This window comes from Salinisphaera japonica YTM-1 (genome assembly GCF_003788585.1).
In the GTDB taxonomy this organism is placed as follows: domain Bacteria; phylum Pseudomonadota; class Gammaproteobacteria; order Nevskiales; family Salinisphaeraceae; genus Salinisphaera; species Salinisphaera japonica.
Map to the genome: position 1 here is coordinate 57,672 of NZ_AYKG01000023.1, position 82,208 is coordinate 139,879.

Here is an 82,208-nt window from a genome sequence, read left to right on the forward strand (position 1 = left end):
GAGCAGGCCGAGAAACGCGTCGCACTGGGGCTTCTCATTGCCGAGGTGATTTCGGCGCGTGAAATCGAGCTCGACCAGGCCAAGGTCGACGAGAAGATGGAAGAAGTGGCTGCCGGCTATGGCGATCAGGCCGAGCAGGTCAAACAGTATTACCAGCAGAACCCGCAGTTGATGCAGGGCCTGCAGGCGATGGTCATGGAACAGCAGGTGGTTGATAACCTGCTCGAAAACGCCACCATCACCGAGAAGGAAACCGAGCTCGACGAGCTTCTGAACGCCAACCAAAACGCCGGCTGAACCGTAGGCTCACGATAAGGTTGGTTTAGACAAGCGAGACGTTATGGCAGACAACGACTACACGCAGCCCCAGAACCTGGGGCTGATTCCGATGGTCATCGAACAGACCGCTCGTGGCGAGCGCTCGTTCGATATCTATTCGCGCCTGCTCAAGGAGCGGGTGATCTTCTGCGTCGGCCCCGTCGACGACCACATGGCCAACCTGATTGTGGCCCAGCTGCTGTTCCTGGAATCGGATAACCCGGACAAGGACATCCAGCTGTATATCAATTCGCCGGGTGGCGTGATCACCGCGGGCATGTCGATCTACGACACGATGCAGTTTGTCAAGCCCGACGTGGCCACGATGTGCATCGGCCAGGCCGCCAGCATGGGTGCCGTGCTGTTGGCCGGCGGGGCCCAGGGCAAGCGCTATGCGTTGCCCAACTCGCGCGTGATGATCCACCAGCCGCTGGGCGGCTTCCAGGGTCAGGCCACGGATATCGAGATCCATGCCCGCGAGATCCTGCACGCCCGTGAGCGCTTGAACGACGTGCTGGCCCATCACACGGGCCAGCCGCTGGACAAGATCAAGCGGGATACCGAGCGTGATTTCTTCATGAGCGCCAACCAGGCCAACGAGTACGGCGTGATCGACGACATCCTGACGTCGCGCGCTGCCCTGGCCGACAAGTCGAGCTAGCCTCGATACACACGCAGCCCGCCCCGGTTCTGCCGGGCGGGCCGCGTGACACGATTTGCACGGTGTGTCATACAAGAGACATCGAGCAGCACGAGCTTCAAGAGGTCCCTATTCATGGCAGACAACGGCAACAACGACACGGGTTCGAAGGAAAACAACGGTCGAACCCTGCATTGCTCGTTCTGCGGCAAAAGCGAACACGAGGTTCGCAAACTCATCGCGGGCCCGTCGGTCTTCATCTGCGACGAGTGCGTGGACCTGTGCAACGACATCATGCGCGAAGAGCTGGCGAGCAAGCCGGCCAAGGAAGGCCTGCCCAGCCCGCAGGAAATCCGTCGCGTGCTGGATGACTATGTCATCGGTCAGGTATCGGCCAAAAAGATTCTGGCGGTTGCGGTGTACAACCACTACAAGCGCCTGAACGCTGAAGCCGCCGAGGACGACGTCGAGCTGACCAAGTCCAATATCCTGATGATCGGGCCGACCGGCTGTGGCAAGACGCTGCTGGCCGAGACGCTGGCTCGTCTGCTGGATGTGCCGTTCGCGATCGCCGACGCCACCACGCTGACCGAGGCCGGTTATGTGGGCGAGGACGTCGAGAACATCATCCAGAAGCTCTTGCAAAAGTGCGACTACGACGTCGAAAAAGCACAGCGCGGTATCGTTTATATCGACGAGATCGATAAGATTTCGCGCAAGTCCGAAAACCCGTCGATCACGCGTGATGTTTCGGGTGAGGGCGTGCAGCAGGCCCTGTTGAAGCTCATCGAGGGCACCACCGCCTCGATCCCGCCACAGGGCGGGCGCAAGCATCCGCAGCAGGAGTTCCTGCAGGTCGACACCTCGGGCATTCTGTTCATCTGTGGCGGTGCGTTCGCCGGCCTGGACGAAACCATCAAGACCCGGGAAGGGCGTTCGGGCATCGGCTTTTCCGCCGAGGTCAAGGGCGCATCGGACCAGCGCAGCCTGGGCGACATGCTCAAGACCATCGAGCCGGAAGATCTGGTCAAATACGGCCTGATCCCCGAGTTCGTCGGGCGCTTGCCGGTAATCGCCACGCTCGAAGAGCTGGACGAGGAAGCGTTGATCTCGATCCTGCGTGAGCCCAAGAACGCGCTGACCAAGCAGTATGCCAAGCTCTTCGAGATGGAAGACTGCGAGCTGGAACTGCGTGATGACGCGCTCAAGGCGATCGCGCATCGCGCGATGACCCGCAAGACCGGGGCGCGGGGTCTGCGTACGATTCTCGAATCCATCCTGCTGGATGTGATGTACGAGCTTCCGGCCATGGAGAACGTTTCCAAGGTTGTCGTGGACGAGGCCGTGGTCAAGGGCGATGCCCAGCCTTATATCGTCTATGAGAACGCCGAGGTCGAGCGCGCCGGGGCTTAACCGGCGCCATGCCGGCCGGCCACGATTGAAATTCGGCCGGCCGGTCTCCATATCTCAATGAAATCCACGCGGCCGGCTCTTGCCGGCCGCTTTATGTCAGCGAGGGCTGAATGGCAGACAACGCCCTGGTACCCGTGCTTCCGCTTCGTGATGTGGTGGTGTTCCCCCACATGGCGATTCCGTTGTTCGTGGGCCGAGAGAAGTCCATCGCCGCGCTGGAAGCGGCCATGGCCGAAGACAAGAAGATTCTTCTGGTCGCACAGCGCGCCGCGGATGTTGATGATCCCGGTGCCGACGATATCTACGATGTCGGCACGCTGGCCTCGATCCTGCAGCTGCTCAAATTGCCGGACGGCACCGTCAAGGTGCTGGTCGAAGGCGCCAATCGGGCGCGGCTGTCCAATCTGCACGAGGCCGATGGTGGCCTGGTAGCCGAGCACGCTGAAATCGACGAGAACGAGCAGAACAGCGCCGAAGCCGACGCACTGATGCGCCAGGCCGTCTCGACGTTCGAGTCCTACACCAAGCTCAACAAGAAGATTCCGTCCGAGCTGCTGCCGTCGCTGTCCAGCATGGACGCGGCCGGCCGCCTGGCCGACACGATCGCCGCGCATCTCAACCTGAAGCTGGACGAGCGTCAGGATGTGCTCGAGATCGCTGACGCCGGCTCGCGCCTTGAGCATGTGGTCGCCAAGACCGATGCCGAGATCGAGGTGCTGCAGATCGAGAAGAAGATCCGTGGCCGCGTGAAGCAGCAGATGGAGAAGTCGCAGCGCGAGTATTATCTGAATGAGCAGATGAAGGCCATTCAGAAAGAGCTCGGTGAAATCGACGACGCGCCGAACGATCTCGACGAGCTCGAAGAGAAGATCGAAAAAGCCGGCATGCCGAAGGAGGCCAAGAAAAAGGTCACCACCGAGTTCAACAAGCTCAAGAGCATGTCGCCGATGTCCGCCGAGGCCACGGTCGTACGGAACTATCTCGACTGGATGGTCGATATTCCGTGGAAGAAGCGTTCGCGTACCAAGATTGATTTGGACAAGGCCCAGAAGACGCTTGATGCCGACCACTACGGTCTTGAGCGTATCAAGGAACGCATCGTCGAAAACCTGGCGGTTCAGAGCCGGGTCAAGAAGATCAAGGGCCCGATCCTGTGTCTCGTGGGCCCGCCGGGCGTGGGCAAGACCTCTCTGGGCCGCTCGATCGCCAAGGCCACGAACCGTGAGTTCGTGCGCATGAGCCTGGGCGGCGTACGCGACGAGGCCGAGATCCGGGGCCATCGTCGGACCTATATCGGCAGCCTGCCGGGCAAGATCATCCAGAACATGGCCAAGGTGGGCGTGCGCAACCCGCTGTTTCTGCTCGACGAAGTCGACAAGATGGCCAATGATTTCCGCGGTGATCCAGCATCTGCCCTGCTGGAAGTGCTGGATCCGGAGCAGAACAATACGTTCGCCGATCACTATCTCGAGGTCGACTACGATCTGTCCGAGGTGATGTTCGTCTGCACCGCCAATACGCTCGATATCCCGGCGCCCCTGCTGGACCGGATGGAAGTCATCCGGCTGTCGGGCTATACCGAGGACGAAAAGGTCAATATCGCCGAGCGCTATCTCGTGCCCAAGGCGATGAAGGAAAACGGGCTCAAGGAGGCCGAGCTCTCGGTCTCGGATAATGCCCTGACCGATATCATCCGGCGTTATACCCGCGAAGCCGGTGTGCGAAACCTCGAGCGCGATATTTCCAAGATCTGTCGCAAGGTGGTCAAGGAGCTCATCAGCGATAAGGAACGTGATACGTCGCAGGTCTCCAAACGTAACCTGGACAAATATCTGGGCGTACCCAAATATCGCTATGGCCGCGCCGAAGAGCACGACAGCATCGGCCAGGTGGTCGGTCTGGCCTGGACGGAAGTCGGCGGTGAACTGCTCACGATCGAGTCCGTGGCCGTGCCCGGCAAGGGCAAGCCGCTGAACACCGGCTCGCTGGGCGACGTGATGCAGGAGTCGATCCAAGCGGCGCTCACGGTCATCCGGTCACGCTATGCCGCGCTCGGTATCGAGCGCGATTTCATGACCAAATCGGATCTGCACGTCCATGTTCCCGAAGGGGCAACCCCCAAGGACGGGCCTTCCGCGGGCGTGGGGATGTGTACATCGATGGTCTCGTCACTGACCCAGATTCCGGTGCGTGCGGATGTTGCCATGACCGGCGAAATCACGCTGCGCGGCGATGTATTGCCGATCGGCGGGCTGAAGGAAAAGCTGTTGGCGGCCCATCGCGGCGGGATCAAGATCGTGGTCATTCCCGACGAGAACACGAAGGATCTCGCCGAGATCCCCGACAACATCAAGAACCGTCTGGATATCCGACCGGTGCGCACCATCGACGAAGTGCTCGAAATCGCACTCACTCGTGCACCGCAGCCATTGCCCGACGACGGCGCCAAGCCCGAGTCGGCCAGCAAGAGTGAACCCGGCGAATTCCGGGCGCACTAGCTGGTGTTGTCTCGATTCCGGCGCCAACCCTTTGTTGACGCTGGAATCGGGGCCTTGGTATAAATCTGGCTTCTTGACGGTCAGTCGTTGTCGATTGCACGCGATATGACATGCATGTTGCGTCTGACGTACAACATGAAGACCGGTTCGCGAGGCGGACCATCGAAAAACTCTCTAATTCCTTCAAGGGGATCATCCGTTATGAATAAAACCGAACTCGTCGATGCCGTCGCCGCTGACGCGGACCTGTCCAAAGCCGACGCCTCGCGTGCCGTGGATGCCATGATCGACTCGGTCACCGATGCCTTGAAAAAAGGCGACAAAGTTTCGCTGGTGGGCTTTGGCGTGTTCTCCGTGCGTGAGCGTGCCGCACGTCAGGGCCGCAACCCCAAGACCGGCCAGTCGATTCAGATCCCGTCGGGCAAAACACCCGGTTTCAAGGCTGGTAAAGCACTGAAAGACGCTGTAAACTAGCGATCCTTCGCAGGGGCAGAAGGCAGGTATCTGCTCTCGCGGGGTGCTTAGCTCAGTTGGTAGAGCGTCGCCTTTACACGGCGAATGTCGGCGGTTCAAGTCCGTCAGCACCCACCAAATAGCAGGTTAACGGAGCGGTAGTTCAGCTGGTTAGAATGCCGGCCTGTCACGCCGGAGGTCGCGGGTTCGAGTCCCGTCCGCTCCGCCACGGTCATCGCGTCGGGCACGCCCGACGGGCCGAACAAAGAGAGTGCTGAATCGGCACTCTCTTTTTATTGAGCGATGCCGAAGCACTTGCGTTTCGGTCGGTCGCGACAAGAGTACGGAGCGGTAGTTCAGCTGGTTAGAATGCCGGCCTGTCACGCCGGAGGTCGCGGGTTCGAGTCCCGTCCGCTCCGCCAACCGGTCGCCCGATAGCCGGGTGACGAAAAAGACGCCTTTCGGGGCGTCTTTTTTTTGTCCGCTCTTTGTCTTATTCCATCATCTGGCAGGCGATCAGCCGCCGTATTGCGGCCGGGCGATCGCGCGGTGGATGCGGTGAACGTGCAGGGCAGGCACAATGCTGGGCTTGTCGGAATCAACACTTCACGGGGCATTGCATGCTGCAGAAGATTCGGGACGGGTCCAGTGGCCCATTGGCATATGTCGTGGTGGGCCTCATCGCGGTGGTCTTCGGGGTCTGGGGCATTGGCTCGTACTTCACGCCCTCAAGTGATCCCACGATTGCCACCGCGGAGGATTCCCAGATCACGCAGTCCGAGCTCCAGCGTGCCTTCGACCAGCGTTATCAGCAGCTGCGCCAGGCCATGGGCGACAGCTTCAACACGAGCGTCTTTCCGCCCGGTGAGGTGCGTCGCAGCGTGTTGCAACGCCTGATCGATCAGGCCGTGGTCACGCAGTACGCCAGCGATAACGGCTATCGCGTGACGGATGCTGATCTGTTGGCCTATATTCGCGACAATCCCCAGTTTCAGGCCAACGGCTCGTTTTCTGCCGAGCGCTACAAGCAACTGCTGGCCGGTTCGGGCATGCAACCGTCGCAATACGAGGCGCGCCTGCGCCAGGCACTGCTGGGCGATCAGGTCCGACAGGTCATGACCCTGGGTGCGTTTGCCGTGGCGCCCGAGGTCGATCAGGCCTACGCTCAGGCCAATACCGAGCGCGATGTCTCGCTGCTGCGCTTCGAGCCGGCGGCATACAGCCAGGACATCGAGATCAGCGATGCGGCCGTCAGCGATTATTATCAGGCACATAAAGATGACTTCATGCGGCCCGAGCGCGTGAAGGTGTCCTACGTCAGCCTGGATGCGAATACACTGGATACCGGCACCGCGCCGGACACCGCCAAGCTGCGCCAGATTTACGACGCACAGCAACAATCCTTTGGCACGCCCGAAACCCGCAGTGCCGACATGCTGCGCGTGGCGATCGACGCTACTGACGGGGCCTCGCAAGCACGCACGACCGTCAGTCAGCTTGCCGACACGTTGCGTGACGACAAGAGCGCCGACCTCTCTGCACTTGCCGATGACACGGCCGGCGTCACGTACCGTCAGGTCACCGATCAAGCCAAGGCCGATCTGCCGGGCGCGGTTGCCGATACGCTGTTCTCGATGGACGAGGGAGCGGTCTCCAACCCGATCAAGACCGACTCGGCCTGGTATCTGGTGCGTATGACCGGCAAGCAGGCCGCTCGGCGCCCGGCATTCGATGACCCGGACGTGCAGGCACGGCTCAAGGCCATGGCACGCGCGGATAAACGTGACGAGGCGTTCGCGGAACAATCAGACACCCTGGAGGATCTGGCTTACCAGGCGCCGAACGATCTGAAGACGATTTCAGAGTCGTTATCGCTACAGCCCCAGACCAGCCAGTGGATCACGCCCGAGGGCGGGCCGGGTATCGGCCAGTACGATGCCGTGCGTGACGCCGCGTTTTCTGATGCCGTGCTCAAGGACGGCTTGAACAGCAAGGTGCTGAAACTGGGCAAGCAGCGCGAGATCGTGCTGCGTGTGGCCGAGCATGACAACGCGGCGCCCAAACCACTGGCAGTCGTGGCCGACACGATTCGCAAGCGACTCAAAACCGAAGCCGCCGCTGACAAGGCGGCCAAGGCCGCGGATCAGGCGTTGGCCGCACTGCGGTCGGGGCAGTCGATCGACGAGGTGGCCAACGCCACCGATAACGCGCGCTTGCAGCGTCTGGGCTATGTCGGGCGTAACGGCGACAACGCGCTGGATCGCTCGCTGCGAGAAGCTGCCTTTGCTATCGCGCTCGAAGGCAAGGGCGAGGCGGCCCACGGCAGTGACGCAGCCCGTGCCGACGACGACATGCCGGTGGTGGTCACGATCAACGGCCAGCGCTTGAACGCCGACCAAGGCACGACCGAGGCCAAGCGCAAGTCCGAGATCGCCGACCAGCAACGCCAATACAACGCCTCGCTCGAATACGCGGCCTTTGATCGATACCTGAACGATCATGCCGATATCGAAATCGAGAAAGACAGTCTGAAAGCCCCGGAGGCGTCGTCATAACGCGCTGACGTTTTTGAGGCACAAAAAAGCCGGCGAAAGAATCGCCGGCTTTTTTTATCTACGGGAGAGAGCTGGACGTATCGCCGGCGTTATTCGGCCGTGTCGAGCGGGCCCATGCCCATCACGCGATAACCGCCGTCGACGTAGATCACCTCGCCGGTGATGCCCGAGGCCAGATCCGAGCCCAGAAACGCGGCGGCGTTGCCGATCTCTTCCTGGGTGACGTTGCGTTTCAAGGCCGCGGTGTCCTTGGCGTAGGTGAGCATCTTGCGGAAGCCGCCGATACCGGCTGCGGCCAGTGTCTTGATCGGGCCGGCCGAGATCGCGTTGACGCGTATGCCCTGGTTGCCCAGATCCGCGGCAATGAAGCGCATGTTGGCTTCCAGGCTGGCCTTGGCCGGGCCCATGACGTTGTAGCCCGGCATGACGCGCTCGGCGCCCAGATAGGTCAGGGTGATCAACGAGGCGCGGTCCGAGAGCATCGGCCGCGCGGCCTTGGCCAGTGCGGCAAAGCTGTAGGCGCTGATATCGTGGGCGATACGCGAGGCATCACGTGAAATGCTGTCGAGATAGCCGCCGGACAGGGCTTCGCGCGGGGCATAGCCGATGGCATGCACCAGAACGTCCAGTTCATCCCAGTGCTCGCCCAGCGAGGTGAACAGCGCATCGATCTGAGCATCCTCGGCCACATCCAGCGGCAACACGGCGGTGGCCCCCAGATCCGCCCCCATTTTCTCGACGCGCCCCTTGAGTTTGTCGCCCTGGTAGGTCAATACCAGTTCGGCGCCTTGATCGCGCATGGCGCGAGCGATGCCGTAGGCGATGGAACGGTCGCTGGCAAGGCCCGTGATGAGCGCTTTCTTGCCGGTGAGAAAACCCATGATGGCTCCTGATGAATCGGGGATCGGTGGTCACAAGTGTAGCGCGCAGACGCGCTGCGACGGGCTAGCTGGATACGGCCGGCTGTAGCCGTAGTCGTTCACCCGGCTGAATGGTGCTTTGCGCCGACATGTTGTTCAAGCTGCGCAGGGTCGCGATCTGCATGGAAAACCGATCCGCGATCGACCACAGCGAATCGCCGGGCTCGACCTGATAGAAGTTCGGCAGCTCGGACGGCCCGTCCAGGGCGATGGTGGTGCCCGGCGAGAGCGTACTGCCGGCGGGCATACGGTTCCAGCGACGCAGATCGGCCACGGCGACTTCGTTGGCACGGGCGATCGACCACAACGTGTCGCCCTGCTCGACGACATACGTCGTGGGGGCCGGCGGGCGCGCGGCGCCCGGTATATCGATCGTCTGGCCGATGCGTAGCGTCGAAAGCCCGTTGCCGTTGGCGGCTTTCAGGCTGGCCACGCTGACGTTGTACCGCTGGGCGATATGCCAGAGCGTATCGCCCGACTGCACAACATAATTCTGGCTGGGCACATCCTGTGTCGTGCGTGCCGGGCTGCCCGGGCGCGGGATGGTCAAGTGCTGACCGGTGCGGATACGGCTGCCACGGATATTATTGGCCTGGCGCAGGCTGGCCACACTGACGTCATACGCCTGAGCGATACGACTCAATGAATCACCGCGGCGCACCGTATGCTCGGCGCTGTCGACGAGTTTGCGCGGGTTGATCTGGGACAGGCGCGATTCAAAGGCCGCAGCCTTGGTGCTGGGCACCAACAGCCGGGTCTCGTGGTTGGGATCACTGGCCCAGCGGCGCAGGCCCGGATTCAGGCGACGCAGATCGTCCTCGGACATATCGAGCATGTCGGCGGCGATCTGCATGTCGGTCTGGGCAGGCAGGGCAACAACCCGTGTGCGCGGCGTGTTGGCCAGTGCCGGCCAGCTCACGCCAAAGCGCGCCGGGTTCATCATGATGCGCCGCAGCGCCAGAAGCTGGGGCACGTATTCCCGGGTTTCCTCGGGCAGTTCGAGATCCCAGTAGGCGGTGCTGATGCCTTCGCGATCGGCGCGCTCGATCGCGCGATCCACGCGCCCCGGCCCGGCGTTATAGGCCGCCAGTGCCAGCAGCCAGTTGCCGTCATAACGGTTATTCAACGACTGCAGATAATTGAGTGCGGCATCGGTCGAAGCGATCGGGTCGTTGCGCCCGTCGTACCACCAGTCGCGCGTGAGATCCATATGGTCGGCGGTACCCGGCATGAACTGCCACATGCCGCTGGCGCCGGCATACGATTTCGCCGCGGGGTTATAGCCGCTCTCGACGATCGGCAACAACGCGATCTCCCCGGGCATGTGCCGGGCCTCGATCTGCTGAACCACGTGCCACAAGAAGGGCTGCGCGCGTGACAGCGAGGCGTCCAGGTGATCGTTGTGTGTGGCATAGAACTGGGTCCAGGCCCGCACCGATCGGCGCTCGCTGTTGGGATCGAGCGCGAAATCATGACGGATGGCCGACCACAGATCGCGGCCTGGATCAGGCCACTCATGCGGGACATAGTCACGGCGCACCACGTCGGCATCCGGCGCCGGGGCAGCCTCTGCCTCGTCCGCCGGCTCGGGCGCGTTGGCCGGTACGGTGGACGGATGGGCCGTGGCCGCCGGCACCGAGCTTGCAGCTACCGGTTTGGGCGCGGGCTGGCTGGCACAGCCGGCCAGCATCAAAAAGCCGGCGGCTGTGATGATCTGTCTCAGCGGCAGGCCGGATACGGGCCGCACAGGCCGCCGGACAATCGACAACGAATCAGCTGGCATCTTTCCAGTCACGCAGTACGCCGAATATTTCGGCCGGATCGGTCAAGTCGCGTCCGGCGCGATCGCTGGCCGCGCGTTGTGCGGGGGCGGCGTCCCAGCGCATGAAGGGGTTGATCTTTTTCTCTTCGCCGATACGGCCGGGCAGGCTGGGCGTGTTGTCGCGGCGCAGGGCATCGACTTCATCGATCACACGCGCGATATCGGCGTTTTCCGGCTCGACCCGGGCCGCAAAGGCGAGATTCTTCTGCGTGTACTCATGGCCGCCGCAGACGAGCGTGTCATCGGGCAGCTGGCGCAACGAGGCCAGCGAGGCCTGCATCTGGGCATGACTGCCTTCAAAGACACGCCCACAGCCGCCGCGGAACAGCGCGTCTCCGGCCAGCAGAACGCCCGGCGTGACGAAGGCGATATGCCCCAGCGTGTGTCCGGGCACGTCGAGCACCTCGAAATCCACGCCCAGACAATCAAGCGTGAACGAATCGCCCCCGGCCACGCGATGTTCGATGGCCTTTGTCTTTTCCGCGGCTTCGGCCGGGCCATAAACAGCGGCCGGATGATCGGCCAGCAGATCAGCCAGCCCGCCGACGTGATCGCCGTGATGATGCGTTATCAGATACGCGCCCACGCTGTAGCCGTGCTCGGCCAGAACCGTTTTTACCGGCGCGGCCTCACCCGGGTCGACGACAACAACCGTGTCGGAATCCGGGCGCTTGAGGATCCAGATATAGTTGTCGGAAAGAGCGGGGATGGGCGTTATATCGATCATCGCCGAATGTTGCCAAGCTCTTATCGCAAAATCAACGACTTCCGCGAGGCTCGTGATGCAAGACGACAAGCGCCTACAGCGGCCGCGGCAGTCATATGACGGCGCGACCATCGAAGATGAGTTGCTGGCCGCCATTCTGCCCGGGTTGATCGGCTATCGCGGGCTTGTCGTCGGCCCGATGGCCGCGGATCGCTATACGCGCCTGGCCACGGCCACCCTGCGCTGTTGGCACCTCGATCGTTGCCTCGGGCCGGGCGTGGATATCGCTTACGATGGGGCCCGTCTGCCGATCGAAAGCAACAGCGTGGACGTGCTCGTACTCTCGCATGCGCTTGAGGCCTCGCCCGATCCGCATGGCCTGGTGCGTGAATGTGCCCGGGTGCTCAGCCATCGCGGCCAGTGGCTGTCGTTGGTCGATAATCCAATGGCGCCCATGCGCGTGGCCGGCAAAGCCTGGCGCGGTGCATTGTTAAAGCCCGACACGCCGCCGGTGCCGCGAGCCGCTCGCTTGATCGACTGGCTGCGCCTGATCGAGTTCGAAACCACCGACGCCTGGCGCTATGGTCCGACGGTGTCATGGCTGGCCGGTAGCGCGTTGGCCATGGATACACCCTGGCTCTGGCCCATGGGCTGGATGGCGACAGGTTATGCGCTGTTGGCGCGGCGCCGGGTATCGAAACGGGTGCCGCCCGGGCGCCGAGCCGAGCCGCGGGCGCGGCCCGCGATAGCGCTGGCGCGTATCGCTCGGGAAAGATCAGCAGGGCGGGCACGCATCCGCTACCATGCGGGCGATGACGAAACGAGTCACCATCTACACCGACGGCGCCTGTCGCGGTAACCCTGGCCCCGGCGGCTGGGGGGCGCTTCTGTCCTATGACGGCCACGAGCGCGAGCTCTGCGGCGGCGAAGCCAACACCACCAACAATCGCATGGAGCTGACGGCGGCCATACAGGCGCTGGAAGCGCTTTCGCGCGCCTGCGCGATCGATCTGCATACCGACTCGACCTATGTGCGCCAGGGCATCATGGCTTGGATGCACAACTGGAAGAAGAACGGCTGGAAGACGGCCGCCAAGAAGCCGGTCAAGAACGCCGAGCTCTGGCAGGCTCTTGACGCGGCCTGTCAGCGCCACGATATCGAATGGCACTGGGTGAAAGGCCATGCCGGCAACCCCGGTAACGAAGCCGCCGATCGCCTGGCCAATCGCGGCATCGACCAGATGCAGGCTGGTAAATAAAACCAACACACCAGCCCACATGTCAGGCCCAAACGTTAGACAAGAGATTTCGTATGCGACAGATCGTGCTGGATACCGAAACCACGGGCATGGACTACAACGATGGCCATCGGATCATCGAAATCGGCTGCGTAGAGCTGGAAAGTCGGCGCCTGACCGGTAATGACCTGCATATGTATATCCACCCGGATCGTGAGATCGATCAGGGCGCGATCGAGGTCCACGGCATCACGCTCGAATCGCTCGAAAACGAGCCCCGCTTCGAGGAAATCGCCGAACGATTGGTGGCTTATCTAGCCGGCGCCGAGCTGATCATCCATAACGCGCCGTTCGATCTGGGCTTTCTCAATCATGAACTTGGCCGCGTCAACGCGCAGCACGTCAAGCTCGAACAAGCCGGCAGCGTCATCGACACGCTCGTCGATGCCCGCCAGCGTTTTCCCGGCCAGCGCAACAGTCTCGATGCGCTGTGCAAGCGTTTGGAAATCGATAACTCCAACCGTGAGCTGCACGGCGCGCTGCTTGACGCCCAGCTACTGGCCGATGTCTATCTGCGCATGACCGGCGGCCAGATCGATATCGGCCTGGCCGCGGAATCCGAGGATAGCAGCAACGCGCTGGCCGGCTCGGATCTGGCCTCGTACCTGGCGGCCGGCGCGCGGCCGCGTGTTCAGCGTGCCAGTGCCGATGAAGGCGATGCCCACGAAGCCTATCTGGATATGCTGGGCCAGGCTGCTGGCGGCGACGCTCTCTGGCGCACGCTAAACGGCTAGCCCGCCGTCGGCCCGGCGCAACGCCGGGCGGGATCAGTAATACAGCAGCAGATACGCCGCCAGCAGGGCGGTGACCCAAAGCAGCATCACGCCGGAAGTCCAGGTTCGCGCGGCGGCCCCATTGGTGCCAAAGGCTTCGGTAAGCCAGTGCTGGGCGATACCGGCCAGTTGGGCCAGCCCGGCCACGATCTTGGCCCGCAGCGCGGTCACGCCGCGATGGATACCCCGGCCCATACGCGGCAGCAGGCGACGATAGACCCAGTCGGAGTCCAGATTCAGCCCGCGGACCTCGGGTGGGTAGAGCCCGCTCCTGAACAACACCACGAAGGCCAGAGCAGCGAACATCAGAAGCTGTAGCTGATTGACCACATGCGCGGTGGTGTACGGCGAGTAATCCACATCAAAAGGCAGAATCGCGTAGAGCGGCGCCGGGTAGACCCCGATACCGATACAAAGCGCGGCCGTCGCCCCCATGGCCAGCAGCATGTTCAGCGGTGCCTCACGCACGCGAAAGCCGGCGTCATGGTGGAAGAACGAGAAGAACGGCACCTTGATCCCGGAGTGATCAAGCACCCCGGCCGAGGCCACCAGGAGGGCCAGCCAAGCGATCCAGTGATGATTCTCGGCCGCGGCCGTCAGAATCATGGATTTGGTGACAAAGCCCGAGAACAACGGAAACGCCGAGATCGACATCGAGCCGACGATACAAAAGGCGGCCGTCCACGGCATCGACTTATACAGCCCGCCAAGCTCGCTGGCCTTGATCGTGCCCACCCGATGCAGCACCGCGCCCATCGACATGAACAACAGGCCCTTGTAGAGGATATGGGCAAAGGCATGGGCGGCCGCACCGTTCAGCGCGAGCGGCGTGCCGATACCGATGCCCACCACCATGAAGCCCAGCTGGTTGTTCAGGCTGTAGGCCAGCACGCGCCGCAGATCGTTCTCGATCACGGCGAAGAAGATCGGGAAGATCGTCATCACCGCGCCGATCGTGATCAGCGCTTCGGTGCCCGCATAGCCGCGGGCCAGCGAATAGATCGCCAGCTTGGTGGTATAGATCGACAGGATCACCGTGCCCGAAACCGTGGCCTCGGGATACGCATCCTGGACCCAGTTGTGCAGCAGCGGAAAGGCCGCCTTGATCCCGAACGCCACGAAGATCAGCCAGCCGCCGGGCGTGGCAAGCCCCAGATGATCGAAAGCGATCGAGCCCGTCGCGTGATAATGGATGATCGTACCCATCATCAAAAGCAGGCCAGAGATGACCTGGATCACCAGATAACGCAGGCCCACGATATGAGCCTTGATGGTACGGCTGGCCCAGATCAGAAAGACCGAGGCAATGGCCGTGGCTTCCCAATAGATGAACAGCGTGACCAGGTCGCCGGCCAGCACCGCGCCCACGGCCGCCCCGGCATAGACCAGGGCCGAGACATGCTGGATCCGGTCATCGACATGCAGGGCATACAGCCCGGTCAGAAACGAGCCGATCAGAAAGATCGTGGCCCAGATCCGTGACAGGCCATCGACACGCAACGTGGTCAGATCGAAGCCGAACAGGCCGATCTGGCCGTGCATGCCCATGGGCAGCTGCCAGAGCAGCGCCAGTGCGGCCGCCGGAATGACCAGCAGCCAGACCCCGTGCAACCAGCGCGGCAAACAAGCGATCAGAGCGGCGCCCAGCATGAGCACCAGGGCCGGGCTTGCCATCGCGTGACCTAGCCAATCACTCATGATCGTCGTCTCTCATCGGGGTCTGCAGGGCCTGGCGATCGCGCTCGTTGTAATAATCCTCGTTCCGGCGCAGCGCCGGGCGCAGCATCTTGGCCGCCAGCACGATGAAGCAATAAGCCACGAAGCCGGCCAGCGGATAGAACGCAAACCAGCCGTCGAAGCCGAAGTGCGGATGCTTGGCATAGAAGAACTCGGCCACGACAAGACCGGCACAGATCAAGACAATGAGCGCGATGATCGTACGGATCACGCCGGTGCGCTCGAACAAACCGGGGCGTGCGTCAGGCTGGCTCATGAAGCGCTCCCGAAGGCCGTGTCGATGAAGGCGATGATCGGCCGGGCATAGAAGAACAGCACCACACAGGCGCTGGCCGTGATCATCAGCGGGACCACACAGGCCGCCGGCGCCTCGGCAAAGCCGCGCGGCGTCTTGTCATCGCCCGGCAAGAAGAATGCCCGCGCCGGGATATCCAGTAGATAGACGATATTCAGCAACGAGGAGAGAGCCAGAACGACCAGCACCATCTGGGTCTGTACATCCAGCGCGCCGGACATCAGATACCACTTGCTCCAGGCCCCGGCCATCGGCGGCAGACCGATCAACGAAATAGCCGCGATCGTGAATGCGGTAAAGGTCAGCGGCATGGCCCGGCCCAGGCCGTTGAGCTGGGAGACATACTTGCGATGCACGGCGGTATAGATCGCCCCGGCACAGAAGAACAGCGTGATCTTGCCAAACGCATGGGTGACGATATGCAGCCCGCCGGCGGTCGCCCCCAGCCGTGAAGCCAGGGCCGCGCCCAGCACGATATACGACAGTTGGCCGATGGTGGAGTAGGCCAGGCGTTTCTTGAGGTTGTCGCAATAGATCGCAACGACCGAAGCCGCCAGCAGCGTGAATGCCGCCAGCCACACGAACGGCTGGGACGCGCCGGTGACGTGCAGGAAATCGATGCCGAAGATATAGACCGTGATCTTGAGCACGCTAAACACGCCTGCCTTGACCACGGCCACGGCGTGCAACAGCGCGGATACCGGCGTGGGCGCGACCATGGCCGCCGGCAGCCAGCGGTGCATGGGCATCACCGCGGCCTTGCCCACGCCGTAGATGAACAGGCCGTAAAGGCCCATGGCCGCCAGGCCGCCCAGCCCGGTCCCGGCAAACACGCCGCCGGGCGTGAAATCCACGTTGCCGGCGATCACCCAGGTGATCACGATCGCCGGCAGGAACAGCCCGATCGAGGTCGTCATGAGGATGCCGATATAGACCCGGCCGCCGTTGCGCGACTCGATATCCCCGTGGTGGGTGACCAGCGGATAGGTCACCAGCGTCATCATCTCGTAAAAGACGAACAGCGTGAGCAGATTGGCCGACAGCGCCATACCGATCGCCGCCGAGATCGCCAAGGCAAAACAGATGAAAAAGCGGGTTTGGTTGGGCTCATCGTTACCGCGCATATAGCCGGCGGCGTACAGCGTGGTCAACGGCCAGAGGGCGGCCGCGATCAAGGCGAAGATCAGCCCGAACGGCTCAAGCGCGAAGGCCAGATCGAGCCCGGGCAGAATCGAAAAGACACTGAACTCCGGCCGCGCGCCGGCCGCGATGGGTGCGATGAAGCGCGCCACGCCGACAAGCAGGGCCACGCCGGTCAGCACGCTCACCGTCTCGCGCAGATTGGGCCAGCGTCCGACAAGCGCGATCGGGGCGGCCATCAGCGCCGGCCAAGCCACGAGGATCAATAGCCACAGCGGGCTCATGCGCCACCTCCGACAAGCGTGGCGGCCGCCCGCGCAGCTGCCTCGAGCTCGGGCGTGGCGTGCACCCCGATCACGATATTGATCGCAATCAACGCCCAGGTCGCCACCTGCATGCCAAGCGGCGCCTCGCCGTGTTTGTGATGCGAGACATCATCCGGCAAGGGGCGGAAATACAGGGCCTCGATCACCCGCCCCACGTAGATGATCGATAACAGAGACGCCACCAGCAGCAGCGCCATCACGCCGTAGTGCTGGGCGTCGAACAACGCGCTCATCAAGGCCCATTTGCTGATGAAGCCGGCCGTGGCCGGTACACCGATCAGGCTCAGCCCGCCGACGACGAACGCCGCCGAGGTCAACGGCATGGCTCGGCCCAGGCCCGCCAGGTCATTGATCGAGGACGCGCGCACCCGCCAGACCATGGCCCCGACGGCCATGAACAACGCACCCTTGATCAGACCGTGGTTGAGCAGATGCACCAAGCCCGCCGATACCCCGGCCGGCGTGGCCAGGGCAAAGCCGGCCACGATATAGCCCATCTGGGCCACGCTCGACCAGGCCAGCAGACGTTTGACATCGGTCTGGAATATCGAGGCCAGCGAGCCTGCGATCATCGATACCGCGGCCAGGGCAAGCAGCACGATGCCCAGCGGCAGGGTGCCGAAGGCATAGCCGGCGCCGAAAACCGTGAACACGAAACGAAACAGCGCATAGACCGCGACCTTGGTGGCCGTGGCCGCGATGAACGCAGAAATGGCCGAGGGCGCATAGGTATAGGCATTGGGCAGCCAGATATGCGCGGGCATGAGCGCGGCCTTCAGGCTCAGGCCCACCACGATGAACGCCAGGCCGGCCTGGACCGTGCGCGTGGCATACACCTCGGGCAGACGATCGGCCAGATCGGCCATGTTGAGCGTGCCCGTCATCATGAAGATCAGCCCGATACCGATCAGCAGGAACGTGCCACCCACCGTGCCCATGATCAGATACTGGAACGAGGAAAGCAGGGCCCGACGTTTGGGCCCCATCGCGATCAGCGCATAGGACGACAGCGACGAAATCTCCAGGAACACGAACAGGTTGAAGGCATCCCCGGTGACCGTGATGCCGACCAGGCCGGCCAGGCACAGCAGCATCAGGGCAAAGACCAGATATTCGCGCTCGATGGCGATTTCCGAGGCGATGCTCTTGCGGGCATACAGCCCGGTCAGTGCAGCGACCCCGGTCACCAGCAACAGCACCAGCGCGCTGTAGGTGTCGATGACCAGCTCGATACCGAAGGGCGGTGCCCAGTTGCCCACGGCATAGCTGACCTGGCCGGCGATCTTGGCCTCCACGAACAACAGAAACGCCATCGCGAACGCTGCCCAGCTGGCCAGGCAATAGATCAGCCAGGCAGCAAACGCGCGATGCGCCAATACACACAGCGGGGCGGCCAGCAACGGCACGACCACGACCAGCACAGGCATCTGATTGAAAAAGGCCGTGATCATGCGGGGCGGCTCTCATCGGCTTCGGCGCCGTCATCGGCCCCGTTGGCGGCGTGGCCTTCAGCGGCCTCGGCCTGTTCGCTGCGTGCTTCCTCGCGAGCTTCCTCGCCTTCGGAGGTGGCCATGTCGGCTGCCAATACGTCGTCCTCTTCGATCGAGCCGTAGGCTTCGTTGATACGCACGATCAGCGCCAGGCCGAGTGCGGTCGTCGACACGCCCACGACGATCGCGGTGAGAATCAGCACCTGCGGCAGGGGGTGGGCATAGACCGGGTCGCCGTCGATGATGATCGGCGCGGTCGAGCCGTGGATATTGCCCATGCTGATATACAGGATGAACACCGCGCTCTGGAACACGGTCAGCCCGATGAGTTTCTTCACCAGGTTGTCGTGGGCGATGACGGTATAGAAGCCGATCATCATCAGACCGATCACGATCCAATAATTGAACAGCCCGGGCAGAGTCTCGGTCAGGAACTGGTTCATGATACGTCGTCGGCGTCGTAGTCGTCGGCGCGGCCGTGGTCTTCGTCGTTATCGGGATCGTCCTGGCGCCCGCGTCCGGCAAAGACATAGAAGATGGCGATCATCACCGAGGCCACGGTGATGCCCACGCCCAGCTCGATGATGATCAGCCCGTAGTGTTGGCCGCCGTGGGCGAACAACCGATCGTAGTCCAGAAAATTGCCGCCCAGCAGAATAGTGGCCACGCCCGTGCCGCCGTAGATCAGCAGGCCGCCGGCTGCCCCGATACGAAGTAGCGTGGGCGTGACCGCGGCACGGGCCGCCTCCACGCCGAAGATCAGCCCGTAGAGAATGATGGCCGTGGCGAGGATCACGCCGGCCTGAAAGCCGCCGCCCGGGCTGTATTCGCCGTGAAACTGCACGTAGAGGGCATAGAGCAGCATCGGGGCGATGACGAGCTGCGAGACGATACGCAGCACGGTGTGTTCGCGCATGGGCTACTCCTTGGTGCGCTTGCGACCGCGCCGACCGCGGCCAAGCAACATGAGTACGGCCATGCCGGCCGTGAATACAACCGCGACTTCACCCAAGGTGTCGTAGCCACGATAGCTGCCGAGCACTGCGGTGACGGTATTCGGGATATGGATCTCGTGCTGGGACTCGACCAGATACTTGTGCCGCAACGGGTGTTCCTGCACCGGCGTATCCGGGGCGCCGAAATGCGGCATGTCCAGACTGGCATAGACCAGGATCGCGCCCGTGATGACCGTGACCGCCAACCCGATCAGCCGACGCGATGATTCCACCGGTTTCTCGCGGGCGCGTGTCAGGCCGAAGGTCGCCAGGAACAACACCGTGGTGATGCCTGCGCCGACGGCTGCCTCGGTGAGTGCGACGTCGGGCGCGCTCAGCACGGTGAACAGGCTGGCCGAAAGCAGGCTGAACAGCCCGGTCAGCATGGCCACGGGAAACAGATGCCGCCAGCGGGCCAGCGCCAGAGCAACGGCCACCAGGAACACCAGCAGCCCGAAGTTGAGGATCAACGACACGGTCATGTTCATCGGGCACGTCCCTGGTCGTCGTCGTCATCGTCGATGACCGGGTCCACTCCGTCCTGCCGGGCGGCCCGGGCCATCGCGTGGGTAGCGGTCGGGCTGGTAATCAACAGAAACATCACGATGAGCACCAGTTTGAGCGTGACCAGGCCAATACCGGCCTGGATCATCAGGCCGATGAAGATCAGCAGCATGCCGCCGGTATCAGCCACCGATGCCGCGTGGACCCGGGTATACAGGTCGGGCAGGCGCAGCATGCCGATGCCGCCGATCACGCACAGCAGCGCCCCGGCCACGATGAAGCCCCAGCTGGCCGCCGTGGCAAGGCCGGCCCATAGCGTTGTCTGGCCGAGCGCATCAAACATCGCTGTCGTCCTCGACGTCGCCGGCCCAGCCCAGGTCGCCGTACTGCATGAATTTAAGGACCGCCACGGTGCCGATGAAATTGATCAGGGCATAAGTCAGCGCCAGATCCAGATAGTCGGTTCGTCCGTTCAAAAAGGCCAGCAGCGCGATGACCAGTACGGTCTTGGTGCCGAACAGATTGATGCCCAGAATCCGGTCATAGACCGTTGGGCCAAGCAGCACACGAATCAGGACCAACAGCATGGTCACGCCCACACCGGCCAGGCCAGCGGCATACATCATGTCGGGTTGCTCGTGTTGTGGGTCTCTGCCTTGCCTTCGAGCCAGCGGACCTTGGCGTTCATCGCGCCCTCTGTGACGTCGGCATCGTGTATGTGTGTAAGCGAGTGAATCACGGCTTCGCCGCTCTGCATTTCGATGGTCACGGTACCGGGCGTCAACGTGACGGAGTTCGCGAAGATCGCGCGCCCGAGGGCCGTGCGCTGGCCGGTCTGCACGCGCACCATCGAGGGGCGAATCGCCCGTGATGGGCCGAGCAGCCGCCACGCCACGTCGAGATTCGAGCGTGCGATTTCAGCCAGCAGCCAGACCGTATAGGCCGGCAGGCGAGGCAGCAAAGAGATCGGCACGCATTCTTCATTGATCAGACGCATGCGCGCGCATAACCAGAGCACGCCGGCGCACGACACGGCACCAAGCGAGAGAATGAGCACGCCGTAGTGGCCGGAAAGCGCCAGCCACAGGGCAACGAGTCCGATCACCAGCGCTATCACGTGACGCACTTATCGCCCCCGGGGAAGAAGAAGAGCCACGAAGTTACAAAAGCCCGTGGAATCGGTCAATTAAGCGTGGTTCTTGCGTGTATCGCCCGAATCCTGGCGGCTATCGGCCAGTGCCTTGCGCCGGCGATGCGCAAAATAAGCGATGATCGCGCTGGCCACGAGCAGGCCGCCGGAGATCATGAGCTGTGATCCGTCGATGAGCTGTTCCGGCGAAAAGGTGCGCTGTTTCAGAAGCTCCGGCAGATTGACCGTGGCCCCGAAGCTGACGAAAGTGATCATCGGCGGCAACATGCCGATGATGCTGCCAAAGGTATAGGACAGCCACGGCACGCGCAGCAGGCCACAGGCATAGTTGACCAGGTCAAACGGCAGGAACGAGGCCCGCAGCACCAGCACGGTCGGAAAGGCCTGTTCTCGCAGCAGCCGTGAAAACGCGGCAATGCGCGGGCTCTTGTCGGAATCCCCGTCGCCGGTGACATCGGTACGGAAAAAACGAGCCAGCAGATAGGCGGTCTGTGCCGAGGCGTTTTCCCCGATCAGACCGAAGATCAGCCCGGGCACGAACCCGAACAGGCTGCCCCCGGCAATCGTGAGCCACATCGCCGGAAAGAAGGTCAGCGGCCGGAGCGCGTAGATGATGATATAGACCAGCGGGGCGAGCGGGTTATCGACCACGTAGCGATAGACCAGGCCCATGATCTCGCGGATCGATAGCCCTTGCGTGATCACCCACACGATGGCCAGCCCGAACAAGAGCGCCCACAGCACGCCGACGGCGATACGGATCTGGTTACGGCGGGTCGGCGTTTTCGTCATCGCTTGGTCGCACTCGCCGTGATCAGACGGAAATAAGGCGGATGTCGTTCGCGGGCCCGTACGGCACAGGCATCCACGACAAGACCGGTGGCCTCGAGCCAGTCACCGATCTGCTCCGGACGAAACCCGAGATTGACATGATCATAGGCCGCCACGGTTGCGGCGTGTTCATGTTCGGCAATCGTGGCCACGACCAGACGGCCGCCCGGGGCCAGCACGCGGGCCGCCTCGGCCAAAGCGGCGCGCGGCGCGGCACTGTAACTCAAGGCGTGCAGCATGAACACCGAATCAAAGACCGTGCTTGCGAACGGCAGCGCGTGCATATCCCCAATGCGATAATCCACGTTCGGCTGGTCGGCCAGGCGTCGACGGGCGGCTTCGATGACCGCCGGCGACAGATCCAGGCATGTGAAACGGGCCGAGCGCTCACACAACAGCTCGGCCAGCACGCCGTCGCCCGAGCCGATATCCAAAACCTGACCGAAACGCACGCACTCGATGACGCTGCGCGACATGGCTTCCCACGTGCGTCCCGGCGAGTACTGGCGCTCCATGCGCCCGGCGACCGATTCTGCCCAGCCGCCGGCATGGCTGCGCCGGCGCACGATCTCTTCGGCGCGCTCACGGTCACGGGCGATCTGATCGTCATCCACGCGCTCGGACAGCAATGTCCAGAGCGGCGCGAAGTCGCTCGGCCAGTCGGCCGGAGCGACCCGGTAGCGAGCACTGCCCTGAATACGCTCGTCGCTGACAAGACCGGCCTCGCGCAGGCGCGCCAGGTGGGTCGAGATCCGGCTCTGGGTCAGCTGGGTCACGGCCGTGATCTCTGCCACCGATAGCGCCTCTTCGCCAAGCAGCAACAACAGCCGTAGGCGGGTCGGTTCGGCAACTAGACGAAGCAGTTGCGCACTGTGATCGAGATCGAGCATAGCTGGCATGCGCCGCATCGCGCAGGGTTGAGACGTTGTGTTGTTTCAAACAAAAAGACCGCTCAGCGAGCGGCCTTAATACCGTTACGGCGTAGGGTATATCAGCTATTGCTGCTCGAATCACTGCTGCCGGTATTCGAGCTGCCGGCGTTGTTATTACCCGACGATTTGTTGGTGTTGCTGCTGTCGGTCTTGGTGTCGGCCGACGAGCCCGTGTTTGATGACGACCCGGCGGGTTTGCCGGTGCTTGCCGCGGTTTGTTTACTCGTCGTGCTTTTCGTCGACGACTTGGCCGCGCTCGATGACGATTTCTGGCTCGAAGCACCGGTCTTGGTGGACGAGGACTTGGCGGACGACGATTTTTTCGGGGTCGTGGTTTTCTGTGTGCCGGTCTTGGCCGCGGATTTTTTCGTCGTGCTGCTGGTGGTCTTCGCGCTGCTGGCAGCGGTGCCACTGCCCGACGACTTGGACTTGCCGGGCGTGCGCTTGGCCGGCGTTTTCTTGGCGGCCGTGCTCGTCTTGGCGCTGCCTGACTGTTTGCTCGACGAGCTGGTGGACTTGCTCGCGGCACTCTTGGCCGCCGAGCTTTTCGACTGGGTGGTCTTGGTGTCCTTGGCCGACGAGGCCGACTTGCTGGCACCGCTCTTGGCCGATGCGCTGCTTGACGACGCACTCTGTGTCTTCGTGCTGCTCGTCTTGCTGCGTTTTTTGGCCGTACTCGTCGTGGCCGCACCGGATTGGGTGGCCCCGCCGGTCTTGTTGCCCGACGTTGGCGCGGTGTTGCTGGCGGCGGCGGGGGCACCCGGTACAGCATCGGCCGCCTTGGCTGCCGTCTCGCGTGCCTCTTTCTTCAATTCATCGGCCGAAAGATCGGTGGCTTGTTCGGCCTGATCGACATAGCGGCTGGCTTGGGCACGTGCCTTGTTGGCGGCCTGTTCGGCGGCTTGTTGTGCGGCCTCGCCGATATCCTGCACCGTTTTTTCATCGCCGGCCCAGCCATCGCGAAACTGCTCGCTGACTTCCCGACGCGTGCTGTCGATAATCGCCAGGCTCTGACGTGCGTTGGACAGCACACGGTCGATGGTTTCCTGGAGAAACTGGAGCTGGGCGATCGCCAGATCACCGGGTGAGCCGCCGCCGCGGATCGTCGACAGGCTGTGCATGGCCTCGCTGTAATGCGTGCGTATCGCATTCAGCTCGTGCTCGGCCAGCTGCTCCATGCCGTCGTAGATCGCCTTGTTCGCACCGGCCAGGGCCTTAGTGTAGCCCTTTCGCAGACCGTCGATATCGTGTTTGATCTGGGTGATCGGATTATGGTGTTTGGAACGGGCCATACGGGATACCGCCGCCATCGAATAATGGTCATAGATAAGCATGCTGCCCACGACGTGTCAAAAAACGCGCCAACGCCCGTATGCAAAGGCCTTGCGAGGGCACGGCTGTCGTTTGGGCGGCGACATAATTATACAAATTACCGCCCGCTGAATACGTTGTGGCCATCGGATCAATACGCTACCGTATCGTCCAGCTTTATTCAGAGCGCAAGGTGCCGACAAGGGCTCGGTGCTGCTTACATGTTGGGAGTGAGTCACATGCTTTATGAAGGCAAGAAACTCACGGTCACCGTCGACGATCAGATCGCGGTGCTGTGCTTCGATGCGGCCGAGGAATCGGTCAACAAGTTCGATGAGGCCACGGTGGCCGAGCTCGGCGAGGCGGCCAAGGCGCTTGCCGGCTCGGATGCCAGGGGCCTGCTGGTGACCTCGGCCAAGTCCGCGTTCATCGTGGGCGCTGACATCATGGAATTCGGGGCACGCTTCAAACTGCCCGATGATGAATTCGCCGCCGGTGTGGCCGATAGCCTGGCCGTATTCAACGCCATCGAAGACCTGGATATGCCGAGCGTCACCGCAATCAACGGCATGGCGCTGGGCGGCGGTCTGGAGATGTGTCTGGCCACCGATTACCGCGTGATGGGCAACAGCGCCCAGATCGGTTTCCCGGAGACACAGCTGGGTATCTACCCCGGCTTTGGCGGCACCGTGCGCACCCCGCGTCTGATCGGCGCCGATAACGCCATCGAATGGATCGCCGACGGCAAGAATCGCCGGGCCGACAAGGCGTTGGCCGTGGGCATGGTCGATGCGGTCGTCGCCGATGACAAGCTCGAGGCCGGTGCCCGTGACCTGCTGGAAAAAGCGATTGCCGGCGAGTTCGACTGGCAGGCCCGACGGGCGATGAAGAAAGGCCCGCTGGCACTCAACCAGACCGAGGCCGCCATGACCTTCGAGACATCGAAGGGCTATGTGCTGGGCAATACCAAGGGTAATTATCCGGCCCCGGTCGAGGCCATCGAGCGCATGGCCCAGGCGGCGCACCTATCGCGCGACGAAGCGCTCAAGGTCGAGACCGAAGGCTTTGTGAAAGTCGCCAAGACCCCGCAGGCCGCGGCCCTGATTCAGCTGTTCCTCAACGATCAGCTGATCAAGAAGAAAGGCAAGCAGGCCGGCAAGATCGCGCATGAAATCGATCAGGCCGCCGTGCTGGGCGCGGGCATCATGGGCGGCGGCATCGCTTACCAATCGGCCTCGAAAGGCGTGCCGACCCTGATGAAGGACATCAAGGACGAGGCCATCGAGCAGGGCCTGGACGAGGCGGCCAAGCACTTCGCCAAGGCCGTGGAGCGCGGCAAGATTGACAACCGCGCGATGGCCACGGGCATGTCGCGTATTCGCCCGACGCTGTCGTACGCCGAGTTCGAGGGCGTGGACGCGGTCATCGAGGCGGTCGTCGAGAATCCCAAGATCAAGAAAAGCGTGCTGGCGGAAACCGAAACTGCGGTCTCCGAGACCACGATTCTGGCCTCGAACACCTCCAGCATCTCGATCGATGATCTGGCGAGCGCGTTGAAACGCCCCGAGAACTTCCTGGGCATGCATTTCTTCAATCCGGTCCATCGCATGCCGCTGGTCGAGGTCATCCGCGGCAAGGCCTCCTCCGATGAAGCGGTCGCCACGATCGTGGCTTTTGCCCACAAGCTCGGCAAGACGCCGATCGTGGTCAACGATTGCCCGGGCTTTCTCGTCAACCGGATCCTGTTCCCGTATTTCTTCGGCTTTCAGCAGCTTGTCGCCGACGGGGCGGATTTCGCCCAGATCGACAAGGTCATGGAGCGCTTCGGCTGGCCTATGGGGCCGGCCTATCTGTCGGACGTGGTGGGCATGGATACCTCGCAGCACGTCGAGGACGTCCTGGCCGAGGGCTATCCCGATCGCATGAAACAAGACGAGAAATCGTCGCTCGACGTGATGGTCGAAAACGACCGGCTCGGCCAGAAGACCGGCTCGGGCTATTACAAGTATGAGAAAGACAAGAAAGGCCGGCCCAAGAAATCCAGCGATCCGCGGGCTTATGAGCTTGTTGCCTCGGTTCAGCGCGGTGACGCCACGCCGGATGACGAGGAAATCATCGATCGCATGATGATCCCGATGATCATCGAGGCCGCGCGTGCCTACGAACAAGGTATCGCCGATACGCCCAACGAGGTCGATATGGGCTTGATCATGGGCTTGGGCTTTCCGCCGTTCCGCGGCGGGGCGTTCAAGTATGCCGATGCGCTGGGCTTGAAGGCTGTGTGTGACAAGGCCGATCAGTACGCCCATCTCGGCAAGCTCTATGAGCCGACCGAGCGCATGCGAGAAATGGCCGCCAACGGCGAAACCTATTTTCAGATGTCGTAGTGCACAGCACTGCGTGACTGATTCTTATAATTGGAGATCGACATGCAAGACATCGTGATCGTCGATGCCGTACGCACCGCCATGGGGCGTTCGAAGGGCGGTATGTTCCGCAATACCCGCGCCGAGGAGCTTTCGGCCGAACTGATGAAAGCCCTGGTCGCTCGAAACGACCTGGATGCCAACGAGATCGAGGACGTCATCTGGGGCTGTGTGCAGCAGACCAAGGAACAGGGCCTCAACATCGGGCGTAACGCCGCCCTGCTGGCCGGCCTGCCGCATTCGGTGGCCGGCCAGACGGTCAACCGTCTGTGCGGCTCGTCCATGCAATCGATCCATTCGGCGGTGGGCGCGATCGCGGCCGGCATCGACGGCGTGTATATCTGTGGCGGCGTCGAGCACATGGGCCATGTGCCCATGGATTACAACGTGGATATCGCTCCGCAGCTGTCGCGCCAGGTGGCCAAACCCGCGGCCATGATGGGCCTGACCGCCGAGATGCTGGCCAATATCCATGGCATCGATCGCAAGACCCAGGACACGTTTGCCCAGACCAGTCATCAGCGTGCGCACAAGGCCAATGTCGACGGCGATTTCGCCGACGAGATCGTGCCGGTGAAAGGGGTCGACGAGAACGGCTTTGCCAAGATGTGCGACGCCGACGAGGTGGTGCGTGCTGACGCCAGCATGGATGGCCTCGGATCGCTGCGACCGGCGTTCAATCCCAAGGGCGGCACGGTTACGGCCGGTAATGCTTCGGCGATCTCCGACGGCGCGGCCGCGGTGCTCGTCATGTCGGCTGACAAGGCCAGGGCCCTGGGTCTCAAGCCGATGGCCCGTATCCGCGGCATGGCCGTGGCCGGCTGTGATCCGTCGGTGATGGGGCGTGGCCCGGTGCCGGCGACGAAGAAGGCGCTTGAGCGGGCCGGCGTGAGCCTGGCTGATATCGACTACATCGAGCTCAACGAGGCCTTTGCGGCACAGAGTCTGGCCGTGCTCAAGGAACTGGGCATCGAAGACAAACAGGACGTGATCAATATCCGCGGCGGGGCGATCGCCCTGGGCCATCCGCTGGGCACCTCCGGTGCCCGCATCACCGGCGCACTGGCGCATATCCTGGAGGACAAGGACGCCACGATGGGCCTGGCGACCATGTGTATCGGCATGGGCCAGGGTATCGCCACCGTGATCGAGCGCGTGCGTTAGTCAGGCACTGGCGTTCATGCGTGAAAAGCCGGCCATCGCAGGCCGGCTTTTTCATGTCTGGTATTTGACTGCGCTCAGGCCGGGTTGTCCCAGTCCGGGGCGAACGATGGATCGATCATGCGGCCGTCGGGCGTATGCAGGTCGAAGATCGCCTGCATCTCCGAGGCCGATAGCTCGAAATCGAATATCTCGAAGTTGGCGGCTACGTGATCCGGGTTGGACGAGCGCGGCACGGCGATCACGTTGTCTTGTTGTACCAGCCAGCGCAGCGCGACCTGGCCGGCGTTCTTGCCGTGCGTCTGGCCGATGCGCTTCAACGTGTCGTTGGCAAAGACTTCGCCGCGGGCCAGCGGGCAGTAGGCCGTCAGCGCGATAACGTGCTCGGCCAGCGCATCGCGCACCGGGCTCTGATCCAGGAACGGGTGATACTCCACCTGGTTGGTCACAAGCGCGGCCGGTGATGCCTTGGCGGCTTCGTGAATCAGGCGCGTGGTGAAGTTGCTGATACCAACATGACGTGCCATCCCACGGCGTTTGACATCGGCCAGCGCGGCCGTGGTTTCGGTGATCGAGACCTCGTCGTTGGGCCAGTGCAACAGCACGAGATCGACATAATCCGTACCCAGGCGCGACAGGCTTTCGGCCATCGCCTGTTGCAGGTCGCCGTCGTGAAAACGATCGGTCCAGAGCTTGGTTGTAAGAAACACGTCTTCACGGGCCACGCCGGCATTCTTGATGCCGCGGCCCACGCTTTCCTCGTTGTCATACATCTGTGCGGTATCGATATGCCGATACCCCATGCGCAGCGCATGTTCGACCATGGCCTCGGCGTCGGCCGGTTCCAGTTCGAAAGTGCCAAAGCCCAGGGCCGGTATCTCGGCGCCGTTCGCAGTCACGTGATGCATTGTTCAAATACCTGTATCTGCCAATCAATAGCCTGAAACGTGGGGCTGTTATCCAACGGTTCAAGCCGTACGCCTTGAGCGCCAGCCGGCTGATTATCGCGCGCGGCTGGCCAGTAAAAGGCCGAGCAACACGCTCGGGAGCGATTCGCAGGCGACCGCTTGATGACGGGTAAGTCGATATTTTCAAACAAACTATCGGGTCAACGCCCCGAACTGATCGGTTAAATCTGCACAAATATAGGCGTATTCACGATTTCGTAACAATGAGCCTCGATTCTACGGGCTGGCAATCAATGCGCCATCGTATATCGGGGGGTCCGAGTGAGAGTTCTTTCGTGTCGCACGCGAGTCATCTGTGCGTCGTGGGTCATGACCTGCGTGATGAGTTCCCAGCCACTGCTGGCCCAGGAAACCGTCGACCGGTCGCAGGCGGTCCAGGAGACGATCGATCAGGCGGGTCGCCAGACTCAGGGCCGGATCGATACGTTGTCAGACAAGGCACGCACCATGCTCGACGAGTACCGTCGTGCCAAGGATCAGGCGGCCAGCCTGGCGGTCTACAACGAACAGCTGGCCAAACAGGTCGATTCACAGACCGAAGAACTCGACTCGATCAATCGCCAGCTGTCCAGCATCGACCAGACCAAGCGATCGTTCGTGCCGTTCATGGTACGGGCGATCGATACGCTCGATATGTTCGTCAAACGCGACATACCGTTTCTCGATACCGAGCGTACCCAGCGCGTGGCCGGGCTGCGCGATCTCATGGGCCGTGCCGACGTGACCACGGCCGAGCAGTTTCGTCAGATCATGACGGCCTACCAGACCGAGATCGACTACGGCCGCAATATCGGCACCTATGAAGGCGAGCTGGCCCTGGACGGCGAGCCGCGCACGGTGCAGTTCCTGCGGGTCGGGCGCGTGGCGTTGTTGTATCAAACGCTTGACGGGCGCGAGACCGGCTACTGGGACGCCGATGCCGGCACCTGGAAACCGGCGCCGGATTATCGGCGCGCGGTGGAGCACGGCATCAACGTCGCCAGCGAGCAGGCGCCGCCGGATCTGTTGCATGTGCCGCTGAGCGCGCCGCAGCAGACCCGCGAGCCGGCCGCCTATAAGGCCGCTGCGTCCTCGCCAGAGGATGCCGCCCCAGGTGACGACACTTCAGTCGATAGTCAAACCCAGAACACAGCGCAGGAAAAGGGCCAGGGCGATGCATAAATCAATGTTTCAGCGGCTGGCCCGTCTGTCGATTGCGAGCCTCGTGCTGGTCTCGGTCGGGGTATCGGCGCAGGCACAGAGCCAAGCCTCATCGGCCGACGGCTCTCTGGCGGATCTGCTCGATACGGTGCGTTCGCAGAAGGAACAGGAAGCTGAGCGCAACCAGCAGCGTGTCCAGGCCTTCATTAACAAGGTCGACCAGCGCGAGGCCATGCTGTCGAAGGCCCAGGCTGATCTGGCGGCGGCCGAGACACGCCAATCGCGCCTGCAGGATGCCTACGGCGCCAACGAGAAACAGATCGGCGAGTTGCAGTCCGAGCTCGACCAGCGGGCCGGGGATTTCGGCGAAGTGTTTGGCGTGGTGCGCCAGGTCGCCGGCGATCTGCGATCCACACTGAACAGCTCGCTCACGTCGCTGGAGGCGCCCGGCCGCGGCAACTTCCTCGATGATATGGCCGATAGCCAGTCGCTGCCGCCGATCGAAGACGTCGAGCAGCTCTGGACTGTGATGCTCGATGAAATGGTGGCCTCGGGCGAGGTCAGTCGTTTCTCGCATGCTTACGTCACGCCCGACGGCGAGACCGAGCAGGGCAGGATCGTGCGGGTCGGCACGTTCAATGCGACCACCGGCGGGCAGTATCTGCGCTATAACGGCGATACCGATGAGCTTTCGGTGCTGGCACGCCAGCCCAATAGCCCATGGCCGGGTTATGCCGATAATCTTGCCGGTGCGCAGACCGGCAGCGACGGGACCGTATCCGGCGTGGTGGACCCCTCGCAAGGCGCGATCCTGGGGTTGCTCATTCAAAAGCCCAGTCTGGTTGAACGTATCCAGCAGGGCGGGCTGGTCGGTTATATCGTGATCGCCGTGGGCATCATCGGGTTGATCATCGCGCTCGAGCGTCTGTTCAAACTCGTACGCACCGAAGCCAGCATGCGCCGTCAGCGCAAGGATCTCGACTCGCCCAGCAAACGCAACCCGTTGGGCCGGGTACTCGCGGCATATCACGATAACCGCACGACCGACGTCGAAAGCCTGCAGCTCAAGCTCGACCAGGCCATCCTGGCCGACGTGCCGGGCCTGGAGCGGGGGCTATCCACGATTCGGGTGCTCTCGGCTGTTGCTCCCTTGCTGGGGCTGCTGGGCACGGTGGTCGGCATGATCGCCACGTTCCAGGCCATCACCTTGTTCGGCACGGGCGATCCCAAGCTCATGGCCGACGGTATCTCGCAGGCGCTGGTCACCACGGTGCTGGGGCTGGTCGTGGCGGTGCCACTCGTGCTCATTCACAGCATGCTGGCCGGCCGCAGCCGTCGCCTGATCCAGATGCTCGAGCAGCAGAGCACGGGCCTGGTCGCAGCCCATGCGGAGACCGCACGTGCGTGATCGGCTCATCGATCTGTATTACCAGATGCAGGATTTCATGGCGGCCGGCGGGCCGGTGCTTTGGGCGATCCTGGCATTGACGATCCTGCTGTGGAGCCTGATCTGTGAGCGCTACTGGTATTTCTTCCGGCGCCACCCGGCCGAGTTCAAGGCCGCTCTTTCGGCGTGGCATGCCCGGGCAGACAAGCAGAGCTGGTATGCCCAGAGTATCCGCGAGGCCTGGATCGCCGATCTGGATATCGGCCTGCGACGCTTTCTGCCCCTGCTCAACGCCGTGATCGCCATCCTGCCCATGACCGGCTTGCTGGGCACCATCACCGGCATGATCCAGGTCTTCGACGTGCTGGCCGTGACCGGAACCGGCAACCCGCGCGCCATGGCCAGCGGCGTCTCGGCGGCGACCGTGCCAACGATGGCCGGAATGGTCGCCGCGTTGTCGGGGCTGTATTTCGCGACCCGTCTCAATCGGCTCGCCAAGACCGAAGTGCGCTCGATCACCGACCGTATCTCACGGTTAGAGGACTGATTCCCATGAGAAGTCGTTACACATCCGAAGCACAGGATGACAACACCATCGACATGACGCCGATGCTGGATGTGGTCTTCATCCTGTTGATCTTTTTCATCGTGACCACGTCGTTCGTCAAGGAGACCGGCGTGGACGTCACCCGGCCGTCGGCGGAAACGGCCGAGCCGAAGAAACAGGCCAATATTCTGATCGGTATCCGCGAAAACGACGAGGTCTGGATCGACAAGCAACAGGTCCAGCCCAACGCCATCCGGGCCAACGTCGAGCGTCTGCTTGCCGAGAACCCGGATTCCAGCGTGGTGGTCGTGGCTGACGAAGGGGCGCGGACCGGGGTTCTGGTCAAGGCACTCGATCAGGCCCGGCTCGCCGGTGCAGACAACGTCTCTATTGCGGCTGACCGTGGAAACAACTAAGCAAACCAGCTTGGAACAGATGGCCGCGGCCTGGGGCGGTGCCGGCCGCGGGTCGGCGCCACGCTTCGCCGGCGGCGTGCTGGTGGCGCTCGTCGTGGCCGGCGCGCTGTTCGTGCTGATGATGGCGCTGATCTACAACAGCAATGCCGGCATCACCGAAGACGACCGCGCGAACTCGATCAATTTCGTGCGCGTGCCCGACGAGCCGGAACAGCCCAAGACCAAGGAGCGTGAGCCACCCGACAAGCCCGAGCCGCCGGATGAGCCACCGCCGCCATCACAACCGACGACCAGCACCATGACCGAGCCACAGCCGGCCGCGCCGAACATGGACGTTCCGAATATCGACACGGCCTCCAATCTCAAGGGCCAGCCGTTCATGGGCAGCGCTGCCCCCGGGCCGGGCTCGTCAGGCCAGGGCATGGGTGAGGGCAATCAATCGCTTCGAGTGGTGCGACAGGTCGAGCCGACCTATCCCTCGACGGCCAAACAGGCCGAAATCGAGGGCAAGGTGACACTAAGTTTCACCGTCAACCCGGACGGCACGGTCAGCAACATCGAGATCGTGGATGCCAATCCGCCGCGCATGTTCGATGCCGCGGCCAAGCAGGCGATGGCGCGCTGGCAGTTCGAGCCGGCCACCGAGAACGGCCAGGCCGTGGCTAAGCGGGCCACCCAGACGCTCAATTTTCAGCTCAATAACTAAGTGGTTTTCGAGGATGGTGAGCCCATGATGCGTCCGTTTGAATCTTCGCGGTCACCGCGGGTCCGGCGCGGTGCCACCGCGGCCGCCGGCCTTGTCTTGGCACTGGCTCTATCGACCGCTGCAGGCACATCGCCGGTCGCGGCGGCCGAAAAGTCGCTGTCCCAGACCAATTACGAAAAACTCTCGGCCGCCCGCGACCTGATGAACGGCGGCGATTACGAAACCGCCGTCGACAAGCTCAATGCGCTGTTGAAACAGGTCTATGGCGATGATTATTCGGCGGCCGTCGTGCTTCAGGCGCTGGGCTATGCCCATCTGAACAATGACCTGAAGCCGCTGGCCATTCAGGATTTCGAACGCTCGCTGGCCCGCCAAGCATTGCCCGCCGCGCCCACGCGCGACGTCCAGCATGTGCTGGGGCGTCTTTATGCCGAGGAAGGGCGATACGACAAGGCCCGCAACACGCTGGAAGACTGGATCGCTGCCAAGCAGCAGGATTCCAGTGCGGCCGACTATATCTCGCTGGCCAATGTCTATGCCCAGCTCAAGGATTACGACAAGGGCATCGCGGCCATCGAGAAAGCGTTGGCCATGAGCAGCCAGGCCAACGAGAGCCACTATCAGCTGCTCGTGGCCATGCAGTATCAGAGCAAGCGATATGAGGCGGCAACCGAGACGCTCAAGACGATGATCGAGCTCTGGCCGAGCAAGACACAATACTGGTCACAGTTGGCCAATATCTATCTCCAGGCGGGCAAGAACGAAAAAGCCCATTCGGTCCTGAAGCTTGCTTATTACAAGAACAGGCTCGATAAGGCATCTGATGTATTGAATCTGGCGCGTCTGGGAATGACCACCGGCGTGCCGGATCAGGCAGCGCGTGTACTGGCCGATGCCATGGAAAAAAATCGCATTGAATCGAGCGAACAGAACTGGCGCCTGCTCGCCCAGGCCTGGCGCCAGGCCAACGAGGTGCCACAGGCCATCGCAGCCTTGGATCATGTCGCCGAGTTTGGCAGCGAGGGCGAAATCCGCATGCGCCAGGCCGAGCTGTACATGAATCAGAACAGCTGGCGGCAGGTACTGGCTTACGTCAACAAGGCGATTGCGGCCGGTGATCTGGATTCGCCGGGCAAGGCCTATCTGCTCAAGGGCATGGCTTATACGCGTTTGAACGACTACGACCAGAGCCTGGCGGCCCTGCGACAGGCGGGCCAGTATCAGGACATGGCCGGCCAGGCCCAGCAGTGGTCACAGTATGTCGAGAAGAAAAAAGCGCTGGATTCCTGAGATGAGTAGAAATCATCCGGCATAACAACACAGTAAAAGCGGAACCGGTGTCGCACTGGCCGAATAGTTTGTTGTTTTAAAGACGCGCTTCCAGCGTTTTCGCTCTTGTGTCATTTGTATCCATCCAAGTGACCATTGATCTCGCCCTTTTACGTATTGATATCTCGCCGAACCGATCGTCGTCGTCGTGTGCGGGCGTAATGCTGCGTGATTCTTTTATCTTTATTGTATATAGAAATGAAAATAATCGTTTATTAAAGCGCTTATTTATTAAAACTGTCACATAACTCTCGTAACGTGTTCGACATGCCGCCGGGGAGCGGCTACGGGGGAAGTGATCAGATCTAATCGGCTTTTAAATAAAGCCCGCATCCCCTCGCGTGTTTTTTAGCTTTAGTGCGGCCGGCCAGCGGTCTGCGCGGCGTTTGATGCGAGAGTCCAATGTGGAAATGCCTGCCAACAGCCGCTGTGGTCGTGGCTGCCAGTTGCCCGGTCATGGCCCAGCCCTCGGCCGATACGGCAACGACCGGCGCGGCAGGTGCAACGGCATCACAGGGCGAAGGTCAGATCGTGCTGTTCGTGTTCGACGGCGATGCGCCCGTCTCAGGCGCGCGGCTGCTCGCTGACGGGCAATCGATTGGCAAGACCGGCGCCGACGGTGGGGCAGTGGCCAAGCTGGCCGCCGGTCAGCACAACCTCGTGCTCAGGCAGGGCAGTACCAACGCGCTTGATCTGGATGTAATCACCCGGGCAGACGAACAGGTGCGCATCATCGCCACCCTGCGTGACGGCCAGGCCCCGGAGCTCAATATCCAGGGGGGCGGTAGCGGCCCGGTACTGGCCGGCGCCACCGATGCCGGTGAAGACGCCGGCACGATCAATGGCGTGGTGACCGGGCCCGGCGGCGGCCCACTATCCGGGGCAACCGTGCGCGTCCCGGCACGGGGTGTCTCAGCCGAAACCGGCGCCGACGGGCGTTTTGCCATCGACGTACCGCCGGGCACTTACAACCTGCGCGTCACACATCCGAATTACACCAGTGGCTCGGCGGCAGGGCTTCGCGTGGCGGCCAACGGCCAGGCCACGGCCAATGTCTCTCTTTCCGATTCGGGCATCAAACTGGCCGATTACACGGTCACCGCAGAGTATCTGGAAGGCAGTATCGCCTCGGAGATCGAGCTCCAGCGCGAATCCGACCAGATCACCAGCGTCATCGGCGCCGAGCAGATCGCCCGCACCGGCGATGCCAACGCGGCCGAAGCACTTCAACGGGTCAGCGGCCTGCTGATCGAGAACAACAAATACGCGGTCATCCGCGGCCAGCCGTATCGCTACACGCTGACCACCTTCAACGGCCTGCCGTTGCCCAGCCCCGATCCGATCATCGAGGCCGTGCCGCTGAACCTGTTCACCGACACCATCCTGGCCAATATCCAGGTTCAGAAAAGCTATTCGGCCGACAAACCGGGTAACTTTGGTGGCGGCCTGGTGGCACTCAATACCATCAGCACCCCGGACGAGCCGTTTGCCACGTTCAAGATCAGCACCGGGGCCAACACGTTGGCGACCGGCGAACTGGGGTTGACCTACAAAGGCAGCAACGAAGATCCTCTCGGCCAGGACGGCGGCGAGCGTGAATTGCCGGGCGGCGTGCCGGATGGGGACACGCTTGCCGGATTCACCCAGGCCGAGCGCCAGGCGGTCGGCCGCAGCTTCGATGATTTCTATATCGTCGAGGAGAAACAATTGCCGGCCGATATCGGCGCGGAGGCCGCCGCCGGCCGATCGTTTGATACCGACTACGGCACGTTCGGCGCGATCGTCACCGGCACCTATTCCCATGAGTATCGCCGCCAGATCGAGCAGGATAATTCCTATACCGCTTCGCAGGTCGACCCGCGGATCTCGTTTCTGGAAAACCGGACGGATCGTCAGATACAGCTCAGCGGGTTTCTCGCGCTGAGCGGCGAGTGGGATAACCACGCGGTCAAGAGCAACACCCTGTTCGTGCGCGACTCACAGGATCGCACCCAGATCAGCGAAGGCTATGACCTGACCAGCGATGGCCGCGACGAGCGCCGTTTTCTGCTCGAATTCCAACGGCGTGATCTGTTTCTGACCCAGCTGCTGGGTGAGCACGACTTCAAATGGTTTCAGGTTGACTGGCGCGGTCAGCACTCAGAAACCGAGCGTGACCGGCCCGATCGCTCGAGCTATCGCTATCAGCGGCCGTTCGGCTCGGACCGGCTCCCGAGTTTCTATGCCGATACGGGCTTGGAGCGCGACTTCAACGAGGTCAACGGCCAGCTCGATAGCGGCAACGGCGACGTGACGATTCCCCTGCCAGATATCGGCGATTTCAAATGGGATCTGCGCGGCGGCGGCGATATCAACGTCGGCAGCCGGGACTCCAATACTCGACGCTTCCAGTTCATCCCTCAGAACGATGTACGCCTGGACCGCCATGTGATCGAGCAGATCATCAACGACAACAAGATCCGAAACGACGGCTCGGGCGTGGCCTTCAACGAAGTGACACTCGCCTCGGACAGTTATACCGCGGATACCGACACCCGCGGCTACTACATCGGCGGCCATATGGGGTTCGACGAGTGGATCGAAACCGATTTCGGCGTGCGAAACACCAACGCCAATTACGAGGTGATCACCGGCGGCGGAACGGTCGGCGGCTTTGATCGTGAGTTCTGGCTACCGTCGGTCAACGTCACCGGCTCGATCACCGATGAGTTGCAGCTGCGGGCCAGCTACGGCCAGAGCGTGTCATACCCGCGTCTGGTCGAGCTTGCCGAAACCACGTTCTTCAATCCCGATACCGGCGAGCAGTTCATCGGCAACGCCCAACTGGCGCCCACCGAAATCGACAGCTACGACCTGCGACTCGAGTTTTATCCCTCATCGACGGAAAACCTCAATCTCGGCGTGTTCTACAAGCAGCTCGAAAACTCCATCGAGCAACAGTTTCTGCCGCTGGCCAGCGGCACCAGTCTGACCAGTTTCACCAACGGCCAGAACGGCGAGATCCTGGGGCTTGAAACCGGTGGGCGCGTGAGCTTCGACCGGGTCGTGCGTGCCGGCTGGGTGCCGTTCGACTGGGTGGCCAACACTTATTTCCAGGCCAACTTCGCGTTGTCCAACTCCAGCGTTGAGCTTGATCCCGAGGCCAGCGGTGCAGCCACGAACCAGCGCCGGCCCTTGACTGGCCAGGCCGATACGACGCTGAACCTGCAGCTGGGCTACGACGGCGATACGCAGGACTTCACGCTGCTCTATAACCGGGTCGGCTCGCGTCTGGATCAGGCGGGCACCAACAACCTGCCGGACATCTACCAGCAGCCGATCTCGTTCCTCGGGTTCACCTACAGCCTGGATCTGCCCACGCGGCTGCCGTTCATCGGGCCGATTCCGACGCTGTCCGGGGCTCAGATCAAGTTCAAGGGCGCGAACCTGCTCAACGCCGAACGTGAATATCGCCAGGGCGAGCGCCTGCAACGACGGGTCGAGTTCGGCCGCTCGTTCAGTGCGTCGCTACGCCTGAATCTTTTCTAGACGTCATGCATCGCGCGCCGCCGATGTCGATTTTTACAAGCGGTGCAATGGAAAAATCATCAGAGAGAGCATTTCTATGAACAAGCAACGAGTGGCCATGTTCCTGACGGCCGCCTCGGTGGCCCTCGTCGCCTCGGGCTGCGGCGGCGACGGGTCGGACATCATCGAAGGCGATACCAGCTTTTCCGGCGTCGGTGGTCAAGGCGGCCAGGGCGGCTCCGGCAGCGGTGGTTCCGGTGGCGGTGGCACGGACGGCGGCGGCGCCAACCCGGGCAATGATTCCATGGACGACGGGATGGATCCCGAAACCGGGATGATGACCAGCGGTGTGGCCGTGCAGAACTATGGCCAGGGCGGCGGCTATCTTCAGGCCGGTTTCTTGTACAACCAGGATATCCACCCGCTGCGCGCTGAAATCGACAGCGATTTCGACGGCGACGGCGTCGGCGTGGGTGATGCGATCACCCCGGGCGACCCGGGTAACTGCCCCGAAGGCACGTCCAACACGAACGCCACAGCCACGATCTTCGAGGGAACGCCGGCCTTTCCAGTCTGTGAGCTGAGCCAGAGCGCCGTGGGTGAGCCTGGCGATCAGGTCGAGACCATCAACCTCACGAACGGATTCGTCTATTATCTGACCGACCCGCTTCGTATCGGTAACGGATTCCGGCAGAACGCCACGGCCGATTCTGTGGACAACATCACGCTGAATATAGAAGGTGGCACACAGCTGTTCGCTGACCCCGGGATTGCCAACAGCGAAGGCGGGGCCTATCTGCGGATCACTCGTGGCTCGACGATCAATATCAACGGCACACAGCAACGGCCGGTGATCATGAGTGCGGCACGCCTGGAAAACGGTCAGATCGTGGAGCCGGCCAACTTCACCGAGATCGGCCAGTGGGGCGGCCTGGTATTGGACGGCTATGCGCCGACCAACGCCGAAGGTGAGGACGGTGGTGCCGTGCCCAACGAGGCCATCAGTGAAGCCGCCCCGTCACAGCAATCGAATTATTTCGGCGGTGGCGACACTGAAGATAGCAGCGGCGAAATCCATTATCTGGTCATCGGCGAAACCGGCGTGACCATCCGTCCGGATTCGGAAGTCCAGGGCATCACGATGGAAGGCGTGGGTGCCGGCACCGAGATCGATCATGTCCAGGTTTTTGGCTCGGGCGATGACGGTATCGAGTTCTTTGGCGGCACGGTGACTATGCAATATGTGCTGCTCAACGGCGCCGAAGACGACACGCTCGACATGGATCTGGGCTTCCAGGGCACGGTCAAGAACGTGATCGGTATCCAGGGCACCCAACGTGGGAACCGCACCATCGAGGCCGATGGTAACGGCAACGGCTTCGACTTCGAGCCCAAGACCACGCCGAATATCGCCAACGCCTTGTTGCTCGGCGCCGGCGATCAGCAGGACGGCTCGGCCGGCATGCTGGCCCGCGAAGGCTTCGGCGGCGATCTGGAAAACACGGTCGTCACCGATCTGGCCTCGGTGACCAATCGTGATAACGGCGCGTATTCGCAGGGCTGCTTCATCAATACCGATGAGGTCGATCCGGATCTGCAGGCCGCGGGCCTGGCGTTCTTCTGCACGAACGACGCCGATGGCGGCGTGCCGGGCCAGGCTGACGTCGATCCGAACCTGTACCCGACCTGGTACAACGGCATGTTCCAGCAGGACAGCGGCTCGGGCGACACCATGGGCGACTTCCGCGGCATGGAAGACCCGGACATCAGCGTGGACGCCACGAGCTTCATCGTGACCACCACCGTCGAGCCGGTTACCGACGGCACGAATGACGGTATCCAGGCTGATGCCTACATGGGCGCGGTCGACCCGGAGACTGCCGACGGCGAGGAATGGTTCCGGGGCTGGATCGTCAGCGTGGCCGGCGAATAAACCACCCCACGCTTAAGCCAGAACCAAAAAAGCGCCGATCGGCAAACCCGATCGGCGCTTTTTTATGATTCTTCGCAGATCACCGGGATTCGAGAATGAGAGTCCGCAAACAAACGCGAATGAAACGCAAATAAAGACCACAGGCCATACTGGTCACGGTCTATTCAAGCGAATCAAGTCCGTGATGAAGGCCCATGGAAGACGTCTTTCGGGATAACTCAATTTCAGCGCGCACGCGGTCGAACTGAGCGAGTCGCTTCGATGCCACATCGCACGTTATTTGCGCTCATTTGCGTTCTTTGCGGACGAGTCGCCTGACCCGCGGGCGTCCCACTCATCTGCGATGAACCTTTTTTATGGCTCATCGCTGATCAGCGATCTGGCGGCAGGATCGGGATCTGGAAGCCGATCTGCAGTAAATGACCGTCGATATCAAAATCATCGGCACGGCTATCCGAGCCCATTTCGACGTTCACATCGGCCTGGCGATAACGATATTCCGCGCGTAGCGATACACCCCAGGGATCGGGAATGCCGATATCGGTCAGTGCGATACGTGCCCCAGCACCCACGTCCCAGAACGAGCCGGTTTCACTGGGCTCGTCACCCAACCCGCCCACGCGATCGAAATCAAACTGGCTGAGCCCATAACTGGCCAGGCCATAAACGGGTAGACGATGCGGTAACGGAAAGACCAGCGCCGACAGCCCGTACTGAAAGATATTGACACTTTCGAAGACCGAGCCATCGATCGAGGCATCGCCGGCAAAATCGACGAACACTTCCCCCGTGAAATAAGACGTGAACGGCTTGCCGATGCTGATGGCCCCGCCCAGCGTATCGTCAAGGCTCGCCCCGTTGCTGTCGCCTAGCCAGGCCGCGCTGAGCATGGGGGCGATGTAGGGCCGTGCGTCATGGCCCAGGCTGTCAAAGGCGGGCTCGGCGGTTTGTTGATCAGCCGAGTCGACCCGGGATACTTCAGCCGCGGTCTGGGCCCAGCCGGTCTGTGTGATGGCCAGGCCGATGCCGGCCAGGGCAAAGAAATGCCCGGTTCTCATCTGCATGAGTGGTTCCCCCAAATAACGCATACAAAAAACCCGGGCTTTTAGTGCCGCGTGCGACGTATGCCTGAAAGATTCATAAAAGCATCACGATTGAATCACCCGGATATGACAGGGCGATGGCGATACGCTCGTACCGGTCTTGCATCGCGACAGGCCGGGTGGGTCGATTCCGCACTGCCGTGTCACGCGCCGGTTGGCGTGTCCTGTCGATGGCCGCGCCAGCCGGCGTCTTAGACCATCGTCGCGATCACCAACGCGGGTCGCATGATCGCGATATCGTGTGAAAGCGCAGCGCGACAGGGCTTGCGAGGCCGGCGTGACCTCACGATTGACTCGATCGCTGCCGGATCGTCGGCGACACGTTGTTGCACTCACCGACCTTGGTTGTATAAAACCGAACGGTAGTTTCAAGGTGCCACGAGTTCGCTGCGGAACTCATGGCGGGCTGGCGCGTGTCTCGCGCGAGCCGCGGCTTCGAATAGCACGAGGGAATGCATGCGCGATTCCGAAGCGTTGCTGAGAATGATCTTTCAAGCAGCCCGAGCAGCCGGGGTGTCTCGTGACGCGTTGGCCGCAGAGCTGAACTGTCCGCCCGCGTTTCTGGACAACCCTGAAGGACGTCATCCACACGAGCTGCAGGCTTATTTCTGGGCCGCCCTGGAAAAGCTCACCGGGGACGTCGAGATCGGCTTGAGCCTGTGTCGACACCTGCCGGGCTTTGACGGTCATCGTCTTGAATATGTTCTGCTCAGTAGCAGTACGCTACGCGAAGGGCTCATGTTCGCGCATCGGTATCGTCGTGTACTCAGCGATGCCATGGCGTTGCGTCTTGTGGATGGTTCCAGCGGCGAGCATCTAGAGATACAGGCGGCAGCATACGAGGGGCCACAGCGTCGCCACACCGATATCTGCGTGGTCTATGCGGTGCTGCGCGCGCTTCGAATCGTGCCACTTGCCGCACCGCCGTCCCGGGTGCATCTGGCGTTTGAGGCACGCCTGTCGCCGGCGGTCTACGAGACGTTGTTCGGCTGCCCCGTGGTCTTCGCAGCGCCGATCAATCGAATCGAGATACCGCCGGGCATGTTGGATGCGCCGCTGCCCCTGGCCGATCCGGATATCGCCGATCTGCATCGGCGCATGGTGGCCAGCAAGATCGCGCCAATCGAGCGACAGGATATCGTCGATCATATTCGCTCGGCGCTCTACGCTCGCAGCCTGACGCATGAGGGCGTGAGCGCGACGTTGTCGGATCTCGCCGTTCTTCTCGGTGTTCCAGAGCGTCGTATACGCGATGCTCTGGGCGATAGCGGGACATCGTTTCGTAATCTGCTGACCGAGATCCGAGCCTGTGTCGCGGAACATCTGCTGCGCGATACCAACGCACCGCTGGATTATGTCGCTCGGGCGGCAGGATTCATGGATCGCACGGCGCTGTCTCGCTCGTTCGGGGCGACCCGCGGATTGCCGCCTCTTCGATACCGCCGCCAGGCCCAGGCTCGGGCACGGCGTGCGGGTGCAAGAACACGCTTGCGAGACCCGGAAGACGTCCTGCAAGAGCTCAAGCGCAACGCCGACCGCCGGCTGATCACGGATCGGATCGAGTAGCCGCCACAAGTCCGCTGCCAGGCACGGGGGCGTCCCATGAGCCAGCGCGACCGATCGGTCGCGAGAGCTGCTGTGAGCTATTTCCATGCTCGTGGCCCGTATTCCAACCAAAGTCGAATGCTGCCTTAAAAAAGCCTTCTAACAATTGCTTGCGATCAAATTTGACTCCAGTGACGTCGCGCGCTGCGGTGGCGTCACATCTCGCGGCGACAAACATGATTCAACAGGTGGGCGGGCATGGCGCATGTCCGGTTGGCATCGTGTTTTTACCGAGATGGGGGATCGGATCGATGGGTGATCTTTTTAGGACGAGGCTGCCTGGTGACCAGGCAGGCGTTTCAAAACCTTTCCGCAGGTCTGCGCAAGCGTTGCGCGTCTGTATCGTGGGGGCTGTTGTGGCCACCACGTTTACCGCCTGCGATTCGGGCGATGGCGGGGACAACGGCGGCGTTGGCCAGCCGGACAGCGGCGCCGCCGTCGGCGCGATCGATGCCAACGCACCGGCCGGTCTGGCGTTCTCCTACCCGATCGATGGCCAGACCGATGTGTATCCGGGTACCACGATCGTCTTTGCGTTTTCGGGCGAAGCCGAGGGCGATGTAGCGCTGATCGATACCGAAAGTGGCCAGGCGTTACCGGCCGCCGTCGTCGCGCAGGGCAACGGGATCTACAACATTCGGCCTGCGGACTCCGATGCCCGAATGGCGCCGGCGACTACCTATGCCGTTGTGGCCCGTGGGCGTATCGGCGATGACGACAACACGGCGTTTGAAGACGGTGAGAGCCTGTTCGCCTTCACCACGGCGCCGGCCATCGGCGCCTCTGTAGCCGATGACTTCACGCTGGTGAACTTCCCCAGTGGTAGCGACGCCGGGTTTCCGATCGCGGGTACGGCCTTGCCGTTCACCCAGTTCAACACCGTGCGTGCGCGCTTCTCGCAGGCAGTCGATGTGTCACACGTCAAACTCTGCCGCGGGACTGAAACGCTGGGCCAGGACGGTTGCAGCGTGGCTGTTACCGGTGCCGACGGGCGAAACGTTGCCGGTCGCCTGAATGTGGCCGGGCGTGATCTGGTTTTTGATCCGGGCACTATCGCGCCGGACCCCGCCAACCAGAACGCCGACCAGTACGCGAACGACGATCTGGCCGCGGATACACGCTATAGCGTGGATTTCGGCGACGAATTCGTCTCCACCTCGGGTGCTTCGTTGTCGGGCACGGCCTCGTTTTCGATCCGCCCGCTTGCCATCAATACGGGGGATCGGGTCGATGTCGTCCAGCGACTGCGTATCGGCAATATTGGTGATGACGATGATGACACCAGCCCGGTGACCGGGCGTACGGCCAACAACATCGAACTGGCCAGCCAACTTATTGGTCGTTATGACCTGGCCGCAGTGCCGTCGCCGGAGCAGGGCGGTCTGCAGGTTCGTCTGGCTGCCTTCAACGGGCCGCGTTTTGGCGGCACGATTCCGACGTTGCTGCCACGCGGGCAGAAATTTCTGCTCAAGGATTTCAACCTGGCGCTGGGCAGTCGTCTGGGCGATGACGGCACGTTCGATGAAGCGGTTGTGGACACCCCGGCCGATCTCGACGGCATGCAGATCCAGTTCGCCAACGACTCGGATGTCTATTTGCTGGCCAATGATCTATCGAATATCGGTAGCCCGGCCCGTGTAACGCAGCGCCTGGACTTGAATATCTTCGGCCAGGTTGCTCCCAACAGCCCGATCGCCGCGCTGGCCAATGGGGTGGTCAACCAGACCGCCTTGAATATCCTGGCCTCAGGCGTTGCGGTGCCCCAGGAAAACGGCGACATCAGTCTGGTGCTGTACGGCAGTTTTCCGATCTCGGTCAACGCAGACGGGCGCGCGGCGGTCAACTTCGAGCTGGAGCTGACATTGCCGGCAAGCACCGACGATCAGCCCCGGATCATGGCTGACATGACCAACCCGCGGATCACGGCACAGTATCCCAGCGCGTGCACCTACACGTTCAACGTGGCAGACACCGATAACGAGCAGCTGTTTGAAAGCGGCGATATCGTTGGCGGTTTGACCGGTACAACCACGCTGTCGGCCACTGAATCGAATTGTATTTCGGTGTTGAACGAGCGCCGCGTGGTGTCGGCCGGGGAGCAGGAAACTGACTTCCTCGACGACTTCGACCCGGACGCCACCTACAACGCCACGCGCCCCGTAGCCGACAGCCTGCCGCTGGGGGCCTCGCCGTCGCTGCTGTTCTCCGAGCCTGTGGATCCTGCATCCCTGGTTGGCAACGTCACGCTCGTGGCCGATGAAAACAGCAGCCCCGTGACCGTACGCATGCACGCCGAGGGCGCGAGTGTGGTTATTGATCCCGTTCGTCGTCTGGCACCGGATACCGCCTACACGCTGCGTGTGAACTCACGCGTGACCGACATGAGCGGCAACCCGGTGGCACTGGCCGGCGATTTTCCGGACAGCGCGATCGTTTCCAGCGTTAAGTTCACGACCGAGCCGATGGTCATCCCCTTCGACGAGGCGGGTGATCCCGTCGCGGTGAGTGATGACGTCAACGAGGCGGTTTTCCAGACCGCGCCTTTCGTCACCGCCATCTCGGTGGGCCTTGCCTGTCCGCTGATCCCCGAGAGCGGCGACTACCTCGACGGTGGCGACGTAGCCGGCCGGTGCGTCGGCGATACCCCCAGCGAGCAGGCCGTGACGATCCCGGCGGTCATACCGTTCTTCCCGGTTGCGGTCGAGCAGGCAGCCAGCCCGACACGGCGTTATGACGTGTTCTCTCAGCCGGTCAACGCGCCGATCGAGGTGTATTTCAGCAAGCCCGTGCAGAAAGCCACGATATCGCTGGCCGATGGATGCTTGTCGGGCGGTAGTGGCAATGACAACGCGGATGCCACGATCGCGATCCAGCGCATGGACGGCTCGGGCAACTGTGAACGGGCCGTTCCCGGCCAGTTGAGCACCCTGGGTAACGGGGCGCTGACCACTGGCTTCGCGTTTCAGCCGGCACGGCCGTTCGAGCGCGGCGCGCGTTACTGGGTCGTGATCTGTGGCAGCGCATCGGGCGATGACGACGGGCAGGAGAACGACTGCACGAGCGGGCGCACCATCATGGGCCAGAGCGGCCTTGCCCTGAATACCGACCCGCTGACGGGTACCGGCACGCGACGCGACGGCCAGGCCAATCAGCCCGGTCTGAACACGGACGATGTGCCGGGGGGTGGCGACGACGTCCCCGGAACCGTGGTCGTGAGCTGCTTCGTCTCGAACGAAGAGGCCGGCGGGCCGGATATCCGCATGCCGTTCAACGGCGTGCCTGCTACGCCCGACTACGCGACCACCGTGCGTGCCCTGCCCAAGACCGATACCAATGGCAACGGCTTTCTCGACAATACGCCGACCGCTGAGAGCCAGATCGAGGATCCAACGGCCAAGGTGATAAGCGGCGTGAATAGCGGCAATGACCGCGGGCCGAGCACCACAGTGTTCAACGATGCCTACGGGCGAGAGCGGGTTCAGGTGGCCAACGCAGTCTATGCCCGAACATTGAACAGCTTTGCGCAGTTCGGCTTCGGCTCAGAAGTCGCACCCGCCGAAGCCGGGTTCCTGGGCGGCGAGCGACCCATTGTTCTAGGGCCGGCCTTAAGCGGCTCGGACTGTAACGTCAACAATATAAGGCTGGAGAACGATACGCCGGTCGTCTCAAACGGCTCGCCGAACTCGTGTATCCCGATTGATCTGCCGCCGGGTGGTTTGTTGACGCTTACGAGCCTGCCCGCGCTGGGTGCAACGCCCACGGGTCGGTTGTTGCTGCGCTTCCCCAATCGGGTGGTCGACGGCCAGGCAACCGGCCAGCCCCAGCGTGGCTACATCGTGCCGAAATGCAGCGGGACCTTCCCGGCTTCTGGCGAGGTCGAGAGCTTCGATTACGACTACAGCCCGTGTTTTGTTGCCGATCTGCAATTGACGCTTAACGCCCCGGACACTGTGTTTTCAGCCGGCCAGGGCCTGGGGATCGAGCAACAGGACATCAGCCTTCAGGTGTTTGGGCCGGTGGCGTTCGAGCAGGACGGCCGGCTGGTGATCGCCACGCGTAACTCGAGGGCCTTCGCTATCACCGCGAAACTGGGCTTTGCGGGCAATACGGGCCCGCTGGACGCGCCGATACCGGCGGGCTATCAGACGCTCCAGCTGATTGGCCCGGCTCTGCACGGCGGACTGGCTTTCCCACAGTGATCGCATGATTTGACACTTGCGCGCCCGTGGGCGGGCAAGTGCCGATTTTTTCAAACCGTTGCAAGCGCAACATCCGACAAACCAACTCCTAGGGAGAAGACAAGATGAACAACATCATCAAGAAATCGCTGATTGGCGGCGCCATGGTTCTCGGTAGCGTGGGTATCGCCCAGGCCGCGACCGTGACACCGGGCGTGGGCACCTATTCCTTCGCCGGCCCGGCCACGCTGTCGGCGTTCGGTATCAACCCGATGTGCACGCTCGAGCTGACCGGTGACGTGCAGAAGAACGGCAACGGCGGCGTGACCGTCACCGTGACTGACGGCGATGCCACCGGTGGCTTCGCCTGTGGCTTCGTGGGCTTCGAGTTCCCGTGGACCGCGGAAGTCTCGGCCGACCAGATCCCGGCCGACCCGACGCAATCCGTGCCGATCATGTTCGACAACGTGGTCGTGACCGCCATCGGCAGCAACTGCACGGATGAGCCGACCTCGCTCCCGGCCATCTTCTCGAACGGTGATCCGATCAGCGAGCCGTCCTCGTTCAGCTTCAATGCCAATATCGGCAGCTGTGCGGTCAACGGCACCGTCTCGGCACAAAGTGATGTGAACGTCACGCAGTAATACGCACTGTTGTGTCAGCGCCCGGGCGATATCGTCCGGGCGTTTTTTTGTCTGGCGCGAGCGCCGGGTATCGCGCGTTCTCTTCGTCACACGAGCTTGTCAGGGGCCGTGTTATCGGCCAGCTTGTAGGCCGTATTCCAATGGACGATGCCGTGTTTGACGATATCTCGTGGGCCTGGTGGGCCGGCCAGGGTTTCGGGCTCGCGGCCCTGGTGCTTTGTGTGCTCGGGTTCGCGAGCCGGCACGACGAACGTCTTTTTCTGCGTTTGTTGTTGGCGAATGTGGCTTTCACGCTTCAATTCGCGCTGTTGGGGAGCTGGGTCGCGGCCGGTATCACCGCACTCATCGTGCTCCGTATCCAGCTTGTGCGTCGTTACAAGGGCTCCTGGCTCGTCATGTCAGGGATGCTTGTTGCCACGCTTGTCGTCGCGCTGCCCGGGCTCGGCTCGTTGCATGCGCTGTGGCCGCTGGCGGCCGGCCTCATCGGAACGCTGGCCATGTTCATGTTCGAAGGCATCCCCATGCGCTGGTTGCTGGCGGTGGCGGCGTTCTGCTGGGTGATGGCGAATCTTCTGGTCGGGTCGATCGGTGGCACCGCTGCAGAAATACTTATTCTGGTCACCAATCTCGTCACTATCGGGCGGTTGATGCGGGCTCGTCGTTCGCGTGTGTCGTAACTTGCCGAGAACCGGCGTCGCAGGCCCCGAATCGACCTCTAAATGATGCGGAGAAAACATCACAAGAAGAGCATAAAAGACAAAATAAGCTGGTATGCGCCGAAAGTCGAAAGACCCTTTTTAACAATTTTATATCAATAACTTAGGCTTTTTTTTGACCCGATTGCCGGTTTTTTTTGGGGTCGAGTCATCCCGTTATCGCTAATTTATGGTTCAAAGAGAGTCATAGGGACTGTTGGGGAGTCGCAAGAGCGCCATGCGGCGCGTTATCCCGCTGCTGATGAGAAACGTCATGGCGTACGGAGACGGACTCATACGACACCGCATAGACCCTGAAGCCAGCCGCGGCACTTGTGTGTTGTACGCGAGCGTCGTGGCATTACCGGTAGAACGAATTGATTCGTTAATAACGACAAACGTCGATAGGGGAAAACCGATGGGGATCAAGAGCGCGCCGCTGCGGGTCAATACCGGCATATTTGCCGCAGCGTTGATCGGTATGGGAGGTCTGCTGGCAAACGGCACGGCTGTAGCACAGGGACAGATGCGCGATATGGAAGCTACGGGCGGCGATACGCTCATCGGCGACGCCATCAGCTTCGTCGGCAATAATCTTTATTTTCGTTTCGGTGCCGGTTACCTCGATTATTACGGCACGTCGTCCGAACTCAAGGTCGAGGATGCGAAAGGTCTGGCCGCGCAGGCATTCGGCCCGGGCGAATCCAGCCTGGACGGCACGGGCACATCGCTCAACGACAAGATGTTCCCTTCGGGCACGCTGGGGCTCTATATCCCCTGGACCAATCATCACCTGGCCACCGAGGTCACCATCTCCGCGCCCATCAAACTCGACTTCCAGGTCGACGGCGCCGCCGCAACATCGTCACTGGCGCCCGACGCGCTGGGCGGCAACGGCCCGGGCAACACGATCAATCCGGGCGTGCCCACGCTTAACCGAAATATCGGCCAGCTCAAGGCCTTGCCGCCGAACATCAGCTTCGTCTATCGACCGTTCGTGAATACTCGTATCCAGCCGTATATCGGCGTGGGGGCGATGTATCTCTATACCTACGACACCGACATCAACGAGCCGCTGCTGAACTCGGTCAACGAGCCCACGCTGTATCTGTCCAAACCCTGGGCCTGTACCGGCAAGCTCGGCTTCGATATCAATATCACCGAAAAGTTTTTCGTCGGCGCCGAGGCTCAGTACATCGGCTGTGCCGAGGTCAAGGCCGAGCTCAACGATATCTCGATTCGAGCGGATAATATCTCTGACACGTTCGGACCGGTGGATGTGGGCAAGGTCAGCTCGACCAACAGCTTCGAGGCCGTACTTTACCAGGTCTCAATGGGCGTTCGGTTCTAGACAGCCGTTTCAAGACCTTGGCCGGGCCAGTACAAAACGTACGTTTTAAAGTCTCCCTTTGCATGACGACGTTCAGGACTCGGCCCTTTTAATTTCCGCAACACGCCGCGGCGGGTTGCGAGCGGGGAACAGCATCATGAAATCATCACGTTTTACCCGATGGGTCACGACCGGGGCGATCGCCGGTCTGACCGGGTTGGCACTCTCGGGCTGCGGTTTGATCTACAAGCCCGTGGGCCATACGCTCAATCACTACAGTCTCGACGAGATCGTGCCCTATGCGTTGGGCAGTGGTGATCTTGACCTGGCTGCCTGTGGCACCGGCATGGGCCTGAATCAGCTGGGCGGCAGCTTCTCACGCGTGATAAACCGCCCGGCGCGCTTGATGATCGTGACCAACACCACCGCCTCGTTCTGTTCGGAAATGCAGGCACAGAAATATCACCTGTTGGTACAGCGCAACCTGCATAACGGCAACACGGATGTCGCCCAGGACAACCGTATCGTGGCCCAGCGCTGGGAGCGGCTGACCGCACTTCGTCGTTATCAGGTCTACAACGACACGGTCGAAGCCTATGGAGAAATCGGCGCGGAAAAATGCCCGAATCTATCCAACGAGCTGGGCACCGATCAGGACGAGTTCGTCTATCTGACCGGCGTGCTGGTGGGCGTGCAGGGCCTGCTCAACGATATTCAGGCGAATTCATCGGTGGGTATCCCGCAGAACGTGGCCGCCAAGGCCGGGCGTGCATCTGAGTGCATCGACAACATCAAGTGGTGGGGCGTGCCCAAGGCCCTGGAAGCCGTGGTGTGGCTGTCGGTGCCGGGTAATGCGCCGCAAGACGCGGATCCATGGGCCCAGCTTCGCCAGGCCTCAGCCCAGGGCAAGCAGGCCGGCATCGCCTTGCCAGCCATGCTTTACGCGCTGGCCGCCTATGGCCAGTCAGACACGGCCAGGGAGAAAGAAGCCATCAAGATGGTGGCCGATATCTACAACGCCTATGACCCGGGCCAGAAGCCGGACGATCGCGACGAGGACAACGCTGCGGCCCAGTATCTGCTCTTGAATCAGATTGCCTACAACGAAGCGCTTTATCTGTCGGATCGAATCTGGATCGACGATGAAGGGCATCGTACGCCGCTCGTGGCGCTGGGCAGCTTCCCGGGTGAGGGTGGAGCCACCCAGGAGATCGATGCCGATAGTTATCTGAACTGACCGGCTCTCGGTGCGCAAACGAAAAAGGCCCGCTGAAGATCAGCGGGCCTTTTTTGGTTCATCGCAGATTAGCGCCACGCCACGCCGCGCAGGCGAATCGTCCGCAAAGAACGCAAATGAGCGCAAATAACGTGCGATATGGCATCGAAGTGACTCGCGCAGCCCGAACGCGTGCGCGCTGAACGTAGGTTATCCCGAAAGACGTCTTTCATGGGCCTTCATCGCCAACTTGATTCGCAGGAATAGCGCGTAATCACCATGGCCTGTGGTCTTTATTTGCGTTTTATTCGCGTTTATTTGCGAACTGTCATTCTTGAATCCCGGTAATCTGCGAAGGACTTTTCCTGGCGTCGTTATATACGGCTTGATCAGCGCTATTAGACGGCTTTTGTGAAGGCCAGCGTCTGCGATGCATCATCTGCGATATCGATCTCGACCGTATCACCGGCCACGAACTCACCGGACAGGATACGCTTGGCCAAGGGGTTTTCGACCAGTGTCTGAATCGAGCGCTTGAGCGGGCGCGCCCCATAGACCGGGTCGAAGCCGGCTTCGGCCAGCTTGTCGAGCGCGGCATCGGTCACGGCAAGTACCAGATCACGCTCGGCCAGACGGGCTTCCAGGGCCTGCATCTGGATACGCGCGATCTTGCGAATCTCCTCGCGGGCCAGCGGATGGAAGACCACGGATTCATCGATACGGTTGATGAATTCGGGCCGGAAATGCTGGCCGACGACCTCCATGACCGATTCACGCATGGTCTCGTAATCGGTATCGGCGAGCTCCTGAATCAGTTGGCTGCCTAGGTTGGAGGTCATCACGATCACGGTGTTGCGAAAATCCACCGTGCGGCCCTGGCCGTCGGTGAGCCGACCGTCGTCGAGCACCTGCAAGAGCACGTTGAAGACATCGCCGTGGGCTTTTTCGACCTCGTCGAGCAGGATCACCGAGTACGGCTTGCGCCGCACGGCCTCGGTCAGAAAACCGCCTTGTTCATAGCCGACATAGCCGGGCGGTGCACCGATCAGCCGGGCCACGGAATGTTTTTCCATGAACTCGGACATATCGATACGCACCATCGCGTCCTGGGTATCGAACAGGAAACTGGCGATCGACTTGCACAGTTCGGTCTTGCCCACGCCGGTCGGGCCCAGGAACAGGAACGAGCCGATGGGCCGTGCCGGATCACTCAGGCCCGAGCGCGAGCGCCGGATCGCATCCGATACCGCGCCCACGGCCTCGTTCTGGCCGATGACCCGCTCGTGTAGCGAATCCTCCATGCGCAAGAGCTTGTCGCGCTCGGCCTCCAGCATGCGATTCACCGGTATGCCGGTCCAGCGCGAGACGATCTCGGCGATCTCTTCGTCGGTGACGTTGTCGCGCAAGAGCTTGAAGTCGGCCGGCTTGGACTCGGCGGCTTGGGCCTCGGCCAGCTCACGCTCCAGCGCCGGGATCTTGCCGTACTGAATTTCGGCCATGCGTTCATAATCACCCGCGCGCTGAGCGGCTTCCAGCTCGCGCTTGGCCTGGTCGAGCTCTTCGCGCTTGTTGGCCGCGCCCTCGACGCTGGCTTTTTCGGCTTTCCAGATCTCTTCCAGATCGGAATACTCGCGATCGGCAGCGGCGATCTCGTCTTCCAGGCGCTCCAGGCGTGCCTTGGAGCCGTCATCGGACTCTTTCGACAAGGCCTGGCGCTCGATCTTGAGCTGGATACGGCGTCGATCGATCCGATCCATCTCTTCCGGCTTGGAATCGATCTCGATCCGGATCTTCGAGGCGGCCTCGTCGATCAGGTCGATCGCCTTGTCGGGCAGCTTGCGATCGGTGATATAGCGCTGCGACAGCTTGGCCGCGGCGATGATCGCGCCGTCGGTGATATCCACGCCGTGATGGACCTGATAACGATCCTTCAACCCGCGCAGGATCGCGATCGTGTCTTCCAGATCCGGCTCGTCGACCATCACTTTCTGGAAACGCCGCTCCAGCGCGGCATCTTTTTCGATGTTCTCGCGATACTCGTTGAGCGTGGTGGCGCCAATGCAGTGCAGCTCACCGCGGGCCAGTGCCGGCTTGAGCATATTGCCCGCATCCATCGAGCCTTCGGTCTTGCCGGCCCCGACAAGCGTATGGATCTCGTCGATGAACAGCACGATCCGGCCTTCCTGCTTCGACAGATCCGACAGCACGCCTTTCAGACGATCCTCGAACTCACCGCGATACTTGGCGCCGGCGATCATCGCGGCCAAGTCGAGTACCAGCACGCGCTTGTCGCGCAGGGATTCCGGCACCTCGCCGTTGATGATGCGCTGGGCCAGGCCCTCGACGATCGCGGTCTTGCCCACGCCCGGATCGCCCACGAGGGTGGGGTTGTTCTTGGTGCGGCGTGATAGCACCTGGATCACGCGGCGGATCTCTTCGTCGCGGCCGATGACCGGGTCGAGCTTGCCTTGTTCGGCGCGCTCGGTCAGATCCGTGGTGTATTTATCCAGCGCGCCGCGCTGTTCCTCGGCGTTGGCATCGGCGACGTTTTCGCCGCCGCGCATGGCATCAATCTGGCGCGTGAGGTTGTCGCGCGTGGCGCCGGCGTTCTTGAGGATCTTGCCGACTTCGGATTTGTCTTCGAGCATGGCGAGCAGGATCAGCTCGCTGGCGATATATGAATCGCCACGCTTCTGGGCCAGCTTGTCGGCCAGATTGAGCACGCGCACCAAGGCCTGGCTGGCGCCGACATCGCCGGTCGGCTCGCCCACCGTGGGCAGGGTATCCAGCGTTTTCATCAGCTGGTTGCGGATCTCGCGCACGGCCAGGCCCGCACCGTCCAGTACCGGGCGCACGGTGCCGCCCTCGGCATCGAGAAGTGCGGTGAGCAGGTGGGCCGGCTGTATTTCGTTGTGGTCACGCCCCACGGCCAGGCTCTGGGCATCGGCCAGTGCCTGCTGGAGCTTGCTGGTGAGTTTGTCCATTCGCATAGTGTTCAACCCTTGTCAGATACGGCCATGACGCCGCACGTGATCTATCGATGTTCTATTAATAGGACCATGCGCAAACAATTCAACCACTGTTTGAAACATCGTCTAAAAGCCCGGCGCGACACGCTGCTACACTGAGCGGTCTGGCGTCTCGGTTGCCGCGTACCCGCGCACCAACGCCGCTATTCTTTGCGCTGTTTTTTATCGAGGCTGTTCATGACGAACCCCTACGCCGATCCGGATTTCATGGCAAGCGACGATGCGCGCCCGCTGCGAATCCTGTCGGAATACATCGAACCCCGGGCCCGGCTGTTGAATCTGAACGTCCACAACGGGCTGATCTTCTGGGGCTCGGCGCGCCTGAAGACACCGGAAGGCCCGGATGTATCCTCGCAAGTGGACTACTACGGCCAGGCCCGGGATCTGGCGGCGCGCATGATGCGCTGGACCATGGACAGCCACGCCGAGTCACAGCAGTACTATGTCTGTACCGGCGGTGGCCCGGGCATCATGGAGGCCGCCAACCGCGGCGCTGCGGACGTGAACCCGGCCCGTTCAATGGGCCTGAACATCGAGCTTCCGCATGAACAGGGCACCAACGCCTGGGTCCATGAGTCGCTGAACTTCGACTTCCATTATTTCTTCATGCGCAAGTTCTGGTTCATGAACATCGCCAAGGCGTTGATCATCTTCCCGGGCGGCTTCGGAACGATGGACGAGCTGTTCGAGATGCTCACGCTCATCCAAACCGGCAAGCAACCCAGGATTCCGGTGGTGCTCTACGGCAAGTCGTTCTGGGAGCGCCTGATCGATTTCTCGGTGTTCGCCGACCACGGGCTCATCAGCCAGGGTGATCTGGATCTGTTCTATCAGGCCGAAGACGTGGACGATGCCTATGGCTTTCTGACCGAGGCTCTGGGCGATTGCCCGGTCGAAACCAAGCGGCGTCGTGTGGGCAGCTAGCCGTGCTCACGCGCTGACGAGTCGTGGCCGCAGGCCGGGCATGATGGCACCGCGCAGCAGCCGCGCCCGTTGGTCACGCGGCTGGGCGCACCAGTCGCGATAGTCATCGATATCGCGCATCGACGGGCCTTCACGCCAGCTTAGCGCCCGGGCCTGCATGGCCGCGCGCGTCTGGCGGGCGACTCGTGGCGTGCTCCAGGCGATACCCTGAAAAACGCCGCGAGGCGTATGACGCCCGCCGATCAGCCAGTAGCCGCCGTCGTGCGTCGGGGCCATGAGCATATCGATCGTCTCGTCCAACCGGGCCAGCACGTCGGCCAGCGGCAGGCGCGCGAGATCGGGTTGATCGGTGCCGATCACCACCGCGCCGGCGCCGCGCCGTTGGTTCTGTCTAAGCGCATGGGCCATGCGCCGACCCAGATCGCCGCCTGATTGACGCATACGCGAACAGCCATAACGCCGCGCCAGGCGAGTAAACAGTGGGTGACGCGTATCGGGCGCACAGGCCAGCACCACGCGCCCCGGCGCCTGGCGCGTGGCGTGGGCGATGACCTGCTCGGTCATGGCCTGATAACAGCGCGCCGCCAGCACGGGCCCGACGTGGCGGGCCAGGCGGGTCTTGCAGCGCCCCGGTTCGGGTGCCTTGGCAAACACGATGACGACGGGCTGGGCAACGGGCATGGCGCGATCCGGGCGGCAGGGCGGGATGATGTGTCCCAAGGGGTTGGCAACAGAAACAAGCCTGCTATCATACGCAGCTCGTTCGCCGCGGTGGACGATCTCGGGGCCGTAGCTCAGTTGGGAGAGCGTCGCGTTCGCAATGCGAAGGTCGGCGGTTCGATTCCGCCCGGCTCCACCAGAACGCAAAGGACTCGGCCATGCCGGGTCCTTTTTTATGCCTGGTTTATGTAAGCACAAACGTGTCTCATACAAATGGCGCAATGACACGCAGGCCGGGCCTGCGTAACTTTGCTCGCCAATCGGGCATAATTTCATTCGGGGCGCCATGTCGACACCGCGCGATCAACAGGATCTGGCGATCTATGTCGCGTGGTTATCGTATGTGGGTGGCCATACGCAGGCCGATATCGCCCAGCGGCTGTCGCTCTCACGAGCCAAGGTACATCGCTTGATCGGCGAGGCCCACGACGCCGGTTTCGTGCATGTCTTCATCGACCGATCGCCGCAGGCGCTCGTCGATCAGGAGGATCGCCTGATCGCACGTTACGGGCTGACTCAATGTGTGCTCGTGCCCGATGTCAGAGCCCCGGGTGATACGGCCAACAACACCGTGGCCATTGGTTCAGCGGCCGCGCAGTATGTGCATAAGCGCCTGGCAAGCGGCGAAGTGCGCGCGCTTGGGGTGTCCTGGGGGCGCTCGCTGGCCGAGATGACGCGTCAGCTGCCGCGCGAGTCCTATCCTGATCTGTCGATTGTCTCGTTGATGGGCAGCCTGACTCAGCGGGCCGCCATCAATCCGTTCGATGTGGTCTATCGTCTGGCCGAGATCACGGGCGGGCAGGGGTTCTTCCTGCCCGTGCCGTTCATCGCCGATACCGTGGCTGATCGCGGGGTATTACTGGCCCAGCGCAGCGTGGTCGATGCGCTGGCGCGTGCACGCGCGGTGGATCTTTGTGTGGTGGGTATTGCTGCCATGAAGGCCGACCAGCCGATCTTTCGCAGCGAGCGAGGGCTGTTGGCCGATGGCGCACGTGACGAGCTGATGGCCAGCGGCTGCGTGGCTGAGGTGGTCGGGCATTTTCTCGATGCGCAAGGGCGCCTGGTGGATCACCCGATCAATCGCCGAACCATCGGACTATCGTTTGCCGAGCTGGTCCAGCAGAACGTGCTGGCCGTTGTTGCCGGGGCCCACAAGGCCGCCGCCATCCATGCTGTGTTGCAAAGCGGGCTGGTCGATCGGCTGATCATCGACGCGCCGGCCGCCGATGCCCTCGAGCGCCTGGCCGCCGAGCAGCCGGCATGACGAGCCCGACCCACGAAATCGTCGCGGCCATGCGCACGCTGGATCGAAAAGGGCTGAACCGGGGTGCTTCCGGCAATATCAGCCTGCGCTGCCGGGATGCGGGCGACGGTTTCTGGATCACGCCGTCGGGCATACCGGCCACCGAGCTTACCGCCGACGACATCGTACGCGTGGATAGCAGCAGCCACGTGCATGGTCGGTGGCGTGCCTCCAGCGAGTGGCGCTTTCATCGCGACGTACTGGCCGCCCGGGCCGATATATCGGCGCTCGTGCACACCCATTCGATCCACGCGACCGCGTTCGCGATCTGTCGACAGCCGATACCGGCGGCTCACTATATGGTGGCAGCCGCCGGCGGGGCCGCAATTCCGTGCGCCGGTTATGCCGTGTTCGGCAGTCAGGCGTTGTCGGAATCCATCGTTACCGCGCTTGGCGCGCGCTATCAGGCTTGTCTGATGTCCAATCACGGCATGCTGGCTGGTGGGCCGAGCCTGGCGCGCGCGCTATGGCTGGCCGAAGAAGTTGAAACCCTGGCTCATCAATACGCCTTGGCCTGTCAGATCGGCCGGCCGGCGATACTTGACGCGGCGGCGATGAACGCCGTGCAGGCGGGGTTTGCCGGGTACGGGCCGGGATCGACAACCCATGCGGAGCCGAGCGAATGACGCTATGGCCGGATAAGACAGGCGCATGTCCATCGACAGCTCGGCACGTTAGACGGATTGCTGATACGTCTTGTGGCCGGCGACTTCTATTATCGCGGTGTGCTTGTAGATATGTATGTACTAAACAAGTTTATTGCAAGCACGTCAGTCCGGTCGCGTTACGTGTCGAAGCGCATCACGACCGCGAGAAAGACGTGTGGCGATCAACCACACACGTCGAAGGGGCAGAACGACAGCGCTCGTTCACACATGAAAAACTAGCCAAGCAGGAGGACATCGTGAACGTACACGATTCGAAGGGGGGACGATGGGCAGGCGCCGGTCGATACGGGGTATCGGTTCCAGCGCTGACTATCGCTGTGGTTGTGTCGAGTTTCGGCGCCAGTGCGGTGGCCCAGACCCCCGCCACCGATCAAACCGATGTGCCGGATGATGCGCCCGCACAAGCGCTGACGTTTCCGGAAATGTTCGAGCGCGAAGTCGTACGCGGCTCGGAAGTTCACGGCCGTGTCGGGATCTATGATTTCCGCCGTTGGCACGATACCAACCAGCCGTATCCCGGCCAGCCGGACACCGGTGACGACTTCAACAACGAAAACACCAATTACGGCGCCCAGATCGGTATTCAGACCGGTCGTATCTACGGCTTCTCTGCCGGCGCCGAGTTTGTCTACTCCGGCGGCTTTTACGGCAACAACGATGCCGGTACACGACTGAACTGTGTGCTGGCCTGTGGCGATGAAATCTCCGAGCTCACACAGGGCTATCTTCAGTTCAACAGTTACGGCACGCAGATTCGCGCCGGTCGGCAACTGTTGAACACGCCGCTTGCCGCCTCGGACCAGTTCACCTTCAAACCCCGTTCGTTCAGTGGCGTGAGCGGAACGATCCGGCCCTTGCAGACCGTACGCCGCCTGCAACAGTCACCCGGTGACCTGGCACAGGGCGACGCCACGGAGGCCAGCACCTTTGGCCCGCAGGTGACGCGTTCACGCATCGCCGATACGCAGAACTACGAAACCGATCAGTACCTGCCGTTCGCGATGGGCGCCGAGACGATGGATATTCCCGAATGGCAGCTCGTGGGCGCCAAGATCGATCGGTACGCATCGCGTTTCAACAACGATAACTTTCGCTCGGACAACCGTTATTTCACCGACGTGGACGGTTTCTGGATGGTCGGCACGACGTTTCGAAACGTCTGGTCCGGCGGCCAGGTCATCGGCCAGTATTATCACTATCGTTTTCAGCAGACCGTATCTTCGGATTACGGCGAGATTGGATACATGGCCCCTGAGTTCGGCGAGGGCGCCAGTGCCTGGGCGCCGTATGTCCGCGTGCAGGCGAGTGCGTCATACAACGCCGACGAACAGCGGGTGCCCCAGGGCATCGACAATCAGATCTACGGTCTGAAAACCGGTATTCGCTCGTCCGAGGTCGGGTTTTCGGTCTTCGGTACGTTCTCGCCCGTGAACAAGGGCTCGTTCAACAACGGCCAGACTTTGAACCCCTATACCGATCTGTCCGGCGTGTTCTACACCGACACCATGAACAACGGCATACAGAACTTCGGCCCGGGTTGGGGCGCCGGCGTGCGCTTTGATTTCACCCCGTCGGACAATCTGGCCATGTATGCCCGCTATGTGAAGTACAAGGCCGAATTCGGTCATTACCATGACTTCTATTTCTCGGGTGGGCCGAACAACCAGATCACGGATGATTCCTTCACCGGGGAACTGGTGCGTAATCAGTACAGTGACGGCATTGGTATCGGCCTGACTTATGACTTGGGCGGGTTGTGGCATCAGCTGGCCGGCCTCAAGCTCAATAACAACCTGGGTATCACGCGCTACGATGAAAACGCAGAGGATTTCTACGACAATCGTCTGCGGTTGTATTACCAGTTCTGAGCGTGACCGGCGTCCGTCTTGTCCGGGTCGGCATCGCCGGCTCTGGACAGGACGAGAATGACGGCGGGTATACTCGGCCGCTGATCAATTAAACCGAACAAGAGAGAGACGCCATGGCCGCGGAATTCGTCCCAGTCGATCCGTTTGATCTGGTGATCTTCGGGGGCACCGGGGATTTGGCCCGTCGCAAGCTGCTGCCGGCGCTTTATCATCGAGATGCCGACAACCAGTTCTCCGAAGACAGCCGGATTCTGGCCGTATCTCGTCAGGACATGGACGATGCCGGCTATGTCGCCTGGGTGCGTGAGGTACTCGAAGCCCACCTGCCCGAGGCACTCGACGAAGACGTCTTTGCGCGGTTTGAAAAACGTCTGTGCCATATCCAGCTGGACGTCGACGATGCCGACGGCTGGCAGGCGTTCGCCGAGCGTTTCGCCGACAACGGCGAGCGGATCTGCACTTTCTATCTGGCCACCGCTCCGTTCTTGTTCGGCAAGATCGCGGCCGGCATCGCCGATGCGGGCTTGTCCGATGCGCCGAACCGTATCGTGTTGGAAAAGCCGGTCGGCCATGACACCGAGTCCGCGCGCGAGATCAACGACGCCGTCGGCTCGCGTTTCGACGAGTCGCGGATCTATCGCATCGATCATTATCTGGGCAAGGAAACGGTCCAGAACCTGATCGCGCTGCGTTTCGGCAACAGCCTGTTCGAGCCGGTATGGGGCCGCCAGGCCGTGGACAACGTCCAGATCACGGTGGCCGAAAGCCTGGGCGTGGATGAGCGCTTCGATTTCTACGAATCCACGGGCGCGCTGCGCGATATGGTGCAGAACCATATGCTTCAGCTGCTGTGCCTGACGGCCATGGAGCCGCCGGCCAGCATGAACCACGACGACGTGCGCAACGAAAAGATCAAGGTGCTGCGTTCGTTGAAGCCCATCGCCCCGGGCAACGTACGCAAGACCACCGCGCGCGGCCAGTACGGCGCGGGCATGGTCGATGGCGAGGCGGTGCCGGCCTACGGTGCGGCTGATCCGGAACAGCAGGCGCCGGCCGAAGAGGCCGAGGCCGAAACGTTTGTGGCCATCAAGGCCGAGATCGATAACTGGCGCTGGCAGGGTGTGCCGTTCTACTTGCGTACCGGCAAGCGCATGGCCCGTAAATCCAGCCAGATCGTGTTCGAGTTCAAGCCGGTCCCGCACTCGATCTTCGGCGACGAGCCGCTTCAGCCCAACCGGCTGGTGCTGCGCTTGCAGCCGGAAGAGGGCGTGGAGATGTCGATCATGACGAAAGAGCCCGGCCCGGGCGGCTTTCGTATGCGTAGCCTGCCCTTGAACCTGAGTTTCTCACAGGCTTTCGAGGTGGCGTATCCCGATGCCTACGAGCGCTTGTTGATGGAAGTGCTGCGCGGCAACCCGGCGCTTTTCATGCGCCGCGACGAGGTCGAGGCCGGCTGGGCCTGGGTGGATCGGATTCTGGAGGCCTGGCGTATGGAGCAGGTCGAGGCCCAGGAATACATGGCCGGCAGCTGGGGCCCGACCGATGCCTTCGTACTGCTCGATCGCGACGGGCGACGCTGGTACGAAGGATAATTTAAACTCGGCTCATATTTTTCGTTCTTCGAACAAGGGACCGTTCCCATGTCCAACTTCAAGCGCTACGATGATCGCACGCATGCCGCACGCGATCTGGCCGATGCGATCGCCAACACACTGCGCGAGGCGATCGCCGAACGGGGCGGGGCCAGTCTGGTGGTCTGTGGTGGCAGCTCGCCGATCGAGCTGTTCGAATATCTTTCACAGGCCGAGCTGGACTGGTCACAGGTCGTGGTCGTGCCCTCGGACGAGCGCTGGGTGCCGGCTGACGATGCTCAGAGCAACGAGCGCATGCTGCGCGACACGCTTTTGACCGGGCGTGCCGCCGATGCCATGTTCGTCAGCCTGTATCGGCCGACCGATACGCCGGCCGAGGCGGTGTCCGACGTCGAGGGCGCGCTGCTGGATATCCCGACGCCGTTCGATGTGGTGCTACTGGGCATGGGCAGCGATGGCCACACGGCGTCGTTGTTCCCGGATGATCCCAACATCGAGCGCGCGCTGGCCTCGAAGGCCCGGGTGATACCGGCCGACGTCGGGCCGCCGGCCCGCATGTCGCTCGGCCCGGCTTATCTGCGTGCGGCACGTCGAATCGATATTCTGGTATTCGGCGACGACAAGAAGCGTGTTCACGACGAGGCCGTGCAGCCGGGGCCATTGGCCGCGTTGCCGGTACGAAGTGTTCTGAACACCACGGATCCGATTCCCACGGTCCACTGGGCCGAGTAGTCAGGAGCGCTCTCATGGCCATGAATTCAACCGTTCACGACGTTACCCAGCGCATCATCGAGCGCTCGCGAGAGTCGCGCGCCGATTACTTGCGGCGTATGAACGAGGCCGGCCATGCCGGCCCGCATCGCGGGCGCATGTCGTGCTCGAACCTGGCCCACGGTTTTGCCGCCGAGGGCGAGCCGGTCAAGGACGCACTGGCCGGTGACACCCGGCCCAACGTGGGTATCGTGACCGCGTTCAACGACATGCTTTCGGCGCACCAGCCTTTCGAGCGCTACCCGGACATCATCAAGCAAGCGGCCTGGAATGCCGGCGGTGTGGCCCAGGTGGCCGGGGGCACGCCGGCCATGTGCGACGGCGTGACCCAGGGCCAGCCGGGCATGGAGCTGTCGCTGTTCTCGCGCGACGTGATCGCGATGTCCACCGGTGTGGCACTCACCCACAACATGTTCGATGCCGCGCTGTGCCTGGGGGTCTGCGACAAGATCGTGCCCGGGCTGTTGATCGGCACGCTGGCCTTTGGCCATCTGCCGGTGATCTTCGCCCCGGCCGGGCCCATGACCTCGGGCATGGCCAATCCGATCAAGGCCAAGGTGCGCGAGCGTTTCGCCCAGGGCGAGATCGGGCGCGACGAGCTGTTGAAGGCCGAGTCGATGTCCTATCACTCGCCGGGCACGTGCACCTTCTATGGCACGGCCAACTCCAACCAGCTGATGATGGAGTTCATGGGCCTGCACATGGCCGGTACCTCGTTCATCAACCCGGGCACGCCGCTGCGAGAGGCCTTGACCGTAGCCGCGACCGAGCGCGCCATCGAGATGGCACGTCTTGACGATGACCAGCGCGCCCGACGCATGTGCGACATCGTCGACGAGAAATCCATCGTCAACGGCCTGGTGGGCCTGCTTTCCTCCGGGGGCTCCACCAACCACACGATGCACTATGTCGCCGTGGCCCGTGCCGCCGGCATCAAGATCAACTGGGACGATTTCTCCGAGCTCTCGGCGGCCGTGCCGCTGCTGGCGCGGGTGTATCCCAACGGTATTGCGGATGTGAATCACATGCGTGCGGCCGGCGGCATCCAGCTGATGATCCGCAGCCTGCTCGACGCCGGCCTGCTGCACGACGACGTGATGACCGTGGAAGGTTACGGCCTGCACAACTACACGAAAGAGCCGTATTTCAACGACGGCGCGCTGGCCTGGCGCGAAGGCCCCACGGCCAGCCATGACGAAGACGTGATGCGCCCGGCTGACAACCCGTTCGCCGCCACGGGCGGCATCAACGTGCTGGATGGCAACGTGGGCCGTGCCATCATCAAGACCTCGGCGGTGGAGACCAAACATCGGCGCATCGAGGCCCCGGCACAGGTCTTTGCCTCGCAGCAGGCCGTGCTGGATGCTTTCAAGGCCGACGAGCTCAATCGTGATGTGGTGGTGGTGGTGCCCAACAACGGCCCGCGGGCCAACGGCATGCCGGAACTGCACAAGCTCACGCCCAGCCTGTCGGTGCTGTTGCATCGCGGCTATCAGGTGGCGCTGGTCACCGACGGGCGCATGTCCGGGGCCTCGGGCAAGGTGCCGGCGGCGATTCAGGTCACGCCCGAGGCCAAGCTGGGCGGCATGATCGGCCGGATTCGTGACGGCGATATCGTCGTGGTGGATGCCGATACCGGCGAGCTGTCGGTGCAGGTCGATGACGCCGAGCTGGCCGAGCGCGAGGCGATCGAGTTCCCCGACGAACCGTCGGCCGAATACGGCTTGGGCCGCGAGATGTTCGCGCTGTTTCGTAACAACGCGCTGCCCGCCGAAGAAGGCGCCGGCCCGGCGCTGCACGGCTAGACGAACGCGCCAGGGCCATCGAAGGCCCTGCCGATATGCTTAAAAGGACACGAGACACATGGCCGACACGCTAGCCATCATGAAACTTTCGCCGGTGATTCCGGTGGTGACCATTCACGACGTGGATGAGGCCGTGGCCATGGCCCGCTCGATCCATGCCGGTGGGCTGAAGACCATCGAGATCACGCGGCGCACCCAGGTCGCCATCGAAGCCATGAAAGCCATCGCCGCCGAGGTGCCCGAGCTGGTGCTGGGCGTGGGCACGGTGTGGGATGCCAAACAGTGTGAAGAAGCGATTCACGCCGGCGCGCAGTTCATCGTCTCGCCAGGCATTGCCGATGCCGTGGGCGATGTCTGTCGCGAAGCCGACATGCCGTATCTGCCCGGCGCCCAGACCGTCAGCGAAGCCGCGCACCTCGTGCGCCGCGGGCATCGCGAAATCAAGCTGTTTCCGGCCTCGGTCATTGGCGGCCCGTCGGCCATCAAGGCCTACGCCGCGGTGTTCCCGGATCTGAAATTCTGCCCCACGGGCGGTATTACCGAACAGACCGCGCCGGATTATCTCAAACTGCCCAGCATCCCCTGCGTGGGCGGTAGCTGGCTGGCCAAACCGCCGGGCGAGGCGCCGGCCGGCCGCGATCCGATCGAGGCCGCGGCAGCGCGTGCCACGACGCTGGGCCGCAGCGGGTAAGGCCGTAGCGGCCCGGCACGCGCTCAGGCGATGCGTGCCTCGCTGTCGCAGTCGAAAAACACCGCGCGTTCAACATCCACGGCGAGTGCTACGGTGTCGCCGGCCGCCGGTGCCGCCGAGGGCAGGCAGCGGGCGGTGACTGGCTCGGCGTTGATTTCCGTGTGTAGATAGGTGTCCGGCCCGGTCGGCTCGACCACGTCGATCCGGCAGGCAATCGCCTCGGCCGAGCCGTGCGCGGCCGGCACCAGATGTTCCGGGCGTACCCCCATGACGACACGACGCGCGCCGTGGGCGGCCAGTCTTTCGGTCGTGGCCGACGGTAGCGCAAGCCGGGCCTCATCGGTGGCACCGGTCAGACAAACCGCGGTATCGCCAGCCTCACCGATCAGTTCGCATTCTATGAAGTTCATCGCGGGCGAGCCGATGAAGCCGGCCACGTACCGATTGGCCGGGTCGTCGTAGATCTCGCGTGGAGTGCCCAATTGTTGCACGCGCCCGGCGTGCATCACCGCGATACGATCGCCCAGCGTCATGGCCTCGATCTGGTCGTGGGTGACATAGACCATGGCCGTGGCCAGGCGTTGATGCAGCTGCTTGATCTCGGTGCGCATCTCGACCCGCAGCTTGGCATCCAGATTCGATAACGGTTCGTCGAATAGAAACAACGCAGGATCGCGCGCCAGGGCACGCCCGATAGCCACCCGTTGACGCTGACCGCCGGACAGCTGCGCCGGCTTGCGGTTCAGCAGGTCTTCGATCTGCAGCATCTTGGCAACGCGCTCGACGGTGGCACCGCGTTCCTGCTTGGCCACGCCGCGCATCTTCAGCCCGAACTCGATGTTTCGCCGCACATTCATGTTCGGATACAGCGCATAGAACTGAAACACCATCGCGATGTTGCGCTCGCGCGGACTGGCGGTATTGACCGAGCGGCCGTCGAGCGTGATCTGGCCTTCGGTGATGGTCTCCAGGCCGGCGATCATGTTCAGCAGCGTGGATTTGCCACAGCCGGAGGGCCCCACGAGGATCAGAAACTCGCCCTCGGCCATCGCGATATTGATGTCTTCGAGCACGCGGGTGTCGCCAAAGGTCTTCGACACGTTTTCGATATTTAGTACGGCCATGACGGGTTCTTGTTCAATGTCGGAAAACGATGCGCCACACAGCGCGCCATGCGAAAAGCAGATAAAGACACGGTGGCCTCAGCCCTTGACCGCGCCCGCGGTCAGCCCGCGCATGAAATAACGCCCGGCCACGATATAAACCACCAACGTGGGCAGGGCCGTGATGATCGCGCCGGCCATATCCACGTTGTAGCGCTTGATGCCGGTCGAGGAGGTGTTGACGAGGTTGTTCAGCGCCACCGTGATCGGGTGGGCATCGCCCGAGGTGAACACCACGCCGAACAGGAAATCGTTCCAGATCTGGGTGAACTGCCAGATCACACAGACCATGAGAATCGGCGTCGAGATCGGCAGGATCACGTAGCGAAACGTGGAAATGAACGACGCGCCGTCGATACGCGCGGCCTTGACCAGCTCATCGGGAATAGCCACGTAGTAGTTGCGACAGAACAACGTCGTGAAGGCCACGCCATAGACCGAGTGCACGAGCGTCAACCCGGCCACCGAGTTGTCCAGCCCGATCATGCCGAGCACGCGCGCCATGGGCAGCAGAAACATCTGGAAGGGCACGAACGTGCCCACCAACAACAGCCCGAAGATGATTTCCGAGCCCTTGAAGCGCCACTTGGTCAGCACGTAACCGTTCAACGCGCCGAAGGCCGTGGACAACAACACGGCCGGCACAGTGAAGGCCACCGAGTTCCAGAAATAATGCTGCAAGCCGGTACAGTCCGAGCCGGTACAGGCTGATGACCAGGCTTGTTGCCAGCCGGTGAGCGAAAACGGAGCGGGCAGGGCGAACAGGTTGCCGCCGCTGATCTGGCCCAGCGTCTTGAACGACGTCGTGAGCATGACGTAGAGCGGCAACAGAAAATAAGCCGCCGCCAGAAGCAGCAGACCATAGACGAGCACACGCGCGAGCGAGCCGCCCCGGGCCACGCCGTCTTCAGTTCTTGTGGCCATCACGGCGTCCCTTGAGTTCGGCGATGAGCATGGGCAGCATCGCCAGTGCGACGGCAGCCATCATCAGCGTTGCGGCCGCGGCGCCCAGGCCGATCTGGCCGCGATTGAAACCGAAGTCGTACATGAAGATCGCCGGCACCCAGGTCGAATAGCCCGGCCCGCCGCCGGTCAGGGCGATGACCAGATCAAAGCTCTTGATGGCCAGGCTCACCAGCAGAATGATCGCCGAGAAGAACACCGGGCGCAGGCTCGGAATGATGATCGACAGATACACGCGGGGCAGACTGGCGCCGTCGATCTGTGCGGCCTTGATGATCGAGCTGTCGATGCCGCGCAGCCCGGCGAGAAACAGGGCGGTCACAAAGCCGGATGCCTGCCAGACGGCTGCGATCACCACGGCATAGATCGCCATATCCGGGTTGATCAGCCAGTCGAAGGAGAATCCCGTCCAGCCCAGAGCGTGCACGAACTGCTCCAGGCCAAGGCTCGGGTTGAGCAGCCATTTCCAGACCACGCCCGTGACCACCAGCGATAGCGCCAACGGATAGAGATAGATCGTGCGCAGCCAGCCCTCGGCCCGGATCTTCTGGTCCAGCAGAATCGCCAGAAACAGGCCGATCGCCAGGCATAGCGCGACATAGAGCACGCCGAAGATCGCCAGATTGATGACCGATACCCACCAGATATCGAGCTTGAACAACACCTCGTACTGGCGCAGGCCGGCAAAGGTGTTGTTCGGTAACAGACTCGACGTGGTCAGCGACAGCCAGATCGTCCAGCCGATGAAGCCGTAGACGAACACCAAAAGCGCCACGCCGCTGGGCACCAATGCCAGTTTCGGCAGCCACCGGTCGAGCCAGCGGCGTATCGGCATGGCGCCGCTGGACGGAGAAGAATCGGCCATTCAAGAGCCCTCGATAGACAAGCCAGCAACGGGCGCACAAGACGAGCGCCCGTTGCTGCGCGCCGGCATCCGGTGAAACCGTGCCGGCCCCAACCTCGGCTAAACCATCGACTAAAGTTGCGACATCATCTGTGCCTGTTGGGCCTGGCTAGCCATCTGCGCCGCCGCGTCCTTGGCGCTCATGTCCTTGTCGTTATAGAACTTGGCGATCACGTCGAACAATGCGCCCTTGACCGCGCCGTTCTCGGCCATGTCCTGGGAGTAGCTGGGCACCAGGGCATCGTTGTCCACCGCGGCTTCGAACGCGGTCTGGGCTTTTTGTGCACAGGCATCGAAACCCTCGAGCGAGACGCCCTGGCGCACCGGGATCGAGCCCTTGGCCATATTGAACTTGCGCTGGAATGCCGGTGAGAGTGCGGTGCGGGCAAAGGCATACTGCGCGGCTTCATCCGAGTTCGAGTTCTTGAACATCTCGAACGAGTCCGCGTTGTAGACAAAGCCCGTGTGCTCGCCCGGCAGCGCCATGCAGGCGATCTCGTCGCCCGGCGTGGCGCCGGCGTTGGTGATCTCGCCCTTGGCCCAGTCGCCCATGATCTGCATGCCGGCCTCGCCCTTCACGACCAGCCCGGTGTCGTGGTTCCAGGACAGGCCCTGGCCGTTGGGGTCTTCATAACGCTGGAGCGTGCGCAGCCGCTCGAGTGACTTGACCATCTTGGGCCCGGACAGCACGGCTTCGTCCAGATCCACGAAGGCCTTGCGATAGAAATCCGCGCCGCCGGTGGCCAGTGCTACGGCATCGAACTCGGTGGCCACCTGCCAGGTATCGCCGCCGCCGGCGATCGGCGTGATGCCAGCGGCTTTGAGTTTCTTGAGTGCGGTGACGAACGAGTTCCAGTCGGAGGGCATGGCCGCACCGGCTTTTTCCATGGCCGACTTGTTGATCCAGACCCAGTTGATGCGATGCAGGTTGAACGGTACGGCCACGAAATGACCGTCGCACTGCATGCCCTCGGCCACCGGGCCCGGCAGGATCCTGGCCCAGTTCTGGTCGGCGGCGACCTTGTCGATATTCATCGCCAGGCCGGCCTTGCACCACTGCTGGATCTCCGGGCCCTTGATCTGGGCCGCGCCGGGAATGTTGTTGGACTGGATACGTGATTTCAGCACCGTGCGAGCGTTCGAGCCGCCGCCGCCGGATACCGCGTTGTTGATCATCTTGTAGCCATCGCTGGCCAGCATGTCCTGGAGTACGTTCATGGACTTGGCCTCGGAGCCCGAGGTCCACCAGTTCAGCACGCTGACCGTGCCTTTGTCGGGGGCAGCGTGCGCGGCCGCGCCGATCGACAGGGCCGCGACGGCTGCCCCGAGTTGCAAGCCGCGGACGGCCCATCGTGTCTGTGTCATGGCGTTTCCCCCTGGTGAGCCCGCGCGATCGTCTCGCATGCGGCGCGGTCTGTTTGTTCAAGTCGATACGCTGTGTATCAGCGCATTTGTGCAAGCTTTGCGAAAAAATTCAGTCAGGACAACGGAACAAAGGTCTAATAAAAAGGAACCGGTTTCAGCACAAAACCCGCGATCAGGCGATTCTCAGACACAAAAAAGCCCGGCCGCTGATGCGATCGGGCACTTGTTGCAACGCGTTGTATCGCGGGGCTAGACAGAGCTTAATGAGGCCAATGCGCCTTCGAGCGCGGGGTAGGGGGCCGTGACCATATAGCAGGGCACATCGGCCAGATAATCCGATAGTCGGCCGTGGGCCTCGAAGCGTTCACGAAAGCGCGAGGCGCCGATACGCTCGGCCAGGCGCGGTACGATACCGCCGCCGATATAAGCCCCGCCGCGCGCGCCGAGTGTGAGCACCAGGTTGCCCGTGGCCGTGCCCAGCATGGCAAAGAAATCATCCACGACCGTGGCACAGATATCGCAGCTGCCACCCAGGGCACGCTCGGTGATATCGGCCGGTTCAAGATCGTGGGCGACCACGCCGCTCAGCTCGCAGTTGGCGTGATAGAGATTCACCAGCCCCGGCCCGGACAGCACGCGCTCGGACGATACATGCCCGAACTTGCGGGTGAGAATCGCCAGCAGCTCGACCTCGCGCTCGTCGGCCGGGGCCAGCGTGGCGTGCCCGCCTTCGCCGGCCAGGGCGTGCCAGCCGTGTTTGGTGGGAATCACGCCGGTCGCGCCCAGGCCGGTGCCCGGCCCGATCACCGCCAGCGGGGCATCGAAAGTGCGCCGTCCGTGTTCTGAAACCGGTACCAGCCATTCGCGATCCAAACGCGGGATCGACAGCGCCAACGCCGTGAAGTCGTTGATCACGCGGCACTGGGCCACGCCCAACTGCTGGCCCAGCTCGCTGACCGAGAACGACCAGGACGCCCGGTTGGTGAACGAGATTCGATCGGCGTAGACCGGTGTGGCCACGGCAAAGGCGGCCTCGCGGATACTGCCGACGTCACGCCCGGACAGATAAGCCCGAGCGGCTTCGGCCGGCCCGTCGAAATCTTCGCAGGAGAGTGTGTCGTGGCCTTGCAGGGCCCCGTAGTCATCGGCCAGGGCAAAGCGGGCACTGGTGCCGCCGATATCGGCCACCAGCCGCCAGGCGCTGTCGGGATCGCCGGCCAGGCCGACACGAGCTTTATTAATCATGGGCACGTTTTCTTCAATTCGAACCGGGCAGGCCTTGCGTTTAACAGCCACGACAGCGCCTGCATGCGTCAAGGATAACAGCGCACATGGCTTCACGCGTCGTCGGCCACCGGTCGGGCAACGCCTGACAAACCGGGTGCAGCTGCCCGACATTGGTCTTAGCCCGGCCGGCGCAAAGCCGCGTAAAGCCGATGGTGCTTAGGCCGAGGCTAAGTTCGTTAACGCGATACGCGTTGATGCCGCTCTCGGCGCCGCCCATGACTGGCAGCAGATCAAGAACAAGGAGGCACGAAAATGGTGATCTACGGTGTGGCCCTGCTGGCCGCCTGTCTGCTCGTTGGCAAGTTGCTGGGCTCTTTGCTGGGCATGGTGATGGGTATCGATGCCGATGTCGGCGGTGTGGGTATCGCCATGTTGTTGCTGGTGTTCTGTGTGTATCGGCTGCAACGCATGGGCTGTTTCGACGACAAGGCCCAGGCCGGGCTGTCGTTCTGGAGTTCGCTGTATATCCCGATCGTGGTGGCCATGGCGGCCAGCCAGAACGTGCTGGGCGCGGTCAGCGGCGGGCCGGTGGCACTTGTGGGCGGGCTGGTGGTGGTGGCCATCAGTTTTGCCCTGGTGCCCGTGATCGCCCGTTTGGGCCGTGGCAAATACGCCAAGCCCATGGACCCACCGGAATCGACCCCCCGCGAGGATCGTCATGCTTGAGCGTTTTCTGGATGTCTTGAATAGTAACGGCCTGATCGCGGCGTTTGCCTTCATCGGCCTGCTGATGCTGGTCTGCAACCTGGCCGCACGCTATCTCACCGGCGGGCGTATCCACGGCTCGGCGATCGCGATCGCGGCCGGCCTGTTGCTGTCGTATATCGGTGGGGTCGCGACGGGCGGCACAGACGGGCTGTCCGATATCGCCATGTTCTCTGGCCTGGGCATCATGGGTGGCTCCATGCTGCGCGATTTCGCGATCGTGGCCACGGCGTTCGGCGTAGACGTGGCCGAGTTGAAAAAAGCCGGCATGAACGGCGTCATCGCGCTGTTTGCGGGCCTGGCGGTGCCGTTCACGGTGGGGGCCGCCATCGCCTATGCCTTCGGCTATACCGATCCGGTGGCCGTCACTACTATCGGCGCGGGGGCCGCGACTTATATCGTGGGCCCGGTGACGGGTACGGCCATCGGCGCGGGCTCGGATCTCATAGCACTTTCGATCGCCATCGGGCTGGTCAAATCCATCTCGGTGATGATCTTCACCCCGATCGTGGCCAAGCGTATCCAGCTCAACAACCCGTCAGCCGCGCTCGTCTTTGGCGGCATGATGGGCACGACCAGCGGCGTGGCTGCCGGGCTGGCCGCCACCGATGCCCGGCTCGTGCCTTACGGCGCGATGACGGCGACCTTCTATACCGGGTTTGGCTGTTTGCTCGGCCCGTCGATCTTCTATCTGGTGGTGCGCTCGATCGTGGGCGGCTAAACCGGCTTTGTCTCGATCGCCAGGCGCCCGTCGCTATCGACCATGGGGGCCACGATCTCGCGGGCAGCCGCGATCAGCGCGCCGATGGATTCGTCCTCGGCGCGTGATGCCAGATGACACAGGCCGACGTGTTGCGACACGGCCTGGGCGCGGCGCACGCGCTGAAAAGCCAACGCGCCGGGATACAGCTCGGCGATACGCCCGGGCAGCAGGGCATAGCCCACGTTGCCGCGCACCAGTCCTGATAACGAAAAAATATCGTTGGCCCGCAGGGCGACCCGAGGCGTGATGCCCGCCGTCTGGAACATGCGATACGAATCCCGCCCGCTGGAAAACTCCTGTGAGAGCACCACGAAAGGCGCCTCGCGATAATCGGCCAGGTCGACGGGCGCGCGCTTGGCGGTGTCACGCCGGGCCGCGCCACGCTCAGCCGGTGTGACCAGATAGATCTCGTCTTCGAACAGATCGACCACCGCCCGCGCATGGCTGCGCGCCAGCTCGTGGGTGCAAATGAGCGCGGCATCAATCTCGCCGGCGGCGAGCTGGTCTTCCAGCGTGGCGTTGGAGCCCAGCACCAGCTCGATATCACAGCCGGGCAGGGCGGCCTGTACGGCGGTGATGATGCGCGGCACCAGCGATATCGTCAGCGAATAGAGAGAGCCGATACGAAACGTGCGCGGAGCGATGCCCGCGGCCTGGCGCGTGGCGTCCACGCTGCGCTGAATGCCGTCGATGATGTCCTGGCCGTGGCGGGCCAGTACCTCGGCCGAGGCCAAGGGGCGCAGGGTGCGCCCGCGATGCGCGAACAGCGGCGCGCCGACCGCGGCCTCCAGCGAATGGATCGCCTTGTGGACCGACACGCTGGACACGCCGAGTGTTTCCGCGGCCCGGGCCAGGTTCTGTTCGCGCATGAACGCCAGAAAGATTTCCAGCTTGCGCAGGGTGATTTCATCGGCACCGCGCATTGGCCTGTCCTGTTCGCCTGATGTTAATAAAGCCAACGACAGCTTGATTGATCGCAGGCCTCGCCGATTCTAACTTGCTTGCAGAGCCCGAAACGGACAACGCGCATGCGCCAGACCCAAGCCCCGCGCCAGTGGAATACCCGTGCCGCGGAAAAACAGCGCCGCCTTGAGACGATCGCGCATCTGCTGACCGAAAAGATCGTCGATCGGGAGGCGATCAGCGAGGTGCTCTATGGCTGTATCGCCTCCGGCGATCGGGTGATCGCCGAGGGCAACAACCAGAAACAGGCGGATTTTCTCTCGCGGGCCCTGGCTGATCTCGACCCCGAGCGCGTGCATGACCTGCATATGATTCAGCCCAGCGTCGGCCGGCCCGAACATCTGGCGGTGTTCGAAAAAGGCATCGCCAAGAAGCTGGATTTCGCGTTTTCCGGCACCCAGAGCCATCGTATCGGCACACTCATGATGGACGGCACGATCGAGGTCGGCGCCATCCATACTTATATCGAGCTCTATGCGCGGCTGTTCGTCGATCTGATTCCGAAAGTCGTGTTGACCGCGGCCTTCAAGGCCGATCGTGCGGGCAATCTCTATACCGGGCCCTCGACCGAAGACACCCCGGCGCTGGTCGAGGCGGCGGCATTTTCTGGCGGTATCGTCATCGCCCAGGCCAACGAGATCGTTGATGATGTCTCCGGCCTGGACCGGGTGGATATTCCGGGCTCTTGGGTGGATATCGTGGTCGAGGCCGACCAGCCGTTTTATATCGAGCCCTTGTTCACGCGTGATCCGCGTCATATCACCGACGTACAGATATTCATGGCGATGATGGCCATCAAGGGCATCTATGCCGAGCACGGTGTGCAATCGCTGAACCACGGCATCGGCTTCAATACCGCAGCCATCGAGCTGTTGTTACCGACCTACGGTGAAAAACTGGGCCTGAAGGGCAAGATCGCCAAGAACTGGGTGCTCAACCCGCACCCCACGCTCATACCGGCCATCGAATCCGGCTGGGTCGAGTCCGTTCATTGCTTTGGCACCGAGCTGGGCATGGAAAACTACGTGGCCGCGCGCGGCGACATCTTCTTCACCGGGCATGACGGCTCGCTGCGCTCCAATCGTGCTTTCTGCCAGCTGGCCGGCCAGTACGCCGCCGATATGTTCATCGGCGCGACCTTGCAGATCGATCCGGACGGCAATTCCTCGACCGTGACCACCTCGCGCGTTTCGGGCTTTGGCGGCGCGCCGAACCTGGGCAGTGATGCCCGCGGGCGGCGGCATGCGACACCGGCCTGGGCGGATATGGCCGATGACAATGATCCGCTGGCGCGCGGGCGCAAGCTGGTCGTGCAGATGGTCGAGACCTTCCAGGCCGGCCTGGTGCCCACATTCGTCGACGAGCTGGACGCCGTCACCGTGGCCAGGAAAGCCAACCTGGCGGTGCCGCCGGTCATGGTCTACGGCGACGACACCACGCATCTGCTCACCGAGGAAGGCATCGCTTATCTTTACAAGGCCGAGTCGATCGAAGAACGCCGTGCCATGATCGCGGCCGTGGCCGGGGTGACGCCGCTAGGCCGATCGGCCGACCCGGGCGAGACGAAACGCTTGCGCGAGGCGGGCAAGGTCGTCTGGCCCGCGGATCTGGGTGTTTCTCGCGCCGAGGCCACCCGTAGCCAGTTGGCGGCCTCCAGTATTGCGGATCTCGTCGATTGGTCGGGCGGGCTCTATAACCCGCCGCCGCGGTTTCGGAGCTGGTAATGGTCGATATCACTGACAAGCCGGCCTGGCTGGCCGATCGCGTTAGCGAGGCGCTCGTCGCCGAGCTGGACCTGACGCCCAAGCCCGGGCTGATCGATCGTCGCGGAGCGGGCGTTCATCACGATATGGACTACGCCACCATGCAGGCTTCGATTCGGGCCTTGCACCCCGGGTTTCTGGCGATCGCCGAGGCCGGGGCCTTGCCGGGGGACGCGGTATCGCTACGGGCCCGGCTGGGGCTGCTGGGCCGCGAGGCCGAGGCTGCGATGCTGCTGGCCACCGGCGGGATGAATACCCATCGCGGGGCGATCTGGTGCCTGGGGCTGCTCACCGCGGCCGCCGCGGCCCGGCCCGCGGGCGAATGGCAGGCCGAGCGGCTTGCCGCCGACGCCGCACGTATCGCGGCCATCGATGATCCGGGGCTTGACCCCGCGCGGGTTTCAAACGGCAAACAGGCGATCACCCGCTACGGCGCGGCCGGTGCGCGCCAGATCGCCGTTGAAGGTTTCGTGCCCGTCATCAAGCACGCCTTGCCGGTATTGCAGCGCACCCGCACGGCGACCGGCTGCGAGCAGACCGCGCGCCTGGACGCGCTGGCCGCGCTCATGGCCGTGCTGGATGACACCTGTGTGCTGCACCGCGCCGGCCCGGCCGGCCTGGCCGCCATGCAGACCGGCGCACGCCGCGTGCTGGCCGCCGGCGGCACGGCCACGCCCGCCGGGCGCGCAGCACTCGCGGATCTGGATCACACACTCACCGGCTATCGCGCCTCGCCGGGCGGCGCGGCCGATCTACTGGCGGCCACCGTATTCATCGATCGACTGGCCGAACACGCCTCGGCCACCGCGACAGGAGACAACGCTCATGCAAACGCTATCGCTTGATTACCCGGCCGGCACGCCGGCGGCCCGTCGCGCGCTGGCCGGCGTGGTCGGCTCCGGCGATCTGGAGGTCTTGTTGGAGCCGGGCGAGTCCGGCCGGACGACCGTGGCCATCGCGACCTCGGTCGACGGCGTGGATGACATCTGGAAAGCCGTGATCGATCGCATCTTTTCCGAAGACGGCCTGCCCGCGCTCAAGGTCGAGATCAACGACTTCGGCGCCACGCCGGCCGTGGTACGCCTGCGGATTGCCCAGGCCATGGAACAGACCAACCCGGAGGCCAGCCATGCGTGATGTCGCCGCACTGCTACAACGCCAGAGCTTTGTCGAGCTGCCCGCCCGTGCTCGTTGTCAGCATCTGCTGGATGATGCCGGCCAGCGCGAACTGCTGGGCCCGTTCGAGCGCCTGACCTCGCCGTGGCTGCCCAAGCAGAATATCGTCACCCAGTCGGATGACGGCGTAGTCATCATGCGCGGCACGCTGGGGGATACGAAGGTGGTCGTGGCGGCCGTCGAGCCCGCGTTTCAGGGCGGCTCGATGGGCGAGGTCGGCGGCGCCAAGATCGCGGGCGCGCTGACCTGTGCGCTGGCGGACGTCAAGGCCGGTGATCCGGTGGTACCGATACTGCTATTGGAAACCGGCGGCGTGCGTCTGCAAGAGGCCAACTGCGGCCTGGCGGCCATCGCCGAGATCCACGACATGATCGTGGCCCTGCGCGAGCACGGCCCGGTCATCGGCGTGATCACCGGGCCGGTGGGCTGTTTCGGCGGCATGTCGATCGCGGCCGGCCTGTGCTCGGCATTGCTCGTCACCCGCGAGGCACGTCTTGGCCTGAACGGGCCGCAAGTGATTGAACAAGAAGCCGGCGTGGACGAGTTCGACAGCCGTGACCGGCCGATGATCTGGTCGCTTCTGGGCGGCGAGCAACGCGTGGCGACGGGTCTGGCCGAAGATCTGGTAGATGACGACGTCGCCGCGATTCGTGACCTGCTGGCCGAGCGCGTCACCGCGGCTCCGAAAACATTGGCCCGCACGACCGATATCGCGCGTTTCGAAGCGCTGCTGGAAACCGTGGACCCCGCCGAACAAGCCACCGCCGAAACGACCCGCGCTATGTTTGATCAAACAACAGGTGCTGCATGAGTGACGCGAACATCTCTTATGGGGCGGCCTGGCTGGCCGCACTCACCGACCACGCCGAGCCGCTTGCCGATTACCCGGCCAGCGTGCGCGTCGTCGACGCCGCGCTGGCAGGCCGAGCCGCGCGTTATATCGCGGTCGTGCCCGATGCCCACGCGCGCTTTCCGCGGGCCCGAGCGGGCGAGGTCGGCCTGGCTGAAGGCTGGGCACTGGCGCGGGCCCTACACGATGCGGTCGCCGCCGACGAAGACGCGGCCGACAAGCGTGTGATCGTGGCCGTCGTGGATGTGCCGAGCCAGGCCTATGGCCGGACCGAGGAAGCCTACGGTATCCATCAGGCACTGGCCGCGGCCGCCGAGGGGGCGATCCGTGCCCGCCGCGCCGGGCATCCGGTGGTCACGTTGATCGCCGGCAAAGCCATGTCCGGCGGTTTCCTGGCCCACGGTTACCAGGCCAATCGGCTGGTGGCCTTGTCGGGCGAGGGCGTGCAGGTACATGCGATGGGCAAACAGGCCGCGGCCCGTATCACCCAGCGTAGCGTGGAAGGCGTGGAACAGCTTGCCCGTGAGATCACGCCCATGGCTTATGACATCGACAGCTACGAGCGGCTGGGCCTGTTGCACGCGCGGCTGGATATTGCGCCCACGGCCGCCGATGATGCCGAGGCTGTCGAGCGGGTTCACCAGGCACTGGCCGATGCCGTGGCTGATATCGGCGACACGCGTGGTCTGGACGCGCGCATCGGCCAGGGCGAGCGGACAGCCACCGCTGCGGTACGTCAACGCTTGGCCGAGGCCTGGGCCGGGTAAATGCCCGCCGACTGTGCGATCGCCGCCCCCCGCGCGTTCGACTACAGCGCGCTGAATACGCGCGCGGCAATCGCCTGCCCGCACGATTTGGTCTGGTTCGACGTGGCCGCCTTGGCGGCCGACGTGCCGGACTGGGCGCGCCAGATCATTGCCAACGGCGCGCCGGCAGTCATCCGACGTGCCCCGCGCGACGAGGCCTCGTTGCCGATCGGCATCCGCGGGGCGACCAAGCGTGAGCGCTGTGCCACGCGCATCGATAGCGCGGCAGTCACGCGCCGACTGGCACCCGAGGCCATTGCGCACGGCGAGACCGATCGCCTCGTCACGGCCGACCGATGTTCAGCCATCCCTGCGTTCGCTGGCCTGCATGATCTGCAAGCCGAACTCGCCGCGATGTCATTGACCTGGGGCGTGACCGGCGCGCTCGGCTATGATCTGGCCACCGGGGCGCCCGTCGCGCACGCGGCCTCGGATATCGATATCGTGGTCTGCATGCCCGAGTGCCATGAGCGGCAACTCGAAACACTCGCTGGCGCGGCTCGTCGCTGTGATGAGGTGCACGGCGTGCGCTGTGATATCCAGCTGGAGACCCCGGCCGGCGGCGTGGCCCTGGCGGACTGGCTAGGCGAGGCCGCGCGCGTCATGATCAAACACGATACCGGCCCCTATCTCTCACCTGACCCGTGGCACGGCCCATGAGCACGGTATTCACGTTTCCGGGCCAGGGCGCCCAGCGCCCCGGCATGCTTGCCGATCTGCCGGATTCCAAAGCTGTACGCGACACGATCGCGGCCGCCGAAGATGGGCTGTCGGTGCGTATCGACACACTCGATAACGCCGAGGCGCTGGCCACCACCGATAACGTCCAGACCGCGCTCACGGTGATGGGCGTGGCCGCCGCGCGACACTTGATCGAGGCGGACGGCGCGCCGGATGCGGTGCTGGGGCTGTCGATCGGGGCCTGGCCGGCGGCCGTCATCGCAGGTGTAATCGATTTCGAGGCCGCGCTGGCCCTGGTCGCCAAACGCGGTGAATTGATGGGCCAGGCCTATCCGGCGGGCTACGGCATGCTCGCCGTACTGGGTCTTGGCGAACGACACGTCGCAGGGCTGGTTGAAGCCGGGCAGGACGCGGGCCAGGCGATCCATATCGCCAACGTCAACGCCGATCAGCAGATCGTGGTGGCCGGGGCTGAAGCGGCCCTTGACGCGTTGGCCGCGCGTGCCGACGAGGCCGGTGCGCGTGCGACCAGGCGGCTGGATGTAGCCGTGCCTTCGCACTGTGCGCTACTCGACGAGCCGGCCGAAAAACTCGCCGAGGCAGCGGCGGGCACGCCCTGGCAGCCGCCGCGCTGTGCGTATTTCTCGGCCAACGCCAGGCGACGGCTCTGGAAGGGCGATGCGATCGGCGATGATCTGGTCTACAACATGGCCCGTACGGTCTATTGGGCCCAGACGGCACGTATCGTTCAGGAATCGGGCTATACGCTCGCGGTAGAAATGCCGCCCGGTGCCACGCTGACCGGCCTGCATCCGAGTGAGGCGGCCGGTGAGGCAATCGCTGTAGAACGCAGCGGCTGGCATAATACGCCGGCCTTGATACGGCGCGCCGCGCAACAGCCCGGCCGATAGCGCCCCACGGGTCGCAGCCTGCGATCCGTGTTGATCTGACGGAGAATCGAATGTCCGATGTCGCGCGCGATACGAGCGGCGGGCAGACGCGTGGTGAGCACGTGCTGATGGTCTGCGTGCTGGGCCTGCTGACGGCCGTGGCGCCCTTGTCGATCGATACCTATCTGCCGGCCATGCCCACACTGGCCGATCAGTTCGGTGTGGCCGATGCGGTGGTGCAGTATTCCCTGAGCCTGTTCTTTGTGGGCCTAGGCTTCGGGCAGCTGCTCTACGGGCCGATCTCGGACCGCCACGGCCGCCGCCCGATCCTGTTCTTCGGGCTGTTTCTGTATCTGGGGGCCAGCATCGCCTGTGCGCTATCGACCTCGGTCGAGATGCTCATCGTGGCACGCCTTGTTCAAGGCTTCGGCGCCGCGGCCGGGCCGGTCATGGCACGCGCCATCGTGCGGGACCGATTTCAGGGCGCCAAGGCGGCCAGCGTCATGTCCTTCGTGGTGATGGTCATGGGCGCCGCGCCGCTACTGGCCCCCATGATCGGCAGCCTGATTCTGTTCATCGGCGAATGGCAGCTCATCTTCTGGATGCTGGTGATCTATTCGGTCGTGGCGGTAACGGTGCTGACCGTGTTCTTGACGGAATCCCACCCGCAGCATCGCCGGGTGCGCGATCGCACGCTCACGCAGCAATATATCGGCTATCTGTCGCTGGTCACGCGCCTGCCGGTCGCCCTTTATCTGATCTGTGGCTCGTTGATGTTCGGGGCCCTGTTTTCGTACGTGGCCGCCAGCTCGTTCATCTATATCAATCAGTTCGAGGTCGATCAGTCGGTCTTCGGCTTCTATTTCTCGGCCAATATCGTGTCCATGCTGATCGGCACGTTCACCAACGGGCGCATCGTTGAACGCTTTGGTTATCGCACGCTGCTGGGCGTGGCCGTGGGCAACACGCTGGCCTGTGCGGTCGTGCTGATCGCGACCACGTTCACCGGCTTCGGCGGCTTCTGGGGCGTGGCGATTCCGTTGTTCTTCCTGCTCTCGACCGTGGGCGTGGCCGGGGCCAATACCGTGGCCGGCCTGCTGGATCTGGCCCCGGACGCCGCCGGGGCCGCCTCGGCCCTGTTCGGCGTGTTCCAGTTCGCCATGGGCGCGATCGCGACCTGGGCAGTGGGTTTTGCCGGTGGCGATGCCCAGGCCATGGCGATGGTCATGGTCGGCTCGGCCGGCGGGGCTGTGCTGGCCTATCTCGCGCTGCTGCGTTATGCGCCGATGCCGGAGGGGCTGGCGGACTAATCGAACGACGTCATCGATTGTGGGCAACTGATCCCGTCAGCTATGGCAAGATCGCTGTATCACTCAGGCAATTCTTGTGTCATGACGACCAATCGCACGCTTCGTATCCTGTTCACCGGCGGCTCGGGCAAGGCCGGGCGTCACGTGGTGCCGTATCTGCTCGACCAGGGGCATCACGTGGTCAACGTCGACCAGACGCCGCTGGATGATCCACGGGTCGATAACTACACCGCCGACGTCACCGATCCCGGCCAGATGTTCGACGTGCTTTCCACCTACGCCAACATGGGCGAGCTTGATCACGGCGAGGGCGCACCGCGCGGCTTCGATGCCGTGGTGCATTTCGCGGCCATCCCGCGCAACTTCATCACCACCGACGCAGAAACCTACCGGATCAACACGCTGGGCACGTACAACGTGTTGAACGCGGCCACTAAGTTCGGCATCGACAAGATTGTTTTCGCGTCGTCGGAGACGACTTACGGCATCTGTTTTGCCGACGGCGAGGCCAAGCCGCAGTTTTTACCGGTCGAGGAAGACCATCCCACCGAGCCGACCGATACCTATGCCACGTCCAAGGTCTGCAACGAGGCCACCGCGCAGGCGTTTGCCAAGCGTACCGGTTTCGATATCTATGGCCTGCGGATCGGCAACGTGATCGAGCCGCACGAATACGCCACCGACTTCCCGCACTTCTTCCAGGCCCCGGAAGTACGCCGGCGTAATGTTTTTTGTTATATCGATGCTCGTGATCTCGGCCAGATCGTGGACTTGTGTCTGAAGACCGAGGGCCGGGGCTATGACGTCTTCAACGCCGGCAACGACCACAACTCGGTGCATCTGACCAATGCCGACCTCATCGAGCGCTTCTACCCGGACGTTGAAATCCGGCGCGAACTCGGTGAGCACGAAGCCCTGTATTCCAATCGCAAGATTCGTGAGGAGCTGGGCTTCAAGGAAAACCACCCCTGGCATCAATACGTGCCCGTGCCCAAGCGCTAACGGCGGGCGCCAGAACACGCGGGCCACTAATAAACAATAGTTGCCTAATTACCCGGGAATAGGCGATTGTCGAGTACACCTAGCGCGGGCCCGATGCGGCCCGCCGTACTCAGACAAGGGCCGTGTCATGTCCTACGCCGTACCCCATCCCGCCCCGCGCTCGCGCCTGGCCTGTGTCGTTCTGGGCTTCCTGCTTCTGTTTGGCGTCACGGCCGGCGCGGCGGCCAAGCCGGATAAAGACGCCGCCATCGGCCCCGTGGCACTAAAAACCGCCGACGGGCCGCTGCGCTTGCATATCATCGAGCACGCCAGCTTTGTGGCGACCTGGAACGGGCATACGCTCTACGTTGACCCGGTGGGTGATCCCGCCCGCTACGCCGGCCTGCCCGCACCCGACATCATCCTCATCACGCACGCCCACCATGATCATTTCGCGCCCGACACTCTGGCCGCGCTCGAGACACGCCACGCTATCGTCGTCATGCCCGAGGCCGTGAACGAAAAGATGAAAGAGACGATCGGTGCGCAGCACATCGTGCTCGAACATGGTGACAAGACCACCGTGCACGATATCCCGATCCGCGCGATCCCTGCCTACAACCTGCCAGCCTCGCCGGATGCCCATCACCCGAAAGGCTGGGGCAACGGCTATGTCCTGACGCTGGCTGACAAGCGGGTCTATATCTCCGGCGACACCGAAGGCGTGCCCGCCATGCGCCGTCTCGACAACATCGACCTGGCTTTTGTCTGCATGAACCTGCCTTACACCATGGACACCGAACAAGCCGCGGAGGCGGTGCTCGATTTCAAGCCGAAAGTCGTCTACCCGTACCACTATCGCGGGCAGAATATTGAAGACTTCAAGCGGCGCGTAAATGCGGGGGATTCAGATATCGATGTGCGGTTGCGCGATTGGTATCCGGATGATGGTGGATGAGCGAAAGAGGGCCGGATAAGGCGCTTAGTCAATGATGCGTGTTGCGCGGCGCGCAACACGCTATACTCGTTCTCATGATCAAGTTATTCCGTCATAAAGGGCTAAAGAAGTATTTCGAGTCTGGCTCGAAAGCCGGAATAAAGGCAGAGCACGCGAAGCGGTTGAGTATGCAGCTGGCGGCGCTTGATACCGCCACCTGCATCGACGACATGGCCTTGCCAGGTTTCAGGCTGCACTCACTGACTGGACCGGATGCGGACCGATGGTCGATCCGTGTCAGCGGTAATTGGCGTATCACTTTCCGGTTTCATGACGGCAACGCATACGTGTTGGATTATGAGGATTATCACTGATGGCTATGCACAATCCCCCGCATCCTGGCGATTTCATCCGCGAGATCTATATGCGGCCTTTCGGCATCACCGGACGAACGCTTGCCGCCAAGCTCGGCGTCGCGCCGTCGACGTTGAATCGCGTGCTTCAGGGTAGAAGTGGCGTGAGCTCTGATATGGCGTTGCGGTTGTCGAAAGCGGTGGGCCGCTCGGCTGAAAGTTGGTTGGCCATGCAGGACAACTTCGATCTCTGGCGATCGAGACAGACGATCGATCTGGCAGCCGTGGAAAAGATCGAATTCGATGCTGCCTAAGCGAGACTCGCGGGTAGCATAAGGACAAATCGTTTCGAATCCATAAAGCCTCGTTTCGAGACGTTGAGCGTTTGAGCTGGCTCCAGAGAACGCTTCCGCTAACGGTTCTAGGGCGTGTCGTCATAAGATATGCCGTCGCATTGCCCGCGCCGGGCGTGTCAGGCAAGGCGCGGGCCGCCGAGCGTGGCCAACCACGGTCAAGGCCCGTAACGCCGCATGGCGCGTCCGGCGCGGGCAACCCGAATGGGCCGGTGGCCAAGCCCCG

General features: G+C 62.7%; 73 protein-coding genes and 4 tRNA genes (1 of these 77 only partly in view). 51 read left to right on the forward strand and 26 right to left on the reverse strand.

Annotation, left to right across the window (positions count from 1 at the left end; all coding sequences use genetic code 11):
- The 9 genes from tig to SAJA_RS08300 all read left to right on the forward strand — a co-directional run.
- Positions 1-297, forward strand: partial view of a trigger factor gene (gene tig / locus SAJA_RS08260; RefSeq protein WP_123658194.1) — the 3' end only. 1,029 nt of this gene lie to the left of the window's left edge; only the last 297 of its 1,326 coding nucleotides appear in the window; the start codon falls outside the window, past its left edge; the stop codon is at positions 295-297.
- 43 nt (positions 298-340) lie between these two features.
- Positions 341-979: an ATP-dependent Clp endopeptidase proteolytic subunit ClpP gene (gene clpP, locus SAJA_RS08265; protein WP_123658195.1), complete on the forward strand. Its 639-nt coding sequence runs from the start codon at positions 341-343 to the stop codon at positions 977-979.
- A gap of 114 nt (positions 980-1,093) precedes the next feature.
- On the forward strand, positions 1,094-2,371 hold the full coding sequence (clpX, locus tag SAJA_RS08270; RefSeq protein WP_123658196.1) for an ATP-dependent Clp protease ATP-binding subunit ClpX: 1,278 nt from the start codon (positions 1,094-1,096) through the stop codon (positions 2,369-2,371).
- Between the two features lie 110 nt (positions 2,372-2,481).
- Positions 2,482-4,869, forward strand: coding sequence for an endopeptidase La (lon, locus tag SAJA_RS08275; protein WP_123658197.1), 2,388 nt, complete (start codon positions 2,482-2,484; stop codon positions 4,867-4,869).
- A gap of 201 nt (positions 4,870-5,070) precedes the next feature.
- On the forward strand, positions 5,071-5,343 hold the full coding sequence (locus tag SAJA_RS08280) for an HU family DNA-binding protein (RefSeq protein ID WP_120098375.1): 273 nt from the start codon (positions 5,071-5,073) through the stop codon (positions 5,341-5,343).
- Positions 5,344-5,384: 41 nt separating this feature from the next.
- Positions 5,385-5,460, forward strand: a tRNA-Val gene (locus tag SAJA_RS08285).
- A 14-nt stretch (positions 5,461-5,474) separates the two neighbouring features.
- Positions 5,475-5,551: transfer RNA gene (locus SAJA_RS08290), tRNA-Asp, on the forward strand.
- A 116-nt stretch (positions 5,552-5,667) separates the two neighbouring features.
- A tRNA-Asp gene (locus SAJA_RS08295) sits at positions 5,668-5,744 on the forward strand.
- A gap of 198 nt (positions 5,745-5,942) precedes the next feature.
- A complete protein-coding gene (locus SAJA_RS08300; protein ID WP_123658198.1) occupies positions 5,943-7,877 on the forward strand; it encodes a SurA N-terminal domain-containing protein in 1,935 nt (644 codons plus the stop codon).
- A gap of 89 nt (positions 7,878-7,966) precedes the next feature.
- Here the strand turns inward: SAJA_RS08300 and SAJA_RS08305 are convergent, their stop codons facing one another.
- The 3 genes from SAJA_RS08305 to gloB all read right to left on the reverse strand — a co-directional run bounded on the left by SAJA_RS08305 (position 7,967) and on the right by gloB (position 11,346).
- On the reverse strand, positions 7,967-8,758 hold the full coding sequence (locus SAJA_RS08305; protein WP_123658199.1) for an enoyl-ACP reductase FabI: 792 nt from the start codon (positions 8,756-8,758) through the stop codon (positions 7,967-7,969).
- Positions 8,759-8,822: 64 nt separating this feature from the next.
- Complete coding sequence (locus SAJA_RS08310) at positions 8,823-10,544, reverse strand: LysM peptidoglycan-binding domain-containing protein (RefSeq protein ID WP_184999808.1); 1,722 nt, start codon at positions 10,542-10,544, stop codon at positions 8,823-8,825.
- A gap of 25 nt (positions 10,545-10,569) precedes the next feature.
- A complete protein-coding gene (gloB, locus tag SAJA_RS08315) occupies positions 10,570-11,346 on the reverse strand; it encodes a hydroxyacylglutathione hydrolase (protein ID WP_123658201.1) in 777 nt (258 codons plus the stop codon).
- 55 nt (positions 11,347-11,401) lie between these two features.
- Between gloB and SAJA_RS08320 the strand changes: the two genes are divergently transcribed.
- From SAJA_RS08320 to dnaQ, 3 genes are read left to right on the forward strand one after another with little or no spacing between them, the layout of a single operon-like run.
- Complete coding sequence (locus SAJA_RS08320) at positions 11,402-12,184, forward strand: methyltransferase domain-containing protein (protein ID WP_184999809.1); 783 nt, start codon at positions 11,402-11,404, stop codon at positions 12,182-12,184.
- A complete protein-coding gene (gene rnhA / locus SAJA_RS08325; RefSeq protein ID WP_123658203.1) occupies positions 12,138-12,584 on the forward strand; it encodes a ribonuclease HI in 447 nt (148 codons plus the stop codon). The genes SAJA_RS08320 and rnhA overlap by 47 nt, the downstream gene beginning before the upstream one ends.
- A 53-nt stretch (positions 12,585-12,637) precedes the next feature.
- Complete coding sequence (gene dnaQ, locus SAJA_RS08330) at positions 12,638-13,357, forward strand: DNA polymerase III subunit epsilon (RefSeq protein ID WP_123658204.1); 720 nt, start codon at positions 12,638-12,640, stop codon at positions 13,355-13,357.
- A 33-nt stretch (positions 13,358-13,390) separates the two neighbouring features.
- Here the strand turns inward: dnaQ and SAJA_RS08335 are convergent, their stop codons facing one another.
- The 13 genes from SAJA_RS08335 to SAJA_RS08395 form a co-directional block, all read right to left on the reverse strand.
- Positions 13,391-15,094, reverse strand: coding sequence for a Na(+)/H(+) antiporter subunit D (locus SAJA_RS08335; RefSeq protein WP_123658205.1), 1,704 nt, complete (start codon positions 15,092-15,094; stop codon positions 13,391-13,393).
- Entirely contained in the window at positions 15,087-15,389 is a 303-nt protein-coding gene (locus SAJA_RS08340) for a hypothetical protein (protein WP_123658206.1), read from the reverse strand. Before SAJA_RS08340 ends, SAJA_RS08335 begins: the two co-directional genes overlap by 8 nt.
- On the reverse strand, positions 15,386-16,852 hold the full coding sequence (locus SAJA_RS08345; RefSeq protein WP_123658207.1) for a proton-conducting transporter transmembrane domain-containing protein: 1,467 nt from the start codon (positions 16,850-16,852) through the stop codon (positions 15,386-15,388). The genes SAJA_RS08340 and SAJA_RS08345 overlap by 4 nt, the downstream gene beginning before the upstream one ends.
- Entirely contained in the window at positions 16,849-18,345 is a 1,497-nt protein-coding gene (locus tag SAJA_RS08350) for a monovalent cation/H+ antiporter subunit D family protein (RefSeq protein WP_123658208.1), read from the reverse strand. Before SAJA_RS08350 ends, SAJA_RS08345 begins: the two co-directional genes overlap by 4 nt.
- Positions 18,342-18,827 carry a cation:proton antiporter subunit C gene (locus SAJA_RS08355; RefSeq protein ID WP_123658209.1) on the reverse strand — a complete coding sequence of 162 codons (486 nt, stop codon included), beginning with the start codon at positions 18,825-18,827 and terminating at the stop codon, positions 18,342-18,344. Before SAJA_RS08355 ends, SAJA_RS08350 begins: the two co-directional genes overlap by 4 nt.
- Positions 18,824-19,300: a Na(+)/H(+) antiporter subunit B gene (locus SAJA_RS08360; RefSeq protein ID WP_123658210.1), complete on the reverse strand. Its 477-nt coding sequence runs from the start codon at positions 19,298-19,300 to the stop codon at positions 18,824-18,826. The genes SAJA_RS08355 and SAJA_RS08360 overlap by 4 nt, the downstream gene beginning before the upstream one ends.
- A gap of 3 nt (positions 19,301-19,303) precedes the next feature.
- Positions 19,304-19,867, reverse strand: coding sequence for a DUF4040 domain-containing protein (locus SAJA_RS08365; RefSeq protein ID WP_245963270.1), 564 nt, complete (start codon positions 19,865-19,867; stop codon positions 19,304-19,306).
- A complete protein-coding gene (mnhG, locus tag SAJA_RS08370) occupies positions 19,864-20,226 on the reverse strand; it encodes a monovalent cation/H(+) antiporter subunit G (protein WP_123658211.1) in 363 nt (120 codons plus the stop codon). The genes SAJA_RS08365 and mnhG overlap by 4 nt, the downstream gene beginning before the upstream one ends.
- Positions 20,219-20,509, reverse strand: a complete 291-nt coding sequence (locus tag SAJA_RS08375; RefSeq protein WP_221180173.1) for an MrpF/PhaF family protein — start codon at positions 20,507-20,509, stop codon at positions 20,219-20,221. The genes mnhG and SAJA_RS08375 overlap by 8 nt, the downstream gene beginning before the upstream one ends.
- Complete coding sequence (locus SAJA_RS08380) at positions 20,506-21,009, reverse strand: Na+/H+ antiporter subunit E (protein WP_123658212.1); 504 nt, start codon at positions 21,007-21,009, stop codon at positions 20,506-20,508. Before SAJA_RS08380 ends, SAJA_RS08375 begins: the two co-directional genes overlap by 4 nt.
- A gap of 60 nt (positions 21,010-21,069) precedes the next feature.
- Positions 21,070-21,825 carry a TVP38/TMEM64 family protein gene (locus tag SAJA_RS08385; protein WP_123658213.1) on the reverse strand — a complete coding sequence of 252 codons (756 nt, stop codon included), beginning with the start codon at positions 21,823-21,825 and terminating at the stop codon, positions 21,070-21,072.
- The gene (locus tag SAJA_RS08390) at positions 21,822-22,754 is read right to left on the reverse strand and encodes a metalloregulator ArsR/SmtB family transcription factor (RefSeq protein ID WP_123658267.1); all 933 of its coding nucleotides are present in this window, start codon (positions 22,752-22,754) and stop codon (positions 21,822-21,824) included. Before SAJA_RS08390 ends, SAJA_RS08385 begins: the two co-directional genes overlap by 4 nt.
- Before the next feature lie 101 nt (positions 22,755-22,855).
- The gene (locus SAJA_RS08395; RefSeq protein WP_184999810.1) at positions 22,856-24,088 is read right to left on the reverse strand and encodes a phasin family protein; all 1,233 of its coding nucleotides are present in this window, start codon (positions 24,086-24,088) and stop codon (positions 22,856-22,858) included.
- Between the two features lie 258 nt (positions 24,089-24,346).
- Here SAJA_RS08395 and fadB point away from each other — a divergent pair, with 258 nt between their 5' ends.
- Positions 24,347-26,494 carry a fatty acid oxidation complex subunit alpha FadB gene (gene fadB, locus SAJA_RS08400; protein WP_123658215.1) on the forward strand — a complete coding sequence of 716 codons (2,148 nt, stop codon included), beginning with the start codon at positions 24,347-24,349 and terminating at the stop codon, positions 26,492-26,494.
- Positions 26,495-26,536: 42 nt separating this feature from the next.
- The gene (gene fadA / locus SAJA_RS08405) at positions 26,537-27,697 is read left to right on the forward strand and encodes an acetyl-CoA C-acyltransferase FadA (protein WP_123658216.1); all 1,161 of its coding nucleotides are present in this window, start codon (positions 26,537-26,539) and stop codon (positions 27,695-27,697) included.
- A 74-nt stretch (positions 27,698-27,771) separates the two neighbouring features.
- Here fadA and SAJA_RS08410 read toward each other — a convergent pair whose 3' ends face one another.
- Positions 27,772-28,602: an aldo/keto reductase gene (locus tag SAJA_RS08410; protein WP_123658217.1), complete on the reverse strand. Its 831-nt coding sequence runs from the start codon at positions 28,600-28,602 to the stop codon at positions 27,772-27,774.
- A 381-nt stretch (positions 28,603-28,983) separates the two neighbouring features.
- Between SAJA_RS08410 and SAJA_RS08415 the strand changes: the two genes are divergently transcribed.
- The 8 genes from SAJA_RS08415 to SAJA_RS08450 all read left to right on the forward strand — a co-directional run bounded on the left by SAJA_RS08415 (position 28,984) and on the right by SAJA_RS08450 (position 39,627).
- Positions 28,984-29,823: a DUF3450 domain-containing protein gene (locus tag SAJA_RS08415; protein ID WP_184999811.1), complete on the forward strand. Its 840-nt coding sequence runs from the start codon at positions 28,984-28,986 to the stop codon at positions 29,821-29,823.
- Positions 29,816-31,210, forward strand: coding sequence for a MotA/TolQ/ExbB proton channel family protein (locus SAJA_RS08420; protein ID WP_184999812.1), 1,395 nt, complete (start codon positions 29,816-29,818; stop codon positions 31,208-31,210). The genes SAJA_RS08415 and SAJA_RS08420 overlap by 8 nt, the downstream gene beginning before the upstream one ends.
- Positions 31,203-31,736, forward strand: coding sequence for a MotA/TolQ/ExbB proton channel family protein (locus SAJA_RS08425; protein ID WP_221180174.1), 534 nt, complete (start codon positions 31,203-31,205; stop codon positions 31,734-31,736). The genes SAJA_RS08420 and SAJA_RS08425 overlap by 8 nt, the downstream gene beginning before the upstream one ends.
- A gap of 5 nt (positions 31,737-31,741) precedes the next feature.
- Entirely contained in the window at positions 31,742-32,152 is a 411-nt protein-coding gene (locus SAJA_RS08430) for an ExbD/TolR family protein (protein WP_123658221.1), read from the forward strand.
- Entirely contained in the window at positions 32,139-32,858 is a 720-nt protein-coding gene (locus SAJA_RS15125; RefSeq protein WP_221180175.1) for an energy transducer TonB, read from the forward strand. The genes SAJA_RS08430 and SAJA_RS15125 overlap by 14 nt, the downstream gene beginning before the upstream one ends.
- 24 nt (positions 32,859-32,882) lie before the next feature.
- Complete coding sequence (locus SAJA_RS08440) at positions 32,883-34,148, forward strand: tetratricopeptide repeat protein (RefSeq protein ID WP_123658223.1); 1,266 nt, start codon at positions 32,883-32,885, stop codon at positions 34,146-34,148.
- Positions 34,149-34,643: 495 nt separating this feature from the next.
- A complete protein-coding gene (locus SAJA_RS08445) occupies positions 34,644-37,715 on the forward strand; it encodes a TonB-dependent receptor (RefSeq protein ID WP_221180176.1) in 3,072 nt (1,023 codons plus the stop codon).
- A gap of 76 nt (positions 37,716-37,791) precedes the next feature.
- Complete coding sequence (locus tag SAJA_RS08450; protein ID WP_123658225.1) at positions 37,792-39,627, forward strand: hypothetical protein; 1,836 nt, start codon at positions 37,792-37,794, stop codon at positions 39,625-39,627.
- Positions 39,628-39,998: 371 nt separating this feature from the next.
- Here the strand turns inward: SAJA_RS08450 and SAJA_RS08455 are convergent, their stop codons facing one another.
- Positions 39,999-40,691, reverse strand: a complete 693-nt coding sequence (locus tag SAJA_RS08455) for a porin family protein (protein WP_184999815.1) — start codon at positions 40,689-40,691, stop codon at positions 39,999-40,001.
- A gap of 495 nt (positions 40,692-41,186) precedes the next feature.
- Between SAJA_RS08455 and SAJA_RS08460 the strand changes: the two genes are divergently transcribed.
- From SAJA_RS08460 to SAJA_RS08485, 6 genes are all read left to right on the forward strand, one after another.
- Positions 41,187-42,296, forward strand: a complete 1,110-nt coding sequence (locus SAJA_RS08460) for an AraC family transcriptional regulator (RefSeq protein ID WP_123658227.1) — start codon at positions 41,187-41,189, stop codon at positions 42,294-42,296.
- Positions 42,297-42,691: 395 nt separating this feature from the next.
- The gene (locus tag SAJA_RS08465) at positions 42,692-46,534 is read left to right on the forward strand and encodes an Ig-like domain-containing domain (protein WP_123658228.1); all 3,843 of its coding nucleotides are present in this window, start codon (positions 42,692-42,694) and stop codon (positions 46,532-46,534) included.
- Between the two features lie 104 nt (positions 46,535-46,638).
- Positions 46,639-47,157 (forward strand): hypothetical protein, encoded by a 519-nt coding sequence (locus SAJA_RS08470; RefSeq protein ID WP_123658229.1) that lies wholly within the window; start codon positions 46,639-46,641, stop codon positions 47,155-47,157.
- Positions 47,158-47,297: 140 nt separating this feature from the next.
- Positions 47,298-47,834: a YgjV family protein gene (locus tag SAJA_RS08475; protein WP_123658230.1), complete on the forward strand. Its 537-nt coding sequence runs from the start codon at positions 47,298-47,300 to the stop codon at positions 47,832-47,834.
- Between the two features lie 436 nt (positions 47,835-48,270).
- Entirely contained in the window at positions 48,271-49,203 is a 933-nt protein-coding gene (locus SAJA_RS08480; protein ID WP_184999816.1) for an OmpW/AlkL family protein, read from the forward strand.
- Positions 49,204-49,339: 136 nt separating this feature from the next.
- Positions 49,340-50,419, forward strand: a complete 1,080-nt coding sequence (locus SAJA_RS08485; RefSeq protein WP_123658232.1) for a hypothetical protein — start codon at positions 49,340-49,342, stop codon at positions 50,417-50,419.
- A 377-nt stretch (positions 50,420-50,796) separates the two neighbouring features.
- Here SAJA_RS08485 and clpB read toward each other — a convergent pair whose 3' ends face one another.
- Complete coding sequence (gene clpB / locus SAJA_RS08490; protein ID WP_123658268.1) at positions 50,797-53,382, reverse strand: ATP-dependent chaperone ClpB; 2,586 nt, start codon at positions 53,380-53,382, stop codon at positions 50,797-50,799.
- A gap of 222 nt (positions 53,383-53,604) precedes the next feature.
- On the opposite strand from clpB, the gene SAJA_RS08495 reads away from it, so the two are divergent.
- Entirely contained in the window at positions 53,605-54,351 is a 747-nt protein-coding gene (locus tag SAJA_RS08495) for an LOG family protein (protein ID WP_123658233.1), read from the forward strand.
- A 6-nt stretch (positions 54,352-54,357) separates the two neighbouring features.
- On the opposite strand, the gene SAJA_RS08500 is transcribed toward SAJA_RS08495, so the two are convergent.
- Positions 54,358-55,032, reverse strand: coding sequence for a TIGR04282 family arsenosugar biosynthesis glycosyltransferase (locus SAJA_RS08500; protein WP_123658234.1), 675 nt, complete (start codon positions 55,030-55,032; stop codon positions 54,358-54,360).
- Between the two features lie 102 nt (positions 55,033-55,134).
- Between SAJA_RS08500 and SAJA_RS08505 the strand changes: the two genes are divergently transcribed.
- From SAJA_RS08505 to SAJA_RS08540, 8 genes are all read left to right on the forward strand, one after another.
- Positions 55,135-55,210 (forward strand) — tRNA-Ala (locus SAJA_RS08505).
- A 147-nt stretch (positions 55,211-55,357) separates the two neighbouring features.
- The gene (locus tag SAJA_RS08510; RefSeq protein ID WP_123658235.1) at positions 55,358-56,335 is read left to right on the forward strand and encodes a sugar-binding transcriptional regulator; all 978 of its coding nucleotides are present in this window, start codon (positions 55,358-55,360) and stop codon (positions 56,333-56,335) included.
- Entirely contained in the window at positions 56,332-57,000 is a 669-nt protein-coding gene (locus tag SAJA_RS08515) for a class II aldolase/adducin family protein (protein ID WP_123658236.1), read from the forward strand. Before SAJA_RS08510 ends, SAJA_RS08515 begins: the two co-directional genes overlap by 4 nt.
- Positions 57,001-57,359: 359 nt before the next feature.
- Positions 57,360-58,910 carry a hypothetical protein gene (locus tag SAJA_RS08520; RefSeq protein ID WP_148070961.1) on the forward strand — a complete coding sequence of 517 codons (1,551 nt, stop codon included), beginning with the start codon at positions 57,360-57,362 and terminating at the stop codon, positions 58,908-58,910.
- A gap of 113 nt (positions 58,911-59,023) precedes the next feature.
- The gene (gene zwf, locus SAJA_RS08525) at positions 59,024-60,502 is read left to right on the forward strand and encodes a glucose-6-phosphate dehydrogenase (RefSeq protein WP_123658238.1); all 1,479 of its coding nucleotides are present in this window, start codon (positions 59,024-59,026) and stop codon (positions 60,500-60,502) included.
- 48 nt (positions 60,503-60,550) lie between these two features.
- The gene (gene pgl / locus SAJA_RS08530) at positions 60,551-61,234 is read left to right on the forward strand and encodes a 6-phosphogluconolactonase (protein ID WP_123658239.1); all 684 of its coding nucleotides are present in this window, start codon (positions 60,551-60,553) and stop codon (positions 61,232-61,234) included.
- 14 nt (positions 61,235-61,248) lie between these two features.
- Entirely contained in the window at positions 61,249-63,078 is a 1,830-nt protein-coding gene (edd, locus tag SAJA_RS08535) for a phosphogluconate dehydratase (RefSeq protein ID WP_123658240.1), read from the forward strand.
- A gap of 58 nt (positions 63,079-63,136) precedes the next feature.
- The gene (locus SAJA_RS08540; protein ID WP_123658241.1) at positions 63,137-63,769 is read left to right on the forward strand and encodes a bifunctional 4-hydroxy-2-oxoglutarate aldolase/2-dehydro-3-deoxy-phosphogluconate aldolase; all 633 of its coding nucleotides are present in this window, start codon (positions 63,137-63,139) and stop codon (positions 63,767-63,769) included.
- A gap of 23 nt (positions 63,770-63,792) precedes the next feature.
- Here the strand turns inward: SAJA_RS08540 and SAJA_RS08545 are convergent, their stop codons facing one another.
- From SAJA_RS08545 to glk, 5 genes are all read right to left on the reverse strand, one after another.
- Entirely contained in the window at positions 63,793-64,893 is a 1,101-nt protein-coding gene (locus SAJA_RS08545; protein ID WP_123658242.1) for an ABC transporter ATP-binding protein, read from the reverse strand.
- A 78-nt stretch (positions 64,894-64,971) separates the two neighbouring features.
- Entirely contained in the window at positions 64,972-65,856 is an 885-nt protein-coding gene (locus SAJA_RS08550; protein WP_123658243.1) for a carbohydrate ABC transporter permease, read from the reverse strand.
- On the reverse strand, positions 65,840-66,760 hold the full coding sequence (locus tag SAJA_RS08555; RefSeq protein WP_245963271.1) for a carbohydrate ABC transporter permease: 921 nt from the start codon (positions 66,758-66,760) through the stop codon (positions 65,840-65,842). The genes SAJA_RS08550 and SAJA_RS08555 overlap by 17 nt, the downstream gene beginning before the upstream one ends.
- A 111-nt stretch (positions 66,761-66,871) precedes the next feature.
- Positions 66,872-68,164, reverse strand: a complete 1,293-nt coding sequence (locus SAJA_RS08560) for an ABC transporter substrate-binding protein (protein ID WP_184999817.1) — start codon at positions 68,162-68,164, stop codon at positions 66,872-66,874.
- A gap of 249 nt (positions 68,165-68,413) precedes the next feature.
- A complete protein-coding gene (gene glk / locus SAJA_RS08565; protein WP_123658245.1) occupies positions 68,414-69,409 on the reverse strand; it encodes a glucokinase in 996 nt (331 codons plus the stop codon).
- Between the two features lie 294 nt (positions 69,410-69,703).
- Here glk and madL point away from each other — a divergent pair, with 294 nt between their 5' ends.
- Positions 69,704-70,117 carry a malonate transporter subunit MadL gene (gene madL / locus SAJA_RS08570; protein WP_123658246.1) on the forward strand — a complete coding sequence of 138 codons (414 nt, stop codon included), beginning with the start codon at positions 69,704-69,706 and terminating at the stop codon, positions 70,115-70,117.
- Positions 70,110-70,877 carry a malonate transporter subunit MadM gene (madM, locus tag SAJA_RS08575; RefSeq protein WP_123658247.1) on the forward strand — a complete coding sequence of 256 codons (768 nt, stop codon included), beginning with the start codon at positions 70,110-70,112 and terminating at the stop codon, positions 70,875-70,877. Before madL ends, madM begins: the two co-directional genes overlap by 8 nt.
- On the opposite strand, the gene SAJA_RS08580 is transcribed toward madM, so the two are convergent.
- Positions 70,874-71,842, reverse strand: coding sequence for a LysR family transcriptional regulator (locus tag SAJA_RS08580; RefSeq protein ID WP_123658248.1), 969 nt, complete (start codon positions 71,840-71,842; stop codon positions 70,874-70,876). The genes madM and SAJA_RS08580 overlap by 4 nt on opposite strands.
- 105 nt (positions 71,843-71,947) lie before the next feature.
- Here SAJA_RS08580 and mdcA point away from each other — a divergent pair, with 105 nt between their 5' ends.
- The 12 genes from mdcA to SAJA_RS08640 all read left to right on the forward strand — a co-directional run bounded on the left by mdcA (position 71,948) and on the right by SAJA_RS08640 (position 81,943).
- The gene (mdcA, locus tag SAJA_RS08585; protein ID WP_123658249.1) at positions 71,948-73,606 is read left to right on the forward strand and encodes a malonate decarboxylase subunit alpha; all 1,659 of its coding nucleotides are present in this window, start codon (positions 71,948-71,950) and stop codon (positions 73,604-73,606) included.
- Complete coding sequence (locus SAJA_RS08590) at positions 73,606-74,490, forward strand: triphosphoribosyl-dephospho-CoA synthase (protein ID WP_123658250.1); 885 nt, start codon at positions 73,606-73,608, stop codon at positions 74,488-74,490. The genes mdcA and SAJA_RS08590 overlap by 1 nt, the downstream gene beginning before the upstream one ends.
- Positions 74,471-74,782 carry a malonate decarboxylase subunit delta gene (locus tag SAJA_RS08595; protein ID WP_123658251.1) on the forward strand — a complete coding sequence of 104 codons (312 nt, stop codon included), beginning with the start codon at positions 74,471-74,473 and terminating at the stop codon, positions 74,780-74,782. Before SAJA_RS08590 ends, SAJA_RS08595 begins: the two co-directional genes overlap by 20 nt.
- A complete protein-coding gene (locus SAJA_RS08600; RefSeq protein WP_123658252.1) occupies positions 74,775-75,632 on the forward strand; it encodes a biotin-independent malonate decarboxylase subunit beta in 858 nt (285 codons plus the stop codon). Before SAJA_RS08595 ends, SAJA_RS08600 begins: the two co-directional genes overlap by 8 nt.
- Before the next feature lie 11 nt (positions 75,633-75,643).
- The gene (gene mdcE, locus SAJA_RS08605) at positions 75,644-76,438 is read left to right on the forward strand and encodes a biotin-independent malonate decarboxylase subunit gamma (protein ID WP_425471658.1); all 795 of its coding nucleotides are present in this window, start codon (positions 75,644-75,646) and stop codon (positions 76,436-76,438) included.
- Positions 76,439-77,137, forward strand: coding sequence for a malonate decarboxylase holo-ACP synthase (locus tag SAJA_RS08610; protein WP_123658254.1), 699 nt, complete (start codon positions 76,439-76,441; stop codon positions 77,135-77,137).
- Positions 77,134-78,069 carry an ACP S-malonyltransferase gene (locus SAJA_RS08615; RefSeq protein WP_123658255.1) on the forward strand — a complete coding sequence of 312 codons (936 nt, stop codon included), beginning with the start codon at positions 77,134-77,136 and terminating at the stop codon, positions 78,067-78,069. The genes SAJA_RS08610 and SAJA_RS08615 overlap by 4 nt, the downstream gene beginning before the upstream one ends.
- 50 nt (positions 78,070-78,119) lie before the next feature.
- Positions 78,120-79,358 (forward strand): Bcr/CflA family multidrug efflux MFS transporter, encoded by a 1,239-nt coding sequence (locus tag SAJA_RS08620; RefSeq protein ID WP_123658256.1) that lies wholly within the window; start codon positions 78,120-78,122, stop codon positions 79,356-79,358.
- Between the two features lie 81 nt (positions 79,359-79,439).
- Positions 79,440-80,360 carry an NAD-dependent epimerase/dehydratase family protein gene (locus SAJA_RS08625; RefSeq protein WP_123658257.1) on the forward strand — a complete coding sequence of 307 codons (921 nt, stop codon included), beginning with the start codon at positions 79,440-79,442 and terminating at the stop codon, positions 80,358-80,360.
- Between the two features lie 127 nt (positions 80,361-80,487).
- A complete protein-coding gene (locus SAJA_RS08630) occupies positions 80,488-81,297 on the forward strand; it encodes an MBL fold metallo-hydrolase (RefSeq protein ID WP_123658258.1) in 810 nt (269 codons plus the stop codon).
- Between the two features lie 74 nt (positions 81,298-81,371).
- Positions 81,372-81,650, forward strand: a complete 279-nt coding sequence (locus SAJA_RS08635) for a type II toxin-antitoxin system RelE/ParE family toxin (RefSeq protein WP_123658259.1) — start codon at positions 81,372-81,374, stop codon at positions 81,648-81,650.
- The gene (locus SAJA_RS08640; RefSeq protein WP_123658260.1) at positions 81,650-81,943 is read left to right on the forward strand and encodes a HigA family addiction module antitoxin; all 294 of its coding nucleotides are present in this window, start codon (positions 81,650-81,652) and stop codon (positions 81,941-81,943) included. Before SAJA_RS08635 ends, SAJA_RS08640 begins: the two co-directional genes overlap by 1 nt.
- Positions 81,944-82,208 lie beyond the last annotated feature (265 nt).

Coding starts and splice junctions, on each gene's coding strand:
- clpP (WP_123658195.1), top strand. CDS start 341: ATGGCAGACAACGACTACACGCAGCCCCAGAACCTGGGGCTGATTCCG.
- clpX (WP_123658196.1), top strand. CDS start 1,094: ATGGCAGACAACGGCAACAACGACACGGGTTCGAAGGAAAACAACGGT.
- lon (WP_123658197.1), top strand. CDS start 2,482: ATGGCAGACAACGCCCTGGTACCCGTGCTTCCGCTTCGTGATGTGGTG.
- SAJA_RS08280 (WP_120098375.1), top strand. CDS start 5,071: ATGAATAAAACCGAACTCGTCGATGCCGTCGCCGCTGACGCGGACCTG.
- SAJA_RS08300 (WP_123658198.1), top strand. CDS start 5,943: ATGCTGCAGAAGATTCGGGACGGGTCCAGTGGCCCATTGGCATATGTC.
- SAJA_RS08305 (WP_123658199.1), bottom strand. CDS start 8,758: ATGGGTTTTCTCACCGGCAAGAAAGCGCTCATCACGGGCCTTGCCAGC.
- gloB (WP_123658201.1), bottom strand. CDS start 11,346: ATGATCGATATAACGCCCATCCCCGCTCTTTCCGACAACTATATCTGG.
- SAJA_RS08320 (WP_184999809.1), top strand. CDS start 11,402: ATGCAAGACGACAAGCGCCTACAGCGGCCGCGGCAGTCATATGACGGC.
- rnhA (WP_123658203.1), top strand. CDS start 12,138: ATGACGAAACGAGTCACCATCTACACCGACGGCGCCTGTCGCGGTAAC.
- dnaQ (WP_123658204.1), top strand. CDS start 12,638: ATGCGACAGATCGTGCTGGATACCGAAACCACGGGCATGGACTACAAC.
- SAJA_RS08335 (WP_123658205.1), bottom strand. CDS start 15,094: ATGAGTGATTGGCTAGGTCACGCGATGGCAAGCCCGGCCCTGGTGCTC.
- SAJA_RS08340 (WP_123658206.1), bottom strand. CDS start 15,389: ATGAGCCAGCCTGACGCACGCCCCGGTTTGTTCGAGCGCACCGGCGTG.
- SAJA_RS08345 (WP_123658207.1), bottom strand. CDS start 16,852: ATGAGCCCGCTGTGGCTATTGATCCTCGTGGCTTGGCCGGCGCTGATG.
- SAJA_RS08350 (WP_123658208.1), bottom strand. CDS start 18,345: ATGATCACGGCCTTTTTCAATCAGATGCCTGTGCTGGTCGTGGTCGTG.
- SAJA_RS08355 (WP_123658209.1), bottom strand. CDS start 18,827: ATGAACCAGTTCCTGACCGAGACTCTGCCCGGGCTGTTCAATTATTGG.
- SAJA_RS08360 (WP_123658210.1), bottom strand. CDS start 19,300: ATGCGCGAACACACCGTGCTGCGTATCGTCTCGCAGCTCGTCATCGCC.
- SAJA_RS08365 (WP_245963270.1), bottom strand. CDS start 19,867: ATGAACATGACCGTGTCGTTGATCCTCAACTTCGGGCTGCTGGTGTTC.
- mnhG (WP_123658211.1), bottom strand. CDS start 20,226: ATGTTTGATGCGCTCGGCCAGACAACGCTATGGGCCGGCCTTGCCACG.
- SAJA_RS08375 (WP_221180173.1), bottom strand. CDS start 20,509: ATGATGTATGCCGCTGGCCTGGCCGGTGTGGGCGTGACCATGCTGTTG.
- SAJA_RS08385 (WP_123658213.1), bottom strand. CDS start 21,825: ATGACGAAAACGCCGACCCGCCGTAACCAGATCCGTATCGCCGTCGGC.
- SAJA_RS08390 (WP_123658267.1), bottom strand. CDS start 22,754: ATGCTCGATCTCGATCACAGTGCGCAACTGCTTCGTCTAGTTGCCGAA.
- SAJA_RS08395 (WP_184999810.1), bottom strand. CDS start 24,088: ATGGCCCGTTCCAAACACCATAATCCGATCACCCAGATCAAACACGAT.
- fadB (WP_123658215.1), top strand. CDS start 24,347: ATGCTTTATGAAGGCAAGAAACTCACGGTCACCGTCGACGATCAGATC.
- fadA (WP_123658216.1), top strand. CDS start 26,537: ATGCAAGACATCGTGATCGTCGATGCCGTACGCACCGCCATGGGGCGT.
- SAJA_RS08410 (WP_123658217.1), bottom strand. CDS start 28,602: ATGCATCACGTGACTGCGAACGGCGCCGAGATACCGGCCCTGGGCTTT.
- SAJA_RS08415 (WP_184999811.1), top strand. CDS start 28,984: ATGAGTTCCCAGCCACTGCTGGCCCAGGAAACCGTCGACCGGTCGCAG.
- SAJA_RS08420 (WP_184999812.1), top strand. CDS start 29,816: ATGCATAAATCAATGTTTCAGCGGCTGGCCCGTCTGTCGATTGCGAGC.
- SAJA_RS08430 (WP_123658221.1), top strand. CDS start 31,742: ATGAGAAGTCGTTACACATCCGAAGCACAGGATGACAACACCATCGAC.
- SAJA_RS08440 (WP_123658223.1), top strand. CDS start 32,883: ATGATGCGTCCGTTTGAATCTTCGCGGTCACCGCGGGTCCGGCGCGGT.
- SAJA_RS08445 (WP_221180176.1), top strand. CDS start 34,644: ATGGCCCAGCCCTCGGCCGATACGGCAACGACCGGCGCGGCAGGTGCA.
- SAJA_RS08450 (WP_123658225.1), top strand. CDS start 37,792: ATGAACAAGCAACGAGTGGCCATGTTCCTGACGGCCGCCTCGGTGGCC.
- SAJA_RS08455 (WP_184999815.1), bottom strand. CDS start 40,691: ATGCAGATGAGAACCGGGCATTTCTTTGCCCTGGCCGGCATCGGCCTG.
- SAJA_RS08460 (WP_123658227.1), top strand. CDS start 41,187: ATGCGCGATTCCGAAGCGTTGCTGAGAATGATCTTTCAAGCAGCCCGA.
- SAJA_RS08470 (WP_123658229.1), top strand. CDS start 46,639: ATGAACAACATCATCAAGAAATCGCTGATTGGCGGCGCCATGGTTCTC.
- SAJA_RS08475 (WP_123658230.1), top strand. CDS start 47,298: ATGGACGATGCCGTGTTTGACGATATCTCGTGGGCCTGGTGGGCCGGC.
- SAJA_RS08480 (WP_184999816.1), top strand. CDS start 48,271: ATGGGGATCAAGAGCGCGCCGCTGCGGGTCAATACCGGCATATTTGCC.
- SAJA_RS08485 (WP_123658232.1), top strand. CDS start 49,340: ATGAAATCATCACGTTTTACCCGATGGGTCACGACCGGGGCGATCGCC.
- clpB (WP_123658268.1), bottom strand. CDS start 53,382: ATGGACAAACTCACCAGCAAGCTCCAGCAGGCACTGGCCGATGCCCAG.
- SAJA_RS08495 (WP_123658233.1), top strand. CDS start 53,605: ATGACGAACCCCTACGCCGATCCGGATTTCATGGCAAGCGACGATGCG.
- SAJA_RS08500 (WP_123658234.1), bottom strand. CDS start 55,032: ATGCCCGTTGCCCAGCCCGTCGTCATCGTGTTTGCCAAGGCACCCGAA.
- SAJA_RS08510 (WP_123658235.1), top strand. CDS start 55,358: ATGTCGACACCGCGCGATCAACAGGATCTGGCGATCTATGTCGCGTGG.
- SAJA_RS08515 (WP_123658236.1), top strand. CDS start 56,332: ATGACGAGCCCGACCCACGAAATCGTCGCGGCCATGCGCACGCTGGAT.
- zwf (WP_123658238.1), top strand. CDS start 59,024: ATGGCCGCGGAATTCGTCCCAGTCGATCCGTTTGATCTGGTGATCTTC.
- pgl (WP_123658239.1), top strand. CDS start 60,551: ATGTCCAACTTCAAGCGCTACGATGATCGCACGCATGCCGCACGCGAT.
- edd (WP_123658240.1), top strand. CDS start 61,249: ATGGCCATGAATTCAACCGTTCACGACGTTACCCAGCGCATCATCGAG.
- SAJA_RS08540 (WP_123658241.1), top strand. CDS start 63,137: ATGGCCGACACGCTAGCCATCATGAAACTTTCGCCGGTGATTCCGGTG.
- SAJA_RS08545 (WP_123658242.1), bottom strand. CDS start 64,893: ATGGCCGTACTAAATATCGAAAACGTGTCGAAGACCTTTGGCGACACC.
- SAJA_RS08550 (WP_123658243.1), bottom strand. CDS start 65,856: ATGGCCACAAGAACTGAAGACGGCGTGGCCCGGGGCGGCTCGCTCGCG.
- SAJA_RS08555 (WP_245963271.1), bottom strand. CDS start 66,760: ATGGCCGATTCTTCTCCGTCCAGCGGCGCCATGCCGATACGCCGCTGG.
- SAJA_RS08560 (WP_184999817.1), bottom strand. CDS start 68,164: ATGACACAGACACGATGGGCCGTCCGCGGCTTGCAACTCGGGGCAGCC.
- glk (WP_123658245.1), bottom strand. CDS start 69,409: ATGATTAATAAAGCTCGTGTCGGCCTGGCCGGCGATCCCGACAGCGCC.
- madL (WP_123658246.1), top strand. CDS start 69,704: ATGGTGATCTACGGTGTGGCCCTGCTGGCCGCCTGTCTGCTCGTTGGC.
- madM (WP_123658247.1), top strand. CDS start 70,110: ATGCTTGAGCGTTTTCTGGATGTCTTGAATAGTAACGGCCTGATCGCG.
- SAJA_RS08580 (WP_123658248.1), bottom strand. CDS start 71,842: ATGCGCGGTGCCGATGAAATCACCCTGCGCAAGCTGGAAATCTTTCTG.
- mdcA (WP_123658249.1), top strand. CDS start 71,948: ATGCGCCAGACCCAAGCCCCGCGCCAGTGGAATACCCGTGCCGCGGAA.
- SAJA_RS08590 (WP_123658250.1), top strand. CDS start 73,606: ATGGTCGATATCACTGACAAGCCGGCCTGGCTGGCCGATCGCGTTAGC.
- SAJA_RS08595 (WP_123658251.1), top strand. CDS start 74,471: ATGCAAACGCTATCGCTTGATTACCCGGCCGGCACGCCGGCGGCCCGT.
- SAJA_RS08600 (WP_123658252.1), top strand. CDS start 74,775: ATGCGTGATGTCGCCGCACTGCTACAACGCCAGAGCTTTGTCGAGCTG.
- SAJA_RS08610 (WP_123658254.1), top strand. CDS start 76,439: ATGCCCGCCGACTGTGCGATCGCCGCCCCCCGCGCGTTCGACTACAGC.
- SAJA_RS08615 (WP_123658255.1), top strand. CDS start 77,134: ATGAGCACGGTATTCACGTTTCCGGGCCAGGGCGCCCAGCGCCCCGGC.
- SAJA_RS08620 (WP_123658256.1), top strand. CDS start 78,120: ATGTCCGATGTCGCGCGCGATACGAGCGGCGGGCAGACGCGTGGTGAG.
- SAJA_RS08625 (WP_123658257.1), top strand. CDS start 79,440: ATGACGACCAATCGCACGCTTCGTATCCTGTTCACCGGCGGCTCGGGC.
- SAJA_RS08630 (WP_123658258.1), top strand. CDS start 80,488: ATGTCCTACGCCGTACCCCATCCCGCCCCGCGCTCGCGCCTGGCCTGT.
- SAJA_RS08635 (WP_123658259.1), top strand. CDS start 81,372: ATGATCAAGTTATTCCGTCATAAAGGGCTAAAGAAGTATTTCGAGTCT.
- SAJA_RS08640 (WP_123658260.1), top strand. CDS start 81,650: ATGGCTATGCACAATCCCCCGCATCCTGGCGATTTCATCCGCGAGATC.